This window comes from Cognataquiflexum aquatile (assembly GCF_003316845.1).
Taxonomy (GTDB): domain Bacteria; phylum Bacteroidota; class Bacteroidia; order Cytophagales; family Cyclobacteriaceae; genus Cognataquiflexum; species Cognataquiflexum aquatile.
Genome location: NZ_QMIK01000009.1, coordinates 1 through 115,343, shown reverse-complemented (window position 1 = coordinate 115,343; position 115,343 = coordinate 1). Strand labels below are relative to the sequence as shown.

Annotated in this window: 102 protein-coding genes (1 of these 102 running past the window's edge); 54 read left to right on the top strand and 48 right to left on the bottom strand. The window is 41.1% G+C overall.

Features of this window, described 5'->3' with window-relative positions; genetic code table 11:
• The 7 genes from DQW11_RS21000 to DQW11_RS20975 form a co-directional block, all read left to right on the top strand.
• On the top strand, positions 1–1,195 hold the 3' portion of the coding sequence (locus tag DQW11_RS21000; RefSeq protein ID WP_113926098.1) for an APC family permease. 278 nt of this gene lie to the left of the window's left edge; only the last 1,195 of its 1,473 coding nucleotides appear in the window; its start codon lies beyond the left edge, outside the window; the stop codon is at positions 1,193–1,195.
• A gap of 1 nt (position 1,196) precedes the next feature.
• Positions 1,197–2,660, top strand: a complete 1,464-nt coding sequence (locus tag DQW11_RS20995) for an aldo/keto reductase (RefSeq protein WP_113926097.1) — start codon at positions 1,197–1,199, stop codon at positions 2,658–2,660.
• 167 nt (positions 2,661–2,827) lie between these two features.
• Positions 2,828–4,321: a S10 family peptidase gene (locus tag DQW11_RS20990; RefSeq protein ID WP_113926096.1), complete on the top strand. Its 1,494-nt coding sequence runs from the start codon at positions 2,828–2,830 to the stop codon at positions 4,319–4,321.
• Positions 4,322–4,423: 102 nt separating this feature from the next.
• Positions 4,424–4,603, top strand: a complete 180-nt coding sequence (locus DQW11_RS20985) for a hypothetical protein (protein ID WP_113926095.1) — start codon at positions 4,424–4,426, stop codon at positions 4,601–4,603.
• Between the two features lie 21 nt (positions 4,604–4,624).
• Positions 4,625–4,801, top strand: coding sequence for a type II toxin-antitoxin system RelE/ParE family toxin (locus DQW11_RS22320; RefSeq protein WP_157966167.1), 177 nt, complete (start codon positions 4,625–4,627; stop codon positions 4,799–4,801).
• 135 nt (positions 4,802–4,936) lie between these two features.
• Positions 4,937–5,518, top strand: coding sequence for an O-methyltransferase (locus tag DQW11_RS20980; RefSeq protein ID WP_113926094.1), 582 nt, complete (start codon positions 4,937–4,939; stop codon positions 5,516–5,518).
• A 104-nt stretch (positions 5,519–5,622) separates the two neighbouring features.
• A complete protein-coding gene (locus tag DQW11_RS20975; protein WP_113926093.1) occupies positions 5,623–6,225 on the top strand; it encodes a nitroreductase family protein in 603 nt (200 codons plus the stop codon).
• Between the two features lie 88 nt (positions 6,226–6,313).
• Here DQW11_RS20975 and DQW11_RS20970 read toward each other — a convergent pair whose 3' ends face one another.
• Entirely contained in the window at positions 6,314–6,844 is a 531-nt protein-coding gene (locus DQW11_RS20970; protein WP_113926092.1) for a DinB family protein, read from the bottom strand.
• 77 nt (positions 6,845–6,921) lie between these two features.
• Here DQW11_RS20970 and gldD point away from each other — a divergent pair, with 77 nt between their 5' ends.
• Entirely contained in the window at positions 6,922–7,500 is a 579-nt protein-coding gene (gene gldD, locus DQW11_RS20965) for a gliding motility lipoprotein GldD (RefSeq protein WP_113926091.1), read from the top strand.
• 55 nt (positions 7,501–7,555) lie between these two features.
• Here gldD and DQW11_RS20960 read toward each other — a convergent pair whose 3' ends face one another.
• Positions 7,556–9,334 carry a sodium:solute symporter family protein gene (locus tag DQW11_RS20960; protein ID WP_113926090.1) on the bottom strand — a complete coding sequence of 593 codons (1,779 nt, stop codon included), beginning with the start codon at positions 9,332–9,334 and terminating at the stop codon, positions 7,556–7,558.
• Positions 9,335–9,743: 409 nt separating this feature from the next.
• Between DQW11_RS20960 and DQW11_RS20950 the strand changes: the two genes are divergently transcribed.
• A complete protein-coding gene (locus DQW11_RS20950) occupies positions 9,744–10,742 on the top strand; it encodes a phosphotransferase enzyme family protein (protein WP_232826816.1) in 999 nt (332 codons plus the stop codon).
• Positions 10,743–10,800: 58 nt separating this feature from the next.
• Here DQW11_RS20950 and DQW11_RS20945 read toward each other — a convergent pair whose 3' ends face one another.
• Positions 10,801–12,885, bottom strand: a complete 2,085-nt coding sequence (locus DQW11_RS20945) for a protein-disulfide reductase DsbD family protein (RefSeq protein ID WP_113926087.1) — start codon at positions 12,883–12,885, stop codon at positions 10,801–10,803.
• A gap of 144 nt (positions 12,886–13,029) precedes the next feature.
• Complete coding sequence (locus DQW11_RS20940) at positions 13,030–14,418, bottom strand: dipeptidase (protein WP_113926086.1); 1,389 nt, start codon at positions 14,416–14,418, stop codon at positions 13,030–13,032.
• 194 nt (positions 14,419–14,612) lie between these two features.
• Here DQW11_RS20940 and DQW11_RS20935 point away from each other — a divergent pair, with 194 nt between their 5' ends.
• The 12 genes from DQW11_RS20935 to DQW11_RS20875 all read left to right on the top strand — a co-directional run bounded on the left by DQW11_RS20935 (position 14,613) and on the right by DQW11_RS20875 (position 25,649).
• Complete coding sequence (locus DQW11_RS20935) at positions 14,613–16,163, top strand: zinc-binding dehydrogenase (RefSeq protein ID WP_113926085.1); 1,551 nt, start codon at positions 14,613–14,615, stop codon at positions 16,161–16,163.
• 82 nt (positions 16,164–16,245) lie between these two features.
• Complete coding sequence (locus tag DQW11_RS20930) at positions 16,246–16,968, top strand: LytR/AlgR family response regulator transcription factor (protein ID WP_113926084.1); 723 nt, start codon at positions 16,246–16,248, stop codon at positions 16,966–16,968.
• 61 nt (positions 16,969–17,029) lie between these two features.
• Positions 17,030–19,963, top strand: coding sequence for a sensor histidine kinase (locus DQW11_RS20925; protein ID WP_198669942.1), 2,934 nt, complete (start codon positions 17,030–17,032; stop codon positions 19,961–19,963).
• A 291-nt stretch (positions 19,964–20,254) separates the two neighbouring features.
• Positions 20,255–20,479 carry a DUF6140 family protein gene (locus tag DQW11_RS20920; RefSeq protein WP_113926082.1) on the top strand — a complete coding sequence of 75 codons (225 nt, stop codon included), beginning with the start codon at positions 20,255–20,257 and terminating at the stop codon, positions 20,477–20,479.
• Between the two features lie 202 nt (positions 20,480–20,681).
• Positions 20,682–21,323, top strand: coding sequence for a GTPase domain-containing protein (locus DQW11_RS20910; RefSeq protein ID WP_157966165.1), 642 nt, complete (start codon positions 20,682–20,684; stop codon positions 21,321–21,323).
• Between the two features lie 7 nt (positions 21,324–21,330).
• On the top strand, positions 21,331–21,789 hold the full coding sequence (locus DQW11_RS20905; protein WP_198669941.1) for a hypothetical protein: 459 nt from the start codon (positions 21,331–21,333) through the stop codon (positions 21,787–21,789).
• Positions 21,786–22,514 (top strand): hypothetical protein, encoded by a 729-nt coding sequence (locus tag DQW11_RS20900; protein ID WP_113926078.1) that lies wholly within the window; start codon positions 21,786–21,788, stop codon positions 22,512–22,514. Before DQW11_RS20905 ends, DQW11_RS20900 begins: the two co-directional genes overlap by 4 nt.
• A gap of 10 nt (positions 22,515–22,524) precedes the next feature.
• Positions 22,525–23,328, top strand: a complete 804-nt coding sequence (locus tag DQW11_RS20895) for an FRG domain-containing protein (RefSeq protein ID WP_113926077.1) — start codon at positions 22,525–22,527, stop codon at positions 23,326–23,328.
• A 1-nt stretch (position 23,329) separates the two neighbouring features.
• On the top strand, positions 23,330–23,761 hold the full coding sequence (locus DQW11_RS20890; RefSeq protein ID WP_113926076.1) for a hypothetical protein: 432 nt from the start codon (positions 23,330–23,332) through the stop codon (positions 23,759–23,761).
• Positions 23,762–23,876: 115 nt separating this feature from the next.
• Entirely contained in the window at positions 23,877–24,974 is a 1,098-nt protein-coding gene (locus DQW11_RS20885; RefSeq protein ID WP_113926075.1) for a glycoside hydrolase family 130 protein, read from the top strand.
• Between the two features lie 91 nt (positions 24,975–25,065).
• Positions 25,066–25,266, top strand: coding sequence for a type II toxin-antitoxin system VapB family antitoxin (gene vapB, locus DQW11_RS20880; protein WP_113926074.1), 201 nt, complete (start codon positions 25,066–25,068; stop codon positions 25,264–25,266).
• Positions 25,266–25,649 (top strand): type II toxin-antitoxin system VapC family toxin, encoded by a 384-nt coding sequence (locus DQW11_RS20875; RefSeq protein WP_113926073.1) that lies wholly within the window; start codon positions 25,266–25,268, stop codon positions 25,647–25,649. Before vapB ends, DQW11_RS20875 begins: the two co-directional genes overlap by 1 nt.
• 32 nt (positions 25,650–25,681) lie before the next feature.
• Here the strand turns inward: DQW11_RS20875 and DQW11_RS20870 are convergent, their stop codons facing one another.
• The gene (locus tag DQW11_RS20870; protein WP_113926072.1) at positions 25,682–26,353 is read right to left on the bottom strand and encodes a methyltransferase domain-containing protein; all 672 of its coding nucleotides are present in this window, start codon (positions 26,351–26,353) and stop codon (positions 25,682–25,684) included.
• A 198-nt stretch (positions 26,354–26,551) separates the two neighbouring features.
• Between DQW11_RS20870 and DQW11_RS20865 the strand changes: the two genes are divergently transcribed.
• A complete protein-coding gene (locus DQW11_RS20865) occupies positions 26,552–27,922 on the top strand; it encodes an exopolysaccharide biosynthesis polyprenyl glycosylphosphotransferase (RefSeq protein WP_113926071.1) in 1,371 nt (456 codons plus the stop codon).
• Between the two features lie 100 nt (positions 27,923–28,022).
• Here DQW11_RS20865 and DQW11_RS20860 read toward each other — a convergent pair whose 3' ends face one another.
• Positions 28,023–28,934 (bottom strand): universal stress protein, encoded by a 912-nt coding sequence (locus DQW11_RS20860; RefSeq protein WP_113926070.1) that lies wholly within the window; start codon positions 28,932–28,934, stop codon positions 28,023–28,025.
• Positions 28,935–29,062: 128 nt separating this feature from the next.
• On the opposite strand from DQW11_RS20860, the gene DQW11_RS20855 reads away from it, so the two are divergent.
• Positions 29,063–29,635, top strand: a complete 573-nt coding sequence (locus DQW11_RS20855; RefSeq protein WP_113926069.1) for a 2'-5' RNA ligase family protein — start codon at positions 29,063–29,065, stop codon at positions 29,633–29,635.
• A 10-nt stretch (positions 29,636–29,645) separates the two neighbouring features.
• Here the strand turns inward: DQW11_RS20855 and DQW11_RS20850 are convergent, their stop codons facing one another.
• From DQW11_RS20850 to DQW11_RS20790, 13 genes are all read right to left on the bottom strand, one after another.
• Positions 29,646–30,779 carry a glycosyltransferase gene (locus tag DQW11_RS20850; protein WP_113926068.1) on the bottom strand — a complete coding sequence of 378 codons (1,134 nt, stop codon included), beginning with the start codon at positions 30,777–30,779 and terminating at the stop codon, positions 29,646–29,648.
• Positions 30,772–31,935 carry a glycosyltransferase family 4 protein gene (locus tag DQW11_RS20845; protein WP_113926067.1) on the bottom strand — a complete coding sequence of 388 codons (1,164 nt, stop codon included), beginning with the start codon at positions 31,933–31,935 and terminating at the stop codon, positions 30,772–30,774. Before DQW11_RS20845 ends, DQW11_RS20850 begins: the two co-directional genes overlap by 8 nt.
• Positions 31,935–32,693 carry a class I SAM-dependent methyltransferase gene (locus DQW11_RS20840; RefSeq protein ID WP_113926066.1) on the bottom strand — a complete coding sequence of 253 codons (759 nt, stop codon included), beginning with the start codon at positions 32,691–32,693 and terminating at the stop codon, positions 31,935–31,937. The genes DQW11_RS20845 and DQW11_RS20840 overlap by 1 nt, the downstream gene beginning before the upstream one ends.
• Positions 32,694–33,398, bottom strand: a complete 705-nt coding sequence (locus DQW11_RS20835) for an acyltransferase (protein WP_113926065.1) — start codon at positions 33,396–33,398, stop codon at positions 32,694–32,696. It lies immediately after the preceding gene.
• On the bottom strand, positions 33,391–34,527 hold the full coding sequence (locus DQW11_RS20830; RefSeq protein WP_113926064.1) for a glycosyltransferase family 4 protein: 1,137 nt from the start codon (positions 34,525–34,527) through the stop codon (positions 33,391–33,393). Before DQW11_RS20830 ends, DQW11_RS20835 begins: the two co-directional genes overlap by 8 nt.
• The gene (locus DQW11_RS20825) at positions 34,514–35,902 is read right to left on the bottom strand and encodes an O-antigen ligase family protein (RefSeq protein WP_113926063.1); all 1,389 of its coding nucleotides are present in this window, start codon (positions 35,900–35,902) and stop codon (positions 34,514–34,516) included. The genes DQW11_RS20830 and DQW11_RS20825 overlap by 14 nt, the downstream gene beginning before the upstream one ends.
• An 87-nt stretch (positions 35,903–35,989) precedes the next feature.
• The gene (locus DQW11_RS20820) at positions 35,990–36,808 is read right to left on the bottom strand and encodes a class I SAM-dependent methyltransferase (RefSeq protein WP_232826814.1); all 819 of its coding nucleotides are present in this window, start codon (positions 36,806–36,808) and stop codon (positions 35,990–35,992) included.
• 120 nt (positions 36,809–36,928) lie between these two features.
• Positions 36,929–37,843: a glycosyltransferase family 2 protein gene (locus tag DQW11_RS20815; protein WP_113926061.1), complete on the bottom strand. Its 915-nt coding sequence runs from the start codon at positions 37,841–37,843 to the stop codon at positions 36,929–36,931.
• Between the two features lie 251 nt (positions 37,844–38,094).
• Positions 38,095–39,381, bottom strand: a complete 1,287-nt coding sequence (locus DQW11_RS20810) for an oligosaccharide flippase family protein (protein ID WP_113926060.1) — start codon at positions 39,379–39,381, stop codon at positions 38,095–38,097.
• Positions 39,382–39,400: 19 nt separating this feature from the next.
• Positions 39,401–40,468: a GumC domain-containing protein gene (locus tag DQW11_RS20805; protein ID WP_113926059.1), complete on the bottom strand. Its 1,068-nt coding sequence runs from the start codon at positions 40,466–40,468 to the stop codon at positions 39,401–39,403.
• Positions 40,469–40,472: 4 nt separating this feature from the next.
• Positions 40,473–43,088 (bottom strand): SLBB domain-containing protein, encoded by a 2,616-nt coding sequence (locus tag DQW11_RS20800; protein WP_449397078.1) that lies wholly within the window; start codon positions 43,086–43,088, stop codon positions 40,473–40,475.
• A gap of 162 nt (positions 43,089–43,250) precedes the next feature.
• Entirely contained in the window at positions 43,251–44,255 is a 1,005-nt protein-coding gene (locus tag DQW11_RS20795; RefSeq protein WP_232826813.1) for a radical SAM/SPASM domain-containing protein, read from the bottom strand.
• Positions 44,256–44,554: 299 nt separating this feature from the next.
• On the bottom strand, positions 44,555–45,502 hold the full coding sequence (locus DQW11_RS20790; protein WP_113926057.1) for a fasciclin domain-containing protein: 948 nt from the start codon (positions 45,500–45,502) through the stop codon (positions 44,555–44,557).
• A gap of 227 nt (positions 45,503–45,729) precedes the next feature.
• On the opposite strand from DQW11_RS20790, the gene gldB reads away from it, so the two are divergent.
• A complete protein-coding gene (gene gldB / locus DQW11_RS20785) occupies positions 45,730–46,734 on the top strand; it encodes a gliding motility lipoprotein GldB (RefSeq protein ID WP_113926056.1) in 1,005 nt (334 codons plus the stop codon).
• Here the strand turns inward: gldB and DQW11_RS20780 are convergent.
• From DQW11_RS20780 to nth, 3 genes are read right to left on the bottom strand one after another with little or no spacing between them, the layout of a single operon-like run.
• The gene (locus DQW11_RS20780; protein WP_113926055.1) at positions 46,703–47,926 is read right to left on the bottom strand and encodes a glycosyltransferase family 4 protein; all 1,224 of its coding nucleotides are present in this window, start codon (positions 47,924–47,926) and stop codon (positions 46,703–46,705) included. The genes gldB and DQW11_RS20780 overlap by 32 nt on opposite strands.
• Positions 47,923–49,710, bottom strand: a complete 1,788-nt coding sequence (gene asnB, locus DQW11_RS20775) for an asparagine synthase (glutamine-hydrolyzing) (RefSeq protein ID WP_113926054.1) — start codon at positions 49,708–49,710, stop codon at positions 47,923–47,925. The genes DQW11_RS20780 and asnB overlap by 4 nt, the downstream gene beginning before the upstream one ends.
• Entirely contained in the window at positions 49,711–50,397 is a 687-nt protein-coding gene (gene nth / locus DQW11_RS20770) for an endonuclease III (protein WP_113926053.1), read from the bottom strand. It lies immediately after the preceding gene.
• A 232-nt stretch (positions 50,398–50,629) separates the two neighbouring features.
• Here nth and DQW11_RS20765 point away from each other — a divergent pair, with 232 nt between their 5' ends.
• Together DQW11_RS20765 and DQW11_RS20760 are read left to right on the top strand one after the other, a co-directional pair.
• Positions 50,630–51,505, top strand: a complete 876-nt coding sequence (locus DQW11_RS20765) for an alpha/beta hydrolase (RefSeq protein ID WP_113926052.1) — start codon at positions 50,630–50,632, stop codon at positions 51,503–51,505.
• Between the two features lie 55 nt (positions 51,506–51,560).
• Complete coding sequence (locus tag DQW11_RS20760; protein ID WP_113926051.1) at positions 51,561–51,878, top strand: TfoX/Sxy family protein; 318 nt, start codon at positions 51,561–51,563, stop codon at positions 51,876–51,878.
• Between the two features lie 87 nt (positions 51,879–51,965).
• On the opposite strand, the gene DQW11_RS20755 is transcribed toward DQW11_RS20760, so the two are convergent.
• Positions 51,966–52,199: a hypothetical protein gene (locus tag DQW11_RS20755; protein ID WP_113926050.1), complete on the bottom strand. Its 234-nt coding sequence runs from the start codon at positions 52,197–52,199 to the stop codon at positions 51,966–51,968.
• Entirely contained in the window at positions 52,174–52,776 is a 603-nt protein-coding gene (locus tag DQW11_RS20750; protein WP_113926049.1) for an RNA polymerase sigma factor, read from the bottom strand. The genes DQW11_RS20755 and DQW11_RS20750 overlap by 26 nt, the downstream gene beginning before the upstream one ends.
• 410 nt (positions 52,777–53,186) lie before the next feature.
• Here DQW11_RS20750 and DQW11_RS20745 point away from each other — a divergent pair, with 410 nt between their 5' ends.
• Positions 53,187–53,543 (top strand): DUF3127 domain-containing protein, encoded by a 357-nt coding sequence (locus DQW11_RS20745; protein WP_113926048.1) that lies wholly within the window; start codon positions 53,187–53,189, stop codon positions 53,541–53,543.
• Positions 53,544–53,641: 98 nt separating this feature from the next.
• On the top strand, positions 53,642–54,100 hold the full coding sequence (locus DQW11_RS20740) for a hypothetical protein (protein WP_113926147.1): 459 nt from the start codon (positions 53,642–53,644) through the stop codon (positions 54,098–54,100).
• On the opposite strand, the gene DQW11_RS22430 is transcribed toward DQW11_RS20740, so the two are convergent.
• The 5 genes from DQW11_RS22430 to DQW11_RS20720 all read right to left on the bottom strand — a co-directional run bounded on the left by DQW11_RS22430 (position 54,097) and on the right by DQW11_RS20720 (position 58,114).
• A complete protein-coding gene (locus DQW11_RS22430; RefSeq protein WP_198669940.1) occupies positions 54,097–54,246 on the bottom strand; it encodes a hypothetical protein in 150 nt (49 codons plus the stop codon). The two genes, DQW11_RS20740 and DQW11_RS22430, sit on opposite strands and share 4 nt — an antisense overlap.
• A 118-nt stretch (positions 54,247–54,364) precedes the next feature.
• On the bottom strand, positions 54,365–54,871 hold the full coding sequence (gene purE / locus DQW11_RS20735; RefSeq protein WP_113926047.1) for a 5-(carboxyamino)imidazole ribonucleotide mutase: 507 nt from the start codon (positions 54,869–54,871) through the stop codon (positions 54,365–54,367).
• Between the two features lie 3 nt (positions 54,872–54,874).
• Positions 54,875–56,014 carry a 5-(carboxyamino)imidazole ribonucleotide synthase gene (locus tag DQW11_RS20730; RefSeq protein WP_113926046.1) on the bottom strand — a complete coding sequence of 380 codons (1,140 nt, stop codon included), beginning with the start codon at positions 56,012–56,014 and terminating at the stop codon, positions 54,875–54,877.
• Positions 56,015–56,132: 118 nt separating this feature from the next.
• Complete coding sequence (locus DQW11_RS20725) at positions 56,133–56,285, bottom strand: lmo0937 family membrane protein (protein ID WP_113926045.1); 153 nt, start codon at positions 56,283–56,285, stop codon at positions 56,133–56,135.
• Positions 56,286–56,356: 71 nt separating this feature from the next.
• Positions 56,357–58,114 carry a MutS-related protein gene (locus DQW11_RS20720; protein WP_113926044.1) on the bottom strand — a complete coding sequence of 586 codons (1,758 nt, stop codon included), beginning with the start codon at positions 58,112–58,114 and terminating at the stop codon, positions 56,357–56,359.
• A gap of 188 nt (positions 58,115–58,302) precedes the next feature.
• Between DQW11_RS20720 and DQW11_RS20715 the strand changes: the two genes are divergently transcribed.
• The 3 genes from DQW11_RS20715 (at position 58,303) to DQW11_RS20700 (ending at position 61,028) form a co-directional block, all read left to right on the top strand.
• Entirely contained in the window at positions 58,303–58,749 is a 447-nt protein-coding gene (locus DQW11_RS20715; RefSeq protein ID WP_232826812.1) for a hypothetical protein, read from the top strand.
• 1 nt (position 58,750) lies between these two features.
• Positions 58,751–59,947 (top strand): GTP-binding protein, encoded by a 1,197-nt coding sequence (locus DQW11_RS20710; RefSeq protein WP_113926042.1) that lies wholly within the window; start codon positions 58,751–58,753, stop codon positions 59,945–59,947.
• A 241-nt stretch (positions 59,948–60,188) separates the two neighbouring features.
• Positions 60,189–61,028 (top strand): hypothetical protein, encoded by an 840-nt coding sequence (locus DQW11_RS20700; protein ID WP_113926040.1) that lies wholly within the window; start codon positions 60,189–60,191, stop codon positions 61,026–61,028.
• Positions 61,029–61,100: 72 nt separating this feature from the next.
• Here DQW11_RS20700 and DQW11_RS20695 read toward each other — a convergent pair whose 3' ends face one another.
• From DQW11_RS20695 to DQW11_RS20685, 3 genes are read right to left on the bottom strand one after another with little or no spacing between them, the layout of a single operon-like run.
• A complete protein-coding gene (locus tag DQW11_RS20695; RefSeq protein WP_113926039.1) occupies positions 61,101–61,949 on the bottom strand; it encodes a mechanosensitive ion channel family protein in 849 nt (282 codons plus the stop codon).
• A gap of 43 nt (positions 61,950–61,992) precedes the next feature.
• A complete protein-coding gene (locus tag DQW11_RS20690) occupies positions 61,993–62,700 on the bottom strand; it encodes a methyltransferase domain-containing protein (RefSeq protein WP_113926038.1) in 708 nt (235 codons plus the stop codon).
• Complete coding sequence (locus DQW11_RS20685) at positions 62,700–63,776, bottom strand: type III polyketide synthase (protein ID WP_113926037.1); 1,077 nt, start codon at positions 63,774–63,776, stop codon at positions 62,700–62,702. Before DQW11_RS20685 ends, DQW11_RS20690 begins: the two co-directional genes overlap by 1 nt.
• A gap of 89 nt (positions 63,777–63,865) precedes the next feature.
• Here DQW11_RS20685 and DQW11_RS20680 point away from each other — a divergent pair, with 89 nt between their 5' ends.
• Entirely contained in the window at positions 63,866–64,759 is an 894-nt protein-coding gene (locus DQW11_RS20680; protein WP_113926036.1) for a UbiA family prenyltransferase, read from the top strand.
• Between the two features lie 135 nt (positions 64,760–64,894).
• Here the strand turns inward: DQW11_RS20680 and DQW11_RS20675 are convergent, their stop codons facing one another.
• A complete protein-coding gene (locus DQW11_RS20675) occupies positions 64,895–66,007 on the bottom strand; it encodes an NAD(P)/FAD-dependent oxidoreductase (protein WP_113926035.1) in 1,113 nt (370 codons plus the stop codon).
• A 124-nt stretch (positions 66,008–66,131) separates the two neighbouring features.
• Here DQW11_RS20675 and DQW11_RS20670 point away from each other — a divergent pair, with 124 nt between their 5' ends.
• Both DQW11_RS20670 and DQW11_RS20665 read left to right on the top strand, forming a co-directional pair.
• The gene (locus tag DQW11_RS20670; protein ID WP_113926034.1) at positions 66,132–68,660 is read left to right on the top strand and encodes a zinc-dependent metalloprotease; all 2,529 of its coding nucleotides are present in this window, start codon (positions 66,132–66,134) and stop codon (positions 68,658–68,660) included.
• A gap of 238 nt (positions 68,661–68,898) precedes the next feature.
• Positions 68,899–69,318: a Fur family transcriptional regulator gene (locus DQW11_RS20665; RefSeq protein ID WP_113926033.1), complete on the top strand. Its 420-nt coding sequence runs from the start codon at positions 68,899–68,901 to the stop codon at positions 69,316–69,318.
• A gap of 1 nt (position 69,319) precedes the next feature.
• On the opposite strand, the gene DQW11_RS20660 is transcribed toward DQW11_RS20665, so the two are convergent.
• The gene (locus DQW11_RS20660; RefSeq protein ID WP_113926032.1) at positions 69,320–69,550 is read right to left on the bottom strand and encodes a hypothetical protein; all 231 of its coding nucleotides are present in this window, start codon (positions 69,548–69,550) and stop codon (positions 69,320–69,322) included.
• Between the two features lie 168 nt (positions 69,551–69,718).
• On the opposite strand from DQW11_RS20660, the gene DQW11_RS20655 reads away from it, so the two are divergent.
• On the top strand, positions 69,719–70,234 hold the full coding sequence (locus DQW11_RS20655) for a YcxB family protein (protein WP_113926031.1): 516 nt from the start codon (positions 69,719–69,721) through the stop codon (positions 70,232–70,234).
• 231 nt (positions 70,235–70,465) lie between these two features.
• Here the strand turns inward: DQW11_RS20655 and DQW11_RS20650 are convergent, their stop codons facing one another.
• A complete protein-coding gene (locus DQW11_RS20650) occupies positions 70,466–70,966 on the bottom strand; it encodes a fasciclin domain-containing protein (protein WP_113926030.1) in 501 nt (166 codons plus the stop codon).
• A 214-nt stretch (positions 70,967–71,180) separates the two neighbouring features.
• Positions 71,181–71,606, bottom strand: coding sequence for a hypothetical protein (locus tag DQW11_RS20645; protein WP_113926029.1), 426 nt, complete (start codon positions 71,604–71,606; stop codon positions 71,181–71,183).
• Positions 71,607–71,826: 220 nt separating this feature from the next.
• Between DQW11_RS20645 and rlmH the strand changes: the two genes are divergently transcribed.
• Positions 71,827–72,300, top strand: coding sequence for a 23S rRNA (pseudouridine(1915)-N(3))-methyltransferase RlmH (gene rlmH, locus DQW11_RS20640; RefSeq protein ID WP_113926028.1), 474 nt, complete (start codon positions 71,827–71,829; stop codon positions 72,298–72,300).
• A gap of 233 nt (positions 72,301–72,533) precedes the next feature.
• Here rlmH and DQW11_RS20635 read toward each other — a convergent pair whose 3' ends face one another.
• Genes DQW11_RS20635 through DQW11_RS20625 form a run of 3 tightly spaced genes read right to left on the bottom strand, consistent with a single transcriptional unit; the run spans position 72,534 to position 76,173 of the window.
• Positions 72,534–73,769: an exo-alpha-sialidase gene (locus tag DQW11_RS20635; RefSeq protein WP_113926027.1), complete on the bottom strand. Its 1,236-nt coding sequence runs from the start codon at positions 73,767–73,769 to the stop codon at positions 72,534–72,536.
• Between the two features lie 2 nt (positions 73,770–73,771).
• Positions 73,772–74,464 carry a response regulator transcription factor gene (locus DQW11_RS20630; RefSeq protein WP_113926026.1) on the bottom strand — a complete coding sequence of 231 codons (693 nt, stop codon included), beginning with the start codon at positions 74,462–74,464 and terminating at the stop codon, positions 73,772–73,774.
• Positions 74,461–76,173 (bottom strand): sensor histidine kinase, encoded by a 1,713-nt coding sequence (locus DQW11_RS20625; protein WP_113926025.1) that lies wholly within the window; start codon positions 76,171–76,173, stop codon positions 74,461–74,463. The genes DQW11_RS20630 and DQW11_RS20625 overlap by 4 nt, the downstream gene beginning before the upstream one ends.
• Positions 76,174–76,333: 160 nt before the next feature.
• Here DQW11_RS20625 and lysA point away from each other — a divergent pair, with 160 nt between their 5' ends.
• The 3 genes from lysA to DQW11_RS20610 all read left to right on the top strand — a co-directional run bounded on the left by lysA (position 76,334) and on the right by DQW11_RS20610 (position 81,416).
• A complete protein-coding gene (gene lysA / locus DQW11_RS20620; protein ID WP_113926024.1) occupies positions 76,334–77,566 on the top strand; it encodes a diaminopimelate decarboxylase in 1,233 nt (410 codons plus the stop codon).
• A 391-nt stretch (positions 77,567–77,957) separates the two neighbouring features.
• Positions 77,958–79,868: a T9SS type B sorting domain-containing protein gene (locus DQW11_RS20615; protein ID WP_113926023.1), complete on the top strand. Its 1,911-nt coding sequence runs from the start codon at positions 77,958–77,960 to the stop codon at positions 79,866–79,868.
• Between the two features lie 18 nt (positions 79,869–79,886).
• Positions 79,887–81,416 (top strand): cryptochrome/photolyase family protein, encoded by a 1,530-nt coding sequence (locus DQW11_RS20610; protein WP_113926022.1) that lies wholly within the window; start codon positions 79,887–79,889, stop codon positions 81,414–81,416.
• 15 nt (positions 81,417–81,431) lie between these two features.
• On the opposite strand, the gene DQW11_RS20605 is transcribed toward DQW11_RS20610, so the two are convergent.
• Positions 81,432–82,529 (bottom strand): P1 family peptidase, encoded by a 1,098-nt coding sequence (locus DQW11_RS20605; protein WP_113926021.1) that lies wholly within the window; start codon positions 82,527–82,529, stop codon positions 81,432–81,434.
• A 70-nt stretch (positions 82,530–82,599) separates the two neighbouring features.
• On the bottom strand, positions 82,600–84,036 hold the full coding sequence (locus DQW11_RS20600; protein WP_113926020.1) for an aldehyde dehydrogenase family protein: 1,437 nt from the start codon (positions 84,034–84,036) through the stop codon (positions 82,600–82,602).
• A 467-nt stretch (positions 84,037–84,503) separates the two neighbouring features.
• Here DQW11_RS20600 and DQW11_RS20595 point away from each other — a divergent pair, with 467 nt between their 5' ends.
• From DQW11_RS20595 to DQW11_RS20580, 4 genes are read left to right on the top strand one after another with little or no spacing between them, the layout of a single operon-like run.
• Positions 84,504–85,025 (top strand): hypothetical protein, encoded by a 522-nt coding sequence (locus tag DQW11_RS20595; RefSeq protein ID WP_113926019.1) that lies wholly within the window; start codon positions 84,504–84,506, stop codon positions 85,023–85,025.
• 18 nt (positions 85,026–85,043) lie between these two features.
• Entirely contained in the window at positions 85,044–89,009 is a 3,966-nt protein-coding gene (locus DQW11_RS20590; protein ID WP_113926018.1) for a DUF7507 domain-containing protein, read from the top strand.
• A gap of 12 nt (positions 89,010–89,021) precedes the next feature.
• Entirely contained in the window at positions 89,022–89,996 is a 975-nt protein-coding gene (locus DQW11_RS20585) for a PorP/SprF family type IX secretion system membrane protein (protein WP_113926017.1), read from the top strand.
• Between the two features lie 2 nt (positions 89,997–89,998).
• A complete protein-coding gene (locus DQW11_RS20580; protein WP_232826811.1) occupies positions 89,999–92,353 on the top strand; it encodes an OmpA family protein in 2,355 nt (784 codons plus the stop codon).
• Positions 92,354–92,704: 351 nt separating this feature from the next.
• Here the strand turns inward: DQW11_RS20580 and DQW11_RS20575 are convergent, their stop codons facing one another.
• The gene (locus DQW11_RS20575; RefSeq protein WP_113926015.1) at positions 92,705–93,970 is read right to left on the bottom strand and encodes a M23 family metallopeptidase; all 1,266 of its coding nucleotides are present in this window, start codon (positions 93,968–93,970) and stop codon (positions 92,705–92,707) included.
• 301 nt (positions 93,971–94,271) lie between these two features.
• Here DQW11_RS20575 and aspS point away from each other — a divergent pair, with 301 nt between their 5' ends.
• The 4 genes from aspS to DQW11_RS20555 all read left to right on the top strand — a co-directional run bounded on the left by aspS (position 94,272) and on the right by DQW11_RS20555 (position 101,144).
• Complete coding sequence (gene aspS / locus DQW11_RS20570) at positions 94,272–96,032, top strand: aspartate--tRNA ligase (RefSeq protein ID WP_113926014.1); 1,761 nt, start codon at positions 94,272–94,274, stop codon at positions 96,030–96,032.
• Positions 96,033–96,176: 144 nt separating this feature from the next.
• On the top strand, positions 96,177–96,818 hold the full coding sequence (locus tag DQW11_RS20565; RefSeq protein ID WP_198669939.1) for a putative polyvalent protein kinase domain-containing protein: 642 nt from the start codon (positions 96,177–96,179) through the stop codon (positions 96,816–96,818).
• Between the two features lie 191 nt (positions 96,819–97,009).
• On the top strand, positions 97,010–99,898 hold the full coding sequence (locus DQW11_RS20560; protein WP_113926013.1) for an outer membrane beta-barrel protein: 2,889 nt from the start codon (positions 97,010–97,012) through the stop codon (positions 99,896–99,898).
• A 217-nt stretch (positions 99,899–100,115) separates the two neighbouring features.
• The gene (locus DQW11_RS20555; protein WP_113926012.1) at positions 100,116–101,144 is read left to right on the top strand and encodes a phenylalanine--tRNA ligase subunit alpha; all 1,029 of its coding nucleotides are present in this window, start codon (positions 100,116–100,118) and stop codon (positions 101,142–101,144) included.
• Positions 101,145–101,178: 34 nt separating this feature from the next.
• Here the strand turns inward: DQW11_RS20555 and DQW11_RS20550 are convergent, their stop codons facing one another.
• The 4 genes from DQW11_RS20550 to DQW11_RS20535 form a co-directional block, all read right to left on the bottom strand.
• Entirely contained in the window at positions 101,179–101,943 is a 765-nt protein-coding gene (locus DQW11_RS20550; protein ID WP_113926011.1) for a geranylgeranylglyceryl/heptaprenylglyceryl phosphate synthase, read from the bottom strand.
• Complete coding sequence (locus DQW11_RS20545) at positions 101,933–102,307, bottom strand: hypothetical protein (protein ID WP_113926010.1); 375 nt, start codon at positions 102,305–102,307, stop codon at positions 101,933–101,935. The genes DQW11_RS20550 and DQW11_RS20545 overlap by 11 nt, the downstream gene beginning before the upstream one ends.
• Positions 102,297–102,656: a phage holin family protein gene (locus tag DQW11_RS20540; protein ID WP_113926009.1), complete on the bottom strand. Its 360-nt coding sequence runs from the start codon at positions 102,654–102,656 to the stop codon at positions 102,297–102,299. Before DQW11_RS20540 ends, DQW11_RS20545 begins: the two co-directional genes overlap by 11 nt.
• A gap of 66 nt (positions 102,657–102,722) precedes the next feature.
• Positions 102,723–103,334, bottom strand: a complete 612-nt coding sequence (locus DQW11_RS20535; RefSeq protein ID WP_113926008.1) for a YkgJ family cysteine cluster protein — start codon at positions 103,332–103,334, stop codon at positions 102,723–102,725.
• A 185-nt stretch (positions 103,335–103,519) separates the two neighbouring features.
• Here DQW11_RS20535 and DQW11_RS20530 point away from each other — a divergent pair, with 185 nt between their 5' ends.
• The 7 genes from DQW11_RS20530 (at position 103,520) to DQW11_RS20500 (ending at position 112,890) form a co-directional block, all read left to right on the top strand.
• A complete protein-coding gene (locus DQW11_RS20530) occupies positions 103,520–104,254 on the top strand; it encodes an LOG family protein (RefSeq protein ID WP_113926007.1) in 735 nt (244 codons plus the stop codon).
• A gap of 2 nt (positions 104,255–104,256) precedes the next feature.
• Positions 104,257–105,204 carry a lytic transglycosylase domain-containing protein gene (locus DQW11_RS20525; RefSeq protein WP_113926145.1) on the top strand — a complete coding sequence of 316 codons (948 nt, stop codon included), beginning with the start codon at positions 104,257–104,259 and terminating at the stop codon, positions 105,202–105,204.
• Between the two features lie 67 nt (positions 105,205–105,271).
• Positions 105,272–107,101 carry a DUF748 domain-containing protein gene (locus DQW11_RS20520; protein WP_113926006.1) on the top strand — a complete coding sequence of 610 codons (1,830 nt, stop codon included), beginning with the start codon at positions 105,272–105,274 and terminating at the stop codon, positions 107,099–107,101.
• Positions 107,102–107,265: 164 nt separating this feature from the next.
• Positions 107,266–110,097: an excinuclease ABC subunit UvrA gene (gene uvrA / locus DQW11_RS20515; protein ID WP_113926144.1), complete on the top strand. Its 2,832-nt coding sequence runs from the start codon at positions 107,266–107,268 to the stop codon at positions 110,095–110,097.
• A gap of 93 nt (positions 110,098–110,190) precedes the next feature.
• Positions 110,191–111,243, top strand: a complete 1,053-nt coding sequence (locus tag DQW11_RS20510) for a sensor histidine kinase (RefSeq protein WP_113926005.1) — start codon at positions 110,191–110,193, stop codon at positions 111,241–111,243.
• Positions 111,244–111,255: 12 nt separating this feature from the next.
• Positions 111,256–111,990: a LytR/AlgR family response regulator transcription factor gene (locus DQW11_RS20505; RefSeq protein ID WP_113926004.1), complete on the top strand. Its 735-nt coding sequence runs from the start codon at positions 111,256–111,258 to the stop codon at positions 111,988–111,990.
• A 144-nt stretch (positions 111,991–112,134) separates the two neighbouring features.
• A complete protein-coding gene (locus DQW11_RS20500) occupies positions 112,135–112,890 on the top strand; it encodes a LytR/AlgR family response regulator transcription factor (protein ID WP_113926003.1) in 756 nt (251 codons plus the stop codon).
• 72 nt (positions 112,891–112,962) lie between these two features.
• On the opposite strand, the gene DQW11_RS20495 is transcribed toward DQW11_RS20500, so the two are convergent.
• Together DQW11_RS20495 and DQW11_RS20490 are read right to left on the bottom strand one after the other, a co-directional pair.
• Positions 112,963–113,319 (bottom strand): hypothetical protein, encoded by a 357-nt coding sequence (locus tag DQW11_RS20495; protein ID WP_113926002.1) that lies wholly within the window; start codon positions 113,317–113,319, stop codon positions 112,963–112,965.
• 293 nt (positions 113,320–113,612) lie between these two features.
• A complete protein-coding gene (locus DQW11_RS20490) occupies positions 113,613–114,959 on the bottom strand; it encodes a PhoH family protein (RefSeq protein ID WP_113926001.1) in 1,347 nt (448 codons plus the stop codon).
• Between the last annotated feature and the right edge of the window lie 384 nt (positions 114,960–115,343).

The window sequence follows — 115,343 nt, the reverse complement described above, 5'->3', positions numbered from 1 at the left end:
GAGTTTTTCCCAATGGTTTGGACTCTCCATCGTCATCGGTGTGGTCGCCTATGTGACAGTCCCTTTCCTGAGGGATATTGCTGTGGCACTGGATTGGACTTCATTGGCAACATTATTAGAAAACGGGATTATCCGAGTGACTTTGGCTTTGGGTTTGGTATGGCTCTTTGTATGGGTCAATATCAGAGGCGCAAGTCTGTACGAAAAGACGATTATTCCTCTGATGATCCTGATGTTTATCATGGGCGGAGTAGTGATCGTGGCCGGATTTTCATTTACACAAATAGATTTTGCGCAATCCCTACAGGAAAGAGAGGGAAGGGTAATTTCGCCTTCTATTGGGACAGAATTCCATTTACCAACTTTCCTATCGGCAGGAGCCTTGTTGTTTGCAAGCTTTATTGGATTTGACAGCATTGCGCAGGCAGGAGGAGAAGCAAAAAACCCAACCAAAAGACTCCCCTTGGCGATTGCCTTGACCATCCTGATAGTAGGCGGTTACTATATGCTTTTCACAAGCGCTGTTTATCATGCCATCCCATGGTCTTTTGTAGCTGAAGAAGCTTCGCAAAAAGACATCACAGCACCGGGTTTGATGGGCTATTTACTTCCATCAGGATTGACAGTAGTGATTGTCGCCGGAGCAGCGATTGCTTTGATCAATGACCTGCCTGCCATGTTGCTGTCAGTTTCAAGGTTGATGTTTGCCTGGGCAGAGGACGGTATTTTTCCAAAATATTTCACCAAAATCCATCCCCGTTTTCATACACCTTATGCTGCGGTAATCCTCAGCGGAGTCATGGCAAGTGTTGGGATAGTGGGAAGTCATTTTGCCGGAGATTTCTTTTTGGGTATCGATATCATGGTCACTTCCATGATGGTAAATTTTCTGCTGATGTGCGTGACTTTATTGACCATCGACAAAGTAAATCCCACATTGGCTTCGGATATCAAAATCATCAAAAACAGGAAAATACGCATGGCTTTGGGTTGGGCGGGGACATTGGTTCTGGTCTTTTTCCTGGCGATTCACACCTGGAAAGACCTCAACAGCAGCACAGAAGCCTGGTATTTCCATTCAACTCCGATTTGGCTGATTGTGATGGGTCTGGCTTCCCTGATATTCTTTTTTAAATTTAATCAATTGAAAAACAAAGGCATAGACACCAAATCCCTATTTGAAAAATTACCCTGACATGAACAAGACGAATGATTTATATACCGAATTGGCTCCTGATCTTACTATTTCAAAAGTATTGACCGGACTTTGGCAGATCGCCGATATGGAAAAGGATGGCAATATTCTTGACCCGAATGTCACCTCTCTAGCCATGGCGCCATATGTGGAAGCCGGGCTGACTACCTTTGACATGGCAGACCATTATGGTTCGGCAGAAATCATCGCCGGTACTTTCAAAAACAAACACCAGTTAGGCAAAAAAGCAACCCTATTGACCAAGTGGGTTCCCAAACCGGGCAAATCAAGCTTTGAAGAAACAAGAGCCGCGATCCAGATTTCCCTTAACCGACTTCAGACAAAACAGATTGATCTGATGCAGTTCCATGCCTGGAGTTACCCTGACCCGACTTGGCTGGACCAACTGTTTTGGCTTAAAGAATTGAAGGCGGAAGGATTGATCAAGCATATCGGGCTGACCAATTTTGATTCGGCACACTTGAGGATAGCTTGCGCATCGGGGATCCCGATTGTATCCAACCAGATTTGTCATTCGCTGATCGACCAAAGGGCTTCGGGAGAAATGACAAAAGTCTGTCAGGAATACGGGGTGAAAATTCTCGCCTTCGGGACCTTGGCAGGAGGTTTTTTATCAGAAAAATGGTTGGGAAAAACGGAACCGCTTTTGGAAAACGAGGCTACATGGTCTCAGATGAAGTACAAAAGATTTATCGATGCGGCAGGAGGTTGGGCAAAATTTCAAAATCTATTGAAGTCCGTTTCCAGAATAGCTGAAAAACACCAAGTTTCCATTGCCAATGTGGCCACCAAATTCATCCTCGAGCAGCCTCAGGTAGGTGGAGTCATCATCGGTGCCAGATTGGGACAAAGTGCCCATGTGGAGGAAACAATGAAACTATTTTCCTTTTCGCTATCAGAAAAAGACAAAGCCACTATTCAAGAGGCACAATCGATATTGACTCCGATTCCCGGAGATTGTGGAGATGAGTATAGGAAACCTCCCTTTCTCACTGCTTCAGGCGACCTCAGTCATCATCTTGATTCCTTTCCTAAACCATATGAAGTCAAAGCCGGTGCCAACGGCAGCGTACAGGTATTTAGCGGGACAGTTTGGGAGGGAATGGCCGGTTATAGCCGTGCTACCAGACGCGGAAACCGGATTTCTGTTTCCGGCACCACTGCCACCCATGGGCATCGCATGATCGGCGGAAATGATGCAGGCGCACAGGCGCATTTTGTATTGGACAAAATCGAAGCAGCAATCACTTCCTTCGGCGGAAAAATGGAAGATGTGATCCGTACCAGAATTTTTGTAAACAATATCAATGATTGGGAACCTGTAGCAAGGGCCCACGGTCAGCGGTTTGCAGGCATCCAGCCCGCCAATACTTTGGTTGAGGCAAAATTGGTCGGAGAAGGATATTTGGTGGAGATAGAGGCAGAGGCGGAAGTTGGTAGTTAATTTCCCGCCAAGACGCAAAGGCGCAGGAAGAGAAACAAAATAAACACCATTATCCTGCTTCTCCTAAAGCAGGATAAATTTTGAAACTGTATATTGAAAAGCCGTTATGTAATGTCTTTGAAACAAAATCCGTTGATTTAAATTCTTAAATTTTAAAAAATTACCCTATGAAAAAATTACACTTTCCCCTGATGTTTTTCATTTTTTCAACAGGTTTTGCCCAAGAAGCCGAAAAGCAAACTCCAATTCCCGATCCATTGGTTTTTGAGACTTCCCATCAAGGGACATTTCATGGGAAAGCTATCAGCTACAAGGCCATCTCTGGGGAGACATTTCTCAAAAACAGTGAAGGTGAACCTGTTGCGGCACTTTGGTCTACTTCCTATATCAAACCCGAAACCGATTCCGGCAAGCGGCCCGTCACCTTTATTTTCAATGGTGGCCCGGGTTCAGCCTCTGTTTGGCTGCATATGGGAGTCTTTGGTCCCAAAATAGTCAAGGTGGATTCTGATGCAAAAACTGATGATGGGGCAGCACCTTTTGACCTTGTCAATAATGAATTGGCTTTGTTGGACATTACAGACTTGGTGTTTATTGATCCTGTGGGGACAGGGTTTAGTAAGGTAATTGGCAAAGGCAAGGTAGGAGATTTTTGGGGATTGACGGAAGATGCCAAGTCTATAGCGCAGTTTATCCGCCTTTGGATCACCAAGCATCAAAGATGGCAATCCCCAAAATACATTGCAGGGGAAAGTTATGGTACCACTAGGGCTTCTGCTGTCACAGCAGCTTTGGAGAGTGGTGGTCAGGCTGTGGCTTTGAATGGTCTGATCTTGATATCGCAGGCATTGGATTATCAGGGTTCAACTTCAATGCATGACAATATTGCATCCTATTTCACCTATTTTCCCACCATGGCTGCCACTGCTTGGTACCATGGCAAAGCCGGTCAGGGCAAAAAACTGGAAGATTTTGTAACGGAAGCACGGGCATTTGCCTATAATGAATATTTGCCGGCATTGTACAAAGGCAACCAATCTACATTCGAGGAGAAAGAGAAAATTGCTCAAAGAATATCCTACTTTTTGGGACTGGAAAAGGAATATGTCCTTCTTTCCGACAACAGAATCCTCACAGGTAGATTCAAGAAAGAATTGCTTAGAAAAGATGGGAAAACCATAGGGACTTTAGATGGCAGATATCTTGGGGAAGAAGGCGACCAAACTGCAGCCTCACCGACCTTGGGCGATCCTTCTAGCTATGGCATTGATGCGGCTTACACTGCTGCCCTGCAGGATTATTTCGCCAAAACATTGCAAATCAAAGTGGACCGGCCTTACCTGACCTCCAACGGCAGTATTGGTGGCAAATGGAATTGGAGACCCGTTCCTGAGGGTTCTTATTGGGAACCTTCCTATGTCAATGTCGCCCGAAGTCTCGGCGAATCCATGCGCCGCAATAAAGACCTAAAAGTCATGGTGGCCAATGGATATTATGACCTGATCACACCTTTTTTGGATGCAGAATACACCTTTGCACGACATGATATCCCGATAGAAAGGGTGCAAATGTTTTATTACGAAGGAGGCCACATGATGTACAACCACCGACCGGATTTTGAAAAACTGGTGAAAGATATCAGGGGATTTATGGGGAAATAAAAAAGAGCTTAATGGAAGTTAGGAGTATTGCTACCCTAATGGAAACTCAATAGCATGGTATTTCCATTCCTAATTTGTAAATTTAAGTCAAATTGAATAAAAATGAAAAAGGAAAAAATAATTGAAACCATCAATGAATTGCCTCAAGAATTTGAATTAGATGATTTGATTGAAAGGCTTATTGTAATTGAAAAGATTGAGAAAGGCCTGGTTCAATTGGAAAAGAATGAAACAAAAAGTCATGAAGAGGTAAAAGAATTGGTGAAGACATGGCAAAAATAAAATGGACTAATTTAGCCATAGATGACCTTAAAAATATTAATGACTATTATTTTGAGGATTCACCAAAAATACGCTGAAAGAATAATTGACAAAATAATTTTGAAAGTAGATTTATTAATCACCAACCCAAAAATAGGTAGAAAAGTACCTGAGTTTGATAAAGAGTTTTTAAGAGAATTGATTGAAGGAAATTATTGAATTATCTATCGCTTAGATTCTGAAATTCAAATTTCAATTGTTAGGATTCACCATTCTTCAAAAGAGTTGAAAAATATATAGCTTTTAAATTTGAGGTTTTATTGCCCTGTTTTATGCATTGACATATAGATTTTTATGACTGACTACAACATCCAAAACATCCCTAAATCCTATTTTGCGATTGATCAAGCCACAAAGGACCTTGGCTTTACCATGCCATCAGAAATGCTGACTTGTTCGCTGTTGAGAACGTTGGCGGCAACAAAACCTTCGGGAAAATTCCTTGAACTCGGAACTGGAACAGGGCTGTCCACTTCTTGGATTTTGGACGGTATGGATCCAAACAGCACTTTGGTTTCGATCGACAATGATGCTTCCGTTTTGAATATTGCGAAAACACATTTGGGAAAAGACTCCCGTTTGGCACTTGTCCTTTCCGATGGGGAGGATTGGGTTCTCGGTAATTTAGAAAAGCGCTTTGATTACATTTTTGCCGATACTTGGCACGGAAAATACCTGCTACTGGAAGAAGTTTTGGATATGCTCAATCCCGGAGGGCTATATGTCGTGGACGACATGCTTCCCCAACCCAACTGGCCTGAAGGCCATGCAGAAAAAGCCATCCAATTTGTCAAAAAGCTTGATCAAAGAACCGACTTGACACTGACTAAATTGGTTTGGGCGACAGGAATTATCATCGGAGTGAAGGTTGAGTGAAGGAGGGAAATTACCCGTCTTTCCTGTTTTTTTATTACCATACGAAACCATTTTTCGTTTTTTCGCATTTACAAACCTGACAGTTTCAATCAAAAATAACCTTTATGGAAAAGCCGGATTTCAATATCACCGAAGTCAATAAAATAATCCGTGGACGCAGGTCCATGTTTTTTGCCCAATTCAAAGAAAATGACCCTGTGGATGACGCCGTCATCGAGGAAATATTGGAAAATGCGACTTGGGCGCCTACCCACAAATTGACGGAACCGTGGAGTTTCATCGTATTTGCAGGAGAGGGAAGACAGAAATTTGCTGATTATCAATCTGAGTTATACAAAGAAAGAACAACCAAAAACGGCACTTTCAACGAAGCTGCCTACATGAGGTTCAAAGAAAACCCTTTGAAAGCTTCCCATATCATTGCCATCAAAATGAAACATGATCTCAAAGCAGGACTTCCTGTGATGGAAGAAATAGCAGCGGTGGCTATGGCGGTTCAGAACATGTACCTTTCGGCCTCTGCCCATGGTTTGGCAGCGTTTTGGGGGACAGGAGGGCCAACATTTTGGCCTGAAGCGAAGCCTTGGTTTGGCCTGGAAGAAGAGGACATGCTGATGGGATTTTTCTACATTGCGAAGCCTGCCACCGAAAACTGGCCGATGGGAAAAAGAAAACCTGCGACAGAAAAAACTGATTGGGTAAGGTAAAAAAATACTAAAAGGTAAGAGGTAAAAAGTAAGAGGTAGTGAACCTTTAACCTCTTACCTTTTACTAATTTAACCTTTTTAAATAGAATCACATTCCCCTGTATCTTGGTGGCTCAATTCCATTAGCCCGGATATAAGAAATGGCAGCTCCCCGGTGGTGGGTACAATGATCATCGATCAAGGAAATCACTTCTCTTCTGGAAGCCTTTGACCCAAAAATTTCAATCTTTTCATCAAGGGCGGGAGACCCAAGGTTTTTGAAAGTCTTGGTACCATAATCATAACATTTTTCAACAAAGGCTCTGAGTTCTGCTTTGGTGGCGGGTTTGGCATCAATTGCAAATCCCGGATCTGTACCGTTTAGAAATCTTTGGCTGATCCCCGCAATGGCAGAGGAAAGATGGGTAACCTGCTCATTGAAACTCATCCCGGCTGCTTCGGGCTTATAGTCATACAGGTTATCCGGCATTTTATCCACCACTTCTAAGGTGAATTGCTTACTATTTTCCCATTTTCTTAAAAATTCCTCCATGGTGGTTTGGGCGAAGGAAACGGTTTGAATGGAAAAAAATGCCATCAAAACCGTAGCAATTACGAGTACTCTGTTTTGTGTTTTCATATTACTTGGCTAGTTAAGTTTAGTATAAATATCCGTTATACTCCCCTCATTTCAAACCATTTTGATAAATTTGAAACATGACAAAAAAAAATTATATCCCGTTGATTTTACTTTTTATTCTCGGAAGTTGTGGTTCAGATTACCTTCCCAAACCCAAAGGTTACAACCGTATTGACCTCCCCGAAAGAGAATTCACTACATTAAAAAATGAGGTGCCTTACTCGTTTGAACATTCTGTGCATGCTAAGGTGGAGCCTGATTCTTTTAACCTTACCGAAAAATCATGGATCAACTTGAATTATGAATCTTTAGGCGGAAAAGTCCACTTGACCTATTTAGCCTTGGATACTGATGGCAAAGACATCAAAACAGTAGTCAATGACGCCATCAACCTTACCGCAAAGCATCAGATCAAAGCCTATGGCATAGAAGAATCTATGATGGTAACTCCAAAGGGATATACCGTTGTCGTAGCCGAGCTATCAGGCGAAGTACCTACCCAATTTCAGTTTTTCGTCACCGATTCCACAAAGAATTTTCTGAGGGGGGCTTTGTATTTCAACACAGCGATGAAAAATGATTCGCTCGCACCTGCTATAGAATATATCAAAGTGGACATGATCCATTTGATCAATACGCTTGAGTTCAAAAAATAAAACCATCCAAATCTCTTCAGAAATTGGATGGTTTTATGATAGGGGTTCGGGTGTTTTAGAAAGTCAGTTTCTTCCAGCTTTTGATAATAATGGCCCCTCCTATAGTGGCAACGACAGTTGCGATAATGGCAGGTAAAATATTTCCGTATATCCAGAAACCTACTGCAAACAAAGCCGCATAGACCATCACAGACCCGACCAACATCAAGCCAATCTCCATTGGTAGCTGTCCCTGCTCCTGTTTTTCATTTGGATACCTATCCAATAGTTTTTTCCACCCAAAAGAAGCAGGTCTTACTTTTCTATAGAATGACAATAAGATTTCATCATTTTCAGGCTTGGTAAATAATGTGACCAATACCCACCCAACAGTTGTTATTCCTACGCCATAGAGTAATTTGAGATAGGCTTGATTTTCCGGGATCAAAATCCATCCCACTTTTGGATTAATCACCTCAAAGAATATGGCTACAATGAAAGAAATAAACATCGCGAAAATCTCTGTGTAAGCATTGATCCTCCACCAAAACCAGCGAAGGATAAAAATCAATCCTGTGCCTGCACCTATTTGAAGTAGGATATTAAATGCTTCCAAAGCATTGCTTAGCGCCAAAGCAAGGATAGCTGCAAAGACCATTAACAAAACTGTAGAAACTCTTCCCACCATTACTAGTTCCTTATCTGTCGCATTGGGTTTTAAAAAGCGGAGGTAAAAATCATTCACCACATAAGAAGAACCCCAATTAAGGTGGGTCGAAAGTGTGGACATTACGGCTGCAATTAGAGAAGCCAAAACAAGCCCAATCAATCCTGTCGGAAGGAAAGTCAACATGGCAGAATAAGCCAAGTCATCACCCAATTTGTCTGCAGGAATATTTGGAAAAGCCACACCCAAATCAGAAATCTGGGGGAAAATAATCAGTGATGCAAGTGCAACAATTATCCACGGCCAAGGTCTCAAGGCATAGTGGGCAATGTTGAAAAACAAGGTTGCGCCGATTGCATTCTTCTCATCTTTGGCAGAAAGCATCCTTTGGGCAATATACCCGCCACCTCCAGGTTCTGCACCAGGATACCAGGTGGCCCACCACTGAATGGCAAGAGGCATGATCAGCAAAGGAATAATGAGGTTCCAATCATTGAAATCAGGTAGGAAATCAAGCTTATCAGACACATTAGGATGGGATAGGAGGTTGTTCAATGACCCGATTTCAGGCATGTCCAGGATATAAATGGCAGCACCGATTGATCCGGCCATTGCTACAAAAAACTGAAAGAAATCAGTCAATAGCACACCCTTCAATCCTCCTAAAGAGCTGTAAATCACCGTCACCACAGAAGCAAGAAGCAAGGTCTCAATGGGACTCAACCCTAGCATTACACCCCCAATTTTGATGGCAGCAAGTGAAACAGTCGCCATAATCACAACATTAAAAAACACTCCCAAATACAATGCGCGGAAAGCACGGAGGAAAGCTGCGGGCTTGCCACTATACCGCATTTCATAAAATTCTAGGTCAGTGGTCAGTTCAGACCTTCTCCAAAGTTTGGCATAAACAAACACCGTCAGCATGCCTGTCAGCAAGAATGCCCACCATACCCAGTTGCCGGAAACACCCTGCTTCCTCACAATATCGGTAACAAGATTTGGGGTATCTGCTGAGAAGGTGGTTGCAACCATCGAAACCCCTAGCAACCACCACGGCATGTTTCTTCCCGATAGGAAGAATTCCTTGGCAGAAGTTCCGGCAGATTTGGCTGAAAACACGCCAATCAACATTGAAATAATAAAAAAGGCAGCGATGATTGCCCAGTCAATAAAGGAAATATTCATAGGGAATTGGGTTAGAGTTGCTTGTAATTAAGCTGAGTTTATTGATTTTTTTAATTTACTACTCCAAACTTCTTTAATAAATTTCACTAATGTAAATAATATCTCAAGATTTGCAAAAGGTAGGATATTCAATGTTAAAAAAAACCGTTTAGACCAAATTATAGGTGAGTTTCCCCAAAATGGAAAACGACAGGAAAAGGAAATAATCGCGATATGTAGCAGGTAGATTTTTAACAGTTTACTCTGAGCTGTGTGTGGCCATTTTTCACAAACTTCAATTTCCAATAGCATATTGGAAAGAAAAGAATTTTCTGCCGAATTGATTCCAAAAACTTACTTTTGCAGCTGAACTTGATTTTAAGATATGACCTCTTTTTCTTGGTTACCAACTCTCAATAAAAAATACAGTTTGGAAATCCAACCTTCCCAAATCCGCCCATTTGGGGATGGGCATATCCACCAGACTTTTTTGATTGAGACCAAAAATGAAAAACTCATCCTCCAACAGTTCAACAACCAGGTCTTCAAATTTCCTGAAAGGATTTCTCATAATCAGTCTTTGCTGATAGACCAAATTGACAGTAAGGACCTGCCTTATATTTTACCTTTGCCGATCCCAAATTTGGCCGGGGAATTGTTTACGCTAATTGAAGGGACGTTTTTTAGGATTTCTCCATTTGTATCAGGCAAATGCGTCAATGAGATCGAAAATCCACATCAGGCCTATCTTGCTGCAAAGGCATTCGCCCAGTTTATAAAAGCAGGAATCCACATTCCGGCATCAGAGTTTCAGGAAGCCATTCCGGGATTTCATGACCTGGAACTCCGATACAACCAATTGTTAGAGGCGTTGAAAAACACCAAAAGAATTATGAGCGGAGAATTAAAGGAACTGGTCGAATTCTATTTGGGACAAAAGGACTTGGTGGATCAATATCTCAGTTGGAAAGAAAAATTACCCTTGAGATTGACCCACAGCGATACCAAAATCAATAACCTGATTTTTGCGGATGACTTTTCCAAAGTCAATGCAGTCATTGACCTTGATACCTTGATGGCGGGATATGTCTATTATGACTTTGGAGATTTGGTGAGGACAGTAGCTTGTACGGAAGGCGAAAGTTCGAAGGATTGGGAAAAAATCAAAGTAGAAAACGCCAAATACAATGCCCTATTGGAAGGATTCTTGGAAGTGGGCAATGGAGTATTTACAGAAGATGAAATCAAATCCCTTCCATTTGGAGGACTGATGATGACCTGCATTATGGGATTTAGGTTTCTGGCGGATTATCTGAATGGAAATATCTATTACACCATTCACTATGAAGAACAAAACCTCCACCGGGCTAAAAATCAGATGTGTTTGTTAATGGATTTGAGGGGAGAATTACATAAGGTTTCATTTTGATGATTTGCATTCTTTTTCCAATCGAATGAAATCATCCTAACCTTTCTTTCCTGAAAGGTTATCTTCTCCCAAACTCCGCTTTTGCCTCTTCTAAGAAACTGACAAAATTCAGGATATTGGTGTCATAGGCTTTGGGTTTGACAAGCAATTCCTCATTATGGTCCAAGATCACATAATAGGGCTGGGCATTGTTGTTAAACTTCGTGATCTGAAAATCAGCGTTTTGCTTGCCAATGGTTTTTTTCTCCTTTCCATCATAATCAGACACATACCATTCGGCTTCCGGCAGTTCATACCGCTCATCGATATACAAAGCCACCATCACAAAATCTTCCTTCAGCCTTTGCAAAACCTGAGGATCTGACCAAACGCGTGCTTCCATTTCCCGACAGTTGACACAGCCGTGGCCTGTAAAATCTATAAACAAGGGTTTTCCCTGCTTCTGTGCGGCCGCTAAAGCCTGTTTGTAATCAAAATACCCTTGGATGCCATGAGGGAAATGCAGGAAATCGGCATATTTCGGAATTTCTCCCAATTGATTGTCTGTAGTGACCGCGCCTGCCCTACTTTCCATCACATTGAAGTCATGGGTTGCCATGGGGGGAAGGTAGCCACTCAGGGCTTTCAACGGAGCTCCCCAAAGTCCTGGAATCAGATAGACCACAAATACGAAAGTAGCTATTGCCAGCATTAACCTTGGAACACCGATAAAGTCCATCGGTGAATCGTGCTTGGTCCTGATTTTGCCCAAAAGATACAATCCCAAAAGGAAGAAAATCACTATCCAAATTGCGATATAAATGTCCCTGTCGAGCAATCCCCAATGGTAAACCTGATCAGCAACGGAAAGAAATTTAAAGGCTAAAGCCAATTCCAAAAATCCCAATACCACCTTTACGGAATTCAGCCAACCACCGGATTTAGGCAGGGAATTGAGCCATTCAGGGAATACTGCAAACAAGGTAAATGGGATAGCGAAAGCGAGCGAAAATGCAAACATCCCCGCTATCGGGGTAATGAAATCCCCGCCTGCAGCCTTGATCAAAATGGAACCTACAATCGGTCCTGTACAAGAAAACGAAACCAACACCAAGGTAAACGCCATAAAGAAAATCCCTGCCATTCCACCTTTGTCCGCTTTGGCATCGATTTTATTCACAAAACTGCTCGGCAAGGTAATCTCAAACATGCCCAAGAAAGCAAATGCAAAGAAGATGAAAATAAGAAAGAAGAAAACATTGGGAAGCCAATGGGTTGAAAGCCAATTGGCAAATTCTGGTCCCTGGACCGCCGCAACCGCCGTCCCGGCAATGGTATAAATAGCGATAATTGATAAGCCATAAATCCCGGCATTGCGGATTCCTGAAATCCTGGATTTGGATCTTCCTGTAAAGAAAGTGACTGTCATCGGAATCATCGGAAACACACAAGGTGTCAGCAACGCCGCCAAACCTGCCAAAAAAGCAACAAACATAAAACCCAGCAGTCCGCCCTTGCTACCTTCATCTTCAATGTCCACAAAAGACCTTTCTTGGTTTCCGTCGATGACTTCCGCTTTTTCCTGAACGGGTTCAGTTGCTGAAACCGAAGAATCAGGCTCAGATTTTTCAAGATTGGAGTTGTCAGTGGGAGATTCAGTAGGAGTTGGTGTTAAATTGGCTGACCCCTGCGCAGTGGCTTTGATCGTAAAATCTTCCTCATAAAGGATACATTGCCCGGTCACATCCGAGCACATTTGGTATTCTACCGTTCCCTTGATTTCTACATTCGGCTCGGAGATCGTAATCTTCTGGCGAAATTCCCCTGCAATTGAAAAATAAGTGATATCTGCCTCCCAAACTTCATCAAATTTCTTCTTCGGATTGATCGGTTTCAGCTTTTCGGTGGCCGAAATCCCTTTTGATCCTTCCAGGCTTAGGCTGGTCAGTACCGGACCTGCATTCTCATCAAAGTCATTGGAATAGATATACCAATTTCTAGGAATTGATGCTTTCAACACAATTTCTGCTTCACCGCCGACTTTGAAGTCCGGATTGGCCAGTTGGATATTCCACTTTGGTGGTGACACCACTTGGCCAAAAGAGGTTAGGCTTAGGAGAAATAGGAAGAAAAAAAGCAGTGAAGGTTTGAAGTATTTTGACATTGCGGTATGATGTAGGCGAATCTGTTTGATAAAGGTGGTTTGCGGCAAAATAGTTCAGTAATAAAGGGCACAGTATACTCTCACAAAGGCACGAAGACACAAATTGTATATTGCTTTTTGTCTTAGTGTCTTTGTGGGGAACTTTTATTTGGAGGCTTGCTCTTTGAAATGTTTGAAAAACAAAGCAATCGTCTCTATTCCCATAAAATAATTCTTGAGTCCATAATGCTCATTGGGAGAATGCAAAGCATCGGTATCCAAACCGAATCCCAACAATATCGGATCAAGTCCCATTACTTTTTGAAATAAGGCGCAAATCGGGATTGATCCTCCTTCTCTTGTCGGAATGGCTTTTTTGCCAAAGGCTTCCATAATCGCACCTTCTGCTGCCCTATAGCCGGGTGAATCTGTCGGCACCACTGCTGCTGCCCCACCGTGATGGGAGATGACTTTTACTTTAACCGATGCCGGAGCGATGGATTTGAAATGGTCTTCAAACATTTGGGCGATTTCCTTATGGTCTTGGTCAGGAACAAGCCTCATGGATATTTTTGCAAATGCTTTGGAAGGAAGTACTGTCTTCGCACCTTCTCCGGTATACCCCCCCCAAATGCCGTTGACATCTAATGTCGGTCGGATTCCGACCCTCTCGATGGTGGTATATCCTTTTTCACCCGAAACTTCCGCGATATCGAGCTTCTTTTTATAATCCTTCAGGTCAAATGGCGCTTTGTTCAATTCCTCCCGGTAAGCAGCGGAATATTCCTCTACTTTGTCATAAAATCCCGGTATGGTGATGTGGTTGTTTTCATCGTGAAGGGAGGCAATCATTTTGCAAAGCGTATTGATCGGATTGGCTACAGCACCTCCAAAAGTTCCGGAATGGAGGTCTTTGTTTGGGCCAGTCACCTCGACCTGCATGTAAGCCAATCCCCTCAAACCTACAGTCACAGAGGGATCCTCAATAGAAATCATGTGCGTATCCGACACAATGACCACGTCTGCTTTGAGTCTTTCGAGGTTTTCTTTGACAAAAATATCCAGGTTTTCAGAACCTACTTCTTCTTCACCTTCGATCATGAATTTGATATTGCAGTGCAAAGCATTGTTGGCCATCATGGCTTCAAAAGCCTTCACATGCATGTAAAACTGACCTTTGTCGTCTGCAGATCCCCGGGCAAAAATAGCCCCATCAGGATGTCTTTCGGTCTTCTTGATGACAGGTTCAAAAGGCGGAGAATCCCACAATTCATAAGGATCTGCAGGCTGCACATCATAATGGCCATATACCAATACCGTCGGTAAAGCAGGATCAATGATCTTTTCGCCATAGACAATCGGATAACCGGCGGTCTGACAGATTTCAGCTTTGTCTGCACCGGCTTTGATCAGACTTTCTTTGACAAAGTCAGCGGCTGCAAAAACATCGTTTTTAAATTTGGGATCGGCGCTCACGGATGGGATGCGCAAAAGGTCTAAAAGTTCGTTCAGGAACCTGTCCTGATTTTCTTGGATATACTGTTTAACTGACATATTTGGGGTTTTTAGGTCCCGCAAAGACGCAAAGTGGGAAAGCAATTTAATATGTCGCCATTCATTTTTGCTTTATTTCGAGGCAATGGAATGGTGCTTTCTTAGGTTACAATCCTCTGCAAGAACCGTATTTTGAGTGGGGCAAAATTACGTTTTAAATAAGGAATTGCCTATTTTACCAAAAACTTTTATCTATGAAAGCCATCCTTTGTACCCATCACGGACTTCCTGAAACTTTGACCTATTCTGATATCAATGATCCTGTTTTGGAAGAAAAAGAAGTTCTCATCCGAGTTAAAGCCTGTGCGGTCAATTTTCCTGATGTTTTGCTGATTCAGGACAAATACCAGTTTAAGCCTACACTGCCCTTCTCACCCGGTGGCGAGGTTTCGGGTATAATCGAAAAAACAGGAGCTGGTGTCAAACACCTCAAAGAAGGACAAAGGGTGTTGGCACTTTGTGGTTGGGGTGGTTTTGCCGAAAAAGTAAAAGTTGGAGTAGACCGTGTTTTCCCTATTCCACCCCAAATGGATTACATGACCGCAGCTTCTACCCTTTACACTTTTGGCACGGCTTATCATGCATTGAAGGACAGGGCAAATATCCAACCCGGAGAAACGCTTTTGGTTCTTGGCGCCTCCGGAGGGGTAGGATTGGCAGCTGTGGAGCTCGGAAAATTAATGGGAGCTACAATAATCGCTGCAGCTTCCACTGCTGAGAAATTGGCTGTTTGCAAAGAAAAAGGAGCTTACCACTTGATCAATTACGAAAGCGAAGACATCAAGGAAAGAATCAAATCAATCACTGATGGAAAGGGTGTAGATGTGGTATTGGATGTAGTGGGAGGAAAATATGCAGAACCGGCCTTGCGGGGAATGGCGTGGAAAGGCAGATACCTCGTGGTCGGATTTGCGGCCGGGGATATTCCCAAATTGCCATTTAATTTGGCTTTGCTCAAAGGTTGTGATATCATGGGCGTTTTTTGGGGAAGATTTTCCACTGAAGACCCAAAACAAAACCAGCAAAATATCATGGACTTAGTAGGCATGATCCAAACCGGTAAAATCAGCCAACATATTTACAAAGTGTACTCTTTGGAAGAAGCACCACAGGCTTTGCAGGACATGATGGACAGAAAGGTAGTGGGAAAAGCGATGGTTGTTATTGAAGAGGCAAAAGAGGAAAGCAAAGAAGCGAGAGACGAGAAGCGAGAAACGAGAGATGGCAGTATCAAGTATCAAGATGCAAGTATCAAGTCGAACGAGGAGAAATCTTCCGAAGTGGTCGACCGAGTGTATAGGAGTGTGGAAGATTTGAAAAAGCAAGTTGGAAAATCATTGGGAACAAGTAGTTGGACAACAGTTTCCCAAGAAGTGATTCAGAAGTTTGCCGAAGCCACAGAGGATTTTCAATGGATCCACATCGATACCGAGAAAGCAGCAGCCTTATTGCCGGGAGGGAAAAATCTGGCCCACGGATACCTGACTTTGTCACTTGTCCCCAAATTGATATATGAAATCCTGCCTTTGGAAGGTGTCCAAATGGCGCTGAATTATGGTGTAAACAAGGTCAGGTTTCCTTCCCCAGTCTATTCCGGCGATCAAATCCGGTTGAAAGCAACGTTGACCAATCTGGAAGAAAGTCCTGATGGAAACACGAAGCTTTTTATCCAAGCCGAAATGGAATCTAACCATGCCGAAAAACCTGTCTGTGTGGCCGAATTGATTACCTTGGTGAGGTTTTGAAAAAGGAAAGATTAAATAGGTCACCTTGTTTCAAGACTGCTATTCTTTACTAACTTTGATTACAGCTCATCACCTGCACCCTATGTTCAAAGTAATCATCATTGACGACGAGTTCCATGCCCAAGAGGTGGTAGAATTGCTCCTAAAGAAATATTTCCCCAATAAATTTTCAATTGAAGCAAAATGTTGCTCGGTGGAGGAAGGAATAAAACAGATCAATAGTATAAAACCTGAACTTGTCTTTCTGGACGTCCAAATGCCGGAAAAAAACGGCTTCTCTTTATTGGATCATTTTGGAAAAAAAACGGATTTTGAAGTAATTTTTTCTACTGCCCATAGAGAGTATGCTTTTGAGGCTATAAAACATCAGGCTTTAGATTACTTACTCAAACCTATTGACCCGGTGGAATTCGTAGAAACCATTGCGAAATTTGAAGAAAAATGGGAAGGAAAGAAGGTAAAAAATGTGAAAGAAAAAATGGAATCAGTAAATATCCTGAGTTTTACTACCCAAGATGGAATATACTTCATGGACTATGATGACATTTTGTATTGTAAAAGCGAACAGAGTTATACCAAAATCTTTAAAGCTGATGGGACCGATCTTTTGGTTTCAAAAAAGTTAGCTTGGATTGAAAATAAACTACCGAAAAATCAATTTTTCAGGATTCATCATTCATTTTTAGTAAACGTCAAAAAAATTGACAGATACGATAAAAAAAACAACTTCTTATTCTTGAAAAACGGACATCATCTTTCTGTTTCTTTTCGAAGATCTTCAGACTTAATCAGACATTTTGCCTAGATTTTATTTCCTAAAAACCCTCCTCTCATTTTTGTTGCCTTTCTTGGTAACCGCCCAAACGGTGCCTTCTAAAAACTATTCCACTTTGGAAGGTTTATCCAATAATGCTATCAAATCTTTATTCTTAGATTCTAGGGGATTGCTTTGGATAGGAACAGAAAATGGCGTTTCGCTTCTTCAGAGTGGCAAAATAAGCAATTTTTATGAGTCGGATGGTCTTGCATTTAACTCTTGTTGGGCCATTAATGAAGACCAAAATGGAAACATTTGGTTTGGTAGTTATGGTGGAGGCATCAGTAAGTTTGACGGCTCCAAATTTATTCCCATAGGAATTCCAAAGGGTCTGTCTGATGGCAGAATTCGGCATTTTTTCCCTTATAAAAATAAAATTTTTATCGGCACTGAAAATGGTCTGTCGATAATCGACATCGATACCCATCAGGTTATAGGGATTCAGGAAAGTACTTCTGACAATACTCAAAGTTATATTTCCGGCTTTTTCCTTCATAAAAATTACCTGTATTACGGTACCTATGGGATTGGAGTTTACCGGTTAAATCCCGACGAAGAATATCCCAAAATTGAAAAAATATCTGACCACAAGTTGATTTATGCCATGGCCAAAATGGAAAATGTGGTGTTTGCTTCAAATAAAGGGTTTTTGGATGTCTTTTCAACACCTGAACAGCTAATTGCAGGTGAAGGGAAAAAATCAATTGGCCAATCTGTCATCTGGGACACAGCACAAGATAAGCACAGGAATACTTATTTAGCTGCATGGGGCATTTTTACCCAAGATGGTGGGATTTTCAGATTGAAAGATGGGAAAATAGAGGATTTATCCGAAGGCTTTGATATTTCCTCCAAAGAAATTCTTGCGTTGGCTTACGATTCTATTGATCATGAATTGTATGTAGGCACTCAGGATAAGGGTTTATATGAAATCCAATTGGAACCTGGTATTGGATATGAGCAATTTGGAGGAAAAGAGGTCCTTGGTTTCGCTTTTGTGGAAGGAAAAAAAATAATCCTACATCACCGAGGACTCACTTTTTTTGACAATAAGGGAAACATTGAAAAAGAACTTGAAAAGGATATTTTCAAGAAAAGTTCCAGTGAATATGTAGGCAAAAACAGACATAACCTTCCTCTTCACGAAGATGATTTTTTTGAAATGGATTTTGATATTCAAGCTTCCCAAATAGTTTTTTATGACCTTCAACTGCAAGGAAAACACTTGTGGGTAAACTCCAATATTGGAATTTACCAACTTGACTTGGAAGGAAATATTCTTATTTACATTCCGGTTCACAGTTATGAAATTGGATTTACCCCTGATGGAAAACTTATAGAAACCAATCCCTACGGCGGTGTCAGAATATATGAGGATCCAGCAAAAATGGAATACCGGTATTATTCTCCCTCAGATCAAAATACACCTGTGCAAGTTTCCAAAATCATCCAAAATGGAGACAAAACGTACTTTTCTTCGGTGTTTAAAGGAATCTACCATTATGACAAAAATGAATTTTTATCCTACTTAGCCTCTAGTATATGGAAGGAAGAAAAATTCAAGCAAATCCATTTTTCCTCTTCCGGGCAACTTGTCATTGCTTCTGAATTTGATGAGGTATTCATAGCCGATTCCTACCCGGAATTCAAAATCAAGGAAATTATCCCAAAGGAAAAACTCGTTGGAAAAAATGTCCTTTTCTTGGAGTCATATGCTGATAACATTTTTATAGGAACAGAAAAAGGGCTAAATGTTTATAGAAATGGAATAATACGCTTCTTTGATGAAGAACAGGGTTTGCATAAAAAGCTTTTTAAGACTGCAAAAGTGAATGGGAATCACCTCTTCATTGGAACTTATGAAGGATATTATCAACTAGACTTACCCAATTTACTTAGGGAATATCTACCCCAACTTGACTTGAAAGTCAGTGAGATCAGAGTCAATCAACAAAAGATGGATAAAGAGGAGTTTTCATGGTTTGCCTATCAAAGCAATTCATTGGAATTAGCCCATAACCAAAACACCGTCATGCTGGGTTTTTTGGTGACCGGACATCAGTTTCCTAACAAACTCCAATATCGGTACCGCCTCACACCAAACGAGGAATGGAGTGCTTCCCAATCGGAAAATACCATTGTACTTCCTTATTTAAAAGCCGGCGTTTTTCCCATTGAAGTAGAAGTATATGACCTTCATTCGGGTAAATCGGCCATTTATCCTCTCCTTCGTCTTCAAATTCACCCACCATTTTATCTTGAAATTTGGTTTTTGCTTTTGACTTTCATTGTTCTTTCATGTTTTGTTTATTGGTTGATACGGTTGAGGATCCAACGTACGCGAAAGGAGGCCACTTTAAAACAGCGCTTGGCAGAGACGAAATTACAGGCACTTATCAGTCAGATGAATCCTCATTTTATTTTCAACGCCATTAATTCTATACAATATTTTGTTCTCAAGAACGACACAGACAGCGCTATCCGGTTTTTAGGTGGATTCTCCAAATTGATGCGGACTACTTTGGACAATAGTACCAAGAGTTTTATCAGGTTATCGGAAGAAATCCAATATCTAAAATCTTACATGGACATCGAAAACGAACGCATAGGAAATCGAATCACTTGCCAGATCACTTTTGACCAATCTATTAATCCTGAAAGCGTGGAGGTTCCTCCGATGCTTTTTCAGCCTTTGGTTGAAAATGTTTTTGTTCATGCCTTTGATTCCAAGCACCCTAATCCCACATTACATGTTCATTTCCAAATGGCAGGGGATAATTTGCTATCTGCAGAAATCACCGATAATGGTCGTGGAATATTGGATGGAAACCAAAAACAGTTTCATGAATCCAAGGGAATGAAGCTGGTAAGGGAAAGAATCTCGCTGATTTATTTCGGAGAAGGAGACCCGGTGCAGGTAGATTCCCAAAAAGACAATGGCACTAGGATCCGCTTGCTTTTTCCATTCAAACAAACCAATTGACATATTTCCAAAAAGCATGTACACTGATAAGGCAAATGCCAACACTTATAAATTACGAAGTCCCTTGATCTGCAAAAACAATATTTTTGGATAATGTGTATCCTGAGCGACCAGAACCTCCTTAATCACTCGACTTTATAGGCCCTTGCTGGCCTTTTATTATTCTATTAGGGAAGTATAATTCGACAGTTTACCCTCAAAATGGGACACTTTTAGTGAATTAAACGACAGTTATAGATTAGAAAAAAAGCAATAAAATGACTTTTATAAATTTGATTTAAACCATTAGATATGGCACTTTTCAAAATCACCGTCAAGCAACCAATGTACCGCAACGGCATCAAGCTCGAGAAAGGAATGTCTGTTGAAGTGGTGATGGTTCACCCCGCTTATTATCCCATCACTTATAACAACGGACAAGCCGTTGTCGATGCCTTTATGCGGATCTACGGCATCGACCTCAGGAAAGTGAATGCCGTGAATTCAGCGCATTTGGATGTGGTGAGGGTGAGGTAAATAATCTTAAAAAAAATATGATAATGAATACTGATTGTCCTAATTGTGGCTCTGAATCAGCTTTCCATAATGGAGTATGCCATGAATGTCCTGACTGTGGTCATGAATGGGATTGCATTAAGGAAGAGAATAAAGATTGAATAAATTTTCTTGGTTTTTCAAACTACCTAAATTAAATATTCAAAGTTAAAGCTTGATTGAAATGGGGAAATATGATTGGTTTTTATATGGATTCTTTGGAATAATTATAGGATTATTTTCCAGAAAGGGATATGGCTTTTGGAAAAAAGAAGATGGGGATAAAGTTTTTAAGAAAAAACTAGGAGTATTAGGTCCCTCAGGAAGTGGCAAAACCCATTTTTTAAGATACCTTAAAGATGGATCAATTTCTACCAAATATGTCCCAACTCCATTAATGAAAGAGGAAATAAAAAGTATTGAGCTGATTAAGAACGGTAAAACCTTGATTTTAGAAAGGACTGAGGATTTGCCTGGAGATGATATTTCCATTGAATTATATTATGGAGAGTTTATAAAATCTTGCTCACACATTTTTTTTCTTTTCAATTGTAACGATTTCATTAGGGAAAGTAACTATAGAAACCACACTATTGGAATGATTAAGTTTGTTTTAAAGAGGAATAAGCCAATAGTTTTTTTAGGAACGCACATTGATGTTTTTCAGGGCATAAATGGAAATGAAAGTGAAAGAAAAAACGCACAGGGCAAGATTATAAAATATTTATCTGATAAAATTCCGGTAGATAAATTTAAACACTTTGAGGTAATAAATATGAAACAAATAAATGAACTGGAAATTATTAAAGAAAATCTCTTTAAATGAAATGAATATGGAAAGTCTCATATTTATTCAAGCAGAAAAATTTGGCGAAAAAAATTATTTATTAGTCGGCAACAAGCTTATCGACAATAAAAAACTGATTATAAATCACCTATCTAATCGTTTAATGTTTAAAAATAAGTTTGATTTTACATTGAAGAAAAGTGATGTTCCATATACAGAGATAATTAAAAAAGTCCCATTTGGTTATTTAATTATTGGCCAACTAAATGAAAAAGACACAAATGGGAGAAATATGATCTTTAATTGCTTTTATAACGGAAATTTGAATGATGTAGGGGATTATTTAATTGAGAACTTTGAGCAAATAAGTAAAACTATAAACCTTGATAGCTTACAAATAATTAAAAATACTATTCTTAATCAAAAAAGAATCAATAAAATTTTATTGGCTTTTTTGGTTCTATTAATTGGATTCAGTATTACTAAACTCATTTTAAGATTATGAATGACCAAAATGAAAATCCAAAAGCGCTTTTGATTTTAGACGAAACTGATGTGATTTCCATTAAATGGGAAAAAGATTATGATCTTAATCTAGATGTAAAAATTATCAGTAAGGAAGAGCAAAAATTACTGCCATATAAGTTTGAAGAAAGACCAAAAATGGGTCAAGTTTATATTCAACATCCATTTATAAATGATTTGTACCTAAATCCTGATATAAATCCTCATGAAATTCAAAGGTTAAAACTTGGAAATTTGTCCCAACTAAGTGCCATTCTCGGAGCAAAATCTTTTAAAACTATTTTGATAAATAAAAAAGAGGGGATTAAAGAAAAATCAATATCAGGAGTAGTAAGTACCCCTATAAATTCGTTAGAGGTTGGTGGTGTTGATAGAGTTGGTAACATACTGGACAGTTATTATGAATTAGAGAATGAGTTCGAAGGGAATTCACCAAACTATCAAAATGCGATTAATTTCTCAGTCCAATCAGGTTTAGTAAAAGATAAATCTATACTTCAATTAATTGAAAAAAGAAATCCAATTTATGGGAACTTGTTAAAAATGGAAAAGGTAAAGATTAATTTATCCCAAGAAATAAATAAATCTTTTGAATTTGGAGCTAGTTTAAAGGCTATGGCAGGGAAATTAAACGTAAAAGTAAATTACGCCTCGAAAGATATTAATAGAGAGATAGTTGAATTGCTGATTGAGATTGAGTTTTGAATTCAGAAATATGGAAAAAATAATAAGATCATTATCTGATTACACTAATTGGGTAAATGAATACTACAAAAAACAAGGTGAAGATAGAAAACATCATTTTTTTAGAGGCCTTTCTTCAGACAAATACAATCTTCTACCATCTGTTTTAAGGGATGATCAGCTAAATGAAAAAGAAGTAATTTTAGACTTTAAGCAATTTTCTTACCCAAAATACTCAAATTTCAGTTTTATTGATGATTTAGATAAGATTCTTGTAGATATGAGACACTATGAGTTACCTACAAGATTAATTGATTGGAGTTTAGCCCCCTTGACTTCTTTATTCTTTGCATGCAAATATAAGCCAGAAGAAAATGGCAAAATATTTATACTAAATCCTTGGAGATTATGGGAAAAACTTGTCAACAATAAAAACACACCAGAAATTCACCAAATTCATATTATATCTAGGGCTTTATTGGGAAAAGGTTGGGATTTTGGAACGATAAAAAAATTCATTGGAGAAAAATACTTTTTCAATGATCTTTCAGAAGAAAGTTTAGTTCTTCCGTTTCCATATATTTCAGTTTTTTCTAATGAAAGAATATCAAGTCAGAAAGGTTGTTTTACAATTCAAGGATCCAACAAAAATGAGCTTGAAACCACCTTGTCAGGTTTGGAAGTATTGCATTCCGTGATTATTGATAAATCTTGTAAAGACCAAATTACCCAAGAATTGAATAATTTTTTTATCAATGATTTTTCATTTTATCCTGATACTGTTGGAATGAAATATGTTTTTGATAAATATAAAAGTTTATTCAATAGGTTTTAATATGCTTCCACCCCACCGCCCCTACCTCCGCTTTGATATTGACAAAATCTTTAACATCGTAAAAGCTACTATGCATCAGGAAGCAGTAAAAATAGGTAATGGAAATGCCTTGTACCAAGACTGCTATACGGGCAAAACACTGAATGGTGGAGATCCTTATGATTACGAGCATATTTATGGTTCGGAGTGGGTGCATTCGGCTTACAAGCATCTCCTGACCGACGAGCAAATCGCCTTAGTAGTCAACTGCCCCGAAAATGTAGCTGTTACCCTCCGCACCATCAACCAATCAAAAGGCAAAACCGATCCTGTGGTTTGGATTGCTAATCCGAGGAATATGGAAAATCATCAAATAGACCTGAAGCTTGCATTAGCCAATATCAAAAACGCAAAAGAAGGAATTGAGAAAAAAGTAAAGGAATTGATAAGGTAAGCTTAATCAAATTAAATTTTTTTGTACTTCATTTTTACAGTGGAAACAAGTTATACTTCGGCCAAGCTTTCTAAAACGAAGGAGTGTAGATAATTTGATTAAATTTATCTCCATGATGCTTAGAATCCTTCCCCTATTCCTTTTCCTTATTTCATTTCAAAACCGCGCCCAAGAAAAACCCTGGATGCTAGGCCCTTTTCTCCGCTCTGAAAATCCCCAACCCATCATTTCTCCTTCTAATGAGACTTCCTTTCAGGATCCGATGTCCGGTAGATTGGTCAAATGGGAATCCATGGCTACGTTCAATCCGGCGGCAATCCTCAAGGATGGAAAAATCCACATCCTCTATCGTGCGGAAGAAAAACTCGGTGAAAAGGAAATTGGTGGCCATACTTCACGTCTCGGCTTGGCAATCACAGAAGATGGGGAATCTTACAAAAGACAGCCTGAGCCTATTTTTTTTCCTACCAATGACAACCAAAAGGAATTTGAATGGACCGGGGGCACAGAAGACCCGAGGATCGTGCAGACCGAGGACGGACTATATGTTTTGACTTATACCCAATGGAACAGGGAATTTCCACGCTTAGCAGTGGCGACGTCCAAAGACCTGAAGACATGGGAAAAACACGGGCCGATTTTCAGGGAATTCAAAGATGGCAAATACCACAACCGTGAAACCAAATCAGGTGCCATCGTCACCGAACTCAAAAGCGGCAAACTTGTAGCTGCCAAAATCCATGGAAAGTATTGGATGTACTTTGGTGTGCCGCATATCTGGTTGGCGAGTTCGGAGGATTTGGTTCATTGGGAACCGATTGAAGGATCTGATGGAAATATAGCCCCTGTTTTGAGTCCGAGATTGGGGTACTTTGACTCATGGCTGGTAGAAGCAGGTCCTCCACCGGTGCTGACCAAAGACGGCATCGTAGTCCTCTACAATGCAGGCAACCAAAAAGACATCGGTGTCAAAGAATTGGGGAACAGGGTTTATACCGCAGGACAGGCCTTGTTTGACAAAAATGAGCCATGGAAGTTGCTCGATCGGACAGAAAAGCCATTCCTAAAACCCGAATTTCCATTTGAAAAATCCGGGCAGTATGTCGATGGAACTACATTTGTGGAGGGCTTGGTATATTTCAAAAATCAGTGGTTTCTCTATTATGGCACTGCCGATTCGATGGTGGGAGTGGTTGTGTCTAAGGATAAATAAATAGAACTTAAAAAGCCTTATAACCTTTCTACAATTTCCCAAATTTGGATTTGGCCTTATGAATTTTTAAATTTAATTACTTTAGAATGTTATGGACACGAAATCACTTCAAGCCAAAATAGAAAATCTGACTCCTGACTTGCAGAAAGAAGTAGAGATTTTTCTGGAAAATCTTCTGAAAAAGAAAAAGGACAAAAAAAAACTGAAACCAATCTTTGGCTCAGCCCGAGGTGAAATCACAATTTCTTCGGATTTTGATGAACCAATACAGGATTTTAATGAATATATGTAATGGATTTAATCTTAGATACCCATACACTACTTTGGTTTTTGAATGGCGACGAAAAATTACCACTGAGGATAAGGCATCTTATTGAATCTGAAGAAAACACCAAGTATTTGAGTATTGCCTCAATATGGGAGATTGGAATAAAAATGAGTTTAGGTAAATTAATTTTTCCCAAGGGTCTTGAAAAACTTGTTTCATTGGTTGTTGAAAATGGGTTTTTGATCCTTCCCATTACAACTCAAAACATTATCTCGGTTTCCAACTTAGAATTTATCCATAGAGACCCATTTGATAGAATCATCGTTTCTCAAGCCAAGGATAATAATTTTCAAATATTGACTTTTGACCAAAACATTTCCAAATATCCCGTAAATACAGTTTGGTAAAGAAAAGTTCATGTCTTTTTCCTCTTTGGAATTTAACCCAGATTATGCGCGCTAAAGGATTTGTTCATCCCAAAAAATTTCTCCTTATACATCTTTGCGCTAGGGAATAAGGTTTTCATCTCCGAATAGGTCAATAACCTGATTTCATCCAAGTATTGCTGTGCTTCATTTGGATTCCATTTATTTCCCCTGCTCAGCTTTGTTTTGGTCAATAGGAACAATGTCAGGTTCTTGGGTAAATACTGGACAAAAGGTAGGGCATAATGCGCTTCCATGAAAAAATGCCTGTTTGGGGTCTGTACAAAATATTTCTTACCGACCCGCATGGCTTCTTTCGCCATTTTCTGCTGATTTTCCCAAGTGTAGAGGTGTTCAATTACCGAATTGGAAAAAACAAGGTCAAAACTTCCGTCTGCAAACTGCGATAAATCGGTGGCATCTCCTGCCATACTGCTCAATCCCTTGATTTGGACTTCCTCTGCACTGAGGTTGAGCATTATGATTTCAACTTTGCCTGATTTTAACAAATCCAGGTCTTTCCAAAAATGTACCATGCCTCCTATGTCCAAAATTTTAACAGGAAATTTCCCCTCAAAATTTGTCTGGAGAAGGTTTTCAAAGTACTGAAAACGCTGCTTTCTAAATCTATTTCCTAAAGAATTGGGATTATCAGAAGAAGCCAATAAGGCTTTAAAATCCATCATATTAAAATATCCATCTGCTTCTTGGGCAAAGCTATTTATTTTAATAAATTAATTACACCAAAAGTACGAGCTCAATCATAATCTTTTTTACTTTTGCCAATAATTTCAATGATTTGCAAACGCTTTGATATAAATCCGGAACTATTGAAACCATTTTAGTTGAATTAGCCGTATTTATGTGAAAGATTATTGTTTTTTATGAAAAACCGTTTTTACAAATATTTTCCTTGGCTTTTTGTTCTGGGAGACATATTGACAGTTTCATTCTCATTTTTTATCTCCAACAAGGTCTTTCAACCATTTGAAGAGTTCAAAGGGCTTGATTTTCCTACTTTCCCTGCCTTTATCATGATCTGGATGGTAATCACCATCCTGAAGGAAGATTTCAAAATCGGCAGAACCAATGAAGCGGATCAGACTTTCAAAAAACTTATAGGTTCGCTAGCCTGGTTTTTGGTGATCATTTCCATGATCTGGATGCCATTTCATGACAACTCCCTCAGGTTGCTTTCTTTCTTATCTTTAGCGGCAAGCTTATTGGTATTTCTTGGGATCTATAGGGTCGGCGTACATCTGATCTTAAGGAAATACAGGGAGACAGGTTATAACTACAGAAGAGCAGTCATCTTGGGAACAGGAGGTACAAGCGACCAACTTGCGCAGGTGTTCAGGTTAAGAAGAGATTTCGGGATCAAGTTTTTGGGATATTATGACGACAAAGACGGATCAGGCCAGACCAGAGGAAATATCGAAAAGTTTTTTGAGGAAGCCATCAACCTGAACATAGACCAAATATACATCAGTGAGCACCTTGAAGAGAAAAAAGTAAGGAAGATCATCAATTTTGCAGACGAGCATTACATCAAAGTCAAAGTAATCCCCGGAGGATCACTCCAATTGGAAAAGAACCTCTCTTTTTCCAAATACGGGGACTTCTTTGTCATCAATGTCAATGAAATCCCATTGGACAATGCCTTCAACAGGATGTTCAAAAGGGCATTTGATATTGTTTTTTCAGCTTTTGTGTTGGTTTTTATTCTCAGTTGGCTGATTCCTTTAGTAGGCTTGTTGATCAAGTTGGAGTCCAAGGGGCCGATTTTCTTTATCCAAGAAAGGAACGGCGAAAACAACAAGGTTTTCATCTGTCTCAAATTCAGGTCCATGACACCAAACGACTATGCCGATACCAAACAGGCTGTCAAAAATGATCCAAGAATCACAAGAATAGGTTCCTTTCTGAGAATGACTTCTTTGGATGAAATGCCCCAGTTTATCAACGTCTTGCTTGGTGATATGTCCATTGTCGGTCCAAGACCCCATACCATTCCTATGAATCGGGTCTTTAAAACCCAGATTGAAAAATATAATAGCCGCCATAAAATCAAACCTGGAATAACAGGACTTGCACAGGTCAAAGGCTATCGCGGGGAGATTGAAAATCCACACCAGATCCGGTCAAGAGTCAAACTTGATTATTTTTATATCCAAAACTGGTCGATCCTATTCGATCTCAAAATCTGCATCCTGACAGTATATGAACTGATCGTAAACAGGGAAAATGCTTATTAAGCATTATTATCAAGTAGATAGAATCAAAAAAACAGATAAAAAAAACCCAAGCCTCAAAAGCTTGGGTTTCAGTTTTTAAAGTCTGGAAATATTGATTAAATCAAATCCTGAATAAGGCATCAAAAAAGCCCATGGTTTCACCCTTCTTCTTAAATATCAGCATAGGGATTTCATTGTTGACCTCTACCAACTTCTCCGCAACACTGCCAAGTAACACAGCCGCGGATGCAGTCCGGCCTCTACTTCCCATCAAAATCAAATCCATCCCTTCTTCCTTGGCCTTTTCGATGATCAGTTGACCTGGTTCTCCTTTATTGGACAATACAAAAAGACAGTCATACTCAGGATGGTGGTGCTTTTTGATAAATTTTTCATAGTCTTTTCTTGAATTCTCCTCCATGATTTCGGTAAATTCCTCAAAGGTTTTGCCTGTTTTATGGTAGCCTGTTGGCACTTCAAAAAGATGTAAAGCAAAGATCTTTGCATCAAATTCTTCTGCAGCTTTTTGGGCAAAATTAATGGTCATATTGGTATGCTCCGAAAAGTCCATTGGAATCAAAATCTTTTTGGGAACCTTCATTTCGACCCTTTCAGGAAGAAATAAAACAGAACAGGGAGCCTTTTGGGCCATCGTTTTGGCCAGGGAGCCACTTCCCTTGAGGGTGATCTTTCTTCCCATAATAATGAGATCGACATCCTTCAGTTTTGCCCACCTCAGAAAAGTAGTCATTGGATTCCCCTCTTCAGCAAAAACTTCTATTTCCACGTTTTCGGGGAATTGGTTTTGCTTGATGATGGTCATGATCTCCGCCTCTATGGCTTCATCGGCAGGAGCAACCAAATCGGGAAATTTTTCTCTGATTTCCTCCGGTAGGGATAGGTTTTTGGAAACATGGATAAAATAAAGTTTTTTGATACCCAAGATCTCGGATAATACCCCCATTTTGGAAATCAGAATATCATCCATTTCCGTGAGGTCCATTCCGACCATTGCCTTTTCAAAATTCTCCATAGTTTGCTGCTATTTACCCGCTCAATTTACAATTTTAAAATTTTCTTTTGAAAAATCCCCATTACAATTTATCCGAATCTCCGATTTAATCTGATCCTCCTTTTCTAAATGATTTATATTTGTGTTAAATGGCAAAATCTATAGGTAAATATTTCATCGCAATTGTACCCGAAGGTGAAATCCAACAAAATGCTACGGAATTGAAACTGATGCTGAAGGAAAATTTCAACCTCAAATATGCCCTTAAATCCCCGGCACATATCACGCTTAAGATGCCGTTCAATTGGAATGAATCGAAAGAGGATAAGTTAAATGGACACCTAAAAAGCTTTTTTGATAAGGTCAAACCTTTTGACCTGAGGTATTCTGGATTTGACCGTTTTGGAAGAAGGGTTATTTTTATCAAGACAAAAGAGGAGCCTGCACTGTTTTCTATTCAGCTCGCACTTTCCAAATATTGCAAAACAGAACTCAAACTAGTAGAAGAACTCAGCGACATGGCCTACCATCCCCACATGACTTTGGCTTTCAAGGACCTGAAAGCAACACAATTTGACGCCTATTGGGATTTTATCAAAAAGCAAAAATTCGATGCCAAGCAAGAAGTCAAAGACATTGCCCTACTCAAAAGAATTGAAGGCAGGTGGGTAGTGGTGAGTAGGTTTCAGCTAAATGGTGCAGGCAATTCCGCTACTGCTTAAGGTTTTTCTTTCAACCCTTTCTACCCCTCTTCAATTTCTCAAAAACTTCCAGATACTGATCGGTGACATGGTCCCAATTGTACTTTTGGGTCAGGCCTTCCCGGGCGGTAATCCGGAGACGATCAAGGTCATCGGGGCTTTTTTCGGCTTTGGAAATCAGGGCAGAAACTGATTCAGGGCTTTTGGAAAAATACCAACCGTGCTTGCCGTTTTGGAGCATCTCCTGATTGAAAGCGGTGTCCAAAGCCAAAATTGCACAGCCATATCCCAATGCCTTCAACATCGCAGGGTTTGTGCCTCCATACTCATGCCCGTGAAAATAAGCGTAGCAATTATGGTACAGTGCCTTTAACTCTTCCGGGTCAGTGACATATCCTGTAAACAAAAGCCTTTCATCCTGCATTGATTTGAGTCCCTCGGCATAGGCGTCCTGATAAGGAACATCGCCCACGATAACCAGTTTCCTTTTGCTGTCAGATTGGACAAATCCTGAGATAATCAGGTCGGCATTGTTGTCAGGAACCAACCTCCCCACTATCAGGTAATAGCCTTCCTTTTTCAGGTTCCATTTTAGGAGTTTGGCAGGATCCGAATTCACTGATGGATTGGCACCATAGGCGATGACTTCGGATTCTGTCTTGAAAAGCTCCAGGTAGATTCTTCTCATTTCATCTGAATCGTTGATGATTTGATCATAAAATCTCGTAGCCATCTTGGATGCCCAAAAGAAATATTTCGATCCAAAACCTTTCCATTTAGGACGGAGCCATTCGAGTCCATCGACATTGATGGCAGTCGGTTTCCGGAAGATTCTGGAAATCAATCCAAAAGGGCCATTGGCACTGTTGACCACAAAAATCACATCCACATCCGAAAAGCAGGCGTGGATCATCGAAAAAAAGGAATGCGTCAACTGCGTCAGGCTTTTGGTTTCTACCGCAGGCATATAGATCAGCTTGATCCCATTTACTTCGGCAGGCTTTTCTTTGAAGAGGGAACGGTGACAATACACCCTGACATCTACACCTCTTTTTTGGAGCCGCTCTCCCAATTCCTTGACCATGGTATCATAGCCACCATAGACATAAGGATATCCCTTGGCTCCCAAAATACATACCTTCAGCGTTTTGTTTTCTTTAGCCATTTTCAAAAAGTCTGATAAAATTTCTCTGAAAAGCCTCAGGGGAAAATTTCTCCAATACCCTTGATCTTCCTTTTTCGCCCATTTCTTTTCTTAATTCCTCATTTTCGACCAAAGCAGAAATTGATGCTGCGGCTGATTCGGCATCATCCCACGGGATCAACAAGCCCGTTTCACCTTCCAAAATCATTTCATTTGCCCCACCATGGGCGGTTGCCACAACAGGCTTGCCCGAGGCCATCGCCTCCAAGATAACCGTGGGAAATGGGTCAGGAAGAATGGAGGGTAAAACAAAAATATCCAATGCTTTCAAAATCTCCGGGATATCCTTACGAAAACCCAAATAACTAACCTGGTCTTGCAAACCGGTTTTTTGGATTTTTTCTTTCATCTCATCCACCAAATGTTCTGTTCCGGGATAGGAATCCCCAACCAGTACAAAATGGATATCGCCATGTTTCTGAACCAATAAACTGGCAATATCCAGAAAGTATCCTTGCCCTTTCCAGTGGTTGATCCGTCCGATCATTCCGATCAGAACCTTTGGTCCAATACCAGGAAGCTCATTTCTACTATCTGCTTTACATTCTACATAAGGTTTGTAATCAATACCGTTGTGTACCAAAACCAGCTTGGATTCTTCGACTTTTCCTTTCCAATTGTCCCAAACAGCCTGAGAAACCACCACTACTTTATCGGCATTCCTTTTGATGATTTTTCCCATCAGCCAGACAAACCATCCCGGAGAAATCAAAATCTCATGGAGGTGCCAAATGTGTTTAACCCCTTTTATGCGTGCCAAAAAAGCCCCAACCAAAACAGCAGTAGTATTGGAATAAATATGTGTAATGCGGTTTTCGAACATCAATGTTTCCAAGAAAGACTTGGCTTTCAGGATTGTTTTGATCCTGTTAAGCAAACCTGATGGGTTGAAATATTTCCTGCGCAATATTCCAAGTTTGTGAATATGGACCGTCGCACCCAAATTTTGTAATTCCTGCATCAATGGCCCTTCTTCAGAAAGAACAACTATCACCCCATAACCTACCCTCTTCAGTGCACGGACAGATTCCAGTAATATTCTGCTCGCCCCATAAAGGTCCGATGAACCGTGAAGCACCAAAACATTTTTTTCGGTAGGAGAATGGTTTTCTGCCATCAAAATTCCCTTTTGAACATATAGGAAGCTCCCAAAAACCCGGTGTGGTCAGTCAATTCCACATGGATGGAATTGGAATATTTTGAAAAAAGTCGGAACAATGCCTGTGGGTCATAGCTGTTCATCTGCATCATAGGCTCAGCTTCCAGTTTTCGGTTTTTGAGGCTTGAATACACAAAGTTATACAGAGAATAATGCGCCCTCAGGAAATAATGGTAATACTTGATTTTCGGCCAATTATTCCCATATGTGGCCTGAATCTGCATGATTCCTCCGATTTCAAGCCTTTCCAAAAGCTGTTGGATGATCGCCATCCCGATCTCGGTATCAATGTGTTGTAAGACGATATAAGAATTGATAAAATCAAACTTGCCTGTATTGGGTAATGTTTTCCCTTCAGAAAGCAAGAATTCCACATTTTCCGCTCCCATTTCGATGGCGTGGGATTTTGCTTTTTCAAGGATCTCCGGTGAAACGTCAATGCCTACGGTCCTGTTTTTTGTGACAAAAGAAAAAGGTATTGCCAAACGCCCTACTCCACAACCGAAATCAAGAATCGCAGCTTCGGATAAATCAGAGTCATAAATCGTTTTGATTCTATTCAATGTCTCAGAGACATAGGTCTCCCCGGTAGCAAAAAACTCAGACAAACCTTTATCCGTGATTTTGTCAGACTTGTATTTTGGATCAGAAAGTACCCCATAGTATGGGTCTTCCTTTCCGAATTTTTTCCAGGTTTCTACCGTGTTGGTCTTCATTTACTTTCTGCTTTTGATGATCCTTGCGGGATTTCCGGCCACGATGCTGTAGGGAGGCACATCCTTGGTGACGATGCTCCCGGCTGCGACAACTGAACCTTTTCCCACAGTCACTCCCGCTAGGATTACTGAGTTGGCAGCTAACCAACAATCGTCTTCAATTTTAACAAAAGAGCGGGTCACTCCCTGCTCGATCATTGGTAGGGTTGTTTCAGAAAAATTATGGTTTTCTGAATAGATGCTTACCCGTGGGGACATCATGACATTATCCCCAATCTCAATATAACCCGAGCAGCCGATGTAGGCATAAGGACCAATGCTGCTGTTGTTTCCGACTTTCAGTCCAACTCCGGCTTCTCCTCCATAGAGATTGGTCGGTCTGATGATGGCGTAACTCCCAATGGTGACCTTGTCTCCAAAAACCAATCCTTTTTGGGAAAGCCCGTTAATCTCGCAGTGATCTTGAGCGATGAAATTTTTGCCGGCATGGATAAAAGACGCTTGTCGGATGGTGACACCCTTACCTATCAGAAACAGCCCTTTGGCTGCTCCAAACCTCCACTGTACCAACATCCCCCTGACCATCCAGATCCCCATTCTAACCAGAACCCCCAAAGTGGAAAACGAGTCCCATTCCGATCCAAAGCGGTCGCTGAGGTCAATACCTGTGAGTTTTGAGGTGGTTTTGCCTAGGAAATTACCCATTCAGAATTTCTTTAAATGCCTGCTCCAAAGATAGGAAAAACTTCTCCGTGGAAAATTCCTTCAATCTGATTCTCCCTTTTTCGCCCAATTCCATTCTGAGCTCAGGATCATCCACCAAAAGCTTCATGGACTGAAAAAGTGCTTCTGAATCATTTTTTCCCAAAACCAAAGCAGCATCTCCTGCAACTTCCATCAACGCTCCTTGTCTGGAAATGATAACGGGCAAGCCAAAAGAAAAAGCCTCCAAAACAGGCAATCCAAAACCTTCATTTGCGGAAGGGAAAACATATCCCAAGGCGTTTTGGAAGTAGTTTGCCAGCTTTTCTTGTGCAACATATCCGGTAAAATCGACTCTATCAATCAATCCCAAAGAAGCCACCAAACCAGTCAAATAATCATAATCATCCAAAGTTTCGCGCGGCCCTCTTTGACCCACAAAGACCAAACGGATATCTTCATAACCGCTCCGCTGTACCAGTCTGTCAAAGGCAGTGATGAGCATACCGAGGTTTTTCCTTTTCTCCAAAACACCCACATGAAGAAAATACCTTGACGAAATAATCGGCTTCTCTTCAGACGGGACTTCCTCCGACGATAGCCCGGAGGCGGGGTACACCACACGGATAGGCAGGGATTTAAAAAGAGGCAATTCTTGAAGCCTCATTTTGGAAAAGTGTGTAATCGTAATGATTTCTCCATTATTCCTTAATCCTTTTTCCAAAAAATAAAGGTAATATTTCAACCAAAGTCTTTGGTAATGGTCAGGAGAATCCCAAAAGAAAGTGTCGTGGAGTACGGAAATTTTTTTTCCCCTAGACCAAATTGGACTCATTATGTCAGGGCAAAAAACCAGATCAGTCTTGTAATAATAGGATAGAATAGGAAGAATAAATTGCTTTCTGAGGAAATAAAGAAGCTGAAACAGGATGTTTTTCCATTTGGCGGTTTTTCCCCGAAAGAACTTATTTTGTTTTAATTTTTGAAAATCCGGACTGATGACATAGTCAAATTCTCTGTTCGGGTTTTTGAGAATCTCTTCACAAAGTGTCACCATGTACGTTCTGATCCCTGTCTGCGCCACATAGAGGTAAAATACATCGACCAATACTTTTGGCTTATGCTTTCCCATACTTGATTTTGGAATATTCATTCATTGTATATCCTATCACCCACCATGAGACCCAACTTATGTATAAATACATCTCAGCATTTGCTGTAAACAAAGGCAACAATAGGCCTGTTTTGACAGCGGCACCTGTAAAAGCCAATCTTGCAGACATCACGTTATCAGTAAGTCTAAACACCCTGATAGACCGCGTAATGGAATATCCCAAAAGAAGGATGTATAAAAACATCCCCAAAAATCCCAACTGCACTCCATATATCAGGAATTGGTTTTCCCCTCCTACCCGCACTTCGTCAGTAACACTTCCCGAATTGCCACTCATGGCCAAACCGACTCCGAATGGATTTTCTATCATCGACTCCAAAGCGGTTATCCACTCCAAAACATGGCCAACACTGGAAGCATTCTGAAATGTCAGGGTATCGATCACAAAGAAATAGAAATCTTCTGAAGCAAAGAAAATCACAAAAACCACAAAAGTAAGGACTAAACCAAGTCCGAAAAGGATCAGTTTATGTAGCTTAAATATCAGGGCAATAAAAAAAATCATAATAAAAAAAGCACCGAAAGCTGCCCGGGAACTCGAAAAAAAAAGGCTTGCCATCGTGCAGATCATGACCAGGATGTAAGGAAATGAATCTTCCTTTTTAGAGGTCAAAAACCAGATTAGGCCTGCTGCAAAACCCATGAGCACGGAACTTGCAAGCTCTAAAGGATCTGAAAAGAAAGATGCCAAGCGTTTGGTTACCGCCTGAGTTTCGAATGTCCAAGAAAGACCGAAATTACCTGAAGGTTCTATGTTGTTTATGACATTATTAAAAACTGCATACCCTGTAAAGCTTTGCAAATGTGTGTCTAAAGCTACTTCAATCAGGTTGACTCCAAAGCCCGCCAAGGAAATAATGAATATAATTTTAAAAAACAATCCTACTTCTTCGTCATTGAAAATTGTGTTCCTTCCAAGAAAATAAATCAAGGAAGGGATAATCATTCCTTTGAAATAAAACAGTTTACTCAGAAAGTCACCTTCTCCAACCGGTGCAAAAAGAAAGAAGGTACCCAATAGCATTAATCCCAAAAAAAGTTTGTCAACAAGAACCAGTTTAAAGGGATAATCAAAAATGTTTTTTTGATAAAGGATAAATATCAAAACAGCGATGATGACTATCAGGTCTTTTAAAAACTGTAAGCTTTTTACCAAAACGACCGATTCTGTAGATAGGTAGGTTACACTGAGGTAAACCGTATAAATGGGAAAATATGCCAGAAGAAAAAAGATGACATACTCCCATTTCCCTTTCAACACAAATTTTCTCAGCGCCCAAAATAATGTGAATACCAGCAGAATGGAAAGACATATAAAAATTACAAAATGCATCTGGAAGGTATTTTATTCAGGATCGGGATTACAAAGTTCTTAATTCAGGTCAAAATAAAAAATCAAAGCAAATACCGTTTCTATAGTTTATTTGGTGCAAACAATCCATTGATTGATTTTAAAGAAGTTTTGTACAATTCTTGAAAGTTTATTTTTAAGGGGCATTTTATATCTGATCAGGTTGGCATATTTATCACCAAGTGAATAGGAATAATGTAGTCTCTTGGTGAATCCTTGCTCTTCCGTGATTTTGGCCAATAGGTCAAATGGGAAAATGAAAGTGTGTTCCAATCCATCAACAATCCTAGGCACCTTCAGGGTCAAGTGATTGAACCATTTATAACTCCTATATAATAAGCTTGACATATTCGGGGTGCCTATCGCAAGTGTACCTCCCGGTTTGAGGATCCTTTTCATTTCAATAAGGTAGCCTTTTGGATCCAATACATGTTCAATGACATGGCTGATATGGATAAAATCAAAATGGTTGCTTGGGAATTTGGCTTCGGATAAATCCCCTTTAAATACCTTGACTGGAAATTTTTCTTGTACAAATTCAATAGCACCTTGGTCATATTCGGTAGCGTACAGCTCAAATCCCAAGCGGTGGGCATATGCCAAGCCCATTCCAAGACCACAGCCTACATCCAAAAATTTTCCTGTGTTTTCATAAATACTGAAATGAGGTGCTATTTTAAAAATTTGCGCTTTATCCAACTTACTTATTTTGTTGATTTCTTCTTTGATGATGTTTTTAAAATCAAGGCTTTGGTAAATGTCTTTTTCATAATAGTCATTATAATATTTTACCAAATCAGTAGAATCTGCCATCGGGTTAGCGAAAATCAACCCACAGGCTTTGCATCTTGCCCGGGAAATGTGAGGACCAAATCTTTGAAGGTCCATAGCATCTCCCACTATATTGATTGATGAACAGATAGGGCAATTTTTATGGATGATCATTTTAAAATAGTAAATAGTCAACAAACCACAGACGAAAGTCCATTGGTGAATATTTGTAGGGCATTATTTGACAAATAGGCCGTCATATTGTCCCTTCAAGATGTTTCTTGCTTTTTTGAACCTTCCTTTCAATGCCAAATAAAGGACAAATGCTGTATTTCGGAAAGATTGATACAGCAAACTTAATACAAAGGACAATAGATTTGCATGTTTTCGGATCAGGAATAGGTGGTTTCTGGTTCTATAATAGTGAATGATGGGAGGAATTATGCCTTCTTTTGTTTTCTCTTTTTTGGATGAGCCACCTGCGACATGGTAGATTTTAGATTGGGGAAGATACCTCAACCTATACCCAAGTTTCTTGAATCTAAATGACAAGTCCACATCTTCATAGTAAGCAAAAAACCTGTCATCAAACATTCCCACCTTTCGGATCGAAACTGATCTGAGCAGAATTGCACAGCCTGTGATCCAATGTATATCCTTTTCCTCATCAAATTGGCCTTCATCAATTTTGCCGATACCGACGGACCAAGTCAGCTCCAACCATTTGAAATATCCCCCTCCAGCATTCCAGATTCTATTTCGCTCAGTTTCAAACATGATCTTTGGTTGGGCAGCTCCATAGCTAGGATTTTGATCCAAATAATCAACCAAAGGCTGAAGGAAATCCGGTTCTACGACAGTGTCGTTGTTAAGTAAAAGTACATATTCTAAGAAATTGTCCAATGCCCACTGGATTCCTAAATTATTTCCTCCGGTAAATCCAAGATTGGTTGAACTCTGAATCAATTCTATTTCGGGAAATTCATTTTTCAGCATGCTACCAGAATCATCCTCAGAATGATTGTCGACCAAAACTATTAAAAAATCAGGATGGTTGACTTTACGTAGCGATTCAAGACAGGCTTTGGTAAGTAAGTAGCCATTCCAATTGATAATGATTACTGCAACTCTTGCTTTGGAAATGGTGTTCATAGAAAAAAGATAGTTTCAACGGTATCGGTTTGCTGTGCTGGTTTGGTGATTCATTAAATTCAAATTTAAGGTTTTCTGTTGGGACTTCTAACTCTGATTCCTCCCATATTCAAGCATTTCAGGATTGTATCCAATCAATATTTAACTTTTCCATTTCCCCACATGGCAATGCGAGGCCAATCAAGTTTGATCCCTTTGGAATTGGTTTCCACCAAAACAGCCCTAATTATTTCCTCTATTACTAATCGCTTTTAAAAGAAATTTAGAATCAATTTTTTGTTGTAAATCCAGTTCAAAGTACAGCATATCAGAAAAGCAACAATTTCTGTAATCACTAAGGCAAAGCACAAACCAATTGCCCCAAATTGATTTGTAAGAAAGATGGAGGTAGAAAGCATAAAGATTCCCATCATCCAGGAAGATTTGAATAAAAGGTTGTTTTGGCCTTTGGCTAGGAAAATAACCACATTTATGATATTCAGCGAGGCCAAAAAAGGAATAAATGCCAAAACCCTCAGGTAAGAAACGGATTCAGCTAACTCCTTTTTGGATAGCACTTGGATGATAAATGGAGCTAAAGCAAATACCACAAGGGAAACTGTCAAACCGATTGCTAAGGACAATAAACTGACCTTTTTTAAATAGCCTGAAAACTTGTTTAAATCCACCTGAAATAATTTAGTGGCATTGGGATAAACAGAATGGATTACCACAGAAGGGAACATCCTCAAGACCATCGATATCCTTTCTGCAAGGCTAAACATCCCCAACACCTCCGATACTGAAAAGAAACTCAATATAATTAATCCTCCATTGACCGAAATATGTGCAGTAATGTTAGCCAAAAAAAGCAATCCATTATCCTTGAGGGAAGTGAAAAGCTGGACAAACTTTGGCTTGTAAAACCTGATTTCCAGCATGAAATGAATGTAGAGAAGCAGCAGGATGTTGATCCCCAATCCCGACGCTCCCATGATGAAATTCACCCATTTGGCAGAATCAGGCTTATGTATAAAAAGCACGATCCCCATCAAGTATAGCAACTTGCTGAATACGTTGGCGATGGAAATCAATTTCATTTTTTCCATTCCCTGAAAAAACCACAGCGGAAGTGTAGCCTCAGAAAACAAAAGCAATACTGAAAAGAGCAATATCCACTGATACTCTCTGAACATGTTCAATCCAAAAATAGCTACCACAATGCCCAAAGTGGCCAACAATGCCATCAATACTTTGCTGAAAACAATGTTGGAGACAAGATGGGAAAGCATCTCTTTGTCGTTTTGATGCAGGGCGACTTCCCGTGGGCCGCTGAGGTTATACCCAAATCCCACCATGATATTTGCAAGGATAATAACTGAAAGAGAAAGGTTGACCAATCCAAACCCATCCACACCGATGGACTGTATCAACAGCGGCATAGAGATCAGCGTGATCACAATATTGGAAGCCTGAATGGTAATCAAAAAAATAAAGTTCTGTATCGATTTGTTCTTGAACAGGCCTGTAAAAGTATGGGAAGTGATTTTTTCTATCATATCGGGACATGATAAAAATTCAACTTCCCTCGATATGAAGGCGGTATAATTGCCTGAAATACAAGAAAAGTAAAGCCGCAAAGCCCATCAGAACAGCACCATAAACCATTCCTTTGAGGAGTTTTATCCGGGTACTTTTCAATGGATATCTTGGCGAATCGATAATTTGTATCAATGGAGAATTGTTGCGGTGGTTGACTTTGGCGATTTCCAGGTTTTTGGTTATTTCCGCAAAAACAGCCGATGCAGCCTGTATATCCACCTGCTTTCTGCGGCTGCCCACTGTTGCACTTTGCACAAGTGAATTGGGGAAAGGAATCCTGTCTGCCATGGTTGCATATTCCAACAGGTTTTCATCCAACACAGCCCTTACACTGTCAGCCTGCATCTGAAGGATGGCAAGGTTTTCGGCTGTCTTTTTTGTTTTGGTTTCCAGGTAAAAGCTATTGACGTTGGCAACCATTGACTCGTTGAAAACTTTTGAAAACAGCTCATCCTTAGAACTTACTGTGACATAAATGATACTCAGCTTTCGGTTGGGCTTTTCGACAGAAAGGTGTTTTTCTCTTATCAGCTTTGATATTTCTTTGACCACAGAATCCTGTGTTATAGTAAAATTCTCCCTAGGAATGGAAAAATTAAGACTTGCCAGATCCACCTTATTTTTCCATTTTTTATCAAGCTCGTTGAATTCAATATACTTGTCGATCAGGAGTTTTTTGTCGTCAAAAGGGCTCAGAAGAGTCTTGCCCAACATGTTGTCGGATTTGTAGAGCTCCATGATATTTTCACCTTGGAAAATCCCGGAAGGACCACTCATCGAACCCAAGTTGATGCCCAAAAGTGATGCGATCCCCGAAACCTGTCCCATTCCTCCCATGTCCGATTCTTCCAAAACGAAAGTCGTCTCTGCATGGTAAACAGGCTTCTTGAAGATAGATACCAATGCACCCGCTACAATCCCAATAATTGCTGCCAAAAGGAATATTTTCCACTTACTGATAAAGAAGAAAATCCATCCTTTGAAGTTGAGAATAACTTCTTTGAGCGTAATCTTATCATCCAAAATATGTTGCTGTCCATTCATATTATCATGGATTGAGTTGGGTAAGAACCAATGCAAGGGTCGCGAGCGCTGTTGCAATTCCGACGATTTCTCCGGGTCTGACAGGAACCCTTGGACCTTTAGTCGGTACGATCACTTCTGCACCCGGGGCTACTGTTGGATAGGACCTGATTCCGACAAAACTCTTGGTTCTCGCCACTTCTCCATTGGCATAGACCACATAAGTTCTCTTCCTATTGGCACGGATATCAAATCCCCCAGCCCTGTTGATATAGAATTTTGTTCCTTTATCCTTTTCATACCGGACTGTGGCAGGGTAGACCACATCTCCCCTCAACCTGACAGTCTGAAGTTGTCTAGGAATGGAAATCACGTCTCCTTCTTCGAGAATGAGGTCCTTGTCAGATCCCGGATTCTTCAAAATTTCTTCCAAATCTATAGCAACAGCTTCTGTTTGTCTAATTTTGAGTGGAGCCAAATCAGCCTTGTTTTCAGAAATTCCTGTGATGGCTTCTCTTTTTGATTGGGCGGCAACCGCACCTTCAGAAGTTCCAAGATCCACATTCCCGATTTCCTGATATAACCTCTCCAACAACAATTCCTGCGATTCGGTATTGTTTGGATCCTTTTGGAGTTTTTGCTGTAAGTCCTGCAGGTTTCTCTGCCTTCTGAGCTGCTCAGATTCTGTATCAAAAAATTCTGTTCTTCTGATCAAGGTAGCGCCTTTGGTATAGGCATAAGGAGTCAATCCTCCGGCTCTTTTGATCACATCTGAGATCCTTTCTTCTGCAGTCTGTACTGAAAATATACCGGGCGAATTCACTTGTCCTTCTATCTGGATCTGTTTGCTAAGTGTAAAATTCGGCTTTCTCCTCACTACAACATTGTCATATGGCTGAAGGAAGACAGGATTTTCTTGAATATCAAGACCGATGTTTATTTTAATTGGAACCAAATCCGAAAAAGTGCCCGAATCTGAGGTAGCCGACCTGCGTGCAATTTCGACGTCTGAAGTGTTTGCGGATTCCCTTAATCCTCCTGCCAAAATAATGAGGTCTTCAGCAGTCATCTGTTTTGAAAAAGGGTAAGTTCCGGGGTTTTTGACCTCCCCGCTTACCTGCACATAAAACTCTTCCTGAAGGTCATAGATACTAGATACCCTGACGACATCTTCTCTTTGAAGTGGAATGTCAGGTGCAGTTCCTTCAAGTACTCCACGCAAATTGACTGTTATCACCTCGGTGGTAAGGTCATCGTATGTCCTCAGGATGCTTGCTCTTTCCAAATAGGCTTCTCCGCGAACGCCGTCCGCATTTTTGATTACCTGAGAAAGGGTCAGCCCTTCTGTAAGGGAGAAATTCCCTTCTCTAAAAACTGCTCCTTTGACTTGAACTCTGTTTGTAAACCTGTCCAAAACCTTGGTCACGGTATATTGATCACCACCTTTGACAGTGAAAATGGAAAATTGCTCATTGAATATATCCGAAACCGCTTTTTCTTTTCCTGTGATGCGGATGACGTTGATCCTGTTTTTGAAAGCCAGATCAGTAAAACCCCCGGCATATTTCAACAGGTCTGCAAATGTTTCCCCTTCTTTTACTTCAAAGATTTTAGGCCTCTTTACTTCACCAAGCACACTTACTCTGGAAAGAAACGGATCAACCATGACCACATCCTGGTCTTTCAACTGGAAGTTGAGATTGGCGTTGCCATTGACCAAAAAATCATAAATATCAACTTTCGAGACAATTTTACCATCCCGGATAATTTTCACCTCGCGCATGGTACCATTGTCACTAGGTCCTCCAGCAGCATAGAGCGCATTGAAAACCGTACTGAAAGCACTCAGCGTAAATGTTCCCGGCAATCTCAACTCTCCTACCAAATGCACTTTAATCGTCCTGACATTGCCAAGGGTGACCTGCATAAATGTATTGGGATTGCTTCCAGACATCCCTGTATAAAAATTAGAGAGTCTGTTTTTGATGATAATTGCTGCATCTTCGATACTTTTTCCTGATAGACCAACGGGCCCTACATTGTCAAGGAGAATGAATCCGTCCGAGCTGACAGTTGCTTCATAGTATTTTTCGGATTGACCATATACATCTATGTAAATCAGATCACCCGGTCCCAGGATATAATTCTTGGGTGTGGCAATGTTCAGATTGGGTTCGAAACTCAACCTTCTTTTTTTATTGTAAAAAATATCCAATCCAAAATAAGGCGACGACTCATCAGCAACTGAACCCATGTCCTCCTGTTCTTTAAATAAGCCACTTGTGATTTCATTCAGGTCGCCTTGTTTTCTTGGTTCTCTTTTGGATGAAGTGGCTGAGGGACTTCCCCCAGTGCCTGAAACATCCAATTTTTCAATCCGGTTTTTCAATTTTTCCAACTCCGCTTCCGAAACACCCCGGAGTCTAGCCATCTGGATCAATTCAGACTCTGACAAGCCGGCTTCACTAGCCCTGCGGATAAGTTCCTGGATCTGGGCATCAGACAGATCATCCACTTTGATGGCACTGAGATCGGACATGGATTGGGCATGGGTGACATTTATATTGAAAAATATCAAGGAAAGCACAATGAAAAATATCCCTAAAGCTTTTTTTAGAAATAATTTTGGCTGAAAATACATAAGGTTTTGGTGTGTCATTTGGTTGGCAACCTGGATATACTCTTTGATTAATGTCGTATAAACCTAGGGCGTTTTCTATTCAAAATAGGAGAAAATCTGTGTAAATATAGTTATTCCAAGCAGTAAAGAAATATCAGAGCAATTAAATTAGGCCTATTCCGCTTACTCTGTGCAGTTTTTGCAGATGTCAATCTGGGACCTGTCCTCTAACAATTGTTTCCGGAATTTTGAATAGGTCTCATTTTTCCAGATTTCTTTGAAACTGCTTTCTCCGATTTTCCCCATCACATGTTGTCCATCTTTGTCAAAACAACATGGTAACATCCTTCCATCCCAAGTGAATACTGCCCCTTGCCACATACGCCAGCACTTGTTTTCAATTTCCTTTTTGAGCTTCCAGGTACCGTCAATCTTTGGTATATAACGGGAATACCTGTGGTCGCTTGGAATCAGCGGAGACCCATTTTCAAAATCATAGATTTGGGTCGTCTTCAGCTGCAATTCATCCACTCCCACTTCTATAGCCCAATCTTTCAGGGCAGGAATCTGATGTTCGTTTTTGCCGGTGACGAGAAACTGAAGGACAATTCTTGGGAAAAGTTGTTTTGTTTCTTTCCTTTTTTGAACAAGAAGCGAAAGCCCTTTCTTAACTTTTTCAAGGTTTCCCCCAATCCTATAATCTTCATAGATTTCCTGCGTGATGCCGTCCATGGATACGATCAGTTGCTTCAGGCCTGAAGCAAGAATCGACGCCACATTTTTTTCATTCAGGTAATGCGCATTGGTAGAAGAGGAAGTGAAAACCCCTTTTTTATCAGCATAAGAAACCATATCCAAAAACTTTGGATGAAGGAAGGGCTCTCCCTGAAAATAAATATGGAGATAGGTGAGATAGTCCTTTGATTGGTCTATGATATTTTGGAAAAGCCGCTCTTCTATCATTCCTGTCGGCCTAGAAAAACTCCTTAGCCCGCTCGGGCATTCCGGACAGCGGAGGTTACAGCTTGTCGTGGGTTCAATAGACAGCGTAGTCGGATAGCCCCATATTTTAGGTTTTCCAAGTAACCTGCTGATTTGGAAGGAAGAAAAAAGCAAAAGGTAATTGCTGAGTTTTTTGAAACTCATGTATTTCAATAATGCCTTTCCAATTACCAATTTGTTTTCCACGGATTGAAATAACCAAAAAATAACGAGCAAATAAAAAGTGCCGGCGGTTACCGACACTTTTTCACTTTATTTACTCCTTATTAAATTTCTTTTTTTCAGAAGGGCAAACAGATATTAATTGATATTCGATAATGATTGATATTTCAGGGAGGTAGAAACCAAGTTTAGATTTTTTGAAGAATCCTTGTTTGGTCAATAACTCATAGTCACTTAAAAATTTCATCGGTCTGAAAAAGCAACAGGGTTTGAAGTTCAAAATCCCGATCTGTGGACTACGGACAGTGAACTATTTACTGCATTTATTGCGGCAACATAACCTTATCGATCACATGGATTACTCCATTGGTGGCGTGAATATTCAGCGCTTCAGCCACAAGACCGGCATCATTTATTTTCAAATCTGAAAGATTAACGGTGAGGTTTTTGCCTGTCAGTAAAGTTGGCAATGAAGCCCCTTGTCTCAAATCCTGAGAAAAAGCTCTTGCGGGAACGACATGGTATTGCAAAACAGCGGTCAATGTCTCCAATGGAATTTCATCAACACTTGTAACTCCCAAAGCAGCATAAAGATTACGGAAAGCAGCATCTGTTGGTGCGAAGACAGTGAGGTCATCATCAAAACCACCTTGAAAAGCTCCTGCTAAATTTGCTCGTACCAGTGCTGCTACCAATTGCGTAAACTCCGGTTGCGCAGCAGTAGTGGAAGCGATGGCAATCTGGGCAATGCTCTGTGTTGGAGGAGTAATGACATTGTCCAAAACGTGTATTATTCCGTTGGATGCCATAACATCAGTGGCGGTAATTTTTGTATTACCATTGATCCATATTTCATTGTTTGGCGCAATGCTCACATAAAAAGGATCTCCCGAAACTGAAGTTACTTTACCTGCAGATACGGAAGAAGCTGGAACTAATGCTCCAACAACGTGATAAGTCAATGTTTCACCCAAAGCATCGGAAGCCAATAATTGGGTTGCAGTTAAACCATTTGCAGTTAGAAATCTATTGAACGCGTCGTTTGTCGGTGCAAAAACCGTAAACGGGCCTGTTCCGGAAAGCGTTGGTACCAATCCTGCTGTCTGTACGGCAGAGACGAGCGTAGAAAAATTAGAGTTCGAAGCCGCTACTTCGACAACATTTGGATCCGGAGTAGGGGTCTCATCCTCATTGCAGGAGGAGAAAAGCACCAATGTCATTGACATCAATGCTATGGTCAATAAGGACCATTTTGATCTGATAGTTTTCATAAATTTTGTTGGTTAAGTGTTAAATTGAATAGTCTTAAAACACCATGATACAACCAATGTTATGCATGTTTACACCAACAACTTAATTTTGTAGACCAATAGAAAAATATTGTAACTAAACTCAATAACATAAATTTATTTAGTTGTTACTTTGCCAAAAAAAATCAAGCAATAATTTTAAGATTCCTTGTAGATTTGGCCAAATTCTATTCCCGCATGGCATTCTTATGAAAAACCAAATTCTCTTATCTGCAATTTTGAGTCTAGTCACAATTTTTTCATCCTGCAAAAAGGAAACAGAGGAATGCCAATTGGACGAAGATATCCTCAATACGGACTTAGAATTGAGGATTGTAAGGTTGGAAAATGATTTCTTTTCTGCAAAAACATCCGAAGAATTCTCCTACCTTTTTGAAAACCACCCATACTTCGCAGAAAAATATTTATTGACGTCCAACTATCCCTCCAAAGAGGATTTGGCTGCTGAACTGCTCGCTACCCATCAGGATACGCTGATGCGTGAACTTTACGATGAAGTAATGATTCACTACCCTGACGTCACAGTTTTGGAAAAAGACCTGAGCAATGCCTTCAAATATATCAAGCACTATTTTCCGGAATTCAAGGTGCCAAAGGTCTATACTTTTGTCAGCGGCTTTAGCTCTGATCTTTATATTGACGAAGAAATGATCGTAATCGGCTTGGATTATTTCCTTCCTGCGGACCATCGTTTTCAGGCCCCGGATTTACCGGATTATATTGCAAAAAGGTATGAGGCTAAATACATCGTGCCTATGATTGTGACAGCGATTTCTTCGGTTTATAATAAAACTGATTTGAAGCAAAATTCACTTGTAGCCGAAATGATCTACTATGGCAAGGCCTATCATTTTACCAAAGCAATCCTGCCATGCACTCCTGATGAATTTATCATCGGCTATTCAAGTGAAGAAGTGGCGGCATGCTTTGACAATGAAGTTTTGATTTGGTCCTACTTTGTGGAAAATGACCTGCTATTCGAAACCAATCCTTTTGAAATCAGAAAATATACAGGTGAAGCCCCATCCACCGTCGAAATCAGTCCTGACGCTCCGGGACGCGTCGGAAGATGGCTTGGATGGAATATTGTGGATGACTACCAGTTCAACAATAATGTCCCGCTGAAGGAATTGATGGAGGAATCCGACACAGAAAAAATCTTCAAGCTGTCAGGATATAAACCTCGTCCCTAAAATCCTTTCCGAATCTATCAGGATCGAGGACTGCCAAAAGCCGCTGCACGGCCAACTCTTTGGAAAAATATTTCTCTGCCAATTCACGGGAATTTTTTTGGGTTTCCTGAAGCAGTTTCGGATTTGAAGCCATTTTTTCCAACTTTTCAAAAGCATCTTCGGGATTTTCAGGATTGAAATAAATTCCCAAATTATACTCTTTTACCAATTGGTACACCCAACCTTTATGGTTCACGATGATTCCCTTTCCTGCTGCCAAGGCATCAAAAAATTTATTGGGACTGTTTGTTTTCAGTACAGGAAGGTGGGCAAAGGTGACCATTGCCAAGTCCGAAACCGACAAGAGCTGACGGACTTCCTCCTTGCTCCCAAAGGGGAAATAGAAAAAATTGTGAAGCCCCAAGTTCTTTGCCTTGCGTAGCAAATCTTCAGACTTGGCGCCTTTTCCCATTACGGCAAACTGGTAATCCCTACCTTTTTCTTGTGCCTTTTTGGCCAAAATCAGCATTTCATCGACAGCATTGACCTGACCGATAGCGCCTGCATAAACAATGGTAAAGGTCGGTTGGAGGCCAAATTTTTGGAGAAATGATTCCTTTTTCTCTATGGGATGGAAAAACTCAGTGTCCGCAAAATTGGGTATCAGGTGGATTTTGCAGGTGTCACACTTTTCACGGATGGAATTGGCGATGCCGGGAGAAAGGGCTATCACCTTAAAAGCATGCCTGTAAATCTTGGATTCGAGGCTGTAGAGAATTTTCTTCAAGACAGGATTTTGGATGACGCCCACCTGTATCGGAGCATCCGGCCAAAGATCCCTGACTTCAAAAAAGAAAGGTATGGCCAGCTTCTTTTTGGCCCACAATCCAATCCATCCGGTAGTCAATGGAGTCGATGTAATGTATAAAAAATCAGGTCGCGGCAATTTGAGCAGAAGCTTTTTTGCCTGGTCCACAAAAGCCGAAAACGCCCAAATTCTCTTCAAAAACCCATATTCCTGACGGTAGGACACGGGAAGGTAATGTACCTTGATGCCGTCAATGAGCTTGAAATCATAATAGTTTTCAGAGTGCGATGTAATCATCTCCACCTCGATACCAGCTTCTACCAAGCCTTTGGCCAAGTGGTATGAGCGGGTTCCCCCTCCCTGAGAAGGCGTGACAAAATACTGATGGATATAAATGATTTTCATTTCGAAAACTTATTCAGCCAACCTGCAAGGATAAACATGTTCCAAACCAATAGAAAATGTCTCTTTTCTGCCTTTTCTGGCTGCGCTACAAATTTAAGCATTTCAGGTGGAAAACATTCCCCCCAGTCTGCTGATAGCTGTCGGATGGGTCCAAAAACCCATTCCCTAAAATCATTTTCCTCCATCCATTCTTGTAGAGGCAAACCAAATCCCAGTTTCTTCCGGTCTGCAATCTGCCCCAGGCCACGTTTCCTCAATGATTCCTTGATAAAGACTTTTCCTTTGCTTTTCAATAATTCATCCTCTGTCTGAGAAAGGGCAAATTCCAGTAACTCAGAATATAAATAAGGTGCACGTCCTTCTATCCCATGGGCCATACAGGCATTGTCATGAATTTTGAGAATGTCATTGACCAAGTAGAAAGTCCTGTCCCAATCCAAAGCATTTTTAAAATCAAATTCGCTTTTGGGATACCAAGGTCTGAAAATTCCTAGATATGCTTCAGGGATTTTCTCCAAAGCGGCCATTTGGATAAATGTGTCCTCAGGATTTTTGGAGATGCTTTGAATCAATTTTTTCAGATACCCGGGAAATGGGAAATCTGAAAAGGTGGCAATCTGCATCAACAATGTGGGATGGTTCAGATAATGTATAAACGCCCGATGCCTGTTGTATCCGGCAAAAAGCTCATCCGCACCCGCACCTGAGATCAGGACTTTGACTTCTTCTTTGGCCTCCTTGGCTACCAACCAGGTCAAAAACCCTGCGCTGTCTCCGATAGGTTGGTCCATGGATTGGATGTAGGCATCCCAATTTTCCATGACCGTTGCTTTATTCACCCGGATTTCTCTGTTTTCGGAAGGATATTGTTGGTTAAAAATCCTGACAAAATGGGGGTCTCTGTATTTGCCTTGTAGCCTACTTTCCAAAGCCACCGTGTAGGTTGGTAATTTTTGCCCGGTGAGTTCATACGCAACTGTATATAGAAGACTGCTGTCTGCACCACCGCTGAGCACCATTCCGACAGGCCTTTCAGCAGAAAAACTTTTGGAAACAGCTTCTTTTAGTGTTTCTTCAAATTTATTTTGGGAGGTTTCATGTTCTTGGTTTGGTTCCAAAACCATTTTCTCTCTTTGGCTAATATGCCCATCGAAATCCAGAATGATAATTTCTCCTGGCAAGACCTGCTTGACCTCCTCAAAAAATGACCGGTCCGGCATACTGTGCCTATAGTAGAAAAAAGGTAGAAATTGGGTTTTGTCGATTTTGGGTTTGTTTTTCATTCCTGCCAAAATCCCTTTGGTCTCTGAGGAAAATATCCAGGAATTTCCATTATGGTGAAAATAAAGAGGCTTCTCTCCCGAAATATCCCGGCTGACCAAAATCTCCTTTTTGCCTTGATCAGCGAAGACAAATGCAAACATGCCTTTGAGTTGTTGGATTCCTTCTTTGCCAAAAGCCTTCAACCAATGTAACAAAATGATAGAATCTGAACCTGTATCCAAATGGTATCCCCGATTGACCAGGATTCTTTTCAATTCGGGATGGTTATAGAGTTCGCCATTGAAGACCAAAACCGCCGATCGGTCTTCAGACCAAAGCGGTTGGTTGGAGTCATCGCTGAGATCCTGGATTTTTAACCTGTTGGCCGCAAAAAATATACCCTCTTCTACTTTGCAGAAACCCGAAAAATCCGGTCCACGATGTTCAGTGGCATGCATCATCTTTTGGATGGCGGCTAGGCCATCGGATTCAGGTTGGATGAGTGCATGGATTCCACACATTTATTTTTTCTTTTTAGGGGGAAGGAAATCCTTATTCAAAATCGCTTCTTTGTTTTTCTCAAAATACCTGCAAAGATGGGTGATATTGCACTCCAAACATTTGGGAATTCTCGCCAGGCAAACATACCGGCCATGCAAAATCAACCAATGATGGGCAATGTGGACGTATTTCTTTGGGATATTTTTGATCAACTGCTTTTCCACTTCTAGCGGCGTCTTTGCATTTTGATTGACCAAACCCAAGCGCTTAGAAACCCTGAAAACATGGGTGTCCACAGCCATATTGGGCTGATTCCAAACGACAGAAGTGATGACATTGGCTGTTTTGCGGCCTACACCGGGAAGCTTGACGAGCTCGTCCACAGTGGAAGGAACTTCACCGCCAAATTCGGCTGTGAGCATTTTCCCAAGTCCAATAAGGTGTTTGGTCTTGTTATTTGGATAAGAAATGCTGCGGATATAAGGGAAGAGTGTATCAAAATCGGTGGCCGCCAAATGTGCCGGGCTGGGAAAATCCCGGAAAATCGCCGGAGTCGTCATGTTGACACGCTTGTCGGTACACTGCGCACTCAGAACTACAGAGACCAAAAGCTGATAGGGATTCTCGAAGACGAGTTCTGTCTCAGCTATCGGCATATGTTGGGCAAAATGGTCTATGACTGCAGCGTATCTTTCTTTTCGAAGCATGGATTAATTTGTGATTTGGATATTTGAATTATTGATACTCGTGGATATTGAAAATAGATATTGGTAGATACTGGATATTAATTGATATTTTGAATCGCCAAATAGTGTGATTTACATTTTAGAATTCTAAATCGGACATTACCAATAACCATTAACTTAATAACCATATCCCCATTTTTACAACAAGTAATCCTTACTTTCGTTGTTTCACAGATCAAATAAATAAAAAATTATGGTAAGGAGTTCAGTTTTGAGATTTGCCGGCAGTCTTTTTTTAGGGATTTTTATACTCTTTTCCTGCGTCGAAAAGGATGATCCGCAACCGGAATTAAATCCAGATGTTGCTGCGGAACTGTTGAACACACCATATGGTACCAATGAAAGGCAGGTGATGGATGTTTTTTTGCCGGCAAACAGAAGTACAGGCAGCACCAAAGTTTTTGTGTGGATCCACGGTGGCGGATGGGTAGATGGCACCAAGGATGAGTTTGTTCAGTTCAAACCCTGGCTGGAAGCCGTGCAGGACGACTATGCTTATGTTGCGGTCAATTACAGGCTTTTCAACATATCGACCGGCGCAAACAAATTTCCCTCCCAAGAAGAAGACATCAAAAATGCTATTGCTTACATCCAGTCCCAATTGTCGACATGGGATGTCAGCGATGAAATCATCCTTGCCGGAGGAAGTGCCGGAGGACATTTGGCATTGTTGCACAGCTACAAAAACAACCAAAATGGTCTGGTCAAAGCTGTTGTCGCTTTCTTTCCGCCTACAGAACTTGTCAGTTTCTACGGTTTCAACCTATTTACCCAACTGCTCTTTGACAATTTACTTGGAGGAAATCCTACTGCCAAACCGGTGATTTATGCCGATTCAAGCCCTTTGGGATTCGTCACGCCCAATTCCGTCCCGACGGTCTTTTTTCATGGGAATATCGACACCGTCGTCCCCATTTCTCAAAGTGAAATTCTAGAAAATGCCCTGGTTGCCAAGAATGTCCTACACTTGGTGGAATATATTCAAGGGCAGGGACACGGCTTCACCCCGGCGACCAATCAAGACTTGATTGGGAAAGCACAGGTGTTTTTGGATGGGGTTTTGGACTGAGGTTGATATAAAACTGAGTTAAGAACTTTATATTTAATTATCTATTGAAAAAGAAATGCCTTCCGATCAAAAATTTGTAGACTTCGTCATCGACCAAATCAAAAATGCAGGTGAAATCTCTTCCAAAAAAGTGTTTGGAGAATATGGGGTTTATGCCGATGGAAAATTATTTGGTCTGATTTGCGACAATAAACTTTTTATCAAACCCACAGAATCCGGAAGGAAATTTATCGAAACTGTGGTGGAAGCACCACCTTATGAAGGAGCAAAACCAAGTTTTCTAATTGAAGACAAAATCGAAGATGGAGAATGGTTAAGTAAATTGGTCCGGATTTCCCTGAAGGAATTACCTGATCCAAAACCAAAAAAGTAATAATCTTTACCTAGAATAATAAATCAAATACATAAAAAAACCTGAAAGCTTTTCGCCTTCAGGTTACCTTTTTTCTGTTCGATAGGTTTAGACTTTTTCGAGACCGGTAGAATTGGCTTTCCGAAGAATGCTCTTTACTACTTTTTCCGAAGGTGTAAGAATGAGTTGATTCAATTGGTCAAGCGTGCTCAGCATGTCTAAATAGTCCTGCATCAAGTGATCATCACTGCGCAGGGCCTGCACAACCAACTCATTTTCACCCTCACTCATTTCCTGATAGATATATCTTAACAGGTCATTTGGGGTAAAAGATTTTGTCATAGGCAACGTTTAATTGTTTTAGTTTTTTCCTCATGTTTATCAATGCATACCGCATCCTTCCAAGCGCCGTATTGATACTGACACCTGTCTGTTCTGCGATTTCCTGAAAACTCAAATCCATATAGTGCCTCATAATGAGCACCTGTTTTTGGGATTCGGGAAGTTCATCGATCAGTCTTCTTACCAACTCCACGGTATCTTCCTTGACTTTGACATCTTCGATGGTTTCCTCAGCAAATCTCAGCGTATTGAAGACATCCATCCCATCTTCCATCACGATGGTGGGATAGCGCTTCCGTTTTCTGAAGAAATCAATGGCTAAATTGTGCGCGATGCGCATCAACCATGGCTGAAATTTTCCCTCTTCGTTATAACCGTCAGCACTAAGGGTGTGAACCACTTTTACAAATACGTCCTGTAGTAAATCCTCGGCTACGCCTTGGTCTTTGACTATCAGGTAAATGGTGGTATAAACCCTCGATTTGTATTTATTTACTAACTTTTCAAATGCTGCCTCGCTTCCACTTCTGTACTGCGCGATCAACTCGGCATCTTTAGGACTTGTCCTTTCATTCATACAAATTGACTTTAAAATAACGTAGAGGTTTATGCCATAGTATATATTAGAGGGTGAAACAATTAAATTATTGTAACCAAATGTAAAGAATCACTTTGTTCGATGCAACACTTACAGGATTTTTTTATTTGAAAATTTCACAAAAATCAGTCAATATGAAACAATTTGCACTTTACTGTCAAAAAACTGAAATTTAATTCGGGAATAGAGCAGATGATCCACAAAAAATTCTCTCGCTTGGATATTTCTTAAACGCATATACTCCCGGGTTTAGTATAATGTTGCAAATCTCGGGCCTGATTTTACCGGGAATTACAAAAAAGAGGAAATTAAGGTTACAGGTTGGGGTGAAAGCTGTATTTACCTATTGAAATTTATTAACTTCGGTTTTTCAATACTAACAAAAAATTATGGAAATAATCGGAAAAGTAGTTCAAATTATGCCCGAGGCAAGCGGGTCCTCCGCCAAAGGGACTTGGAGAAAAAGAGAATATATCGTAGAACAACCGGGACAATACCCAAAGAAAGTGTGCGTAGTCATCTGGGGTGACAGCATTGATCAGTTTGCCCTCAAAGTGGGTGACGAGGTCACCGCTTCCGTTGACATAGAAAGTAGAGAATATAACGGCAGGTGGTATACTGATGTGAAAGTATGGAAAGTAGAAAAAGGCGGTGCCCAAAAACCAAAGGAAGCAGCCACAGCCAAATCCATACCTGACGTCACTACTTTTTCTGACGAACGCGGAGATGACGTATTGCCTTTTTAAAGGTATTTTACTTACTTGGATTGCATATAATTTGTCTCAAAGCAGAATTTTGGGACAAATTTTTTTTATCTAAAAATGTCAACATTAACCAAAATGCCATGTGGGAAGACGATGACGAAAATGATTCCTGGGATGGAAGTGATGAGGAAGAGTTCCAGAAAGAAAAGGACAGAATCAACAACCATCCCCTCAAAATCAAAGGGATGGAGATTTACAAGCTGACAAATGCCTTGGTAGGCTCACTTGACGAAGCAAGAGCTGAACTCTACGGCAGTCTGATGATGGAAAGTGCCATGATTATACCGGCCAAATTTTCCGGTGCCGAAGGTGTCAATGATTATATCCTCAAAATGGAGAACGCCACCATCATGAAAATCCATGCCCGGAGTCTCCATTCGATGACCTATCAGTTGGCTTTGGAGGGAACGCATGCGGAAGAACACCTACAACTTTTGCGGGATGCGATCCAAGAGTACAAGGAAATGTTTGTCGTATGGGTGAAGGGATTTGCGTCCGCAGAAAAATACGATGATGGATGGGGACTTTTTGTTGATTAGTGTAGGCTTTGACCAAATCTGAATCCAAGATACGCCCCGCCAATCATCAGGACCAAGGTGATTCCACCCACCAACAAAACCACGCCTAGTGGCATTTCCCAATTTTCGGAGCCGATCTTGAAGCGGATAATTTTTTGGAGATTCATGATTCAAAGAAAATGTAAAAATTTCCTATTTCAATAACCAAGAAAATAAAAAAGCGGGTTTACATAAACCCGCTCTTTCAATCAAACTAGTAAACTTTAATTTATAAGCCAATAGTTTTTACGCATGTTTCCAGCCTTTTGTTTCAATTTCTTCGGCAGACTTTTCTACTTTTTCTTTTAGTGATTCCTTAAAAGCCAGTAAGTTCTTGGATATTTCTTCAGAAAACGCGCCAATCATAGAAGCAGCCAAAATCCCTGCATTCCTACCGCCGTTCAGTGCGACCGTGGCCACGGGAATCCCCGAAGGCATCTGCAGGATGGAAAGGATGCTGTCCCATCCATCAATGGAATTGGAGGACTTCACCGGAACTCCGATCACCGGCAGAGTAGTCAAAGAAGCGACCATTCCTGGCAGATGTGCTGCGCCACCCGCTCCCGCGATGATGACTTTGAGTCCTCTTTCTTTCGCACTCTTTGCATAATCCACCATCCTGTCAGGGGTGCGGTGGGCGGACACGACAGTCAGTTCATAACCTACCCCAAGTTCTTCCAATACCAAAGCTGCTTCCGACATGATGGGCAAATCAGACTTGCTTCCCATAATAATCCCTACCTGTATATCCATAATTTAGGCTTTTACCTTGATCAGTTCTTTTATTTCCAAAGCTCTCTTTTTCAATATTTCAATCTCATTGTCCAAGATCGTGACATGGCCCATTTTCCTAAAAGGCTTGGTCGTTTTCTTGCCATAAAGATGCACATAAACCCCTTTTTGGGACAAGGCCTCATCCAATCCTTCGACATAGGCATCGCCGGTATATCCTTCTTCCCCGAGCAGGTTGACCATCACGGCAGGACATCGGGTGTCCGTATTGCCCAATGGCATGTCCATCACGGCCCTGAAATGCTGCTCAAATTGGGAAGTGAAATTAGCCTCAATCGTATGGTGCCCGCTGTTGTGAGGGCGAGGCGCTATTTCATTGACAAGGATTTCTCCCGATTTGGTGACAAACATCTCCACTGCCAATATTCCGATCATTCCCAATTCTTCGATGACTTGTATGGCTATCTTTTTTGCTTTTTGTTCAATATCATCACTGACCTGCGCAGGGGAAAATAAAAACTCTACCAAATTGGCGGTGGGGTGAAATGCACACTCAACAGCCGGAAATGCTATAGTCTCCCCATTTTTATTTTTTGCTACGATGACGGCGATTTCTTTGTCAAAGTCAATCAACTTTTCCAGTAATCCCGGAGCTTCAAATGCCTTTTCCAAATCACCTTCATTCCTTAGAATCTGCACTCCTCGACCATCATAGCCTTCTCTGCCAAGTTTGTTGACGGCAGGAAGAAAAGATGCATTTCTGATCACATCCGCCTTGTCCTCAGTCAAAATAAAATCAGCAGTGGGAATCCCTTTTCCTTTGTAAAACTGTTTCTGTAGCCTTTTGTCCTGGATCATTTTGATGATATGAGGCTGCGGAAATACTTCCTTGCCCTCGTCGGCCAATTTTTGAAGGGCCTCGGTATTGACATTTTCGATCTCGATCGTGATGATATCACAATCCTGACCAAATGCATACACCGTCTCAAAATCATTCAGACTGCCTTTTACAAATTTCTGGCAAATGGATTTGCAGGGAGCATTGGAATCAGGATCCAAGATATGGATGTCGATATTATAGCTGATGGCGGATTGGATGACCATGCGGCCAAGTTGACCTCCACCTAATATTCCTAAGGTTTTTTGCTGATAATTCTGTTGCACGTATGGACTGTTGAAGGATCAAAAATAAGTTAAAATTGCGGGTATCCGAAATCAGAAAAGACCAAAATAGAAAAAGCCCTCGGGTGAGGGCTAAACTTACTAAGCATGAATAAAGAGGTTAAACTGACCTGCCTCCGATCAACCGAAGGAGTACCGCAACAATTGCCAATACAAGAAGAACATGGATCAAACCCCCCGCGCTGTACACAAAGAATCCAAAGATCCATCCGATGATCAAAATCACCGCAATCAAATACAACAGTGAGCTCATGGTTTTTTTGGTCTAGGTAAATAATTGATTTATAACCAAATAAACCAACTATCATGCCATAACCTTAATTGCTAGAATTTGATACCTATCAATTCCATCAGTTTGTGGGCATTGAAACTTGGGCATGGACCTTCTTTTAGCTTGTAGTCAAAATGGATCTTGTCGTCCATAATTTCACTGTGAAAACTTTTGTTTACCAAATATTCCAGGTTGTTCTGAAGTTGGCTGAGTTCAATGTCATGGGTAGAAATTATCCCTTTACAGTTGCTTGCGGCGAGCTGTCTGATCAATGCTTCACTTCCCATAATCCTATCGGCAGTGTTGGTTCCTTTGAGGATTTCGTCCAATAAGAAAAAAACTGTATCCCCTTCTTCGGCTTTGGATAAAAGCTGTTTGATCCGCGCGAGTTCTGCATAAAAAGAACTGACACTCTCTCCAAGGTTGTCAGAATTTCGCATGCTTGTAAACAACTGAAAAGGCCCGAGGATAAAAGATTCAGCCATTGGTCCCAAGCCCACATTGGCCATGACCATATTGATCCCCAATGTCCGCATGAAGGTGGTTTTGCCCGACATATTAGACCCGGTCAGCAGGATTGTCTTGGTATTTTCAAGAAGGGAAAAATCATTGCCCACGGCCTTTTCTTTGGCGATCAATGGGTGTTTGAGGTTTGTTACTTCAATGGTTTTTTCTCTAGACCATGTTGGCAAGGAAGTATTTTGTTCTTCATATGTAAATGCCCCCAAGGAAACCAAAGCCTGCCAGGTATCAAAAACTTCCTCCCAAGCTGCAATATGGCTTCCGAATTTTTTCCGCCAGATTTCTGCTCTCCAAAGAAGAAAAAAGTCAATCCAAAAAATCATGTTGAAAATTACAAACATCAGGTTGATCCTGTTTTGGATCATAAAGGTCTTTTGTTCCAAAGATTTCAACACTTCGGAAGCTACAAAATTTTCGTTTTTAATGGGCTCTTTCAGGGAGTGAAGATAGGGATCAGCAAAGTCAGATTTTTCTATCAGGGAAGCCCACTTTCCAAAAGTCTTGATGTCTCCCTGATTTGGAAAAACTTTGGATGCTTCCTGAAGAGGTTTGAAAACCAATGTCAGGGAAATGATACCCAAAACGATCCATGCCCCAATCCACACAGGAGGAATCATTCCCACTGCTGCCAAAAAAAGCAGGATACTTCCACCTATCGGCCCAAGTACCAAGGGTAAATAGTAAAAAGACCGCCAGCTTTCAGGTTGCCTGAGCCAGGTATAAAATCCTACTTTGGACTTTTCTTCTTTGATAAATGCCCTGCCGGTCGCTTCAAAATCAGAAACAAACTTAGGATGCCGGCTCAGTTCCCGGACTGCACCGGACCTTTGGGTGGCGAGTTCAGGATTCATTTGGGACTGAAGCCAAGAGGCCAACTTTGTTTTTCCTCCCTTATTGACGGTGTGGTTGAGCAATTGGAACAAAGAATGGCTTCCAAAAATATCAAGGTCACTGGAAAAAGGATGGGCTTTGTCAATGAATTCGGCTCCGGCATCAAATCCCTGAAGGCTTCGAGAGGATCTTTTCACTTTCTCCTCTTCCATTTTGACCAATTCGGTCAAAAAAGCAGTTTCATCCCGGTTTTGATTGAACAATAAAATCAGATAGATAAACCCTGCCAAAGACAGTAAAAACAGCAATAGAAATAAAGGCCTGTCCGTAACGCCAACAATAAAAGCTGCAGCCATCACAAAAAAAACTGACAACCTGACCAAAGAAAGCATGATCCCTTTTCTTTTTGCTTTGGCAAGCAAACCCAAAATATCCTGCGAAACGTATGCAATATCCATGGCCTAAAGATACCAAAAGAATCTCCTTGGGTTAAAAATTTATATTTGCAATATTGTTGCATTTAAGATGAAAATCTCTACCTTTGAACCATATTATTCTTGTAGTGTTCTCTTCATTAGAATAATGGTGGTTGACAGACGACTCCGGTAACCCCGGAGTCTTCTTACATTTAGAGCACAAAAACAGGATGATGAAAAAATTGATGATTGTGGCTTTGGTCATTTTGGTGGTCGGGGCAAGTGCGCAGCAAAAGCCTTTGGATATGTGGGGCATGTTTACCAAAACAAGGTTTGTGGAAAAGCTAAACAGGGAATTTGGGATGTATTTCCTCTATCCCATCTTTCCGGATGAGCTCAAAGCCATGGAAGGAAAAGAGGTTTCTGTCACCGGATTCTATATTCCTCTGGACATGTCCACTTCCAATTATGCGGTTTTGTCCAAATTCCCCAATGCAGAATGTTTCTTCTGTGGTGGTGCCGGTCCGGAAAGCATCGTGGTAGCATACCTCAAGAAAAAACCTACCAAAAGAATCAATGTGGACGAAATCATCACCATCAAAGGAAAACTTAAACTCAACGATTCGGATATCGACGAATTGAATTTCATCCTTTTGGATGCGGAAATAACTAACTGATATGAAGAAAAAATTGCCTGTCACAGTGCTTAGCGGATTTTTAGGCGCCGGAAAAACCACCTTGCTCAACCATATCCTCCACAACAAAGAAGGACTCAAAGTAGCCGTCATCGTCAATGACATGAGTGAAGTAAACGTGGATGCACAGCTTGTGAGGCAAGAAAATACCCTTTCCCGAACCGAGGAGAAACTTGTCGAAATGAGCAACGGCTGCATCTGTTGCACACTCAGGGAAGATCTCATGATCGAAGTCGAGCGTCTTGCCAAGGAAAACAAGTTTGATTATCTGTTGATAGAAAGTACCGGGATATCAGAACCGCTGCCTGTTGCCCAGACTTTCAGCTTTGTGGATGATGAGAAAGGAATTGACCTGTCACGCTTCAGTCAGCTTGACACCATGGTGACTGTGGTGGATGTGTTTAATTTTTTTAGGGATTTTGGGAGTTCTGAAACGGTATTTTCCAAAAACCTCAATGACGATGAGGAGGACCAGCGCTCTATTGTCAATTTATTGACCGATCAGATTGAGTTTGCAAATGTCATCCTTATCAACAAGGCTGACTTGGTAGCAAAAGCCCAAGTGGAAGAATTAAAGGCTATCATCCAAAAACTTAACCCTTCTGCCAAAATCCTCATTACCGACCATAGCAAAATTGATCCGAAGGAAATCCTCAATACCGGATTGTTTGATTTTGAGGAAGCATCACAGTCTGCAGGATGGCAGGCAGAGCTTGAAAAAAGCCATCATACTCCCGAAACAGAAGAATATGGGATTTCCTCCTTTGTTTTCAGAGACAAAAGACCTTTTCACCCCCAACGGTTTTGGACTTATATCACCGAAACATGGCCTTCGGGAATCATCCGCAGCAAAGGACTTTTTTATATCGCCTCAAGAAAAGACCAAGCCATCTCCTGGTCGCAGGCAGGCGGTTCGGTCAAAGCAGATCCTGTTGGTGTTTGGTGGGCAAGTATGCCATATAAAGAAAGAATGATGTACCCTTCCTATGTGGAAAACAGGGACTATATCGACTCCAAATGGGACAAAAACTTCGGAGACCGAATGAATGAACTCGTCATCATCGGTCAGGATCTTGACAAGGACCAGATTGATAAGGAACTTGAAGCATGCTTGTTAGACGCTTACGAATTAGCGGATTTTCTGAATGGAGAAACATTCAAGGATAACTGGCCGATATAGGTTAAAAATATGGGAAGGAAAAAGCCGGATAACGAACAAAAAGTACAAAAAGAGACTTTGGCTGACGAATGGGATTTTTCAGAGGGTTTTGGTGGTATACCAGAAAATGTATCTCTTACCAAGAATATTGGATGTGCCTCAAATTCAGGACATAAGAACAAAAAAACCGAAAAAAAATCCTCTTCAACTGAATAACCAATTGATTTTTTTTACGTTACTTTCATCACAAAACTTAATCCCCATGAAAGTAAATCACCCACAAATCCCTACTTTCCTGTTTGCCCTAGGAATAATCTTTTTGATGTTTTCCTGCGAAGAAACAGAAGAACTATTGCCTCAGCAAGACACAGCTGTCTTGAACGAAGGCGCACAGGTTAATGCCGCTTTTGATGAAGCAGACTTTTTTACCTTGTCTGCGATGCAAAGCAACGGTCTAGGTTTGAGAACTCAACTCGGCCTGGAAAGCGATTACTGTTCGACTACAAAAGTTGATTTTTATCCAAACAACAAGTCAATTGTTATCAACTTTGGCGAAGGATGTACGAGCCCCAAAGGAATCAAACGAAAAGGAAAGATCATGGTGTATTTTTCTGCGTTGTCCTTTGAGTCAGGAACAGAAATCACCTTGGCATTTGATGGCTATGAAGTCAATGGGCTCAAAATCCAGGGTCGCCGAAAACTTATTCACCGTGGCTTCAACGCCGAAGGTAAATTTTTCTTATTCGAAACTGTAATCTCTGATGGCAAAGTAACCTGGCCTGATGGAACTTTTGCCACTCTAGAAGGTGAATACCTTAAAAAATTGTATTTACCTAACGAAGAACGTGGCTTCAAATTGGAAGTAACCGGAGGTGCCGGTGGAGTGACCAGACTCGGTGTACCGTTTATGTCTCTGATAGATCAAAAATTGGTATTCAACCAGGAATGTACTGATAAGGGAAATTGGATTCCATCCTCCGGTATAGTTGACCTGACATTAAACACGGAATCTAAATTCCGCATCAATTATGGGGATGGCGAATGTGATAAAACCGGTTCGGTAACACACGACGGCAAGACAGTTCCTGTAAAATTTGATTGATGTATTGATTGTCGAAAGTGAATAGTACATAGACAATAGAAATAAAAAAAGACCGGAAATTCCGGTCTTTTTTTATTTCTGTCCTTCGGGATAAAAATGATAGACATCCCGTTGCGGATGAGGAACACCAATATTGTTTGATTCAAATGCTTCTTTGATCGCCTCCAAATTTTCCCAATATACCGGCCACAAATCTTCCGTATTGGCCCAAGACCTGATGGTAAGGTCCAAGGAATTTTCCCCAAAATTGTTAAAGTGAACCACAGGTTCGGGTTCTTTGTGGACTCTTTCATCCTTATTCAACACCTCAAGAATAATTTTTCGTGCTTTCTTGATATCGGTTCCGTAAGCGATACCCACTTTCATATCTACCCTTCTTGTGGATTTTTCGGAATAATTGATGATCAGGTTATTGGCCAAAATCCCATTGGGAAGTGTAACCAACTTGTTGTCAAAATTTTTGATTTTGGTATACAGGATGTCGATACTCTCCACTTCTCCGGTAGTTCCCTGTGCCTCTACAGTGTCTCCCACTTTGAATGGCTTGAACATCAGGATCAATACTCCCCCTGCAAAATTGGAGAGCGAACCCTGCAAAGCGAGACCTACAGCCAAACCTGCCGCACCAAGAATAGCCACAAAAGAGGTCATCTCGACTCCCATCGTAGTAGCAATGCTGATCAGCAACAATATCCACAGGATGGCTTTTGCAAAACTCTTCAGGAAAGTCGCAAGTGAAGGGTCCACCTCTGACTTTTCAAATGCTTTGCCCATGATCTTTTGGACCAAACCGATCAAATATCTGCCTATCAGGTAAATGATGACTCCAAGTATCAGCTTTGGCCCAACTTTGAACGCCAGATCTACAGCCTGCTGTTTGATCAAATCCAATGTCTTTAAATCAATTCCATACTCTTCCATGCGTCATTCAATTTTATTTTTTAATATGATTTTAGGTGCAAATTTAGGAGAATCTGCAAATTACCCGCCACCTGAAAGCCCAATTCCACTGGATATTGAATGCTCCCATTCCTGCTTTTTGTAAAACACGCTTGATGTCTTTTCTTGAAAAACCCCTCAAAACCGAGAGTGGTCCGTCGTTTTGGACCATAGGGGACTTGGAAAACAGTCTGGTCAGCAACTTGATGCTGTAATATGCTAAGGGGTGACGGTGAAGGTCATTGACGATGATGCCCAAAGAAGCTCCCTTTTTGAAAACCTTCATCAGCACAATTAGTTCCTCATCGGTAAAATGATGCGTAAAAAGTGTGCAGGTAAAAACATCCACTTTGATGTTTTCAAACTCCCTGTCAAACACATTCTGAGTCAAAAAACTGACATTATTATAATTTTTTAAATTCTCTTTTGCCATTCCTATCGTATGGTCATTGGCATCAATTCCTACAAACTGGCAGTCATATCCATTCTTTGAAGCCCAATCTGCCATGACACGAAGCATATCGCCGCCACCACAACCGATATCGGCGATGGTATAATTGCGGTCTTTGTCACGGTCCAAAAGAATCTCCAGTCCTGAAGTAGTTACATAGTTGCCGCCCAAAAAACGGTTAATGGTCCGGAGCTCCCGCAAGGTCTGCTTCAGGACTTCTCCGCCGACTTCCAGGTCATCCATAATCTCTTTGTCGTAGCAGCGCTGATCAAACTTTCCCATTATTTCTCCAACAAAAGTGTCTCCAAAGTCAATCCGGGGCCAAATCCCATTGCCAAAATATCTCCCTTGGATTCCGGATCTAGGAGCCATTTTTTCAAAACAAATAAAATTGTTGCCGAAGACATGTTTCCAAAAGCTTTCAAAATTTCATGGGAGTGTAAATTCTGTTCAGGTGTGATTTGGAAGGCATTTTCCACTTTCTGTAAAATCTGTTTTCCGCCCGGATGAATTGCAAAATTTTTGATTTTTGACAGTTGAAAAACTTCCTCTAAGTAGCCAAGAATCTCATTCAATCCTTTGTGCAACAGGTCAGGAACATATTTGCTCAGTCTCATTTCGAAACCAAAATCCCCTATAGACCAAGCCATGTCGCTTTCTCCTTCTTTGAAAACCCGGCTGTGGTATTTTTTGATCTTCAATCCGACCGGTTGGCGTCTCACCAATGCCGCCGCAGCGCCATCACCGAAAATGGCATTTGCCAAAAGATTGTCCTCCGTATAATCTTTCTGAAAATGGATGGTACAAAGCTCAATTGCGAGTACAAGCACCTTGGCACCGGGATCGCTGTCACAGATGCGGTCTGCCAACTTGATGGCATTGAAAGCTGCATAGCAACCCATAAAATGGATGGCATACCGCTCCACGTCATTTCGGAAACCGAGTTCGTGGATAATCTCCAGGTCCAGGCCCGGCGCAAACATGCCTGTGCAGGAGACCAAAATCAAATGTGTGATTTCCTTGGCTTGGATATGGGTTTTGGAAAGGCAATCATCAACGGCCCTTGTTGCAAGAGTCAAAGCGGATTTTTCAAAAAGTCCCATCCTCATTTTGGTGGAGGGAAAGGGTTTCAATTCCTTGTTTTTTGGAAAAAAGCTGAATTTTTCGGGATTGACAAAATTGAAGTCTTCAATCACGCTGAATCTATTTTCTATTCCCGTTTGCCGGTATACAAAATTTAATTTCCTTGATTCCTGAGTATCCAAGCCATGGGCCATTTTCATAAATTCCCCGATCTGAAATTGGGGAACAGGATTTCCTGGGTTGGCTGTGCCAATGCTTACGATGTGGTTGTTCATTAAATTTAAGTTACACTTATTTTTTCTAACTTGGGATACCTGAAAGATAACCATCCCTTACCCTAAAAGTTAAAAATCTAAATTTATTTATGTTTAAACTATCAAGTTGGAAACACCTCAGAATTCCATTTTCCTTCTATCTCCTTCCGATATTCATTTTTGCTCTGGCTTTTACCCCCAACCACAATCCCGAAAGGATGCTGATTGTACTGGTAGCTTTGCACTTGTTTCTTTACCCTTCGAGCAATGGTTACAATTCTTATTTTGACAAGGACGAAAAAAGCATCGGCGGTCTGCGCAACCCGCCCAAAGTCACCAAAGGGCTTTATTTTCTTTCTTTGGCGTTTTTTTTGGTTTCCCTGGCGCTTGGTTTGATGATCAATTGGCAATTCAGCAGCATAATGCTCGTGTATAGCCTTGTGTCCATGGCTTACAGCCATCCCTCCATCAGACTCAAAAAGTATGCCTATGTAAGTTGGGTGGTAGCAGGGTTCTTTCAGGGATGCTTCACTTTCTGCATGGCTTATGCGGGATTGAGTGATTTTGGCTGGGAGGTATTTACCAAAAGCCACGTCTTGATTCCGGGCTTGCTGTCCAGTCTGATGCTGTGGGGTTCTTATCCCCTGACCCAAGTCTATCAACACGAAGAAGATTTCAAAAGAGGGGATATCACGCTGAGTCTGAAACTGGGCAAAAAAGGAACGTTTGTTTTTTCAAGCGTCTGGTTTTTGGTGACGGGTATCTGCTTCAGCTGGTTTTTCCTAAGCAGGAATCAGGAAAGCGCCTTTTATGGATTCCTGGGCGCCATGCTTCCGGTGATTTTGTTTTTTCTGGTCTGGTTTTCTTTTGTGCAGAAGGATGAACAAAAATACACCAATTATACCTGGACCATGTGGATGAACAGGATATCTGCCATCGCCCTGAATATCTTTTTTGCCTGGTATTTCTTAGAGAATACCCAGATTTTGCAGGCTATAAGTTAATTTCAAGTTTAAAATCAAAAAGGTACATTGGTTTTAAGATCAATATCTTCAATATCCTAATATCAAACAATATCGATTTGAATAAAGAAAGACAGTTGGTTAACTAGTGTCATTCCAAACATCCAAAGCTTTGATTTAAAATCTTTCCCCATGTGTCCTTTTCATAATCTCCTTTGCCAAAAAAGTGGAGTTTTTGATCAGTCCTACTGAAAATTCTGAAACTGCTTTTGACCCAAAAAGCCACTGCACTTTTCTGCCGATCCACAATCTGGTTTTAAAAATACGGTCCCATTGGCTGCGGTATTGGCTTTCAATCTGAATTCTTTCCTTGTTAAGAAGAATGGCTTCAGCAGCCAATTTGCCTGTATGGATCGCGATCGCCATTCCATTGCCGCAGAGCGGAGTAATCAATCCTGCTGCATCTCCGACCATCAGGATATGTTCTTCTACCGGCTGCTTGGGTGAAAAATTGATCTCGTTGATGACTTCCGGTTTGTCAAAAAGGAACTCACTGTTTTGAAAGATTTGCCTGAGATGGGGATTTTTGTGGAGTACCTCTTTTTCCATTTCAGGAATGCTTCCATAATGTCGGAGCTGCTCTTTGGAACCCAAATAACAAAGATTAAAAATCCCTTTTTCCACTTGGTTGAGGCCACAATATCCCCCCTCAAAATTATGCAGGGCGACAGTATTCGGGTCAAAGTCCGTTTTGACGTGGTATTTGACTCCGATAAACGGACTCCGCTGATGCATAAAAGGCCTGTCCATGGCTTTGTCCACTTTGGACCTTTTGCCAAAAGCGCCAATGACATGGTTGGCTGACAGGGAATTGCCTTTATTGAGTTTGAGAAAAAACCTGTTTTCTTTTGGCTTAAATCCAACCTCCTCCACCTGCGTCTGGAGCATGAATTTTACCCCTGCAGCTGATGCTTTTTGGTACAAAAACAAATCAAACGCATACCTGCTGATACCAAATCCTCCAAGGTCCAAGGGCATATTGGCCACGTTTCCCTTGATGGAACTCAATTGAAACTTACTGATATCAGAAGGACCTATTTCCTTTGGAAAAAGATCTTCCATAAGCAAAAAATCTTTGACCTCATTGGAGATATATTCTCCGCAGACACGGTGAAAGGGGTAAGACTTTTTTTCTATGAGCAAAATCTCCCTTCCGTTTTTCGCCAATTGGTGTGCAGCAATCAATCCCCCCAAGCCTCCACCAATGATGATAATGTCTGAATGCTGCATAAAACCGTCGCGCCTTTTAAATGGAATGAACTGCCGTTTATCAAATTTCGGCCTTTGAATTTAAGAAAAGCCCTGAATTACGGGTTAATTTCAAAAGTTAATTATCAAGTCAACTACATAACACATGAAGAAGTTTACCCAAATGTATTTACGAAAGGGATTGACTTTTTTTCTTTTGATGGGAATGGTCTTCGTCGGTGACGAGGCATTTGCCCAAAAGAAAAAGAAAAAAGATTCCAAAAACGCCCCTGCGGCGGCTGCTCCTGCTCCGGCAAGACCGGCACCACCGAAGGCAGGACCAAAACCTTACGCCGAAGTCATTACCGACAAAGCAAAGTCAAAAGACGGATTGTTTAAAGTCCACGAATTGGACGGTAAGTATTTTTATGAAATCCCCGATACCCTTCTCGGAAGAGAAATGCTCATCGTAACGACCATTGCCAAGACCGCAGACGGGATCGGCTATGGAGGCGAAAGGACAAATACTTTGCTCGTCAGATGGGACCAAAACGGAGACAACGTACTCCTGAAAGTGGTTTCTTACAGCAACATTGCTGCTGATTCTTTGCCGATTTTTACTGCAGTAAAAAGCTCCAACCTGGAACCTATCCTCCAAAAATTTGATATCAAGTCAAAAGCAACCGACAAAAATGGTGTGGTCATCGAGGTGACAGACCTGTTTTCAAAAGACGTGCAAGCTATAGGTTTACCGAAAAGCAACAGGACAGAATACAAAGTCACCCGATTGGATAATGAACGCTCCTACATCGAGCGCATCACACCATATCCGATCAATATCGAAGCGCGGTATGTGATGACTTATGTGGCAACCGAACCTCCTTCTAATGCAAGCACTGGATTGATTACCGTGGAGATGAACTCTTCCATGGTACTGTTACCAAAAGACCCCATGATGCAACGTCTTTCGGACAGACGTGTGGGGTGGTTTAGCCGCTCGGTGGTGGACTACGGCCTCGATCAGCAAAAGGCTGCCAGAAGGACTTTCCTTGACCGTTGGAGATTGGAAGTGAAGGAAGAAGATTATGAGAAATTCAAGCGAGGTGAATTGGTCGAGCCAAAGAAACCGATTGTGTTTTATATCGATCCTGCCACGCCTGAAAGATGGAGACCATACCTGAAGCAGGGAATCGAAGATTGGAAGAAGGCTTTTGAAGAAGCAGGATTCAAAAACGCCATTCTTGCCAAAGACGCGCCTACCAAAGAAGAAGATCCTGATTGGAGTCCTGAGGACGCGAGGTATTCTGTCATCAGATATTTTGCTTCAGATATCCAAAATGCATACGGTCCCCATGTGTCAGATCCACGCTCGGGAGAGATCATTGAATCAGATATCGGTTGGTACCACAATGTGATGAACCTGCTTAGAAACTGGTTCTTTATCCAAACCGCCGCAGTCAATCCTGAAGCCCGAGGTGTCAACTTCAGGGAAGAAGTTATGGGCAGGTTGATCCGATTTGTGTCCTCCCACGAGGTGGGACATACTTTGGGTCTTCCACATAATTTTGCTTCATCACATGCTTATCCGGTGGATTCTTTGCGGTCAGCTACTTTCACCAAAGAATTTGGAACGGCACCCTCCATCATGGATTATGCGAGATTCAACTATATAGCGCAGCCCGGAGATGCCAACGTCAGCCTGATGCCGGACGTAGGTCCTTATGACAAGTACTCCATTGCTTGGGGATACAGACCGATCTTGGAAGCCAAAACTCCTGAAGAAGAGCAACCGACTCTGGACAAATGGATTTTGGCCAAGCAGGGAGATCCTGTTTACAGATTTGGCCGTCAGGGCAACAACTATGATCCAAGCAGCCAAAGTGAAGACTTGGGTGATGACGCCATGAAAGCTTCCGATTACGGAATCAAGAACCTTAAAATCATACTTCCAAACCTGATGAAATGGACTGCTGAAGCAGACAAACCATTCAAAGATTACAGCGACCTCAACGAAATGTATGGTCAGGTGATCGGTCAGTACAACAGGTACATGGGCCACATCCGAACCAATGTCGGCGGGGTATATGAATTCTACAAATCATCAGGTCAAGGTGATGCCGTCTATGTCCATACCGACAAGACAAAGCAGAAACGTGCCGTTCAGTTTATCAACAAAGAATTGTTTGCCACGCCTACATGGCTGATGGATGAAAAAATCATCGAAAGAACAGGTGATTTCGGAGCATTGGAAAGAATCCGCGGAGTGCAAGTCACCACTTTGAACGGAATCCTGGAATGGGGTCGACTTGGAAGAATGATCGAAAACGAAGCCCTAAACGGTAAAAATGCCTATACCATGGTGGAGCTGTTTGATGACCTGCGTGGAGGAATTTGGAGCGAGTTGCCTTCCGGAAAAACAATCGATGTCCACAGAAGGAGTCTTCAGAGAGCGCATATTGAGCGCTTGGAATTGTTGCTTACAGGAAACGAACCAAATCTTCCTGCACAGTTCAGGGCTTTTGTCGGGCCGCAGATCAACGCTTCCCAATCTGACATCAGACCGATGGCAAGGGGTGAACTGAAAACCTTGCAAAGACAGATCACTGCAGCCATTCCAAGAACTTCCGACAAAGTATCCAAACTCCATTTGGAGGATGCTTTGGAACGAATCAATAAAATCCTGGATCCAAAATAATAGGCAATCTGGATTGGAATGGCGTCATCCTGAATCTGAGGAACGAAGATGAAGGATCTCCATTCTTTTGTGAGATGCTTCACTACGTTCAGCATGACGGATTCGTAAATTCATCACTCGTTCTAAAGTCGGGTAATATTTTGAAATGTAAAACCAAAAAGGCCAAGCTGAACAAGTTTGGCCTTTTTTTGTGTTATGGTCCTAAGTCCCTATTTTTACCCAAACATATTTTAAAACGATGTCCAACAGCCCTCTTCAACTCCTTCAGGAACACAGTTTGCGGATTACCAATTGTAGACAGGAAGTTTTAAAGACTTTTTTGGAGAGGCAGGTAGCGCTTTCCCATTCCGATCTCGAGGAGGTTTTGAAAAAAGACTTTGACAGGGTGACGATTTATAGGACTTTGAAGACTTTTTTGGACAATGACCTCGTCCATAAAGTCCTTGATGACAGCGGGGCTACCAAGTATGCTTTGTGTTCACATTCCCACGCCGGAGAGCACCGTCACGACCACGAGCATGTTCATTTCAAATGCGAAAAGTGTGGAAGGACAATTTGTATCGAAGAAGTGAGCTTGCCAAAAATCAGCCTGCCCGAAGGATATATCAAAAAAGAAGTAAGCTTATTGGTTCAAGGAGTTTGCGATAAGTGCAACTGAGTCAAACCTCCATGGGTTCTCTCGGCGCTTTCTTTGTAGGAGAATCTGTAGGCCAAATCACCCCTGGAGGCAAATCGATTTTTGGCGGGGTAAAATCCTCCACACCCCCATCACCATCGTCGCTGCTGTCTGAATTTCGCCCAATGTTGGATTTGGTCATGGTAGCCACAAAATAAATCAGCACCACATAGGCGACTCCGCAAAGAACCAAATCAACTATCAAGCTACTCATATTCAGAGAAATTTCAATCAATTTACTACAAAACCTTGTAGAAATCAATCAATTAACTAATCAAAGACAAGATTGATTTAAGAATTTTTAAAAAAATCAATTGGTTTCCTGTTTAGCTTGTGAAATAAGGGATATCATTAGATATTTGCGCACGAAAAAAATGAAGTAATGATAGTCAAAACAAAAAAATATCAATTAGAAACAGGAACCTATATCAAGTTGGGATTGACCAATATCCTCAAGGAACAATGGTGGGTGGTATTGATCGCCATCGCCATAGGTTGCGGTTATTTTTGGATTGCATCTTGGTGGTGGATCAGCATGGCAATACTTGCCTATGTATTATATTGGCTTTTCTGGGTAATCCAGTTTGCAGGTGTCACCCAAATGGAACAGAACAAGGTCATCTTTGAAAAAATGTCCTATGAGATTGACAGCAGGCAGATATTGATGAAACTCAACGTCCAACAGGGGATGCCCATCAAATGGGACCTGATCAAAAAGGTGGACCTGACCAAAGATGCGTATATCCTGACCATGTCCAAAGCCCAATTCATATACCTTCCTTTCAAGATCTTCAACACGGAGAATGAAAGGAAATTTTTGGAAGCCATCCTCAGAAGAAAAGGATTTCTTCCTGAACAGCCTGCGGGCAAAATAGCCACGCCGGAAGTGAAAAAGTAAAAAGACCATAGTCCATGGGCAACAGTCCACAGCTGCTACAATTGGACTTCAATCCAAGATTCTATTTGGTTACTTTCTAGGAAGCGAACTTATAAAAAAACAAAAAAGGCCTGATTCGAATTGAATCAGGCCTTTTTGTTAAGTCAACGATTGATCGTCCATGGTCTATGGTCTATTGACCATTAACCTTTTCAAAGGTATTTAAATAAATCAAAACGTCCAATCACACTATTACATCTTCGGCAAAATCACCGTGTCTATCACGTGAACCACACCATTGGAAGCTTCGATGTCAGCAACGGTAACAGTAGCATTGTTGACCATGGCTTTTCCGTCTTTTAAAGTAATGGTTACTTCAGAACCTTGGGCAGTTTTGGCTTTCATTCCGTTTTTCAGGTCTTTGGAATAGACTTTTCCCGGAACTACGTGGTAAGTCAATACCGCTACCAATTGGGCTTTGTTTTCAGGCTTCAAAAGATTCTCTACCGTTCCTGCAGGAAGTTTGGCAAAAGCATCATTGGTAGGCGCGAAAACAGTAAAAGGACCATCACCCTTCAGGACACCGACCAAGTCACCGGCTTTGACAGCGGCTACCAAGGTGGAAAGGAATTCGGTCTGAACCGCAAGATCAACGATATCTGCTTCCGGGTTCAAAGTGGCATTTTTGTTCAAAGTGAAGGATGATGTCAAAAAGAATGTGAACAACATCGCAATGGCAAATAATTTTTTCATGGTAACAATAGTTTTGGTTAGGCAATATAAAGTCCAAAGCCTATCCTATTGTTTTTCAAATACTTGTGAAATTTTGTTAAGGGATTTTGACGTACAGCATACGACCGTTTGTTTACAAAAAATGGCTGTTTAAAGAAATGATTTATTTGGACGGTATCAAATCGTTGCTCCCGCAGATTGCGCTGACTGGCGCTGAAAAATGTTTCAAAGAATGCTAGGCATAATATTTTGATTTTAATTCGCTTACTGTTAATTCTTTTTCGTTGCTAATTATTCTGATATGTCTCCCTCCAATTTGAAATACAAAGTCGGTAAAAATCATTTTCTCTACTGGGGAAAGATTGGATAATTCATTGTCCAACGGATGACAAACCACTTTTAATGATCTTGTTCTCAATTGTATTGTAGAACATACTCGATTTAATAATTCTGCCGCAAAATTCTCTGCAACGATCGTATCTGCAATTAATAGTCTCGAAGTGGAAAATTTCCTTTCAGAGAACTCTGAAGCAGTCCGCCCATTTTCTAGATTTATAACTTTAATATAGTCTCGAGAAACAATTATATAAACTGGAATTGGAGGACGAAGTTTATGGATAATCCAAAGCCCTAAATCGTAGAAATCTTTAAATAAATTCATTTAGTCAATTTAATCTAGTGGTGGGTTTTTAAGATTAATCCTGAATTATAAATCACTTCTCTATTTATAATTATTTTTTGAGAGGAAATGGTATCTCTATCTCTAAATATCTCATTAGTTTATAATATATCAAACCTTCACTTCGGACTTTTTACTAATCCTTAATCACAATTATTTCCAAAATCCAGATTATTCGGTTAAGCTTTAATTATTTTGCAGGATGCAGATCAGACTTATCGCCGTCGGCAAAACAGACCATGCCGCCATTCAGACGCTATTGGAGGAATACAGCAAGCGCTTGGGGTTTTATATCAAGTTCGAGTTGGAAATCATCCCCGATCTAAAAAACTCCAAAAACCTCAGTGAAGCTTCCCAAAAGGAAAAAGAAGGAGAACTGATCCTGAAAAAAGTACAGACTTCAGATGAGTTGGTGTTGCTCGATGAACAGGGAAAGCAATACTCATCCGTGGATTTTTCGGACTATCTCCAAAAGAAAATGAATGCAGGTTTGAAGCAGTTGATATTTGTCATCGGCGGGCCTTATGGATTTTCAGAAGAAGTCTACCAAAGGGCAAACGGCAAAATCTCACTTTCCAAAATGACCTTTTCCCACCAAATGGTCAGGGTATTTTTTGTGGAGCAACTGTATCGGGCTTTTACGATCCTGAAGAATGAACCTTATCACCATCAATGAGATGTGAGACAAGAGATATGAGACGTGAGATTGGGGCAGGGGGATAAGAAGCGAGACTTAAGACATGAGACGTAAGACATAAGATTAAAGAAATTGGGAAATGACGATTGGTGTAGCGTCATCTTGAATCCGAGGTACGATCCCGACAGCTGTACGGGAGAAAGATCCCAAAATAAAAGAGACTCTTCGCTACACTCAGAGGGGCGTCATAGATTGAATCGGACATCAAGCCATCAAATAACCTCCATTTTCGCAACCTTAACCTTCTTTAAATCCCCGGAATCATCCGTCCAAGCAAACCAAAGGGTATTTCCGTTTTTGGTCATTTGGGGAAAACCACTGCTTCTTTTGTCGGATGAGGTAGCCACCTGGATCGGATTGCCCAATTTGCCGGAGGAATCAACTGACCTGACAAGAATCTTCCCCTCTTCCATCCAACACACCATCGCTTTGTCTTGGGCTATCATTTCGATGTCCACCCGTCCAAGGGTTTGCCCAAGATCGATTTTGGTGGGCGTTTCAAATGACTTTCCATTGTCATCGGAAAAGGAAACTTTCACTTCAGGATTGTCCTTTGCACCTGTGTACCACGCCACAGCAACCTGATTTTCCATTGCAGAGACTCTTGGCCCATTGACAGGACAGGCGGCTATTTCCCACAGGTCCATATAAACCGGTGCCGTTTCCTTCCAATTTCCGTTTTCAAATTTCGCAATCCCCAAATCCCTGATTTCTGTTTCGGACCTGTCTCTGAAGATCACCACCGGACCTTCCTCGGTCATGGCCGAGGTCGTCTGACAGCAGTCACAAACCCTTTTGTCCAATTCCCATTCATCTATTTTATTCCCGTCAGTATCCAATACACCGGCCCTGACCGTCATCTGACCATGGTGACCGTGGTCATGGCTATGGTCGTGGCCTCCACCTCCGGTGTTCCTCCCATCCAACCAACTGACGAGCATATTTTCTCCCCATGGAACCATGGAAAAAAAGCCGTGTTCTGTTTGGGTCTTGTCATCGTGCAGGACAAAGGGCTCAGACCATTGCTTCCCATCTTTGGAAATAGTGATCCGGACATCATAGGCAAAGGTTCCCTCTCCGCTTTTTTGCAAAAATGCGGCGACCAACGTCCCGTCAGCAAAAGCTGACATCTGTGGATAATCCGCCCAGTTTACAAACCAATCTGTTCCTTGGGCAATGGTGGTTTCAGGGGAAAAGGTTTCGCCTTCCAACTTGGAAAATTTAAAAATATTGATGGAATCAGATTTTTCTATCCAAGAAAGATAGGTTTCGCCTTGGGGAGAAGTGAAAAGATATGGTTCTTCGATATGGGCATTTTCAGAAGAAAATTCTTCCACTATTTCAACTGAAGGCGCATTGGTTTCCTGCTTTTTTTCACCACAAGAAAAAAGGGCTGTCCCCAAGAGGAAGCCCAATACAATTATTTGATTGCCGATTTTTTTGATCATTTTTAGTCTGTTACCACCATTTTGAAACCTTCCCCATGGATCGTAATGATCTGTACTTTGGGATCGTCTTTGAGGATTTTCCTGATTTTGCTGAGGTACACATCCATGCTTCGCGCATTGAAATAAGAATCATCTCCCCAAATCTGCTTCAGGGCATGGCTTCTGTTTACCAGTTTGTTGATTTCTGAAGCCAACAACCTGATCAGTTCATTTTCCTTGGAAGTGAGCTTGTGGATACCCGAGGGACCATTGATATATTGCTCATCATAGTGGAGCTCAAATTCTCCGAATTTATAGAGCTTCAAAGTATGGACTTCCTCCGATTTTTGTGTTCTACGAAGAATCGCCCCGATCCGGAGGAGCAATTCCTCCATACTGAACGGCTTGGTGATGTAATCATCCGCTCCGATTTTCAATCCTTCGATGATGTCTTCTTTGAGGTTTTTGGCAGTCAGGTAGATGATCGGCAAGTCTTCCTGCACTTTCTTGATCTCTTTGCCGAGGGTAAAACCGTCTTTCTTTGGCATCATGATATCCAGGATGGCAAGGCTGTATTTGTCCTTTTTGAACTTAGACCAACCTTCCTCTCCGTCACGGCAAAGAGTGGTCTCATAGCCTTTCATGGTCAGGTATTCCTGCAGGATGTCCCCTAGATTCGGATCATCTTCTACTACTAATAGTTTTGGTTTGCTCATGGTGTCTTGGGGAGTTTGATGGTAAATATACTTCCTTTTCCTGGTTCACTGCTTACTGATATTTCACCCTTATGGGCTTCAATGATGGTTTTGACATAGGACAGTCCTAATCCAAAGCCTTTTACATCGTGGACATTGCCTGTGGGAACCCTGTAGAATTTATCGAAAATTTTCTTGGTCACCTCTTTCGACATGCCTATGCCATTGTCCTGAATGGATACGAAAGCAAAACCGTTTTGGTCCCAAGCCTTGATATGGATAATTGGACTTTCTTTGCTGTATTTGTTTGCGTTGTCGAGCAGGTTATTGAGAATATGCAACAAATGGAAGGGATCTGACATCAGATTTGGGTCTGACATCACATTCTCTAATGTGATCTTTCCTCCTCGATTTTCTACCTGAAGTTCAAACTGGGATTTGGCATTTATCAAAATTTCCGTGAGGTCAACATATTCCAGTTTCAAGCGGAACTCCTTTTTCTCCAAAGTAGCTGCCTGCAAGACTTTCTCCACCTGACCTCCCAATCTTTTGTTTTCCTCCTTGATGATACTCAGGTATCTCTTTCGGAAAGATTCCTGGTTCAACAATTCAGGATCTTGCAAAGCTTCCACCGCGAGACTGACGGTTGCGATGGGAGTTTTGAACTCATGGGTCATGTTGTTGATAAAATCATTCTTGATTTCCGAGAGGTTTTTTTGTCGGATTATGACCCTGATGGCATAGACAAAGCAAAAAATCACTACTCCTATAAAAAGCACCGAACTCAAGACAGGAAGCCATATCTGTCTGAAAACATAGGCTCTTTTGTTTGGAAAGTGGATGAAAAGGAAGTTTTCCTGCGGAATAATATCTCCGGGGAATAATCTCGCCTGCATTTTTGAATTGACCAAAGAAAATGAATCAACCGTTGCTGTCACCGGAAAAAGCTTTCCTTTCTCATTGATTATCCCCAATTCGAAAGGCTGTTCAATCCCTTTTTCTTGAAGGTTATTTTTTAGGATCTGTTTGACCTGACCGGTATCCATTCTTGAAAGAATATCCTTTTCACCGATCAGTTCCTCCCAGGCCTTGTTCATCAAGGCGATTTTTTGGTTGGCAATCCTGATTTTTTCAAGAAAATCCATCGGGATATTGTATTCTTCGACAAAATCAGGGTCGGGCGCAAACCCAAATCTACTCCTGTACAATTTTTCAGACTGGTCAAGGTAATTGAGCTGACGTTCCCTTTCCTGAAGCAAAATCTCCATTTCGTCAGGGGTAAACATGGAGGAGGCGATTTCGGGTGTAAGCGTGGTAAAGAAGTTGTCGAGATCGGCAAGAACAGTTTTGTCAATTCCACGGGATTCGATCAACCTTCTGAAACTTTGACTGATCTGGGGGATCGGCTCTTTGAGCAAGGTGTCCGTGACGGAAGCTCTTCTCCTGCCCGAAATGGGTCTTTGCCTGATCTGAACCACAATAGGTTCTATTTGGTTGACGAGCGACTGCTGAAGTATAGTGTCCTGCACCAGATAGCTGAGAAAAACATCGCTGGTTTCATCTTTCTCGATCTGGGCTACAGTAGCGGCCAATGATTGATAAACTGCCTGTTCAAATCTTTCTTCGTTGATCCGGAGCGCATTTCTGATCCAATAGTATTGAAAGCCCACCAAACCAAGACTGGCGATGGACATCAGGACTATGATCAGTTTCATTTGGGAACTCGACATGATGCAAATTTATTCCTTATTGGATGGCAAGGGTGGGGCTTAACATTATTTAACGGAGTAAATTATTCAACTTGTTTCAATTGAGGAAGATCCAGAGACCCGATTTTCAATCTTTTTTATTGTGGTTCTATCCTTATCTTTGGGGCTTAAAATTAGTTTCATGGAAGTTAAAGACCAGCAATACCAGATTAATGGAGTTTCTTTGATCGGTTTGGCAAAAGAATATGGTACACCTTTATATGTATATGATGGGGAGAAAATTTTGGAAAAGGTAAAACTCATTCAAAAATCCTTTGCGGGAGTCAACCTCAAAATCAAATACGCGACCAAAGCACTTTCCAATATCAATATCCTGAAATTGATGAAAAAAGCAGGTACTGGTGTAGATGCTGTTTCCATTGAAGAAGTGAAACTTTGCCAACATGCGGGATTTGAACCGCATGAAATCATGTATACGCCTAACAGTGTTTCTTTTGAAGAAATCCAGGAAGCGGTTGCGCTTGGGGTAATGATCAACATTGACAATATTCCGATGTTGGAACATTTTGGCACTTTCTATGGCAATAAAGTACCGCTTTGCATCCGTCTGAATCCGCATATCCTTGCAGGCGGCAATGCCAAAATATCCGTGGGCCATATTGACAGCAAGTTTGGAATCTCGATTCTCCAGCTGAAGCATGTGCTCAAAGTCGTCGAAGCCCACGACCTCAACATTATAGGATTGCATATCCATACCGGTTCCGACATTTTGGATGCTGAGGTTTTCCTGAGAGGAGCCAATATTGTTTTTGATGCAGCAAGAGAATTTAAAGGACTCAAATTCCTTGATTTTGGTGGAGGATTTAAAGTCGCCTACAAGCCGGACGACATATCTACCGATATCGAAGAAGTCGGTGCCAAAGTATCTCAGGCTTTCAAATCTTTCTGCAAAGAATACGGAACTGAATTGGAGATTTGGTTTGAACCGGGAAAATTTCTCGTGTCAGAATCAGGGTATCTTTTGGCCAAAGTCAATGTGGTGAAGCCAACGCCAGCTTCCACATTTGTCGGTGTGGATACAGGTCTCAACCACCTGATCCGTCCTATGATGTACGATGCCTACCATGGGGTGGTGAATATTTCCAAACTTGAGGGACCCGAAAGAATATACACCATCGTCGGGTATATCTGCGAGACTGATACCATCGCCGCTGACAGAAAACTGAAAGAGGTACAAGAAGGTGATATTCTCGCCATAAAAAATGCCGGAGCTTATGGCTACAGCATGTCTTCTAATTACAATTCAAGGCTCCGTCCTGCCGAGGTTTTGATCCTCAATGGCAAAGCTCACCTTATCCGAGAAAGAGAAACTTTTGACGATATTCTGAAACATCAAGTGGATATAGGTTTATAAAAAAATTGATTCTATAAAAATCTAAACCCGGCTACTGAAAGCCGGGTTTTTTCATTTTTGAAGGGGTGAATTGAAATTATTTTTGACATTTTTTCAACCATCGACCTACACTTCATCACCTGAAAAAAGCAGGTCCGCTCCCGGTTTTTGAAATTGATATGGGATTTGCCTTTTTTTGAGTTTTTCTGATTTATTGCCTGAACCTAAGGGTGTTGGTTTTTTAGTATATAATTTCCTTAATTATATCAAATCACCCAAACACAGAGATATCATTTTGTTTTATTCAAAAAACATAAAATAATATTTCTATTTGCCAAAAACAGATTTTTGCTTTTCAACCACAAAAACCCACGGTCAAAGAGCGCTGTTTTGGCAAAAACCCAAGTGCAAGATGAATTGGCAAAAAAGACTCTTCAAAACCCTGGTATTCCTGATTTTTCTTCAGGGTTGGAGTCATTTTGCCTTGTCACAGGGGATGAATCTCGAGCAGCTATACAGCAAAATCCGCAGACCAATTGTGTTGGATGCTACCGTATTCAGAACCATGAATCAAACCGGGACACCCAACCCAGGAGACATGAGCGTCACCGTAAGCGGTCAGTTGGCACTCTGTACCCATGCCGATAGAGGCCACATCCTACTTGATGTTTCAGGCGGTGTTCCTCCGTATACTTTTGTCTGGAACAATTTACAAACCGTCCAAAACAGGTACAGTTTACTTTCCGGGACCTATACTGTTTGGATAAAGGATAGTGCCGGCCATGAAATCAAAGAGAAAATTGTGGTTCAGCCACCATTTCCATTGATCATTGAAATGACCCAAACCAAAGATGCCTCCTGCAACAACGGCGATGGCGAAGCAAAGATTAACATCAAAATGGGCAGGGGCGAACCCTATAAAATCGAATGGAGCCATGGCTTGACAGATGTTCTTCATGCCAAAGACTTATCACCGGGAACTTACTCCGTGAAAGTCTCTGACCAATACAACTGTAACCAAACACTCTATTTTGAAATCAAATCAAACAGTGAGGCGATTCAGCTGAAAGAAGAAGTAACACACATATCCTGCTCCAATGAGCCCAAAGGAAGTATCTCAGTGACGCCTTCGGGAGGCAAAAGCCCTTTTCAATTTCTTTGGTCAAATGGAAAAACCACCGACAACATCACTGACTTGGAAGCAGGGGAATATGCATTGACCGTAACAGATGCCAACGGATGCAGTATTTCCAAGAGTTATACCATCAAATCCGCGGAGCCTATGGCAGTCACAGCAGAAATTTCGGCTGTATTACTTTGTGCCGATGCAGAGACAGGTGAGATTTCGCTCGATATTCAAGGTGGGATAGCGCCATTTACCTTCTTATGGAACAATGGATCCAAAGAAAAAGATCTCGAAAATGTACCATCCGGAGAGTACAGTGTCACAATTACAGACAACTCAGGATGTTCTATTGAGAAAACATTCACCCTAACAGGTCCCGAAAAGCTAACTGCAAAAATTGAAACCACCGTTGATATCAACTGTGAGACCAATGAGGCCAAAGGTGTGGCGTGGGTCAGCATCAAAGGTGGGAAAGCACCTTACCAAATCACTTGGCTTAATGTCAACAAAAATACCCAGGAGATCGAGTTTTTGACCGAAAGAGAACTTTCAGTGGAAGTGACTGATGCCAACGGCTGCAAAATCATAGAAAAGATTTTTGTCGACTACAGCAATATTGCCTCCAAAGACAGGCTTGGCTTTGATGTCAAAAAACTTCAATTGGATACCGAAGAAGAAATATTGGTCGATGACGAATTGAAATTTGAAAGTAAAATTTCCGAGGACTTTATTGCCTGGGAGTGGAATTTTGGAGACGGGACTGTTTCAACAGATAAAGATCCTGTCCATATATTCAAGATGCCGGGCGAATTTGAAGTTGTATTGAAAGCCTATGATGTTTTTGGATGCTCTTCTGTTCAGAAAGAGGAGGTCAAAGTCAACCAAGTCAATGAATACCTGATGATGCCGAATGCCTTTACCCCAAACAGTGACGGATTAAACGACCTTTTCAAACCTGAAACAAAAGGAATCAGCGGATATAGAATGGATATTTTTAACAAATGGGGGGAAATGATTTTTTCGAATGCAGTCCAAAATACCGAGGGATGGAATGGGCAATTGAATGGTCAATTGTTACCTTCCGGCAATTATGTGTACAAAGTCAGCTTCCAGACTCCTAAAGGGGAAGTGATCGAAAAAGCAGGAACCGTTACCCTTATCAGAGAAAACAAAATGGTAGCAAATGGTGTATGGTAATCAGTCCGTACACCTTTTATGTCCAAAACACTGCGCTTGATTCTTGGCGATCAACTGAACATCAATCACTCTTGGTTTAGCGAAATACATCCTGACACCTTCTACGTCATGATGGAAATGAAGCAGGAAACAGGCTATGTCCGTCACCATATCCAAAAAGTGGTCGGATTCTTTTTGGCCATGAGGAATTTTGCTGAAGCCATCCAATCTCAAGGTCACCAAGTAATCTATTGGAAGCTCGACCAACCTGACAATACCCAAAGCCTTCCTGGAAATCTTCATTTCTTGATTGAAAAACATGATATCGGTAGATTTGAATATCTTTTGCCGGATGAATACCGGCTCGATCGGCAGTTGGCAGATTTCTGCAAATCCCTTTCAATTCCCTCCCGGCATTTTGATTCGGAACATTTTTTAACCTCAAGAGAATTTTTGGCTGAATTCTTCAATGGGAAAAAGACATTTTTGATGGAAACTTTTTACCGGGAAATGAGGAAAAAGTATGATGTCCTTATGGATGAAAAAGAGCCTTTGACCGGTAAGTGGAACTATGACCAAGACAACCGCAACAAATTTCGTGACCCATTGCTTCTCAAAGCGCCCAAGGTATTTCCAAAAAATGCAAGTGAAATTGTCGGGGTAATCCATACAATGGAAGTGGAGACGATCGGTTCTATAGATGAGAAAAACCTCGAATGGCCTGTTACAAGGGAGGAAAGCCTTCAAGTTCTCGATTATTTCTGTGAAAAACTCTTGGACAGTTTTGGCGAATACCAAGACTCAATGTACACAGGAGATGCATTTTTATTTCATAGCAGGCTCAGTTTCAGTTTGAATACCAAAATGCTTTCCCCGCTTGAAGTGGTGGAAAAAGTAGAGCAGTATTGGTTTGCAAATCAGGACAGGATCAACATCGCCCAAGTCGAAGGATTTATCCGGCAAATAATCGGGTGGAGGGAATATATGCGCGGAGTCTACTGGGCCAAAATGCCTGAGTATGCGACTTTGAATTTCTTTGAGCACGAAAGAAAATTGCCTGAATTCTTTTGGACCGGTAAGACCAAAATGAATTGCCTGAAACACAGCATCGGACAGTCTTTGGAAAAGTCTTATGCACACCATATCCAAAGATTGATGGTAACCGGAAACTTTGCGCTCTTGGCTGGAATAGATCCTAATGAAGTGGATGCCTGGTATTTGGGGATCTACATTGATGCTATCGAATGGGTAGAAATCACCAATACGCGAGGCATGAGTCAGTTTGCAGATGGAGGTATCGTGGGTACCAAGCCTTATGTGTCTTCGGCTAATTACATTGATAAGATGAGTGACTACTGTAAGGGATGCCATTATGACAAAAATCTCAAAACAGGAGAAAACGCATGTCCATTCAACAGCCTTTATTGGCATTTCTACGATAGAAATGAAGACAAATTAGCCAATAACCCAAGAATCGGAATGGCCTACAAGACCTGGGAAAAGATGAAAGACAAATCCAAAATCCTGGAGCAGGCAGAAAAATATCTGGAGAATCTTGATGATTTATAATTAGAGAAGTGAAAATTATTTGATCCTATTAAAACGTTTCATTATCTCCATTACCTCTTCTTTTGGCAAAGCCTTTACTTCTCTCCCCTCTTTTCCTGTCATGTCTTCCGCCGCAAAAAGTGAATTAATGATAGCTTCTTCTGTTGCTTCGATGGTGGCAAGAAAAAGTGCACTCATGTCATCATTCTGCAGGTAAGTGGGTTTTTGGAGTTCAAGGGATGGGGAATTATGAGAAATCAAGTTGCCGGGATAATTGGAAAAAGCGATCACATAATCTCCCGAACCATTGGAGGCGATTCCTCCTGTTTTGGCTAATCCCATCATGGCCCTTTGTGCGATTCTTTTCAGGTTCCTTTCATTGACAGGTGCATCGGTTGCCACGACGATCATGCAGGATCCGTCAACAGAAGACATATGGTCCATAAAACTGTATTTGCCTAATTCCACCCCTATCGGAACACCGTCAATCTGCAATACCCCACCGAAATTGGTTTGCACCAAAACCCCAACCGTGTATCCGCCCAATGATTCGGGCAATTTCCGAGAGGAAGTTCCGATCCCGCCTTTGAATCCAAAACATACGGTACCCGTTCCTGCCCCGACATTTCCCTCCAAAACTTTATCTTCTTTGGCATTTTTAACGGCTGCAAGCACATCTTCCGTTTTCACATGTCTTCCCCGGATGTCATTAAGGTATCCATCATTGGTCTCCCCGACGACTGCATTCACCGATTGTACATTTTCATTTCCGGGTTGCGACAAAGTATATGCTACCACTCCTTCGATCCCAGCTGCTACACCCAAGGTATTGGTCAGGATGATGGGGGATTCCATATTTCCCAATTCTTCGATTTGGGTAGTTCCTGCAAGTTTGCCAAATCCATTTCCCACAAATACAGCCGCAGGAACTTTTGATTGGAACAGATAACCCTGATGGGGAATGATGGCCGTAACACCTGTCCTTACATTTTCTCCATTGAATAGTGTGATTTCTCCGACTTTCACCCCTGCCACATCTGTGATGGCGTTTTGTGGACCGGTTTGGATCACACCTATTAGGATTCCCAAATCACGGGGTCTTGATTGTCCAAAGGCGAGTGATTGTGACATCATATATATAAGGAGAAGGGAGGTCGAAATTCTATTTTTCAAAATACAGGATTTTAGGATTTGTCATATTCAATCAAAGCCATTTCAGGATTCCTTTGACCAGTTTCTTTTTGACCAAAGTAAAAGGAGGAAACAAGGGATTGACAGCGGCTGATCCTACTCGCTGCTTCAGGACGGCTTTTTCATTGCTGAATGCCAAGAACCCAAAATGTCCGTGAGATTTGCCAATGCCGCTGTTATTGACACCGCCGAAGGGAAGTTCCCGGTGAAGAAAATGTACGGCACAGTCATTGGCTAATGCCGCCCCTGAGGAAGTCTCATTGAAAATAGCATTGATTTTTTCGTCATTCTTGGAGAACACATAAAAAGCCAGGGGCTTGGGTTGTTGGTTGACTATCATGATCGCGTCATCTAGATTGTCATAAGTCACCACGGGAAGAATCGGTCCAAAGATTTCCTCTTGGAGGACTTTCATTTCCCAAGTGACATGGGAAAGAATGGTGGGTTCAATGTAGTTTTCCTGACCGTTTGAGTTACCACCAAATTCGATTTTTGCTCCTTTCAAATTGGCATCGGAAAGAATATGCTGTATCCTTTTAAAATGGCTTTCATTCACAATTCTGGAATAGTCCTTTGAACCCTCAATTCCATTTTTATTTGAGCCATACATTTTTTCAATGCTTTTTTTCATTTCTTCGACAAAGGCATCTTTCAACCTCTCCGGGATCAAAATATAATCCGGGGCTATGCAGGTCTGCCCACAATTGAGGAATTTGTTAGCCGTGATTTTATCAGCAGTATCCTTAAGGTCGGCATCATCCAAAATCAACACAGGTGATTTTCCCCCCAATTCCAGTGTAACGGAGGTAAGATGCTCAGCAGCGGCCTTCATGACGATTTTGCCTACTCCGGGGCTTCCTGTAAAGAAAATATGGTCGAAGGGTTTGGACAAAAGTATCTGTGAGACTTCTACCCCTCCTTCAATGACAGCCACGGTATGGGTGTCAAAAATTTCAGCCATCATTCTCCTTAGCAAAGCGGAGGTATGGGGTGTCATTTCAGAAGGTTTGACGATGGTCGGACAACCTGCGGCAATCGCAGAAACCAAGGGACCTACGGCTAAGTTGAAAGCGTAATTCCAAGGAGCTAGGATGAGGCTTACACCTTTTGGTTCGTATTGTATATAGGCTTTGGTACCCAAAAAAATCAGCGGCGCTCCAACTTTTTTTGGTTTCATCCAATGTTCAAGATGCTTGATGGCATGGTTGATTTCTATCAATACAGGGAAAATCTCCGTCACATCTATTTCCGGATAAGGCTTTTGGTAATCAGCATGGACGGCTTTTCGGATATCTTCCTGGTTTTTATTGATCCAATCCAGCAGTCTTTTCAAAAGTGCAATGCGGAGGAAGGCTGATCCTTTTCGAAGCTTTATTGCCTCTTGTTTTTGAAGCAGGAAAATACCTTCAATTTGGGATTCTAGAAAATCAAGTTCTTGGGTCTTTTGCATGGTTCAATGTTTTTAACTTCCATCAAGTTCAGTCAAGCAATCCGAAAAAACAAATCTTTTTTGGCTGCGTACAATAGGCTTAAAGTTTAAATGATCATGCAATGGAGCTTGGAAAGGATTATTCCTCAATTCATTTTGGGAGATAATCACAGACTGGAGATAATTAAAAAGTACCTCCAGCAATTGAAAAAAGAAAAATTGACAAAAGTCAAAAGGGGTTGAAAAACCCCTTTTTTTTGCTTGAAGGCCAATAATTGCACCTTCCCCTTAAATTACTTTTTAACATATAAATGCAAAAAAATGCATTTTGTAAAATATTTTTTGAAAATCATTAGGAAATGAAAATCAATTAATTGTATTTTTACAGCAGTTAAATGATAATAACATCACCCTTGTATATCATCTAACCACCCAAGGCTTTATTCTATCTCAACTGCCTACCGATTTTGTTCATTTAATATCTCGCTATGATGACTCTAATTACTCTCGCAAAGAAAGAAAACCGCAACAGTTTGCCCTTTCTACTCACATTATCCTTTATCCTGTTTGGTCTTTGTCTTTCAGAAGGTTATGCCCAAAAAGCCTTTTTATTAGATGAATTCGTAAAGGAAGCAGGAGAAAAAAACACCGACTATCTTAAAACCCTGGTTTTTGACCATGTTCCGAGCATCATCATCAAGGATTCAAATATCAAAATTGTGGGGGAAGGCTTCCCTCAAAAAGTCTCTGTAGATTTCAGAAGCATTGCGGCCCTGGAGTCAGAAAACGATATTTTTCGAACTGTAAAACTTTTACAGATAAATCTTGGCAGCACTTCAGAAAAATCTGCCTTGAGAATCAACCTGGAAGACTTGAAGAGTTTTTCAAATATTGCCTACATTTTTATCAACTCCGAAATTCCCATGACTCAGGCGGAAGCCGAAATGATGGTAACCGGATTTGAAGAAGGTGATATCATTCTTTTGTATCAGGTCAATTCTAATTTTTAATCCTAAAACTGAAAAATCATGAAAACACTTTTCTCATTTTCATCCCAAAAACTCCTTTTAGCTAACCTGTATTTGGTTTTGTTATTTGTAGTTTTCATAGGCAAGATCTCAGCACAAACTGACAACAGGGTTCCATTTAAACATAGAGTAGGAAATCCTGCACCTGAAAACAATATTTTTAAATTAAGGGGTGATTTCACCATCATTGGAAATACCAACCTTACCCTTGCAGATCCTACCGAAATCGACAATTCGGGAAACGAAATGATCTATGTAGATGTTGACAACAATCCAAACACTGTCAATTCCTCTTCATCCACTTTGGTTTTTTCGGGGGAAAACAATGCAGACCCAAATTGTTCCGAAATAATTTATGCTGGCCTTTATTGGTCAGGTAGAGCTAATCCGGATTTGGGGATGAATTTTGATGTCATTTCTAGATTTGAGGATGGTTCACCGGTAACTGTAACCAATCAGGTTCAGATAGCAAATCACAACGCTTCAATTGCAAATTCTTTTTATGCGATGACAATTAGCCGGGTTGGCGCAGAAGGTAACCGTTCTCCGAGATATACTTTTACCTCAAGAAAAGGGGGAAATACCTATCAGTTTGAATTTTCAAATAACAATAACAATCCTGCCCGCTACAGAATCGGAACCAGTGGCGCAATGATTATTCTAACCAATCAAACAGTGACAACTGACGGAAATATCCGCACTGTTACGTTTGATCCAATTACAATAACTGAAGGCAATGTTACATTAAAGGTTGATAGGTTACAGAGAATTGTTTCAAGAACGGAAGAAGTTGCGGCATATCGTACTGTAGAAAATTTTGCAAGGATCACAGCTGATGGCGTTTTTGTGCCCGAAGTACCTGTATATCTTAACCTTGACAAAAGAAAAGTAAAGTTCAAAGGCCCAGCTTCCTCTGACTACCAAGAAATTACAGCTTCCGCAAATAATATCCTTTATCCATCAGGTGAATTGAATGATATGTATGTGGGATATGCTGATGTAACCCAACTTGTCAAAAGTCAGGGACTTGGAGAATATACCATTGCAGATATGGCACTTACAGATGGTTTTGGAAGTAGTATTGGATACTTTGGCCATTGGGGAATAGTTGTGGTCTATGAAAACTCCAAAATGAAATGGAGAGACATAACAGTATTCGATGGCTATTCTTTTATAAGGACAAGAGGTGATTCTGTCGCTGTTAATGGAGAACTTCTGATTGATGGATTCAATGCAGTACCAAACGGCCAAGTGAATTTGAAACTTGGAGTAATGGCAGGGGAAGGGGAAAGAGGATTAAGTGGCGATTACTTTGAAATCCGAAATGCATCCAATACGGAGTGGGTTAGGTTGAAACATGCCCTTAATGAAACAAATAACTTCTTTAATTCCTCAATCTACACTCCGGTAAGTGATAACAACGGTAATTTGGTTGCAAACCCAAGAAATCCTGCTTTGGACAACAACACCGGGATCGACATCGCGATGTGGAATGTACCTAATCCGGATAATTCAATCATTGCAAATGGGCAGACCTCCACTACTTTTAGATATGGGTCCAATATTGATATCTATAATATTTACTCTATCGCTTTTTCTGTAGATGCGTATGTTCCTGACATCCAAGGTTTGAATCAGGTGGTATCCATAAATGGAGTTCCTGCAACTGAAAATCCTAGTGTACAGCCAGGCCAAGAAATTGAATATTCCCTAGACATCAGAAATCTCGGAACTGAAGGAATTGAAAATGGAAAAATAATCATACCTATTCCATTCACATCTACTTTTGTCAGTGCCAATTTTGAGGCATTCTTTACCCCCAACACCATTAAAGCGCCATACTTTGACCCTAATTTGGGAGCAACAGGTTCTATCGTTTGGGAGTTGGGAGAATTGCCTTTGCAGGAAGATATCACTGCTATCTTGGCAAAGTTGACTTATAAGTTAAAAGTAACCCAGGATTGTTTGATTCTTTCAAATCCTAATTGCGATGCCTTCATTTCCGTAGGAGGAGCTATTTCAGGAAAAGGCAAAGTATCCAAAAGCGATTTTACAGGGATCCAGCTTACCCAAGGGTTTTTGGATGGTGCTTGTGAAGGTGAACCTATCCAAACCCCTCTTGTAATCTCTATCTTAGGGGGTGCAGAATGGGCTGAGGCAAATTGTGGAGAGGTGGACTTGTTCAGTACTTTCAACTTCTGTAATATCAATCCTGAAGAGGGAATAGCGGTAGATGCCATCGCCATTTCATTTCCAAAAGGAATCAGGTTCTTTGATGGTATCGATCCAAACAATTCCACAGAATTTACAAGTTCAAATCCATTCCCTGCATCCACAGGAACATACTACGGAATTCCGGTTAATTCAAGTAATTGCATTTTCGAATTTAAAATTGAGGTTTCCATCATTACCACCAACCCAACCATTGCGGAAGGCGCAGCTTATGATTTTTGCCAAGGCCAAGAAATTCCTGATTTGAATACCTTAATTCTTCCAAGTAATCTTGGTGAAGCGGATCAATATCAAGTTTTCTTCTTTACACAAGCTGAAGGAGGCGAAGCTTCTACCGGATTTAAGGTTGATGCCAACGTGACCGGAACTATCCAAGTATGGGTTGCACAAGGTGATTCGGCTGATTGTATCGGACCAAGGTCACTGGTTACCTTAAATGTCAACTCCTGTAATGTAGATTCTATTTCAGTTACCAAATCAACCAATACCGAAACCTATACAGAAGTTGGCCAGGTTATCCCTTACATTATAACGGTCACCAATACCGGAAATACAACTTTGACAAACGTCACTGTGGTAGATCCACTTACTGGCCTGAATGAAACCATTGCAAGCCTCGCTCCCGGACAGACTGTGTCATTCGAAACTACCTATACGGTGAAAGTCGAGGACCTTGTTGCAGGTACCATTTTGAACACTGTCTTAGTAAAAGCTACGGGGTCTGATGGGGAAGAGGTAAATTCCACTGATTCGGTAACTGTGGCAGGATCAAAAAACAAGATCATTGCCAATGACGATGAGTTTGGAACACATGCATTGGATTTTGGTGGAGTTCTAGGCAATATTCTGACCAACGACTTGCTCAATGGCCAGCCTGTAACTCCTGAAAATATTAACTTCGAATTCATTGAACTGGACGGAATCATCGGCCTCTTGACCACAGGAGAAGGTGAATTGAGCCTGATACCTGGTGTCAATGAGGCAAGGGAATACACTTTAAAGTATGTGTTGAGAGAATCGCTGAACCCTACCAATAGCGATGAGGCATTTGTAACCTTTAGATTGGTCAATTCAGAAGTGGATATGAACATCACCAAAACTTCAAATGAGGTTGAAATTTTTGAAGGAGATGAATTCGAATACCAGATTGATGTTACCAATTTAAGCACATTCAATGCTACCAATGTTGTGGTAATCGATGACCTTCCAAATGGAGTTACTTATGTCAGCACAAGGTTTAATTCCTCTTCAAACGACATCAAAGTAACCACAGATATTACAGGAAAGAAACTTACCTACACCATTCCGTTCTTCCCTGCGAATTCTAAATTGACGATCTATGTCAAGGTAAAAGCAGATGCCCTTGTCAACGGAACTCCTCTGAATATTGTCAACAGGGTAATGTTGTCCTCAGATGAGGAGGATATCAATCCGGATGACAATGCCGCAGAAGATACCAATCAGGTAAACGCCCTCTTTATCCCAAATGTCATCACACCAAACAATGATGGAAAAAATGACAGATTCATCATCAGAGGATCCCAAAAATTTGCTCAGAGAGAAATCGTAATCCTAAACAGATTTGGTGACCATCTGTACGAAAACAGTAATTATGACAATGACTGGAACGCAGAAGGGATAGTGGCAGGTACTTACTTCTTTGTCTTCAGAGGAACTGATTCGGAAGGAAAAGTACACGAATTCAAAGGTTGGATCCAGGTTATCAAAAAGTAAATCTCGCAAATCATGAAAAGGAATTATAAAATATATGGACTCTTTCTGCTGATGGCCATGATGGCATATCATACAGGAAACGGGCAGCAGCTGCCACAGTTCAGCCAATATATTTTTAATGGCTTACATATCAATCCGGGATATGCAGGATATAAAAACCAGGGATATATCCAAAGTACTTATAGAAACCAATGGGTCAACCTCGAAGGCGCACCGCGCACCTTTACCGTTACCGCAGACTTAAGTGCCAATGAGGGGATGATGGGATTTGGAGTATCTGTTCTTTCAGATCAGATCGGACCTACCAGAACAACCACAGGATTACTAACCTACTCCTACCGAATCCAGACAGGGAAAGAATCCTTCCTTGCACTTGGTGCGAGCGCAGGGGTATCAGAGTACCAACTCGACGGTGATATGCTCAATCCCATCGACCAAGATGATGTTGAAATCCCCTCAGGAATCAATAACCTCTACAGTCCAAACATGAATGTCGGTTTGTTCTTTCACAATACCAGATTTTATGCAGGATTGAGCGCATTCAATATGATTGGGAAAAAAACATTGGAAAGAGAGGATATTTCCCTTTCTCTTCATGACCTCCATTTCTTCCTGACTGCAGGTGCCATGGTTCCGATTACGGATGCGATTGAGTTCAAACCTTCCTTCCTAATCAAGCAAGTAAAAGGGTCACCGACAAATGTTGACCTCAACGGCATGTTCCTGTTCTATGACAGACTCTGGCTTGGAGCCTCATACAGGACCAACATGCATATTTGGAATGATAACCTCGAAAGTAACATCAGCAGAAGAAATGCTATGGCTTTCATAGTGGAAGTCTTTGCCTCTGATAAAGTTAGATTTGGATATGCTTACGATCAAAGTTTAAATGCCCTTCAAAATTCAAGGAACAATTCTCATGAGTTTTCTGTAGGATTTTATTTGTCCCCAAGAAAAGTCACAATGAAAAATCCAAGATGGTTCTGATCATGAGAAAACAAATTTACTTTCTGTTCTTGATTTTTCTGGTCGGCACTTTTCCTATTCAATCTTTTGCCCAAAACAGGCTTTTGCGCTATGCAGACAAGCAAAAAGAACTGGAAAATTACCAGCATGCAGCTGAAACTTACGAACAGGCTTATAACAGAACCCCAAAAATATCCACAGCAAGAAGTGCTGCTGAAGCTTACAGCCAAGTGCAGGATTATGAAAAATCCTTTGATTGGTGGGAAAAAGTAATCACCAATGAGGAAGCTGAAAGGGCAGATTATTCGCAATACCTGACTGCTGCCATGAAAGTCGGCAAAGCGGACCAGATTGATGAGATGTTAAAGGGATCTTCTTTTGATGAAAATGACTTTCCGGAATTGGACTTTGACCTGATAAGAGCCATGTCCGCCAAAAAGGCCAATGTCAAATTGGTACCCGCCAAAGGAATCAATACCGACGGTTCTGATTTTGGGTTGAAAACCGATAATGAAGGAAATAAATATTTCTCAAGTGATAGGGGAAATATCATGCCTACAGACAAAAAAGGTGTCAGGTTGGACGCAAAAAGCAATCTATACAGCACGGAGAAAAGCAGCTTCAATGACAGGGCTTTCTTCGGAATCTATAAATTTGACAAGGACAGTACGCTTTCAAAATTGACCTCTGACTTACCTGACGCACTCCACATCAGCGATCCATGCTTGATGGAAAGTCAGCAAATCATATTCTATTCTGTATTTAGAGATGTCAATAAAATCAAAGGCAGCAGGGAGTATTCCCTCAATTCGGAGATTTTCTACAGTAAGATCAGGCCTGATGGGACATTGTCTGATTCAAAGCCTTTTCCCATCAACAGCATTACCGAATACGGGGTCATGAATCCCTTCGTGGATGAACAAAATAAAAGAATCTACTTTTCTTCCGATAAACCAGGAGGAAAAGGTGGATTTGACATCTATTATGTCACTTACGATGAAGAATTGAAATTCGGAGAACCGGTAAACCTTGGAACCAATATCAATACCGCAAAAAACGAGAGGTATCCTTCAGTCAATGGGTCAACATTCTATTTCTCTTCCAATGGACTACCGGGATTAGGTGGAATGGATATTTTCAAAGCGGAAATTTCTCCTTCGGGCTTCAAGAATGTCCAAAATTTGGGATCTCCTTACAATTCCCCAAGAGATGATTTTGGTTATCTCGTGACCAAAGAAGGAAAAAGATATTTGAGTTCGGACAGGACCGGAGGCATGGGATTGGATGACATTTACCTGATCGAGGATCTTTTCAAAAGATTGATAGCTAGGGTGATTGACTGTGATGACAACATCATCAGCGAAGAATTTACCACCACGCTGACGAAAAAAGAAGGCGCGGTAGGAATAGCCTCACTCAGAAACACCAAAGGAGAAATTTTGGCAGATCTCGAACCTGAAAGTAATTTTAATCTTAAAATCAGTAAAAAAGGATATTTTAGCATCCAGGATAGCACACTTTCTACCATAGGTCTTCAGGATGATATTTTGGAAAGAGAATATAAACTTGTCCGAATCCCTTATAATTTACCTGTCTTGGTGGACATTGTTTACTACGATTTGGACAAAGCTCAAATTAGAAATGACGCCGAACCGGTCTTAAATAAAATTGCGGAGTTGATGGTAAAATATGATTTCCTTGACTTGGCAGTTGCTTCCCACACGGATACAAGGGCATCTGTGGAATACAATAGAATTTTGAGTGAAAAACGTGCTAGGGCAGTCAAAGACCATCTTTCCAAATTTGGCATCTCAGAAAACAGGGTTCGGATTGATTGGTTTGGCAAGGAAAAATTGGCCAATGACTGTGGCGATGGCGTGCCTTGTCCTGAGACAAAGCATCAGTTGAACAGAAGAAGTGAATTGGTATTGGAAGCTTTCAGCGATCCCAACAGGGAATATGATTTGCCTGCTTCATTGTTTGGAAAAGATCTGTGTGATGAGAACGCCCTTTTCGAGGAAATCCAAAATGAAATGAATTCAATCCCTGCAGTTTACTTTGATTTTGACAAATCAACGATCAGGGCAGTCCATGAGAAGGATTTGGAGAGGGTAACACTGATGATGAAAAAACTGAAAAACCTCCAGCTCTATCTCTCAGGTCACACTGACCAAAGAGGAAATGAGGATTACAACATGAAGTTAGCAGAAAGAAGAGCAAAAGCGGTATTGGAATACCTTGTGCAGAGAGGAGTGGAAGCCAATAGGATAGAATACAAATGGTTTGGTAAATCACAGCCCATCAATGACTGCGGAACAATACCATGTACTGAAAATATGCACCAACTGAATAGAAGAACAGAACTTCGGTTGAAGTGAAAAAATGATTGAAGACTTTATTTTTTAAACTTGCGAGATAGATAAGTAAAAATGGCCTCCTTCTGGGAGGTCCTTTTTTTTTCTTTCAATTGAACTAAGATTAATAGACGAAGAAAATCTTTCCATGGTTTTTTTCTCCAAATCAACATAGGAAAGCATGGAGTCCTTCGGCCCTGAATGCCTTGATACGTTCTTACTTGGTTGGATGGTTATTATCAAACCTCCACTTTTGAAGCCACAAGGGATTTGCCTTTTACAAAAAGTTAGCCAAAAGTGATTTTGACCGACCCATAAAAAAACCAAGAAGTAAAAACTTCTTGGTCCTCAATGGTTGATATATCGATTCTCAGATTAACGATTAACCTTGGCTACCATCTTTTGGTTTGCATCTACATAAGGTATCGCAGCAATCTGTCTCATACTCTCAGTCTTTACTTGCTCAAAAGCCATTCTATTTTCCTGAGATATTGGTTCAGATGGCGGGATTTTCTCTTTCAACCAATCTTCCTGCTTTCCGTTTTTCCAAAATCTAAAACAAAGATGTGGCCCCGTAGCCAAGCCGGTGCTACCTACATATCCGATTACCTGACCCTGCTTCACTCTTGATCCTGATTTCATTCCCTTCGCAATTTTGGACATGTGAAGGTATTGAGTAGTGTAGGTACCGTTGTGTTTGATTTTTACAAAGTTGCCATTTGCACTAGTATATCTTGCCTCAACGACCGTTCCGTCTCCCACAGACCTGATTTCTGTTCCGGTTGGGGCTGCGTAGTCTGTACCTAGGTGGGCTTTATATCTTTTTTGAACCGGGTGAAACCTGTTCAGATTATATCGTGAACTTATTCTTGAATATTTCAAAGGATCCCTCAAAAAAGCTTTTTTGAAACTGTTTCCATCCTGGTCAAAAAACGTTCTTTCGCCATTTTGCTCAAAAGGGATGGCGTGATAAGGAACTCCCATGTGTTCAAAATAAGCAACTTCTATATCACCAATGCCGATCACGTTACCTTCTACTACCTTCTCAGAATAAGAAACTTTAAACTTGTCACCTTTTTGAAGTCTTTGAAAATCCACTGCCCAACCATATAAATCCGCAAATTGGTCAATCAGATCAGGGCCGATTCCAATCTCAGTCATATTTACATAAAGATTGCTGCTGATGGTCCCTCCTATTTCTACTTTTCGGATTTCAACAGGTTTTTCTTCTTTGTACACTTCCCCCTCGTCTAATTTGAAAACGACAAACTCGGCAGGGTTAGGTTCGTAAATAAAAAACTGAGCCAGGGAAGTGTCTTTGGATGTGAGTACAGTAAATTTTTTGTTAAAAGAAATTTTCCTTACATCAAAAATATCTTTTGACTTTCGGGCGATTTCGTCGATGATTTGGTAAGGAACATTGAATGGCGCAAGTATGGTTGAAAGCGTTTCGTTCCTGCCGACAACACCTTCCACTACATCCAATTCATTGACGTTGATGCCATAAAGGATTTGGTCTTCCTTCTTCTGTTCTACGACTTCAATTTTATCTTCGGCTAGATCTGTTTCCTTGTGGTTAAAGAAAAACACAGTGCCAAAAACAAGCAAGGCAGAGACAGTAAAAGTTAATTTTTTATTCATGTGAGAGGGGGTGAAACATTCAATTATTCCAAAGAAATTTAAATTTGGTTCAAAATCCAAATTATTTACAACTTTTCACGTCATAATTAACATTCCGTACCAAAGCTTCAACGTGGAGTACAATTTGGTATTTCATATAATTGACATTTTTTTGTTTTTCATCTCCCTGATATTGTAGAAAATCCAACCAAACATCAGTTTTTTTGCCAAATAAAAAGTTTTTTCAAACTTCTTCCTCATTTTAGAATTGTCCCCAAGCTTTGTTTATCTTTGTCCACTTCAAAAAATACCATTCATTATCATGCTTAGAACACATACTTGCGGAGAATTAAGGATACAAGATGTACATCAAAAAGTAAGCCTTTCGGGTTGGGTGCAGCGGGTCAGGAATAAAGGAGGCTTGATATGGGTAGACTTAAGAGACCGATATGGGGTAACCCAACTGATTTTTGAAGAGGGATCTTCTGACAAATCGCTTTTGGAAAAAGCCGCTTCCTTGGGAAGGGAATTTGTGGTATTGGCAAAAGGAACTGTTCTGGAAAGAACTTCCAAAAATGACAAAATGAGTACCGGGGATATTGAAATCAAGGTGGAATCCCTCGAGATTTTGAACCCATCCAAAGTTCCACCCTTTATCATCGAGGATGAAACAGACGGAGGCGATGAATTGAGAATGAAATACCGATACCTTGACTTACGCAGAAATGTAGTGAGGGAAAAACTCCAACTCCGCCACCGCATGATGCAGGAGACGAGGAAATATATGGATGCTCAGGATTTTATTGAAGTGGAAACTCCTGTTTTGATCAAATCCACTCCCGAAGGTGCAAGGGATTTTGTTGTTCCAAGCCGAGTCAATCCGGGAGAATTTTATGCTTTGCCACAATCTCCTCAGACTTTCAAGCAGCTCTTGATGGTCAGTGGTTTTGACAGGTATTTTCAGATTGTCAAATGTTTCAGAGACGAGGATTTGCGGGCAGACAGACAGCCTGAGTTTACACAGATTGACTGCGAAATGTCTTTTGTAAGTCAGGAAGATATCCTGAATACTTTTGAAGGCTTGACAAAACATCTTTTCGCAAATGTGAAAGGTGTAAAACTGGAAGAAGTCAAAAGAATGACCTACGCGGAAGCAATGAGTGGTTATGGCAATGACAAACCGGATTTGAGGTTTGATATGAAATTTGTAGAACTCAATGACGTTGCTCAGGGAAAAGGTTTTTCCATTTTTGATCAGGCAGAGCTTGTGGTCGGAATCTGTGCCAAAGGCGCAGGCGAATACACCAGAAAGCAACTTGATGAATTAACCAATTGGGTCAAAAGACCACAGATCGGAGCCAAAGGATTGGTTTATGCCAAATGCAACGAAGACGGAACTTTCAAGTCAACTGTAGATAAATTCTATTCCAATGAGAATCTGAAAGCTTGGGCCGAAAAGATGGGTGCTGAGGCAGGAGACTTGATTTTGGTTTTAAGTGGCGATGCAAAATCCACAAGAAAACAGATGTCAGAACTCAGGTTGAAAATGGGTGAAGAACTCGGATTGAGAGATAGAAATGTGTTCAAGCCACTTTGGGTGGTTGACTTTCCATTGCTCGAATGGGATGAGGAGACAAATAGATTCCATGCCATGCACCATCCATTTACTTCTCCAAAAAAAGAAGATATTCCGCTTTTGGAAACTGATCCTGGTTCTGTGCGGGCAAATGCCTATGACCTTGTCATCAATGGTGTCGAAATCGGAGGCGGATCAATCCGAATCCATGACAGGTCGACACAGCAACTGATGTTCAAGCATCTTGGTTTTTCGGATGCAGAAGCGCAGAAACAATTTGGATTTTTGATGGAAGCATTTGAGTTTGGAGCACCTCCGCACGGGGGGATTGCCTTTGGATTTGACAGGCTTTGCGCCATTTTTGGTGGATCTGATTCCATCCGGGATTATATCGCTTTCCCGAAAAACAACTCCGGAAGGGATGTCATGATCGACACGCCAAGCACCATATCTGATGAACAGCTGACAGAACTCTCGATCAAAGTCGCTTTGGCCGAGAAAAAATAAAACTCGAAAAATCCCGGTTGAAAGATCGGGATTTTTCTTTTAGTGTAATTTGTGGAGTAGGGTTATATACGATTACAAGCACCTAAGATTTTGTAGTAGTATCCCTTCTTTTTTCTGAAGTCCAATATTTCTACCTTTGTGAAAATGCAAAACCCAATAAAGCATGAACTTCACCATATCATTTCAGGAAAGGGCCAAGTTAGGTTTGGAACAACTATCCAAACAGTCTCCAGTTACCTTGGAGATGGCACGCCTTCAGGCCCAAAAACTGAAATCCCAAAGCACGTCCGGGAACAAGAAACAGAAAAACTAGAAAGGTTTATTTTTGAAAAAGACCTTTGGATTCCAGAGATTGATTTTTCCCGTTTTGTTAGTCAGGGTGCTGAACAGAGGGTATTTTTACAAGATTCTGAATATGTCCTAAAGTTAAATGACGGAATTTATTTCAGTTCTTGGAAAGAATACTTTACCAACTTACTTCTCCATAATTTTTTCTTTCCGGATACTGCTTATGAATTAATCGGATTTATCAAGGAAAGCCAAAGACTTTACGCAGTTGTCAGACAGTCATATGTTTCAATCACTGAAAATACTGATTTAGAAAAGGTAAAAATTTTTATGGAATCTAATGATTTTGTTTGTACCCGTAATAACGATTACTTTAATCCCAAATTGGGAATCATTTTGGAGGATTTGCATGATGAAAATGTGTTAACCAGAAATGGTATCCTATATTTTATCGATACAGTCTTTTATTTGGATGAAGGGTTTTGGTTTGAAAAATAAATTGGGTATCGGCAAAAACGGGTTGCTGTATGAAGGAATTAATTTTGACTTCTCCTGCTTTAAAAATCCCATTCTAAAGGAACCAAATCCCCATTTAACATTAATTTTTTCCACTCACAATTTAACCCATCAACAGCTTAAACTTTTTGACTTACTCCCATGTCTAAGCTTAGATTTTAAAACTATTCCCCATGAAGATTTCTACTTTCAAAATATTTTTCATTTGCTTATTTTTTGCTTATTCCTTTGATTCCCAAGCCCAAAGACCGGAAGGAAGAACTCAGGACCTCATCCTGAAGGGCCGAGTTATCGAAGGTGCTACAAAAGAACCGATGATCGGTGCCAATGTGGTGATCAAGACAATAACAGATTCTGTTTTAGTCAATACAGTCACCGGGGTAGACGGAACTTTTGAAATCAGCCGTCCAAGAATCCCTTCAGTGCTGATCGAGGTAACATTTTTAGGATTCGTCAAAATCAGCAAAACCCACAACAGAGGTGACGGTTTGGATTTGGGTACTTTGGTCTTACTAGAGGACAGCAAACTTCTCAAAGAGGTATTGATCGAAGGACAGGTAGTCGTAGGTGAGGCCAAAGGCGACACAACTTCTTTCAATGCCAATGCATTCAAAACAAGGGAAAACGGTGATGCAGAAGAACTAGTCAGAAAACTTCCCGGAGTCACCATCCAAAACGGTGAAATCCAAGCCAAAGGCGAGCAGGTACAAAAAGTCTTGGTGGATGGTCGTGAATTTTTTGGGAGTGATCCATTCCTGGCTTTGCGAAATCTACCTGCAGATGTCATTGACCGAGTGGAGATATTGGACCAAAGGTCAGACCAGTCGAGGCTTACAGGATTTGATGACGGCAATTATTCACGGACCATCAATATCGTGACCAGACCAGACAAAAACACAGGGCAATTTGGGAGGTTGTACGCGGGTGCCGGCACACAGGACAGGTATGCTGCGGGAGGCAATTTCAATTACTTCAAAGGAAATAAAAGGATCTCTATTATTGGATTGTTCAATAACATCAACCAACAAAACTTCTCTTCCCAAGACCTTGTGGGCGTCAGCAGTGCGAGTCAGGGTGGAGGTAACCGTGGAGGTGGTGGCGGAGGCGGCGGAGGTCGTCCCGGGGGTCAAGGTTGGGGTGGCGGAAACAACAACTTCCTCGTAGGCCAGGATCAGGGAATCATCACCACAAACAGTGTGGGTTTGAATTACAGTGATAAATTCGGCAAAAAAATCAATTTTACAGGAAGCTATTTCTTCAATTCCACCAAAAACAATTTATTCAAACTTACCAATAGGGAAACAATTTTGTCTGAGACAACGAGTCAATTTTACGAGGAAAGCTTGCTCAATACCATCACAAACAATAACCACCGAGTCAATGGCAGGATAGAATATGATATCAATCCCAAAAATGCCATCATCATTACTCCCTCCCTTAATTTCCAGAGCAATACCACATACAACGACCGTGATGGGCTCAACCTTTCAGAAACTTTTGATCCTTTGAGTAGCTCCAGAACAAAATCTGATGCCACTACTGACGGTTATAATCTTGCCAACAATTTTGTCTACAGGTACAAGTTTGACAAGAAAGGCAGGACAATTTCCACCACTGTCTATACTGCTTGGACCAAAAGAGACCAGCTTTCAGACCTCATTGCTGCCAATAGGGATTTTATCAGAGATATCCGCGATACCATCAACCAGGAAACTTTTGGGCTTTCCGATGGCTTCAATTACCGTGCAACCCTCCAATTCACGGAACCGGTCACAGAAAAATCGCTATTGACCATGTCTTACCAAGTGGGCAACAACAAAACCACTTCTGACCAAAAGACCTTCAGCTTGATACCGGAATCAGGCATTATGGTTTTGGATACCGCCTTGAGTAACCAGTTCAACAACAAATTCATTGTCCAAAGACCAAGTATCGGATACAGCTATAACCTCAAGTCATGGAATATCAATGCCAATTTGGATTACCAATATGCTGTGCAGGACAATGAAAGCTTCTTTCCGAGGGAAGAACTTTTCAACCGCTCCTTCAGCAATTTTCTTCCGGGCTTGAACGCCAATTATAGAAACCAGGAAAAAGGAACTTCCTTCAGGTTGAGGTATAGGACCAACACCCAAGAACCAAATGTGAACCAGCTCCAAAATGTCATCAACAACCAAAACCCCTTGCAGCTTTCTGTCGGTAATCCTAACCTTGGTCAGTCCTTCAGCCATAATGCCTTTATCAATTATTCCAAAATCAACATAGCCAAATCAAAAACCTTCTTCACTTTCCTTTCTTTGAACCTCACAGAAGACTTTATCGGTACGAATACTTTTGTGGCGCAGACTGACACTTTGATCAACAACCAAGTCCTCTTAAAACCAGGCGGGCAGATCAGCCGTCCGGAGAATTTTTCAGGTAACTTCAGGTCCCGATTATTTGTCACCTACGGCACCCCTATTAAGAGCTGGAAGTCACAGTTCAATCTGAATTCATCTGTTTCTTACAACAGAACCCCCGGGATGATCAATGGACAAAAAAACGCGAATGACAACATTGATTTGAGCCAAGGTTTGACCCTGACGAGCAATATCAGCAAAGACTTAGATTTCTCTGTCTCTACGACGGGGATTTATACCATCGTCAACAGTAGCTTGCAATCCACCTTGGACCAGAATTACTACATCCAATCTTCCAATTTCAGGTTCTACTATTCTCCCAACAATGGGAAATTATTCATCTCCAATGTCGTGAACAATTCCCTCTACAGGGGACTTTCCCCGGCTTTGGATCAGTCAGTTTGGCTGTGGAATATTGAAGCGGGATACAGGTTTATGAAAGACAACAAAGCAGAATTGAAATTGACTGTATTTGATTTACTCAACCAGAACAATGCCATTGGCAGGACGGTTTCGGATGTGGCTATTGAGGATACGTACACTAGGGTCTTGACTAGATATGGCTTGATTACATTTTCTTACAATATCGGGAACTTCAAACCTCAGGCCGCCAATCCTAACCAAGGTATGCCGGGAATGCCGGGTGGCGGAAGGACTTGGTAAAAAAGAATAAGAGACCTTAATAGAGCCTCTTTTTCTTTTTTATATTTTATGTTAACACAGTTAATTCCCAATGCTTTTCAACTTTTTGAAAAGCATATTTTTTTGTTGGAAAGTAGACAAATAATGAGAGTATGATCAATCAGGATTTTGACTTCCAAAAAAAGTGCATTTCCCATCATTTGTTTTAGATTTGTGACTCTGAAAAATTGAACAAAACATGCATCAGGAAAAAATAGAAGCCATCAAATCCGCCATCTCTGCAGCCGAAGCCGGTAACGAGGAGGAGTTGGAGGCTTACAGGATGAAATTCATCAGCAAGAAAAGTGTGGTTGGGGAGCTTTTTGCCGAAATGAGAAATATTCCAAATGAACAAAAAAAGGAATATGGGCAATTGGTCAATGAAGTCAAGCAAATGGCTGATGAGAAATTTCAGGAGCTGATCGATCAGGTTAACCAAGTCAAGAAACAAACCAAGTCCTTTGATCAGGACCTGACTTTACCTGCCACCAATATTGCTGCAGGCGGGATCCATCCTTTGACAGCCACCAGACAGCGGATCATCGAGATATTCGAAAGAATCGGGTTTAACCTTTCTGAAGGACCTGAGATAGAAGACGATTGGCATAATTTTACGGCGTTGAATTTTCCCGAAAACCATCCGGCCAGGGAAATGCAGGATACATTTTTCTTGGAAAAAAATCCTGACGTGGCCTTAAGAACACACACTTCTTCCGTTCAGGTTCGTGTCATGGAAAACCAAAAACCACCTATCAGGACGCTTTCACCGGGAAGGGTTTACAGGAACGAGGCAATTTCTGCACGCGCTCACTGTATTTTTCATCAGGTGGAAGGATTATATGTGGATGAAAATGTGGGTTTCGCTGACTTGAAAAACACACTTTACCATTTTGCCAAAGAGATGTTTGGCAAGGAAACCAAAGTACGGTTCAGACCATCTTTCTTTCCTTTTACCGAACCAAGCGCGGAGATTGATATCAGTTGCCTGATTTGCGGTGGCAAAGGATGCAATGTCTGCAAAGGGTCAGGATGGGTTGAAATCGGCGGTTCGGGAATGGTGGATCCCAATGTTCTTGAAAATTGTGGCATTGATTCCAAAAAATATACTGGCTTTGCCTTCGGAATGGGAATAGAGCGCATCGCGATGCTCAAATACCAGATCAAAGACCTACGGTTATTTACTGAAAATGATGTGAGATTTCTCCGGCAATTCCGGCCAATGCTTTAGAAAAAGCGCTTTCCGACAAAACGGGGAGCGCTTTTTAATTGGATAATATTCTGAAAGATTCAAGGTAAGTTGCTGCTTCACGGACAAGCTGAAGGTTTTTGCCTGCCCCATTGCCCAAAACGACAAGGTCTGCACCGGATTCGAAAGCTGTCCGGATTTTTTCTACAGAATTGAGCCCCCCACCGACCATCAGAGGGGATTTGATTTTTTTCTTCACAGCCTTGATGAGTTCAGAAGATACCGGATGGGGCGCCCCACTTCCTGCATCAAGATAAAAATATTGCAATCCTAAAAAATGCCCCGCCAATGCCGTCGCCACCGCCAATTCGGGATGGTGGTTTGGAAGCGGAATCGTCTGGCTGATATAATGCACACTTGTGGTTTGCCCGCCATCCACCAGCATATAGCCTGTAGGAAGCACTTCGACTTGGCTTTTGTCCAAAATCGGGGCCACACTTACATGCTGTCCGATCAGCAAATCCGGGTTTCGACCAGAAATCAGAGAAAGAAAAAGAATAGCATCTGCCAAAGGTGAAAACTGAAGGGAGTTTCCAGGGAAAATCACTACAGGAATTTGCTCGGTAATACTTTTGATAAATCTGATGATTTCGCCAACTGTATTTTGTTGGATCAGACTGCCTCCCAAAAAGAAAAAATCTATTTTAAGCTCAACCGCTTCTCTGACTTGTTCTTCAAAAAGCAATGGCGAATGGATATCGTCTGGATCAATAAGCCAGGCAAGCCCTTTGCGGCCTGAATCTGTCAATTCCCTGAGCTTCAGGCTTACTTTATTTTGCATCCTCCCCAGATTTGATTTTCGGTTCGTTAAGCCTATTCATCAATTGGTCTCTCCCATAACTGACCGCAATCGGAATGAGAGCAGCACCTATCCTTTCCATAAAACCTGGCTGGGTTTTTTGGGTAAGCTTGGTTTTGATTTCTTCATCCAGAAGCCCTTCCCTTTCCAAGGTTTCGAGTACCTTTTTTGTCTTTTTGTTCTTTTTGCTACTTAAGACCCTATAGGCCGCGTAAGCCACCACAGCACCCGCCAAGACAGCCCCGCCGATTTTGATATAGTCTTCAGATTCTTTTTTTGCAATGTCCAATTGCATTTTGAGGGTCTGTTCAAGTTCCTCAGCTTTTCGGCTCAAGTCATTCTTCATTGTCTATCCTCTTTTTTGCTCTGAAAACAAAGGCCTTGATCACCTCCTGAAAGCCCCTGACGAGTGTCCTTGAGTCTTTGAGGAAGTAGAGTAAAACCAATACAAGTACATAAATCAAGGCCACATACATAAAGCCTTTGAAAGGGGAACGCATCAGGTCGCTCAAGTAAAAAGCAAAAGAAAAACTTGCAAAAAACAGCACCAATACCGAAACAGTACCCATGACTATCAGCAAAAATAACCGGGCCAGGAAAGTAGAAATCTGCTCGTTGATTTCATCTTTGACAAGTTGCACCCTCACATCAATGAGTTGCTTGATCGTTTGTATGATTTCAGAAACATTCAGCATAATTGGTATTTTTGGAAGCTCAAATAGATTTTTTAATTATTTACAATATACGTTAAAAAGTACATTTCAGAAACTTTCAGCTGATTCTGATGCCTCACTTCCTTCATAATATTTGAATCTCAAAACCGCCTCCAATGCCTTTTGGATAGCTTGGTTGATCGGCATTTGATCGGAAGTCAACTGAAAGTCAATGTTGTACAGGCGCGAATAGGCGTCGCTGCTCAAAGGAACAGACATCTCTTCATTTATAGCAAGGGAGGCAGCTTCGTATTGTTCTTTTTTGGCTTCTTTAATTTTCTTACAGGTAATGATCTCTTTTTTGTCTTCCTTATTTTTACGTGCGGAGGAACCAAAAAGCCTGCATATCATTCCTCTGTTTTGATAATCAGAACAAAATCCCATGGCAGCATCCGTAGAGGTTGCCTTATAAATGATACAATAATCCTGCCCATTCTTGGACTCCAAGAGTTCCAAGGCCTTCTCAGCTTTTCCTTTTTCAAATAAATCGAAGGCCAAGGGCAAAAACTCCAAAACGGAAGCGCTTACTTTTGGATTGGAGCAGCAAAACCCGCAACCCGAAATACAGCCTATCTGACTGGCATCGATAAAATCCTTGATTTGGGCATCCAATTCTTCAAATACCTTTCTCACTTCCTGTGACTTCTGTTGAAGATTCATGTTCCCGATTTTTAAAGCCTGCGAAAGTAAAAAGAGTTATGTATCAAAACAATAGCATTCAACGAATCATTCCTGAGTTTTGGGTTTAATGCAATTATTGGAGCTTGTTTTCTATTCCAATCCATTAAATCTTATATTTAATCGCCTAATTTGGTAACCGGGCGGAACAACTTTAATGAAAAGTAATGAGCAGCAGATTTGACAATTTTGAGGAAAAGAGAGAAGAAAAAATCCGAAAAGCCTTTAAAGAGCGTGATTGGAACGAAATAAAAAGCGCGGATTCATGGGCTATTTTTAAGGTAATCGCTGAGTTTGTCGAAGGCTTTGAAAAACTGTCCAAAATAGGTCCCTGCGTATCAGTATTCGGGTCGGCGAGAACTCCGTCAGATAATCCATACTATATCATGGCAGAAGAAATATCCGCTAAACTCGTACGCCATGGCTATGGTGTGATCACGGGTGGCGGACCCGGAATCATGGAAGCGGCCAACAAAGGTGCGAGTTCTGAAAACGGAAAGTCTGTCGGGCTATGCATCAAACTTCCTTTTGAGGCCAAAGGAAACATCTACATAGATCCTGATAAAATGATCATGTTTGATTATTTCTTTGTCAGAAAAGTCATGTTTACAAAATATTCACAGGGATTTGTCGTACTACCTGGAGGGTTTGGAACATTGGATGAGCTTTTCGAGGCATTCACCCTGATCCAAACCATCAAAATAGGGAGGTTTCCCATCGTCCTGGTAGGGAGGGCATTTTGGGAAGGTCTTATAGATTGGATCAAAAATACCCTGCTTGAAAAATACAAGTACATCAGTGAAGAAGACCTCAACTTATTTTATCTGGTCGATGATGCTTCAGAAGCCGTGAAAGTCATCGATGATTTTTACAGCAAATATTTACTCACCCCGAATTATTGATTTTGAGACGCTACCATCTTTTTATTATCTACACGCTGATTGGAGGACTTCTGGCCTGGAATCTTTTTCTGCAGTTTGGAAAAAAACCAGAAAATCCAAATACCGAGGAAGTACTTGTCCGGTCGGCTGAAGGAGAGCAGTTTAGGATCAGCATTCCCGAGGCAAAAGCCAGGATCTTTGAAATTCCCAAAAAACTGACTTTCGCTGATGAACCTGTTCCAATGGAACAAGCAGACGTTTTGGAACGGTTTGAAAGGGAGATTTACGTCAATGTTTATTGGCAGTCCAATATGATCCTCCTGATGAAAAGAGCCGATAAATACCTGCCGACTATTGAAAAAATCCTGCAGGAACAAGGGGTCCCCGATGATTTCAAATACCTTGCCATGACCGAATCGGGGTTGATGAATGTGGCTTCCCAAGCCGGCGCGAGGGGGTTTTGGCAGATCATGCCCGGAACTGCCAAAGATTACAAACTGGAAGTGAGTGATGATGTGGATGAAAGATACCACCTCGAAAAATCAACTTTGGTAGCCTGCAAATACCTGAAGTCTGCCTACAGCAAATTTGGAAACTGGACTTCTGTCGCTGCAAGCTACAATATCGGAATCACCGGAATCAGAAAAAGAAAGGAAGAACAAAACCAAAGCAATTATTACAACCTCTACCTCGTGGAAGAGACAAGCAGGTATCTTTTCAGGATCTTGGCCTTCAAAGAAATCTTTGAAAATCCGGGGAAATATGGATTTGAACTGACGGAAAAAGACAAGTATAAGCTACCGCTTTTGCGGGAATTGAAAGTAACCCAATCTATAAATAGCTTGGCCAATTGGGCTATCCAACATAACAGCACTTATAAAGATTTGAAAATCCATAACCCCTGGCTCCGGTCGCAAAAACTCAAAATCGAAAAAAACCAGGATTATATCATTAAGTTACCGATCAATTGATTTTTTGAAGTAACAAGCGTATTGATTGCTATTTTTTCAATAACTTAACTCAGATTATTTACCGGATATGAAAAAACTTTTGATTGCTTTTTTGGCCCTGATCGTCATTGGTTTTTTTGCTTTTAAAAGCATTCCTACGGTAGTTAATAAATACCTCAACAGCAATGCCGACCGGCTGATCTCCAATATGATTACCCGAACGAGCAGCTTTGGAGAACATGAAGTTACTTTTGGGGAGATCCTGGTCAATTACGACTATTCGGGCACTTATCTCAAAATAAAAAATATCCGCGTCACTCCATCCGAAAGCCTGGGAAAAGACATGATTGCGGTCAACCTTACAGTGGACCATGTGGACTTGACAGGTTTCAAGTGGTTCCCCTTTTTATTCCGAAATACGATTACCGTAGATTCGGCATTATTGGACAATATCAAAATCATTTCCTCTACTCCTCCTTGGGATTCACTTTTTGCCGAACCTAGAAAACCAAAGAAAAAAACCGGAAAAGACTATGACTTGATTAAAGTCAAAAACTTCAAGTTGAATGATTTTTCGGTGGAAATAAAAAACAATGTGTATGACTCCGTGAGGATTTCACTTGTAAACATGGATGTCAATGCCAAGGAATTCAGGTTGACAAAAGAGGACATTGAGAACCCCAAGTCACTTTTTGAAGTGGAAATGATCCATGGCAGCATAGAAAAAGCGCAATTCCATTTTGACAAGTTCCGCCAGTCCACACTGGTCGAGGACATTGTTTTTGACACCAAAACAAAAAAAATGACCTTTGGCTATATAGGCCTCCACAATAAAATGGACCGATATGCCTACACAGCACTTTTTCCTGACCGTCAAAGTTGGATTGACATCAGCAAGACAAAAATGGAACTGGCCGGAGTCAATTTTGGAAATTACTTCAAAAACGGCATTGTGGAAATTGATACACTTACTGCCAACGGTCTACATTTGGAGCTTTTTGTGGACAAAAGGAAAAAAGAGGACCTCAAAAAAAGGCCTCAAATGATTCATCAAACCATGGAAAACCTCAAGCAGATCATCCATATTGAGCATCTATTCATCAATGATTCTTACATAAAAATCGAAGAAAGACCGGACAATGCTGCGCCCCGATCCGCCTTTTTGTATTTTTCGGATATCGATGCCCACATTACAAACGTCTCCAATTTTATAGAACGGAGAGGAAAAAACAGGATGCTTGAAATGGATCTTTCTGCCAAGCTGATGGGTGAAGGTCCCCTCACGGCAAATGTCAAGTTCGACCTGGAAAAACCTGATGGCAGATTTACTTTGAAGGGAACACTCGGAAAAATCAAACTCAGTTCTCTCAATACCATGATAGAACCTGAGGCAAAAGTAGGCCTGAAATCAGGAACCATCAACAGGCTGGATTTTAATATCCTTGCCAATGACTATGATGGTTCGGGAGAGCTCATCATCAGGTATGAAAATCTTGAAGTGGAGCTGCTGAACAAGAATTATGAGGCCGATGAAAAGGTGCTTAGAAAGATCGGAGCTTATTTAGCCAATAGAATTGTCATCAAATCCAACAATCCCAACAAAAAAGGAGAAGTCCAAAAAGGGAACGTGTACTTCATCAGGGAAACCCACAAATCCATGTTTGCTTACTGGTGGAAGTTGATTTTCTCTGGCATAAAATCCACCATAACAGGCGAAAGCATGGAAGAAATGAAGAAGAAAGCCTTGGAGCAAAAATCTTCACAGAGCACTTCCGCTGCGACTGCAAATAATTCAACACAAAAAAAGAAGGATCCTAAAGCCTCAAAAAAACTTGAAAGACAAGAAAAAAAGCAGGAAAGAAAAAACAACAGGGAAGAGAAAAAAGCAGCGAAAAAAGACAGCACCCTGACAAACTGATCCAAAAAAATTGGCCCATTCCGTACTTCCAAAACAAAATCCTGATACCAATATTTTTTAATAAACCTTAATCCTTTATTAAGGTTTTTATGATGGGATTCAACTGGGAATCCCCCCCATTAATTCGTACTTTTGCGAGCTGGAATAAAATGCAAAATCCCTCCATGTCAGAACTGTCAGTAGAGAAAAAAGAAGAATTTATCGAAATTTTTGGAGCACGGGAACACAACCTGAAAAACATCGACATCAATATTCCGAGGAATAAATTGGTAGTGATCACGGGATTGAGTGGGAGTGGCAAAAGTTCACTTGCCTTTGATACCATCTATGCGGAGGGGCAAAGGCGGTATATGGAAAGCTTCTCAGCTTATGCCCGTTCTTTCCTGGGTGGCATGGAGAGACCTGATGTGGATAAAATCAACGGCCTGTCCCCGGTCATTTCAATCGAACAAAAGACAACTTCCAAAAACCCAAGGTCAACAGTAGGCACTGTCACTGAGATTTATGATTTTATGAGACTGCTTTATGCCAGGGCAGGAGAAGCATATTCCTACCTGACTGGACAGAAAATGATTCGTCAGACCGAAGACCAGATCATCGAGCAGTTGTTTGACAAATTCAAAAACCAAAAACTGTACATCCTCGCCCCTATTGTAAAAGGTCGAAAAGGACATTACCGAGAACTTTTTGAACAGATCCGAAAAATGGGTTTTTCCAAAGTCCGTGTAGACGGAGTGGTCATGGATGTGGTGCCAAAGATGCAGGTAGACCGGTACAAAATCCATGATATCGAAATCGTCATAGACAGGATTGTCGCAGAGGAAGAAGACAGATTCCGCATCAGCCAATCCCTAAAAACCGGACTTCAACATGGCAAAGGCGTCATCATGCTCCGGGATGAAAAAGGAGACATCCACCATTTTTCCAAGTTCTTGATGGATCCCGTCACAGGATTGTCCTACGATGAACCTGCCCCAAACAGCTTTTCCTTCAACAGTCCTTATGGGGCATGCCCTACCTGCAATGGCCTGGGGGTCATCGAAGAAATTACCATTGAGAATATCATTCCTGACCGGAGCCTGAGCATCAGCAGGGGAGGAATCGCCCCCTTGGGGGAATACCGGGATGTCTGGATTTTCAAAAAAGTGGAAGCCATCCTGAAGCATTACAAATGCAGCATTACCACACCGATAGAAAACCTTCCCGAGGAAGTCATAGATACTTTGCTCTATGGGGACAAAATCGAGGTGGCTGTAGAATCGGTCAAATATCCCGGTACGGAATGGAATACCACCTTTGAAGGAATTGTAAACTTCCTTCAAAAGCAACAAGAAGGCGGGACCGAGAAAATATTGGATTGGGTAAACGAATTTACTACTTCCAAAACCTGCCCTGACTGTAACGGGTACAGGCTAAAGAAAGAAGCCCTTCATTTCAAGATTGATGAAAAGCACATCGGCGAGCTTTCCATGATGGATATCACCGCTTTGGGGAGTTGGTTTGATGGATTGGAAAGCAGGATGTCGGAAAGGCAACAGATAATCGGCAAGGAGGTTTTGAAAGAAATCAGGAAGAGAATCGGATTCCTTTTGGATATTGGCCTGGATTACCTTTCATTAAACAGGCCTTTGAAAACCCTTTCAGGGGGAGAGGCACAGCGTATCCGCCTTGCCACACAGATCGGCACCCAATTGGTAGGGGTTTTGTATATTTTGGATGAACCGAGCATCGGGCTTCACCAAAGAGACAATGTCAAATTGATCAAGGCACTTCAGGACCTCCGTGATTTGGGCAACTCTGTCCTCGTCGTGGAGCATGACAAAGACATGATGCTGCTTTCAGACTATGTGGTGGACATCGGGCCAGGTGCAGGGAGGCATGGCGGTCAAATCGTAGCAGCAGGTACACCGGATGAGTTTTTGAAAATAAGAAGCGTTACGGGTAAATACCTCACCGGTGAGCTATCCATCAAAGTGCCTTCTGAAAGAAGAAAGGGTAGCGGCAACTTTCTGGAACTGAAAGGTGCCAAAGGCAATAACCTTAAAAATGTAACGCTCAAAATTCCTTTGGGAACCATGGCCTGTATCACGGGAGTTTCGGGTAGCGGAAAAAGTTCTTTGATCCATGAGACCTTGTTCCCGATATTGAACCAACATTTTTACAATTCAAAAAAGGAACCCTTGGCATACGATTCAGTCGATGGACTGAAGCACCTTGACAAAGTCATAGAAGTAGACCAATCTCCGATAGGCAGGACGCCGAGATCCAATCCTGCCACTTATACAGGAGTTTTTTCTGATATCAGAACCTTATTTACAGAACTGCCCGAGTCCAAAATCAGGGGATACAAGCCCGGAAGGTTCAGCTTCAATGTCAAAGGAGGAAGATGCGAAGATTGCGAAGGTGCAGGCATGAAGCTGATTGAAATGGACTTCCTGCCTGACGTCCATATCCCCTGTGAAACATGTAAAGGCAAGCGTTATAACAGGGAAACTCTGGAAGTAAGATTCAAAGGAAAATCCATCTCGGACGTTCTCGACATGACCGTGGAGCTGGCCGTGGAATTTTTTGAAAACCAGCCAAAAATCCTGAGACGAATCCAGACACTCAATGACGTCGGACTTGGATACATTACCTTGGGTCAACATGCGACCACACTTTCCGGAGGAGAAGCCCAGCGGGTCAAGTTGGCTACAGAGCTATCCAAAAAAGATACCGGGAAGACATTCTACATCTTGGATGAGCCTACGACGGGACTTCATTTTCAAGACATCGAACATTTATTGGAGGTATTGAACAGGCTCGTGGAAAAAGGGAATACCGTTCTCATCATTGAGCATAACATGGATGTCATCAAAATGGCAGACTACGTGGTAGACATCGGTTTGGAAGGGGGTGAAAAAGGAGGGAACATCATCGCTGAAGGAACTCCCGAAAAAATCGCACAGAATAATAAGAGCTTCACAGCAAAATTTCTGAGGGAAGAATTGAACTGATAGAAGCATATGACCTCCAAAGGCCTTGATTTTACCTATCAATAAAAAACAATGAATGCATAAAGCGGTCATGTCTATATTTGATCTAAGGCCATGAATAGGACGAGATTATATTGGTTATTTCAGATTTTGGGTTGGTCAGGATATGCTTTGATCAACCTTTTCTTTGTGTCTTTGGACCGGAGAATCACTCCTGTACAGATAGGTGCATACTCTTCCCTGGCAGCGTTTTACTTTTTGTCAACGCATGCTTTCCGGTACGCGATCAAAAAATACGGTTGGCTCAATTTCGAATTCCCCAAGTTACTTTCCAATACCCTCCTCACATTGGGCTTGTTGAGTATATTGAATACCATTGCGCAGATCATCATTAGCTGGGTATTTGGGACACTCAATCCGGAAACTGAATTCAGGTTGATATTGATTTCGGGAAATATCTTTGTCAGTTTTCTTTTCTATTCGCTTTGGAGCATGGTGTATTTCCTTTTCCATTTTCTGGATAGCTATAACCAATCACTGAAATACCAGGCAAAAATCAACGAAATACAGCTCAACCATCTCAAAAGCCAGCTGAATCCTCATTTTATATTCAATGCCTTGAATAGTGTAAGGGCATTGGTGGACGAAGATCCGGCCAAAGCAAAACTAGCCATTACCCAACTTTCCAATATTCTGAGGTTTTCACTCATGATGGATAAAAAGCGGACCATCGACTTTGAAAATGAAATCAATACTGTAAAGGATTACCTAAACTTGGAGACCATCAGGTTTGAAGAAAGACTTCAGGTCAAATACAATATCGAACCTTCGGCCTTTGATTATAAAATCCCTCCCATGATGTTGCAGACGATCGTCGAAAACGCAATCAAACACGGGATTTCAAACAGGGTCAAAGGTGGCTTGGTCGAGATCAATTGCAAAGAGGGAATAACCGATGACTTGATCATCCAAGTCAAAAACAGCGGCCAACTAAAAAATAACGGAGTAGGCAGAAAAAAAGAAAGAGAAGGCCATGGCATCAACAATACCGTGCAGCGGTTGAAGCTGATTTACGGTGACAGGGCCTCGTTTAAGATATTCAATTCAGAGAGTGATTTTGTAATTACCGAAATAAAAATTCCAAAACAAAACCCTACATTAGGTTAAAAATTCAATAAGATGAGAGCACTTGTAATAGACGACGAAAGACTGGCAAGGAAAGAACTGATCAACTTGCTTTCCCAATATGACCAAGTTGAGATAGTCGGCGAAGCCAATAACGTGGATGATGCCAAAGAAAAAATCGAAACACTTGCCCCGGATGTAGTTTTTCTCGATATCCAGATGCCTGAAAAAACAGGATTTGATTTATTGGAAGAATTAGACAACGTTCCCCATGTGATATTTACCACTGCATACGACGAATATGCGATCAAAGCATTTCAGGTCAATGCCCTGGATTATCTATTGAAACCCATCGAACCAAAACGATTAGGCGAAGCCATCGAGCGCTTATTGAAAAAATTGAATGAAAACCAGGACAAATCAGAAGAAGCAGGTGCTTTTGCAGGGAGAAAACTCACCTTGGATGACCAGGTATTTGTCAAGGACGGGGACCGGTGTTGGTTTGTAAAGTTATCCAATGTGAGGCTTTTTGAATCAGACGGCAATTACATCAAAGTTTATTTTGATAATTTTAAGCCAATGATCCACAAGTCACTCAATGCTTTGGATGAAAGACTGAGTGAAAAATCATTTTTCAGAGCAAGCAGAAAACATATCATCAACCTCAGTTGGGTAGAGGCGATAGAGCCTTGGTTCAACGGCGGATTGGTAGTCACCCTCAAAGGCGGCGACAGGATAGAGGTCAGCAGAAGACAGGCAGCAAGATTCAAGGATATGATGAGCTTATAAAAATGATGAATGGATTATTGGAGAAATTTGAAATAAATATTGATTGTGAAAACTATAATTTGTAAATAGTCACTCATATTATTTTCACCAACATTAAAATCCATTTAATAACAATTATACCGTATTATTTCCCGAAAAAAATATATGAAAGAGGAAAGAATTCTGATCGTCGAAGATGATGTAAACATAGCCGAAAACATTGAAGAGATTTTAGAACTTTTAGGTTACGTCAACATTGACATCGCAAACTCCGCCAACCAAGCCATTAAAGTCGTCAAAAAATACAGACCTGATTTGGTATTTATGGATATCAAACTCAAGGGAGACAAAGACGGTATCGAATTGGGAGAAATCATCAAGCAGATGGTGGACGCCCCTTTGGTTTATGTGACTTCTTACAGTGATCCTACCATCATTGAAAGGGCCAAAAGAATCAATCCTGCAGGCTTTATCGTAAAACCGTTCAACACCAATGACATCCATGCCATTGTAGAAATTGTTCTTTATAATAAAAGGACAAAGCCTGCAGCTGAGGCTGTCACTGTAAGAACCAAGGACGAAAGCCCTTACCTCGTGGCAGATGCTGTATTTATCAAGGCAGACAATGCTTATGAAAGAGTTCCCTATGAGGAAATCTATTATGTGGAAGCCAATGGAAATATGGTTACCATATACACCAAAGCACGGAATTTTACCATCAGAAAATCAATGAAGGATATGGAAGAAAAGCTTCCGCCTCATCTTTTCCTGAGGGTCCAAAAGTCATTTATTGTGCAGCTTGCACAAATTGAAAGCTTCAACACCAAAGACATCAACCTGAAAATGGGTGCTGTGGTACAAGTAGGAAGACAATATTACAACAGCTTCCTTGCTAAACTGAATACAATTACTGAAAGTTAATTTTTCAGGAAAAAGAAAAAAGGTGAGCATGACTCACCTTTTTTTTTTCAAAAAACCAAACAATCAACTAAACTATCTTTCAAGGTAAAATTCGTGGCTTCCTGAAGCTGTCACAAATAGCCCTTTTTCAAAAGATTCTTTAAATTTTTTCTTTATTTCTTCTCTTTCTCCATAAAATTCCGCGACTACCTCACCATATTTATTGATAATGGTGATGGTTGGAAGCTCTTTCAGATCAGAAAGATCCAATTCAAATTCTTGGATAACATTCTCCTGAACTTCTCCCAATCCCAGGTTATATTCCATTGGGATTACCTCGTTGATTTGCTCAACTTTCGCCTCAGCCTTTGCGGCCCACAAGATTGTCAATGCCATCATTAATCCTAAAAAGGCACAAACTGTTTTTTGAGTTAAAATAGTTGGTTTCATTTTCTTTAATTTTTATTGTACTGTGTAAGGTTTGTTTTCTTTTCCTGTGTTCATTGCTACAGGTATTAGCTCTATGCCAAATTCTGATCCCAATTTTATAATATATTGAAAATCAATATTTTGTATATGTTGAAGCAAAATTAAGGTGTACGCGAGCGAACACATGATTTTCTTTTCCGATACAATTGGATAACACAAAAAGAATAAAATTTGGTTGCATAAAAACAGTAAAAAAATAAAAAAACCGATAGAATTCGAAATATTCTATCGGTTTATCAAAAATTCATTATTGATTACAGAAGATCATTTGCCAAATTCGCTAATTCCGATCTTTCTCCCTTTTCTAACTTGATATGGGCATATAATGGATGGTCTTTTACCCGATCTATCAAATAAGATAAACCATTGCTCTGACTATCGAGATAAGGGGTGTCAATCTGGAAGATATCTCCCGTGAAAATGATCTTGGTATTTTCACCCGCCCGGCTGATAATTGTCTTTATTTCATGTGGTGTGAGGTTTTGTGCTTCATCCACGATAAAGAAAATATTGGAAAGTGACCTTCCCCGGATATAAGCCAAAGGTTGGATGACCAATTTCTCCTGATTTACCAATTCTGTGATTTTTTGGAATTCTTTATCGGACTCCTTGAATTGGTTTTGGATAAACTTCAGGTTGTCCCAAAGGGGCTCCATGTAAGGATTCAGCTTGGATTTGATGTCTCCCGGAAGGTAGCCGATATCCTTATTGCTCAAAGGGACAATGGGTCTTGCCAGGAAAATCTGCTTATAATCCCTTCTTTGCTCCAATGCCCCGGCTAGCGCCAAAAGCGTTTTTCCCGTTCCCGCCACACCTTGGATGGAGACAAGTTTGATCCTTGGATTCAGGATGGCATGCAAAGCAAAAGCCTGCTCGGCATTTTTTGGCTTGATGTTATATGCGAGTTTCTTATCTACCCTTTCGAGCATGTTATCATCGGAATTGTAGTAGGCCAACACCGAGTTTTTCTCGCTTTTGAGGATATAGAAAGCATTGGCTTTTCTTTTTTTATTTCCCAAAACATGCTTGGCCTCGACGGAATGATTTTCATACAGCCTGTTGATAATATCCGGTTCTATGCCCTCAAGGTAATATTTTCCGGTATTTTCAAGTTCTGAGAGGTTTTTGATTTTACCGGTTTCGTAATCTTCCGCATGGATGTCAAGGGACTTTGCTTTGAGCCGGAGGTTGATGTCTTTGCTGACAAGGATAACCTTCCTGCCCTTCTCCATTTGTTGGCAATGAAGCGCGGCATTCAGGATTTTGTGGTCGTTTTTTTCTTCACCAAAAATCAGGTTTGCATTGATATTATTATCGGGATTCATCAATACCCGAAAATACCCTTTGGTCTTCCCATTTAGTGGAGTCCAATTGTGGATCATGTTATCTTTGGCTAACCCGTCGAGCAGCCTGATAAATTCACGGGCCTCATAGTTTTTGGTATCATTTCCCTTTTTGAACTGATCGAGCTCCTCCAATACAGTAATCGGGATGACCACATCATGCTCCGCAAAGTTCATGATCGAGTTGTGTGCGTATAGGATCACCGAAGTATCCAACACAAAGATTTTGCGGTCTTTATCGGATTTAGCTCTAGGCATAGGTTAATAATTTACTAGGTTTTTGTTAGTAAAAAGATAGAGAAATAAAAAATAGATTACCATTGTATCAATAGAAAATAAGATTGTTAACAAAAAGGAAAATCTTAGACTGTTGATTTTCAGGGGGAAAAGTTTGTAGAACAGTGCAAAAGATAATATGACTATTCATGCTGTCCTCCCATCCAAAAAACCCTATTGGTTTTTACCCATAATCTGAATAAAAACTCAATTAGAAAGCTTTTTCAAAACCTCCATTAAGGGATGAATATCAATTAATGTGTTTATATGCTTTCTTATTAGTAAGGGATTACTTTCAGAATGGTCTCGTCCGCGATAATTATCGGGATCGACCACCGGAATATATTGATGTTGGGGGGTTGGGGG

Bases quoted from the DNA above. Each gene is read 5' to 3' on its own strand.
- DQW11_RS22320 (WP_157966167.1), top strand. From the start codon at position 4,625: ATGACCTTAAAAATATTAATGACTATTATTTTGAGGATTCACCAAAAA.
- DQW11_RS20510 (WP_113926005.1), top strand. From the start codon at position 110,191: ATGAATAGGACGAGATTATATTGGTTATTTCAGATTTTGGGTTGGTCA.
- DQW11_RS20490 (WP_113926001.1), bottom strand. From the start codon at position 114,959: ATGCCTAGAGCTAAATCCGATAAAGACCGCAAAATCTTTGTGTTGGAT.
- DQW11_RS20630 (WP_113926026.1), bottom strand. From the start codon at position 74,464: ATGAGCAAACCAAAACTATTAGTAGTAGAAGATGATCCGAATCTAGGG.
- DQW11_RS20835 (WP_113926065.1), bottom strand. From the start codon at position 33,398: ATGGGTAATTTCCTAGGCAAAACCACCTCAAAACTCACAGGTATTGAC.
- DQW11_RS20990 (WP_113926096.1), top strand. From the start codon at position 2,828: ATGAAAAAATTACACTTTCCCCTGATGTTTTTCATTTTTTCAACAGGT.
- DQW11_RS20940 (WP_113926086.1), bottom strand. From the start codon at position 14,418: ATGTCAGTTAAACAGTATATCCAAGAAAATCAGGACAGGTTCCTGAAC.
- DQW11_RS20935 (WP_113926085.1), top strand. From the start codon at position 14,613: ATGAAAGCCATCCTTTGTACCCATCACGGACTTCCTGAAACTTTGACC.
- DQW11_RS20565 (WP_198669939.1), top strand. From the start codon at position 96,177: ATGCAAAACCCAATAAAGCATGAACTTCACCATATCATTTCAGGAAAG.
- DQW11_RS20680 (WP_113926036.1), top strand. From the start codon at position 63,866: ATGTTTAAACTATCAAGTTGGAAACACCTCAGAATTCCATTTTCCTTC.
- DQW11_RS20500 (WP_113926003.1), top strand. From the start codon at position 112,135: ATGAAAGAGGAAAGAATTCTGATCGTCGAAGATGATGTAAACATAGCC.
- DQW11_RS20720 (WP_113926044.1), bottom strand. From the start codon at position 58,114: ATGGATATTGCATACGTTTCGCAGGATATTTTGGGTTTGCTTGCCAAA.
- DQW11_RS20755 (WP_113926050.1), bottom strand. From the start codon at position 52,199: ATGACAAAATCTTTTACCCCAAATGACCTGTTAAGATATATCTATCAG.
- DQW11_RS20810 (WP_113926060.1), bottom strand. From the start codon at position 39,381: ATGATAGAAAAAATCACTTCCCATACTTTTACAGGCCTGTTCAAGAAC.
- DQW11_RS20535 (WP_113926008.1), bottom strand. From the start codon at position 103,334: ATGAATCTTCAACAGAAGTCACAGGAAGTGAGAAAGGTATTTGAAGAA.
- DQW11_RS20745 (WP_113926048.1), top strand. From the start codon at position 53,187: ATGGAAATAATCGGAAAAGTAGTTCAAATTATGCCCGAGGCAAGCGGG.
- DQW11_RS20550 (WP_113926011.1), bottom strand. From the start codon at position 101,943: ATGCAAAATAAAGTAAGCCTGAAGCTCAGGGAATTGACAGATTCAGGC.
- DQW11_RS20505 (WP_113926004.1), top strand. From the start codon at position 111,256: ATGAGAGCACTTGTAATAGACGACGAAAGACTGGCAAGGAAAGAACTG.
- DQW11_RS20760 (WP_113926051.1), top strand. From the start codon at position 51,561: ATGCCTTCCGATCAAAAATTTGTAGACTTCGTCATCGACCAAATCAAA.
- DQW11_RS20900 (WP_113926078.1), top strand. From the start codon at position 21,786: ATGAATGACCAAAATGAAAATCCAAAAGCGCTTTTGATTTTAGACGAA.
- DQW11_RS20945 (WP_113926087.1), bottom strand. From the start codon at position 12,885: ATGTCAAAATACTTCAAACCTTCACTGCTTTTTTTCTTCCTATTTCTC.
- DQW11_RS20600 (WP_113926020.1), bottom strand. From the start codon at position 84,036: ATGCAAAAGACCCAAGAACTTGATTTTCTAGAATCCCAAATTGAAGGT.
- DQW11_RS20845 (WP_113926067.1), bottom strand. From the start codon at position 31,935: ATGGCAGAAAACCATTCTCCTACCGAAAAAAATGTTTTGGTGCTTCAC.
- DQW11_RS20905 (WP_198669941.1), top strand. From the start codon at position 21,331: ATGGAAAGTCTCATATTTATTCAAGCAGAAAAATTTGGCGAAAAAAAT.
- DQW11_RS20830 (WP_113926064.1), bottom strand. From the start codon at position 34,527: ATGGGAAAGCATAAGCCAAAAGTATTGGTCGATGTATTTTACCTCTAT.
- DQW11_RS20740 (WP_113926147.1), top strand. From the start codon at position 53,642: ATGTGGGAAGACGATGACGAAAATGATTCCTGGGATGGAAGTGATGAG.
- DQW11_RS20595 (WP_113926019.1), top strand. From the start codon at position 84,504: ATGATGACTCTAATTACTCTCGCAAAGAAAGAAAACCGCAACAGTTTG.
- DQW11_RS20840 (WP_113926066.1), bottom strand. From the start codon at position 32,693: ATGAAGACCAACACGGTAGAAACCTGGAAAAAATTCGGAAAGGAAGAC.
- DQW11_RS20660 (WP_113926032.1), bottom strand. From the start codon at position 69,550: ATGAGTAGCTTGATAGTTGATTTGGTTCTTTGCGGAGTCGCCTATGTG.
- DQW11_RS20895 (WP_113926077.1), top strand. From the start codon at position 22,525: ATGGAAAAAATAATAAGATCATTATCTGATTACACTAATTGGGTAAAT.
- DQW11_RS20710 (WP_113926042.1), top strand. From the start codon at position 58,751: ATGAAGAAAAAATTGCCTGTCACAGTGCTTAGCGGATTTTTAGGCGCC.
- DQW11_RS20650 (WP_113926030.1), bottom strand. From the start codon at position 70,966: ATGAAAAAATTATTTGCCATTGCGATGTTGTTCACATTCTTTTTGACA.
- DQW11_RS20625 (WP_113926025.1), bottom strand. From the start codon at position 76,173: ATGTCGAGTTCCCAAATGAAACTGATCATAGTCCTGATGTCCATCGCC.
- DQW11_RS20540 (WP_113926009.1), bottom strand. From the start codon at position 102,656: ATGCTGAATGTTTCTGAAATCATACAAACGATCAAGCAACTCATTGAT.
- DQW11_RS20975 (WP_113926093.1), top strand. From the start codon at position 5,623: ATGGAAAAGCCGGATTTCAATATCACCGAAGTCAATAAAATAATCCGT.
- DQW11_RS20520 (WP_113926006.1), top strand. From the start codon at position 105,272: ATGAAAAAACTTTTGATTGCTTTTTTGGCCCTGATCGTCATTGGTTTT.
- DQW11_RS20610 (WP_113926022.1), top strand. From the start codon at position 79,887: ATGTCCAAAACACTGCGCTTGATTCTTGGCGATCAACTGAACATCAAT.
- DQW11_RS20805 (WP_113926059.1), bottom strand. From the start codon at position 40,468: ATGAATGGACAGCAACATATTTTGGATGATAAGATTACGCTCAAAGAA.
- DQW11_RS20665 (WP_113926033.1), top strand. From the start codon at position 68,899: ATGTCCAACAGCCCTCTTCAACTCCTTCAGGAACACAGTTTGCGGATT.
- DQW11_RS20555 (WP_113926012.1), top strand. From the start codon at position 100,116: ATGCATCAGGAAAAAATAGAAGCCATCAAATCCGCCATCTCTGCAGCC.
- DQW11_RS20855 (WP_113926069.1), top strand. From the start codon at position 29,063: ATGGCAAAATCTATAGGTAAATATTTCATCGCAATTGTACCCGAAGGT.
- DQW11_RS20995 (WP_113926097.1), top strand. From the start codon at position 1,197: ATGAACAAGACGAATGATTTATATACCGAATTGGCTCCTGATCTTACT.
- DQW11_RS20530 (WP_113926007.1), top strand. From the start codon at position 103,520: ATGAGCAGCAGATTTGACAATTTTGAGGAAAAGAGAGAAGAAAAAATC.
- DQW11_RS20495 (WP_113926002.1), bottom strand. From the start codon at position 113,319: ATGAAACCAACTATTTTAACTCAAAAAACAGTTTGTGCCTTTTTAGGA.
- DQW11_RS20890 (WP_113926076.1), top strand. From the start codon at position 23,330: ATGCTTCCACCCCACCGCCCCTACCTCCGCTTTGATATTGACAAAATC.
- uvrA (WP_113926144.1), top strand. From the start codon at position 107,266: ATGTCAGAACTGTCAGTAGAGAAAAAAGAAGAATTTATCGAAATTTTT.
- nth (WP_113926053.1), bottom strand. From the start codon at position 50,397: ATGCTTCGAAAAGAAAGATACGCTGCAGTCATAGACCATTTTGCCCAA.
- lysA (WP_113926024.1), top strand. From the start codon at position 76,334: ATGGAAGTTAAAGACCAGCAATACCAGATTAATGGAGTTTCTTTGATC.
- DQW11_RS20960 (WP_113926090.1), bottom strand. From the start codon at position 9,334: ATGAATATTTCCTTTATTGACTGGGCAATCATCGCTGCCTTTTTTATT.
- DQW11_RS20985 (WP_113926095.1), top strand. From the start codon at position 4,424: ATGAAAAAGGAAAAAATAATTGAAACCATCAATGAATTGCCTCAAGAA.
- DQW11_RS20590 (WP_113926018.1), top strand. From the start codon at position 85,044: ATGAAAACACTTTTCTCATTTTCATCCCAAAAACTCCTTTTAGCTAAC.
- DQW11_RS20780 (WP_113926055.1), bottom strand. From the start codon at position 47,926: ATGAAAATCATTTATATCCATCAGTATTTTGTCACGCCTTCTCAGGGA.
- DQW11_RS20675 (WP_113926035.1), bottom strand. From the start codon at position 66,007: ATGCAGCATTCAGACATTATCATCATTGGTGGAGGCTTGGGGGGATTG.
- rlmH (WP_113926028.1), top strand. From the start codon at position 71,827: ATGCAGATCAGACTTATCGCCGTCGGCAAAACAGACCATGCCGCCATT.
- DQW11_RS20685 (WP_113926037.1), bottom strand. From the start codon at position 63,776: ATGAACAACCACATCGTAAGCATTGGCACAGCCAACCCAGGAAATCCT.
- DQW11_RS20885 (WP_113926075.1), top strand. From the start codon at position 23,877: ATGCTTAGAATCCTTCCCCTATTCCTTTTCCTTATTTCATTTCAAAAC.
- DQW11_RS20560 (WP_113926013.1), top strand. From the start codon at position 97,010: ATGAAGATTTCTACTTTCAAAATATTTTTCATTTGCTTATTTTTTGCT.
- DQW11_RS20790 (WP_113926057.1), bottom strand. From the start codon at position 45,502: ATGAAAACTATCAGATCAAAATGGTCCTTATTGACCATAGCATTGATG.
- DQW11_RS20635 (WP_113926027.1), bottom strand. From the start codon at position 73,769: ATGATCAAAAAAATCGGCAATCAAATAATTGTATTGGGCTTCCTCTTG.
- DQW11_RS20690 (WP_113926038.1), bottom strand. From the start codon at position 62,700: ATGGGAAAGTTTGATCAGCGCTGCTACGACAAAGAGATTATGGATGAC.
- DQW11_RS20580 (WP_232826811.1), top strand. From the start codon at position 89,999: ATGAGAAAACAAATTTACTTTCTGTTCTTGATTTTTCTGGTCGGCACT.
- DQW11_RS20970 (WP_113926092.1), bottom strand. From the start codon at position 6,844: ATGAAAACACAAAACAGAGTACTCGTAATTGCTACGGTTTTGATGGCA.
- asnB (WP_113926054.1), bottom strand. From the start codon at position 49,710: ATGTGTGGAATCCATGCACTCATCCAACCTGAATCCGATGGCCTAGCC.
- DQW11_RS22430 (WP_198669940.1), bottom strand. From the start codon at position 54,246: ATGAATCTCCAAAAAATTATCCGCTTCAAGATCGGCTCCGAAAATTGG.
- DQW11_RS20930 (WP_113926084.1), top strand. From the start codon at position 16,246: ATGTTCAAAGTAATCATCATTGACGACGAGTTCCATGCCCAAGAGGTG.
- DQW11_RS20750 (WP_113926049.1), bottom strand. From the start codon at position 52,776: ATGAATGAAAGGACAAGTCCTAAAGATGCCGAGTTGATCGCGCAGTAC.
- DQW11_RS20850 (WP_113926068.1), bottom strand. From the start codon at position 30,779: ATGGCTAAAGAAAACAAAACGCTGAAGGTATGTATTTTGGGAGCCAAG.
- DQW11_RS20765 (WP_113926052.1), top strand. From the start codon at position 50,630: ATGGTAAGGAGTTCAGTTTTGAGATTTGCCGGCAGTCTTTTTTTAGGG.
- purE (WP_113926047.1), bottom strand. From the start codon at position 54,871: ATGGATATACAGGTAGGGATTATTATGGGAAGCAAGTCTGATTTGCCC.
- DQW11_RS20695 (WP_113926039.1), bottom strand. From the start codon at position 61,949: ATGGAAGAGTATGGAATTGATTTAAAGACATTGGATTTGATCAAACAG.
- DQW11_RS20715 (WP_232826812.1), top strand. From the start codon at position 58,303: ATGATGAAAAAATTGATGATTGTGGCTTTGGTCATTTTGGTGGTCGGG.
- DQW11_RS20920 (WP_113926082.1), top strand. From the start codon at position 20,255: ATGGCACTTTTCAAAATCACCGTCAAGCAACCAATGTACCGCAACGGC.
- DQW11_RS20865 (WP_113926071.1), top strand. From the start codon at position 26,552: ATGAAAAACCGTTTTTACAAATATTTTCCTTGGCTTTTTGTTCTGGGA.
- DQW11_RS20655 (WP_113926031.1), top strand. From the start codon at position 69,719: ATGATAGTCAAAACAAAAAAATATCAATTAGAAACAGGAACCTATATC.
- DQW11_RS20545 (WP_113926010.1), bottom strand. From the start codon at position 102,307: ATGAAGAATGACTTGAGCCGAAAAGCTGAGGAACTTGAACAGACCCTC.
- DQW11_RS20670 (WP_113926034.1), top strand. From the start codon at position 66,132: ATGAAGAAGTTTACCCAAATGTATTTACGAAAGGGATTGACTTTTTTT.
- DQW11_RS20615 (WP_113926023.1), top strand. From the start codon at position 77,958: ATGAATTGGCAAAAAAGACTCTTCAAAACCCTGGTATTCCTGATTTTT.
- aspS (WP_113926014.1), top strand. From the start codon at position 94,272: ATGCTTAGAACACATACTTGCGGAGAATTAAGGATACAAGATGTACAT.
- gldD (WP_113926091.1), top strand. From the start codon at position 6,922: ATGACAAAAAAAAATTATATCCCGTTGATTTTACTTTTTATTCTCGGA.
- DQW11_RS20800 (WP_449397078.1), bottom strand. From the start codon at position 43,088: ATGTATTTTCAGCCAAAATTATTTCTAAAAAAAGCTTTAGGGATATTT.
- DQW11_RS20575 (WP_113926015.1), bottom strand. From the start codon at position 93,970: ATGAATAAAAAATTAACTTTTACTGTCTCTGCCTTGCTTGTTTTTGGC.
- DQW11_RS20870 (WP_113926072.1), bottom strand. From the start codon at position 26,353: ATGATGGATTTTAAAGCCTTATTGGCTTCTTCTGATAATCCCAATTCT.
- DQW11_RS20910 (WP_157966165.1), top strand. From the start codon at position 20,682: ATGGGGAAATATGATTGGTTTTTATATGGATTCTTTGGAATAATTATA.
- DQW11_RS20815 (WP_113926061.1), bottom strand. From the start codon at position 37,843: ATGAACACCATTTCCAAAGCAAGAGTTGCAGTAATCATTATCAATTGG.
- DQW11_RS20585 (WP_113926017.1), top strand. From the start codon at position 89,022: ATGAAAAGGAATTATAAAATATATGGACTCTTTCTGCTGATGGCCATG.
- DQW11_RS20700 (WP_113926040.1), top strand. From the start codon at position 60,189: ATGAAAGTAAATCACCCACAAATCCCTACTTTCCTGTTTGCCCTAGGA.
- DQW11_RS20820 (WP_232826814.1), bottom strand. From the start codon at position 36,808: ATGGACCTTCAAAGATTTGGTCCTCACATTTCCCGGGCAAGATGCAAA.
- DQW11_RS20645 (WP_113926029.1), bottom strand. From the start codon at position 71,606: ATGAATTTATTTAAAGATTTCTACGATTTAGGGCTTTGGATTATCCAT.
- gldB (WP_113926056.1), top strand. From the start codon at position 45,730: ATGAAAAACCAAATTCTCTTATCTGCAATTTTGAGTCTAGTCACAATT.
- DQW11_RS20725 (WP_113926045.1), bottom strand. From the start codon at position 56,285: ATGAGCTCACTGTTGTATTTGATTGCGGTGATTTTGATCATCGGATGG.
- DQW11_RS20825 (WP_113926063.1), bottom strand. From the start codon at position 35,902: ATGCATTTTGTAATTTTTATATGTCTTTCCATTCTGCTGGTATTCACA.
- vapB (WP_113926074.1), top strand. From the start codon at position 25,066: ATGGACACGAAATCACTTCAAGCCAAAATAGAAAATCTGACTCCTGAC.
- DQW11_RS20875 (WP_113926073.1), top strand. From the start codon at position 25,266: ATGGATTTAATCTTAGATACCCATACACTACTTTGGTTTTTGAATGGC.
- DQW11_RS20980 (WP_113926094.1), top strand. From the start codon at position 4,937: ATGACTGACTACAACATCCAAAACATCCCTAAATCCTATTTTGCGATT.
- DQW11_RS20605 (WP_113926021.1), bottom strand. From the start codon at position 82,529: ATGATGTCACAATCACTCGCCTTTGGACAATCAAGACCCCGTGATTTG.
- DQW11_RS20860 (WP_113926070.1), bottom strand. From the start codon at position 28,934: ATGGAGAATTTTGAAAAGGCAATGGTCGGAATGGACCTCACGGAAATG.